We start from the raw sequence: 96,355 nt of genomic DNA, 5'->3' as shown, positions 1-96,355 counted from the left end.
TCAGAAACGCATCCTCATATTCCGCTTCATCCGCCGTCCACATGTAGTCAGTGTGATCATCAGGAGCCAAATAAATCCTCTTCTGCGCTAAAACTTCCTGCGCAATGAATGTTATTAATAAAAAAATAAAACCCCTTGAAATAAGATTCTTCAAATCAGTTCCCCAGAATATGCAAAACAAAAATCAAAGAAATTAAAAGCACTCGTCAGTAATAAGTTCGAACTGGTGATGCTGAATTGCAGAACATCATTATTTGAATCGAAGGTAGGCAGGGTTGAGTTATTAGCTTACTCAAACTACTTAAAAACCATTACCAACAGAGTGAATACAATTAATGGCTAGAAATGTCCGATACTCGATATTACATACTCAGAAAAATGATCAAATTTGGAAGAGAAGTAGGAAATTGACTCAATTCATTAAATTCACTATTAGGGGGTCTACTCAGGTACTTGAGTAATGATCAAAATCTAGAAGTTAACTTGGTTCAACTTCTTGATACCCAACACTGGTTGATGAGGCGAAATAGAGAAAACAAAAAATCGCAGACATGCTATAAGATGTCTGGAAAAACGCTATCCATAGGTTACAGAGCAGAATTGCAGCACACCTATGGCCCAGTAAAAAAACCAAATCTAATGGTTTCCATTAGCCAATAACAGTGGTTTCCCTGATACACACTGAATACTGACTCTATTAAGATGCGGTTATTTTTTATTCTTAGAGGGTTCTTAGCATGAAAGCACTAAAACTTTTACCATTGCTCCCTTTGTTGATGCCTTGCCTATACGTTTCTTCAGTATTTGCTGTGGATGAAATAGATGATAGCGACCATGCTACCTTGGCAAAACATTATGAAAATCTGGCCAAATCAGCGGAAATAAAATTACAAAAAAATAAAGAGTTACTCCAAGAATATGAAGCGCATCCCTATCACTATGGCAGACAGGGTCAAGATCTACAATCACATACTGCCGCTAATATTCATGAATATAAAGGGATTGTAGAAGAAAATTTGCACAACGCAGAACTTCACAAGAAAAAGATAATAGAACGAGATGATCCAGTAAACAAAGCAAAAACCGATGCGGATCGAGATTCTATCGCAGTAAGATAACAATAATAACCCGCCACGGGATTGAGTAGAACTTATAACCACCGTTAACCGGTGGTTATTTTTATTATTTTGTAATCAATACCTTGTATGGGTTATAGTTGCAGTGATTCTGTCTGATCGGAAATCAAGATCTTTATTTACACAACCGCTTGATACAAGAAAAACTCTCACTTCACTTATTTAATGCGATCAAACGCTTGGCAGGAAACCATATATTAAAACGGCTGCCCTTACCTACTTGACTGATAATTTCCAGGCGCGCTTCATGCCGGCTTAGGACATGCTTGACAATGGCCAGTCCAAGACCCGTTCCGCCCGTCTCTCGTGAACGACTGTTATCTACGCGATAAAAACGCTCGGTCAAACGAGGGATGTGCTCTGGTTCTATGCCGATCCCGCTATCCTGTACAAAAAACAAGCCCTGCCCGTCATATTTTTCCCAGCTGATGTTGATTTCCCCCTTATCAGGCGTATAACGGATGGCATTACTGATCAAGTTACCAAAAGCGCTACGCAGCTCCTCTTCACTTCCCAAAAGCTGGTCTTGGGTGGCAATATTTAATTTGATTCGATGACGCCCAGCACTTAAGGATTCAGCATCCTGTAAAATGACATGTAATAGGCTGACGACATCCACTATCTTCTCGTTGATTTTATTCTGTTCATTTTCCAGGCGAGAAAGAATCAGCAAATCTTCAATCAGTCGTTGCATGCGTGTGGTTTGTTCAGTCATTAATGCCAGAACACGCTTATTGAAACCGGTATTCACATTTTCATCTGCGGATAATGTTTCAAGAAAACCACCGATGACGGTGAGCGGAGTGCGCAATTCATGAGAAACGTTGGCAATAAAGTCGCGCCGCATAGTTTCTATTTTTTCAAACCGTGTTATATCCCGACTGATCAGAAGCTTCTGGTTATAACCATAGGGCACTAACTGCAGTGAGATAATTAATCCTTGTTGACGCGGTTGCTTAAGAGTCAAATGATCACTGTATTTACGCGCTGTCAGATACTCTACAAAAGGTATTTGTCTCACCAGATACGTGATCTGCTGACCCGCATCCAACGACAAGTTAATGCCCAAGTGCTGCTCCGCGACCAGATTACACCATTCAATCCGGTCGGCTTCATCCAGAAGAACAATCCCATCGGGCATGGCTGAAGTGACGCTGCGCATGCGCTCCAATGCAAGACTTAGCAATTCCTGACTATGACTATATTGGCGCACATAGCGAGCCAAGTGGGCAAACACATCATTCCAGGCTCCGGTACCTGGCGGGATACTCGCAACAGAATGATCAGAACGCTGTAGCCAGCGTTCTAGCGCAACCAAATGACGGATGTGATGAAACACCATCCATAGCAACACGATACTAAAGAAAATCAGTGCCTTCACGGCACCTAGAATCATCCATATTATTGCTGTGATAAAGATAACAAGAAGAAGATTGGAACAACGTTGCCAGATATCAAACACTTCAATATTCCTGAGAAAGTATTAAGTGGTAGTGCTCATCGGGCAAGTTTCTTTGTCATATTTCTGTATCCGGATCTTTTGTAATAGCCGAAAACCGATAACCTGCACCTCTGACGGTCTGTATCCATTCATCTTTGCCTGTCAATTCTAACGCTTTGCGCAATCTGCGAATATGCACATCAACGGTACGGTCTTCGACAAATACGTGATCGCCCCATACCCGGTCGAGTAATTGGCTACGTGAATAGACGCGTTCGGTGTGCGTCATCATAAAATGCAACAAACGGTATTCGGTAGGACCCAATTCAATTTCCTTATTCCCGGCGGTTACCCGATGATTGACTGGATCCAGTCGCAATCCATCAATTTCAATTACCTCATCAGAAGCTTCCGGTATCAGCCTGCGCAACACTGCATTAATACGAGCAACCAATTCACGTGGCGAAAAAGGCTTAGTAATGTAATCATCCGCACCCATTTCCAGACCCGCTACCTTATCCGCTTCCTGAGTACGTGCTGTTAACATGATAATTGGAATTAGGCGAGTACGTTCACTGCGTCGCAAAATTCGCGCAAACTCAATACCGCTCATGTTAGGAAGCATCCAGTCCAGCAAAATCAGATCCGGCAATGCATCATTAATCATCACCATCGCCCTCTCTGCATTATCTGCACAGACGGTCTCATAGCCGGCTTGTTGCAGATTATAAGTAATCAATTCCTGTATAGCAGCCTCATCTTCCACGATCAGTATTCTTGCAGTCATGAGTGAATTCCTGTATCAATCCTTTTTTCTGTACTGTTTGCTACAATTGGTCTATTGATTACTTAACCAATTCTCTGAATAACATCATATGGCCGGCTTAACCAAAGATACCCCTCACCCTAAAGAAATCAAGCTACACCAAAAATCCAGAATTTTGGATATTACTTTTTCTGATGGACAGACTTTTCAATTTCCATGTGAATTTTTGCGCGTTTATTCGCCTTCCGCCGAAGTCAGTGGTCATGGGCCGGGACAGGAAGTATTGCAAACCGGTAAGAAAATGGTCAATATCCGGAAAATTGAGCCTGTTGGCAATTATGCCATACAACTCAGTTTCACTGACGGTCATAACACCGGGCTTTATTCATGGGACTTGCTCTATGATTACGGTCTCAATCAGGATAACATGTGGCAACGGTATCTGCAGCGGATGGAGGAAGCTGGCGCCAGCCGCGAACCTGAAACAAACCATCGGACGATGCATCACTCCTGTAAATAAGCTGTCATCAACCCTCATCTCAAACTCAACGACCTATTATGACTAAAACCACCCATTTTGGCTTTTACACTGTCTCTGAAGATGAAAAAGCCGGTAAAGTTGCGGACGTCTTTCATTCGGTAGCAGAACGCTACAATCTGATGAATGATCTGATGTCGGTAGGCCTGCATCGTTTATGGAAACGCTTCGCCATCGAAATCAGCGGTATCAAAAAGGGCGACAAGGTATTGGATATTGCAGGCGGCACTGGCGATTTAAGTGCACTGTTTTTACAAAAAGTAGGCAAATCCGGTGAAGTCTGGCTGACTGATATCAATAATTCCATGCTCTCTATCGGCCGCGACCGTCTGATTGATGAAGGTGCCCCTACGCCAGTCGCACAGTGCGACGCCGAAAAATTACCTTTTCCAGATAATTATTTTAATTGTGTCAGCGTAGCATTTGGCCTCAGGAACATGACCCACAAGGATATCGCGTTGAAGGAAATGCTGCGCGTCATCAAACCGGGGGGAACCGTCATCGTACTGGAATTTTCCAAAATCTGGAAACCTCTGCAACCCGCTTACGATACTTACTCATTCAAACTACTCCCCGTCATGGGAAAAGTTATTGCCAACGATGCAGAAAGCTACCGCTATCTGGCCGAATCGATCCGTATGCACCCTTCCCAGCAAGAATTAAAAAAAATGATGGAAGAAGTTGGTTTTGAGCGTGTGGAATACTTCAATTTGACAGCCGGAATTGTAGCGCTGCATCGAGGATACAAATTTTAGCGCTCCAAAATAAGAAAGGCGATCGATTGATCGCCTTTCATACTGAAGGATTAACTGAAATTCCTGTAACCTTAGTCCGCTACTGTTGCTTTACAAAGCTGCCATTCTGGTTAACCCATACTTCGTTGGTAAACGCATCATAGATAGTTGCCGCATCCGTGACAAAGCAATCTGGCACCTGTTGACTGGTAACTGTATCTTTAAGCGCCATGGTAATTGGAGGAGTGATAGTAACTCCCGGGATGTCTTGATACTGATCACCGAATACCGTTGTGATGTCGTAACAAACATCTGAGTTTATGATCAAACTGGACGTTTCTGCAGGTGCATTCACCGTACAGTGCTTGCTGTTTGAAAAGTTATTCGCAAAAGACTGGAATGGATTGGGAATGCCGGGAATATCGATAGTAATTCCTCCTATCGAAGAGGAAATGACATTCGTAGTCGTCAATACAGAAATTCCTGTTGCTGAAGATTGCCGAGGTGCTTCACATAGATTATTAGTTGTGGGTAGTGGAATACATTGGCCGTTGGTAGTCACATTCACAACATTGCCGCTCTGTGTATAAACCAAACCTGCCGGCACATTTACTGTATTACAAGCTGGGATGCTGTTGTCTGGAATTTGAGCGATCAATTCAGATAATGCCGCAATCCGGGTTGGAGTATCTCCCCAAGGTCCTCCTAACACATAAACACCACTATCATTTTTATTTACGCCGGCGTAAATTCCGGTTTCCGAATAAAACCGATATAACCAGGGATCGATGCTTTGCGTAATCTGGTGGCTCGGAAAATATTGCGGGTAAGTATTTTCTGCTCAATTTAAGAGTTTTTCTGTGTCACTAGCCATATCGGCGGTTGCAAAATGGACATTGACGAGCAAGAGCCATGCACATACTGTCAGAATCAATTGTTTTAATGGTCGTTTCATTTGTTATCTCCAATGATTTAGATCATGAAAGGTGTGAACACTTTAATAAACATCTCATACTTCAAAAAACAGCTTAAATAACAACTGTTCAAACAACTCAAGCTCTTGGTACTTACCCAAGCCCCGGCCAATAATGACTATCCGGTAACGGACGTTTGCCAAAAATGGCTTGTCCGACACGAACGACCGTCGCGCCTTCTTCGATCGCCAGCTCATAATCTCCTGACATACCCATCGAGAGCTCATCGAACGACAGGCTAGGTGGCGCTTCCTGACGCAGCATGGCCTGGATCTCACGCATTTTGATAAAGCATTGACGCACCCGATCATGATCAGGCGAAAAAATTGCCAGCGTCATGAGCCCCTTGATTCGCAAAGATGAGTAATTAGGCAGTTGCATGACAAAAGCACACACATCTTCCGGTGCCAAACCAAATTTGCTGGCTTCTCCGGAACTGTTCACCTGGACGTAAACGTCTATCGCACGCCCTTCATTTTGTAAACGTTTGTCGAGTTCTTCAGCAACTTTCAGGCTGTCCAATGCCTGGAATTCATTGGCAAAACGCGCCAGATATTTAGCCTTGTTGGTTTGCAGATGGCCAATGATCGACCATTGGATATTCAAATCACGCAGAACCTCGGATTTCTCCCGTGCTTCCTGAATCTTGTTTTCTCCCATTTCATGACAACCTGCTGCGTAGGCAATGCGCAATCTTTCCGCAGACACTGTTTTGGTAACAGGCAATAACCGCACACTGGCGGGATCGCGTCCAATTCTTCGGCAGGTATCGGCAATGCGCTGCTTGACTGTTGCAAGATTGGTTTTAATTTCGTTGAATTGCTGCTCTTCGTTGAGTACCAACGCCTTCTCCTGATCCATGGTTTTATGCCTTTATAGTATCTCGTCTATTTGAGATGCTTGATGAAATATTATTTTCCAGTTTTGGTCCCGACATTTCCAAATGGAAGATCTGATTGACCCTTTACTTGCGCTGTTCGGGCCGTTGAGTATTTTTGCAATATAAATAACCAGCACTACATCATCGGTTAACACCTTAATTCTGAAATTTGTCAGCACCCATTGAATATTATTATTCTTCTGCAGCAACCAATTAACCACATCGTTTCTTGAATTCACGCGACCGTTGCTGCTGATCTCCTCAAAATCACCGGCTATCAGATCATCCATCAAGGTAGGGTTCGCCGTCAGATCAGTCTGTAGCAATTTAAGCTCCAGTTGCTTGATATGTTCTGCAAGCTCCAGTTCCATGCAAGGATAAGCTTATTTAACCCGCATTCCCGGCTGTGCGCCGGTATCGGGAGAAAGGATGAACAATTCGCCTGGATTGCCGCCCCCGGCTGCCAATACCATGCCTTCTGACAAGCCAAATTTCATTTGCCGTGGCGCAAGATTTGCAACCATGACAGTATGGCGTCCTTTTAATTGCTCAGGATCATAGGCCAACTTGATACCCGCAAAGACAGTGCGTTGCTCACTACCAATATCCAGCGTCAACTTCAATAATTTTTCTGCACCCTGCACATGCTCGGCATTGATAATTTTTGCAACACGCAAATCAATCTTGCTGAAATCATCAATTGAAATCGCATCGGCAATCGGTGTAACGGCATGTTGTTGTTTCTCCGCGTGTCGCGCAGGGGAGCTGGTTTGGCCTGCAGGTGTTAAGCTTTGCGTATTGGCAACGGTCAACGCCTCAATCTGCTTGGCATCAATGCGTGTCATCAAGTGGTGATAAACGTTGATGGCATGACCTGCGGGTAATAATAAGTCCGATACCGGCTGTTCTTCTTTCAGTTCAGGCCAGGTTAACGGTTCGCAATTGAGAAAACGTTCAATTTGCTGCACTGTTTTCGGCAGAATAGGTTTCAGGTAGCGCGAAAGCAGGTAAAACAGCTGTATGCCCAAACTGCAGATTTTCTGCAGCTCTTCACTGCGGTCCGAGTCCTTGGCAACCTCCCACGGCGCCAGTTCCTGAATCGTCTCATTTGCTTCATCAGTAAGCTTCATGATATGCCGCACCGCGGCTGCAAATTCCCTTTCCTCGAACGCTTTTTCAATTTGATCAGGTCGCCAACCGGCAAAACGTTCGTTCACTACCGTTTGCAATTGTCGATACTGTTCGCCGTCCGCGAGCCTGCCGTCAAATCGTTTACTAATAAAACCTGCACAGCGGCTGGCAATATTAATAAATTTACCCACCAGATCTGAATTGACACGCGCGACAAAATCCTCCAGATTCAGATCGATATCTTCTAATGTGCTATTGAGCTTGGCCGCATAATAATAACGCAGCCATTCCGGATTCAAGCCTTGCTTCAGATAGCTTTCTGCCGTAATGAACGTGCCGCGGGATTTGCTCATTTTTTCACCATTCACCGTAAGAAAGCCGTGGGCAAAAATTTTGGTGGGAGTACGGTAGCCCGCATTTTTCAGCATTGCCGGCCAGAATAAAGCGTGAAAATACAAAATATCTTTACCGATAAAATGATACAGCTCGGCATCCGATTGCGGTTGCCAGAAAGTGTCAAAGTCGATGTGCTCACGCACGCAAAGATTTTTGAAACTGCCCATGTAACCAATTGGTGCATCCAGCCAGACATAAAAATACTTCCCGGGAGCACCAGGTATTTCAAAACCAAAATAAGGCGCATCACGTGAAATATCCCAATCTGAAAGTTTGTTCTCCCCAGTTTCACCGAGCCATTCGCGCATTTTATTCGCAGCTTCAGGCTGCAAATGCTCGTCCTCCCGGGTCCAGCGGCGCAGAAAATCAGCACAGCGCGTATCGGATAAGCTGAAAAAATAGTGTTCTGATGATTTCTTGACCGGTTTGGCGCCGGATACGGATGAATAAGGATTTTTTAATTCGGTCGGCGCATAAGCCGCTCCGCAGGCTTCACAGGAGTCGCCATACTGATCTTTGGCACCACATTTTGGACATTCACCTTTGACAAACCGGTCAGGCAGAAACATGTTCTTGACCGGATCATAAAGCTGTTCGATACCTCGCACTGCAATCAAACCGGCGGCCTTGAGTTTGCTATAGATGTCTTCTGAGAAATGCCGCGTTTCCGGCGAATGGGTGCTGTAATAGTTATCAAACTGGATATGAAAGCCAGTAAAATCCTCCAGATGCTCATCGTGGACTCGTGCGATCAATGTTTCTGGTGTAATGCCTTCTTTTTCTGCGCGTAGCATGATCGGTGTGCCGTGCGTATCATCCGCGCATACATAATAAGTCGTATGCCCACACATTTTCTGAAATCGTACCCAGATATCCGTTTGAATATATTCCACCAAATGACCTAAATGGATACTGCCATTGGCATAAGGAAGCGCAGAAGTAACCAGAATTTTTCGCTTGTTCATTAACTATCGGCAAGTCAGATTAAGTAAATGCCAATTGTAACAAACTGTGTACGCATTCCCGATATTTGTTACCATCCCTTTATTCAATTGTTAACCTCTAACCGGTAGTAAAAGGAGTCGTGATGACTATTTCTGAACAACAAATACAATCTGTACTCAAACAAGTCACTGATCCCACAACAGGTAAAGATTATGTGACCACGCAAGCAGTGCGCAATATTCAGATCGATCAAAACAATGTAGCCGTTGAGATAGAACTGGGCTATCCAGCCAACAGTGTTAAAGATAACGTTCAGAAACAGATCAGTGATGCATTGAAGTCCATAGCGGGAATCGGCAATACTCAAGTCACGGTCAGCAGCAAAATTATTCCTCATGCTGTACAACGTGGCGTCAAGCTTATCCCCGGCGTCAAAAACATCATTGCCGTAGCTTCCGGCAAAGGCGGCGTCGGAAAATCGGCCACAGCGGTTAATCTGGCTTTGGCATTGGCCGCGGAAGGCGCATCTGTAGGTATCTTAGATGCGGATATCTATGGTCCATCACAACCTCAGATGCTGGGAATCACAAGTCATCCTGAATCGCTCGATGGTAAAAGCATGGAACCAGTTCGAGCCCACGGGCTTCAAGCCATGTCCATCGGATTATTGATTGACGTCGAAACCCCGATGGTCTGGCGCGGCCCGATGGTAACGCAAGCCCTACAGCAATTGTTAAACGATACCAACTGGAAGGATCTGGATTATCTGATCGTTGATTTACCGCCCGGTACCGGTGATATTCAATTAACACTTGCTCAGAAAATACCGGTAACTGGCGCAGTCATTGTTACCACACCCCAGGATATTGCCCTGCTCGATGCACGTAAGGGATTAAAAATGTTTGAAAAGGTAGGCATTCCGATTTTAGGAATTGTTGAAAACATGAGTATGCACACCTGTTCTCAATGCGGGCATACGGAACCCATATTCGGAACCGGTGGCGGTGAAAAGATGTGCAAGGATTACAATGTAGAGTTTCTCGGCGCATTACCACTCGATATCAAAATCCGTGAACATACAGACATGGGCAAACCCAGTGTAGCCGCTGAACCCGAAGGAAGATTAGCCGAAATATACCGATTAATCGCGCGGCGCATCGCCGTCAAAGTCGCTGAATCTGCTGAAGACCACTCGGAATTATTCGCCAAGATCGTAATGGAAAATGACTAGGAAAGACTAAAGGATGACGATTAAATCAGATAAGTGGATACGCCAGATGGCACTCGAACACGGCATGATCGAACCGTTTGAGCCGGATCAGATACGTCAGAAAGACGACCAGCGTATTGTTTCGTACGGCACTTCAAGTTATGGCTACGATATCCGCTGCTCGGATGAATTTAAATTATTCACCAATATCAATTCCACTATCGTGGATCCGAAGAATTTCGACTCCAATTCATTTATTGACGTTAAAAGTGATATTTGCATCATCCCACCGAATTCCTTTGCATTGGCACGCACGGTCGAATATTTTCGCATCCCACGCAACATTTTGACTATCTGCTTAGGCAAGTCAACGTATGCCCGCTGCGGCATCATCGTAAATGTCACTCCATTTGAACCGGAATGGGAAGGTTATGTCACGCTGGAATTTTCCAATACCACTCCGCTGCCTGCCAAAATTTACGCCAATGAAGGGGTTGCCCAAGTCATTTTTTTTGAATCAGACGAAGTCTGTGAAACTTCTTATAAGGACCGAGGTGGTAAATATCAGGGACAACATGGTGTGACATTACCGAAAATTTAAAGCATTAAGTTTATCATGCAAATCACCTTATGCTGCTGGCAGAAAAAAATTGGAAGCTAATCGAGCAGATTTCTGCCATTTTGATGATGATTTTATTTTTTGCAGCTTTCCCGGTGCAAGCGCAAAAGCGCATTTTTTTGCCACGTACTGGACTGACGCCGGAAGATATTGCTGTCATTGTCAATGACGATGATCCACTATCCCGGCAAATTGCCCATTACTATCAGCAGGCACGGCATATTCCTGAAACTAATATGATTCATCTGCGTTTTGCATCTGAACGCAGTGTCATGACACCCAAAGAATTTAAACAACTGAAAGCCACGATTGATCAGCTTACTCCCGATCATGTACAAGCCTACGCGGTTGCCTGGACCACTCCCTACCGCGTGGGTTGCATGTCGCTGACTTCCGCATTGGCATTTGGTTTCGACAGGAAATACTGTGCACAGAAATGCGAGCCGACAGCGCTCAATCCCTATTTCAATGCGCAAAGCCTCTATCCGGCCAATGATTACAAGATACGGCCCGCGATGATGCTGGCTGGAACTTCTTTTGAGCAGGTTAAAGCGCTGATTGACCGGGGTATTGCTTCAGATCATAGCTTTCCAAAGGGACAAGCTTATTTATTGAGCACTTCAGATAAAGCCCGAAACAGCCGTGCAATGAGCTTTGAAAAAACTGCACATGATCTGGTCGGTGTTTTTTCTATACAAGTATTCGAAACCGATGTGCTTACTGACCGCCAGGATATTCTTTTTTATTTTACCGGATTGACCGAAGTGCCTCTGCTGCAGACACTAGGTTTTCTGCCGGGTGCGCTGGCAGATCATTTAACATCTACCGGCGGTATGTTGACCGATTCCAAGCAAATGAGCAGCTTGCGCTGGCTGGAAGCCGGTGCAACAGCCAGTTATGGTACAGTTGTTGAACCCTGCAGTTATCCGCAAAAATTTCCTTCCCCTCTAATCGCCATGTTTCACTACGCATTAGGCGCCAGTGCCATGGAAGCTTACTGGAAAAGCGTAGCCTGGCCAGGCCAAGGCGTATTCATTGGCGAACCATTGGCCAAACCATTTGCTCCATCATTACGGGAAATTAGTCCGGGACAGTTTGAATTAAAAATTTTTTCCCCTCGTGCAGGAAAATTGAGAATTGAAGAATCACATTCTGCTGCCGGACCATTCAAACTCTTCCCACCGCAGCAAGCGATTCACCGCGGAGAAAATCTGTTCCGCTTCCGGTTTAATGAAAAAACAGATGGCTATTTAAGACTTCAATGGAACTAAAGATTCGCATGAAAATGCGGTAATACAGATCAACAATTTATGCTGATGTACCCATACTGCTCATAATAAAAAATACCGCAGTGATATAAACTTTTTTTAAAAAAGAACGTCAAATTCAGCATATGTATAATTCATACAACTTATTGTTTTTATTTAAATATTTTAATTACATAAAAAGCAATTTTTTTACGTAAAAAAATACTTGATTTACCCGAAATGCAGACTATAATGCGTGCAACTTTAAAAAAACTCACTGATAAGGAGGTCATCATGATAAATATTAAGAACTTTTTTGCTCCAGCTGATCTCGTTAATGTTCATATTCCTGAAACGTAGCCATTTTTAAAGGAAAACTTCTATGCCTGCATTTTCTTCTACACTTCCAAAATTCGATCAAGCTGAAGTTTTATTTGATACTCACCCTGAAATCAGTCTGGATTTCAAGCATGTTCAGAATGTACTAAAGCAAGGCTATCAACACCCCTTCTTATTAATTGATAGCAATATCATTCGACAAAAAACCCGCCGATTCAAAACTGCAATGCCGAGCATTCATCCGCATTATGCAGTCAAGGCCAACCCCGATCACCGCGTGTTAAAGACACTGATTAAAGAAGGAGCTGGTTTTGAAATTGCTTCCATCGCCGAGCTTGACTTATTACTAACGCTGGGAGTGCCCGCTGCTGAGATATTTTATAGTAACCCGATCAAGTCGAGGGCCTATCTCAAATATGCCGCAACCAAAGGGGTCGAATGGTATGTGCTTGACAGTGTAGAAGAGCTGCACAAGATTGTAAGTGTCAAGCCAGATGCCAAAATGTATCTGCGTATCGATACTCCTAATATTGGCAGTGATTGGCCATTGGCAGGTAAATTCGGAACACATCTGGGCGACATTCATGAGGTCATTAATGAGGCTGCAAAGATCAAGGCAGATCTGGCCGGCGTTACATTTCATGTAGGCTCTCAATGTCGCAATCCGCAAAACTGGCGAGTCGGCATAGAGCGCGCAAAGAAAGTTTTTGCCGATATGCAAGCCGCAGGTCTGAATCCTCGATTACTTAACATCGGGGGAGGCTACCCAGTGCGCCATCTCAAACCAATTCCCTCAATCGAAGTAATTGCCGAGGTCATCAATGAAGCTATCGCTGACTTGCCGGATGACATCCGTATCATAGCAGAACCTGGCCGTTATTTGGTCTCTGATTCAGCTTACTTCGTGTGTCGTGTAGTGGGTACCGCAACTCGAAATGGAAAGCGATGGATGTATTGGGATGCGGGTATGTTTGGTGGGGTCATAGAAATGACCGAAGGTTTACGTTATGAAATCCTCACTGATCGGAAGGGTATTAATATTCCTTGGTCTGTTGCTGGCCCCACCTGTGATTCAGTGGATGTTTTGATGCATGACTTAATGCTGCCCAATGACATGCAAGAAGATGACTTTATTTATATCCCTAATTCTGGTGCTTACACTACTGCTTATGCCAGCAATTTCAACGGGTTTCCTTTACCTGATATTAAGGTGATATAAGTATCTCCCGTGATCATATAGGTGGTGAAATAGCATGCAATATGCATTTCACCATTTATAAGATGAGAATTTCAGAAAGCTTCATAACTTATTTAAATGATGGCTTACGATCAAGTATGATAAAATGGTATTCCATGTTGTTATCCTGATCAGAATAATGCTTATCCCGCTGCGTTTCTTTCCAATCGTTGGGATCAAATTCCGGAAAGAAAGTATCCCCCTCAAAATCTCTCTGAATCTCCGTAATATACATGCGCTGGCAAATTTTAAGGGTTTGCCGGAATATCTCCTCGCCCCCTATAATAAAATGTTCATGATTGATGATGCTGACTTGCTTGCATACTTGCAGAGCTTCTTCAACAGAATGAACAACTGTCGCTCCAAGCGCTTTAAAATTCTTCTGGTGAGTAATAACGATACTGGTTCTACCTGGTAGGGGTCGACCAATAGATTCATAGGTTTTGCGGCCCATTATAATAATATGGTCCATGGTCAGTGACTTGAAATGTTTCAAATCAACTGGTAAATGCCAAGGCAATTTATTATTTTGGCCAATGACTCGATTCCTAGCCATGGCTACCAATATGGATAAGCACAGCGAAGTCATATGGCTATAGGTGCTTTAATAGCTGGATAAGGATCATAATTTTCCAATACGAAATCTTCATATTCAAAATCCAGAATCTCTCGCTTATTGGGATTTAACTTCATAATAGGCAGCGGCCTCGGCTTGCGCTTTAATTGCTCATGAGCTTGTTCAAGATGGTTCAGATAGAGATGCGCGTCTCCAAACGTATGCACAAAATCTCCTGGTTGAAGATCACATACCTGCGCAATCATCATTGTGAGCAATGCATACGATGCAATATTAAAAGGTACACCTAAAAAAATATCTGCACTACGCTGATAAAGCTGGCACGATAAATGATTATCTGCCACATAAAACTGAAAAAAAACATGGCATGGAGGTAACCTCATTTTATGCAAATCACCCACATTCCAGGCAGAGACAAGCATGCGCCGCGAATCGGGCGTATTTTTTATTTGCTCGATAACCTGCTTAAGCTGATCAATATGCTGACCATCTGCTGTTGCCCAGGATCGCCATTGATGGCCATATATGGGACCCAGATCACCATTCTCATCAGCCCATTCATTCCATATTGATACACCATTTTTATGTAAGTATTCGATATTCGTATCACCTTGCAAAAACCACAATAGCTCATGAATAATTGATTTCAGATGACATTTTTTAGTGGTAACTAATGGAAAACCATGGGCTAAGTTGAAGCGCACTTGATAACCAAAGATTGACAAGGTACCAGTACCCGTGCGATCTGATTTCTGGTGCCCATGATCGATAATATGTTGCATTAGCTCAAGATATTGACGCATCATAATATGATACTCCCCTTTATGAGAACTGAGAACCAGAAATCTATCTGCTACAAGCTATCTCAGCCATCATAATGTACTTAAGACGTATATAATAGCAGTAATTATCAGCAATCATTCTTACGTCATGACTTAAGACATTGTCATGCAGAAAAAAATATTTAACAGGAAAGCTTTCAATGCTGGCAACTCTTTTCCAGAATGTATCACCTATCGATCAATCTATTAAAGCATCGCATATTCTCGTAATACTCCCTAAATTAGAAAAGTTACCCAAGAAATACAATCTCTTTGGTGAAGAATCGCTTGAAAAATTGTTTGTGCGACGCGAAATGAAATTAACTGATCTTAGTTGTACTCCGGTCAGTGCAAATCTTGAGAACGGTGAATTATGTGCCTGGGCCATGATAGACAGTAGCCAGCCTGTATTTAATCAGCAAACTTGCATGCGTAAAGCAATCAAGTTGTTACTTCTTGAAAATCCATCTGAAATACATATTGCCGTTTATGGCACTACTCATCAAAAGAAAAATTTCTCCGAATTGGCTGTATATGCGACTTGGGTCAATGGCGCTGTATTACCCGTACGAAAAAACAAGCCCGCTAGAAAATCGCTAACGAAGATTTCACTGTATGGCTACAAGGATGCGGCAAACTTTACATTGCAGCGAGCATTGGCAGAAGGCAACTTGTTGGCTCGTGGTCTTACGGTTTTGCCCGCCAATGAATTAACGCCTGAAACCTATCGTCAACAGATTAAAAAGCTTGCGGAAAACGAAGGTTGGAAATACGAAGAGTTCGATTTAAATAAATTGAAGGAAATTGGTGCAGGTGCTTTTATCGCTGTTGCTCAAGGTAGTGATTCAGAAGATGCCGCTATTGTACATTTACAGCATAATTGCAAGCACAATTCACATAATAAAAGCGTCGCTGTTGTTGGCAAAGGTATTTGTTTTGATACGGGTGGCCATAATTTAAAACCGGCCCGACATATGCAAGGTATGCACGAAGATATGAATGGCTCCGCAGTAGCCTTGGGCATTTTACTTGCCGCAACTCGAGCCGAAATTCCGATCAAGATTGATTGCTGGCTCGCGATAGCACAAAACCATATCAGTCCACGGGCTTATAAACAAAATGACATTATTTCAGCATTGAGTGGATTATCCATTGAAGTAGTCCATACGGATGCTGAAGGACGTATGGTTTTGGCGGATACTTTAACGTTGGCTGCTAAGCTAAAACCGGACTTGATTATCGATTTCGCTACACTGACCGGAAGCATGAGAACCGCCTTAGGGTCACGATACAGCGGAATTTTTAGCAATCGTGATGATCTATCTCAAAAAGCCGTTTCAGCGGGCAAAAAAAGTGGTGAGCGCGTTTGTGTTTTTCCAATGGACACAGACTATGAAGAAAGTCTTGAAAGTAGTATTGCGGATATCAAGCAATGCGAGCTTGAGGGAGAATTTGATCATATTCTTGCAGCCTGTTTTCTGCGCAGATTTGTTAGCGATACACCTTGGGTACATGTAGATTTATCGGCCTGCAACCACAAAGATGGTTTAGGTGCTGTCGATAGTGAGATTACAGGATTCGGCGTAAGTTGGGCTATTGAATTTTTAAAAAGTATTGAGTGAATACTTTTTAAAAATGATTATTGAGCGAAATATATCTTTAACTTTTCATAAGAACAAGTTTCTGCCCTATCGCTAAACTCTCATCATCATTATTATTCCACAATTTGATTAGATCAACAGTTGTACCGTATCGTTTTGCTATTTCGTACAAAGTATCGCCTTTCTTTACAACATGAATACTGGCTTGATGATTTTGTAAGTGCTTTTTGTTTTGCGCAGCACTTTCTGCATGATTTTCTGCCACAGCTTGAGGAACCAATATCTTTTGTCCAAGCGTAAGATTCTTATTTCGAGAAATACCATTGATGGCTTGCAACTGCTTCACGGTAGTTGAATAACGAGCCGCAATTTCATTGATATTTTCGCCTTTTTTAACATGATAAAACTTCCATGAAATTCTAGGATCCTGGTAAGTCTCTAAATTTTTTAAGAAAATATCTTTGTTATTCTTGGGGAGCAATAAAGTACGAGGCGCATCAAGTACTTTAATAACATAGCGATTGTAAGCGGGATTTAAGGCGGTAAATTCAACTTCAGAGATATTTGCGAGGCGGGTAACGAGGGAGATATCGATGTGCTCATGTATTGTGACGGTGTCAAAATACGGTCGATTAGGTACCGGTCGAAGTTTTATACCGTATTTTTTTGGGTTAGCAATAATGTCTTTAACTGCTGATAGCTTATAAACATAGTGCTTGGTTTCAACTGGAAGATTTAGATCGCGAAAGCTGGTTGATCTTCCTTTATGAATATTTCTAGACAAAACCTTACTTACCGCGCCTTCACCTAAGTTATAGGCTGCTATGGCAACTTCCCAATCACCAAATCTCTGATAAAGATATTGTAAGTAATCAAGAGCAGCTTCAGTCGATGCGATAATGTCACGGCGGTCATCATGCCATACATTTTGTTCCAAGCCCAAGATTTTTGCAGTTTCTGGTATAAATTGCCACAAACCCGCAGACCGGTTATCTGATTTAATGAGAGGATTATAAGCGCTTTCAATCACAGGTATTAAGGCAATTTCCATTGGCATACCACGACGCTCGACTTCCTCCACAATATAAAATAAATACCGCTCACTTCTTGCAATAATATGATTGATTGTCTGCGGATTCTCCGTATGAGGAGTTTCAATTTTACGTATTGCTTTACTGCTAGAGGATAGTATCAATGCAAACCCGCTTCGTACACGATCCAATAAATTTGCATGATGTTGATTTTTGTCCTGTACTAATCCGAGAGCAAACACATCAACTGATAGTGAAGCCCAGAAAAGCAGTGAAATTAGTAAAGCAAATAGACTATTTCTGTTAAAAATCATTTATATAGCTTATATTTTATCTTCACACTAGGTGACAGCATATATAAAATTTTGGTCTTTGCAAACCTTTTTTTTAAATAACAAGAAACATATGATCAGATTATTTTTATTAAAATCAATATATTAATAAAACTATTTAAAGTATTATGTTATGAATTATTCTCGAGTATTGGATTGACTATTGAATTCTTGAAGAAAAATTGCTGGTTTTGGCTTCCACCCTTTCTTTTGATAATCAACGACGACATTGGTGAAAATCCCACCACGCACATAAAAACGTGCCATTAAGCGGATATATCTGGGTTCTAGAGCAGCAACGAGATCATCGAGAATTTTATTTGTGACCGCTTCATGAAATACTCCTTCGTTGCGGTATGACCAGATATAAAGCTTAAGACTTTTGAGCTCGATACATTTTTTATCAGGAATATAATCAAGAATTAAGGTTGCAAAATCAGGCTGTCCCGTTTTGGGGCACAAACAGGTGAACTCAGGGATTTCCATATGAATATGGTAATCTCGATCTGCAAATGGATTTGGAAAAGTTTCAAGTGTTTTCTCAGGCTTGCTGGTCATTCTTCATGCTCATGTTTAAATTAATTCAGTTACAATAATCAATTGCTTTTAATCGTTTTCCACTTAAATCTATCTATTATAACGATCTTATCTGATAAATAAAAAATTGCGTTTAGCCCATATTAAACTCGCCGGTTTCAAATCATTTGTTGACCCAACTGCAATTGCCGTTTCTCAAGATCTGGTTGGTATCGTAGGTCCCAATGGCTGCGGAAAATCAAATATTATTGATGCGGTACGATGGGTCTTAGGAGAATCTAAGGCCTCTGCTCTACGCGGTGATTCTATGCAAGATGTTATTTTTTCGGGATCAGATCATCGAAAAGCGATTAGTCGCGCGAGCGTGGAAATAGTTTTTAACAATCATTTGAGCAAGATCACAGGTCAATGGTCTAGCTATGCCGAAATCGCAATTAAGCGCGTCCTTCAGAGAGATGGTGTTTCAAGTTATTACATTAACAACCTTCAAGTGCGGCGACGGGATATTGCCGATCTTTTTCTCGGTACCGGCATCGGAGGTCGTGGATACGCGATTATTGAACAGGGCATGATCTCGCGAATTATTGAGGCAAAACCACAAGAATTAAAAAATTTTCTGGAAGAAGCTGCCGGAATTTCTCAATACCGGGAAAGAAGACAGGAAACTTTCTCGCGTTTGGAAGAAACCCGAAAGAATTTAGCCCGCATAGAAGATCTCTGCCTGGAATTGAAAACTCACCTACAACGTTTGGAAATACAAGCAGAAATCGCCCAGCAATATCAATCGCTGCAAGAAAAATTGCATATATCACAATGTTTGTTGTGGCTACAGCGTAAAAGTGATGCAATGAATCAGCGCACTAATGCAGAAAAAGAAATTCAAAGGTTGGAAGTTCAATTGCAAACTATACTCTCAAAGCAACATGATGCTGAGAAAGAATATGAAGCAACTCGGGCAAAAGAATATGCAGCCAGCGACAAACTGCTACAAGTACAGGGTCAACTGTATGCGGCAAATGCAGAAATATCGCGCTTGGAACAAGAAATCAATCATCTGAGGAGTATGAGTGAACGTTTAGCACAACAAATCCGAGAAATTGAAAATCAGTTAAAGAAAAGTAACCAGCTAAAAGAAGTTTCATCAGAAAATTTATGCCACTGGCGCCAGGAAAAAATCCAAGCCGAGTCAATCCATATCGAAAGTATTTTAAGAAATGATGAGAAAACTAAAGAATTACCCCACATTGAAGCAGATTTTCTCCGGTGCCAGGAAGAATTAACTAATTGTCGACAGAAGCTTCTTTTAACCGAGCAGGCCAATCAGCTTGAAGATAGCCATCTCACCCATGCAACAAAGAATATCCAGCAGCTTGAAGCACGTTATTCTCGCTTATTGCAGGAACAAAGTGAGCTGGTTTTCATTGATTTATCCAGATTAGCTGAACTGCAATTAGAAATGGATCAGGCTGAAAATACCTTGAAACAACTCAACTTGAAGCATCAGGATATCGAAAATCAATTATCAGTTGCAAATCAACGCAAACACCAGATTACCCATGAAATTCAGGAGTTACAACATGCATTATCGCAAGCAACGGCACGCTTCAATGCATTACAGAATCTTCAGCAGAAGCTTGAAAGTAATCAAAATCTAAATATATGGCAACGCAATCAGCGATTGGATTTATTGCCTCGTTTATGGCAAAAAATACAGATCCAGCCTGAATGGGAAAATGCGCTTGAAGCGGTGCTACGCGAACGGCTCAATAGTATTGAATTCGAGCAGCTGGATTTAATTCAACATTGGATTCATGATGCTCCTTCGGGAAAATGGACAATTTTTGAAAAAACTCAACCTGTCTTGTCTATTAGCAAGCAAGAGTCTACGACAAGCCCTGCAAGTTATAAAAAATTACTGGCCTATATGACAGTCGATCTGCCTGAAATTCAATCGGTATTGGAAGATTGGTTAGGCCACGTCTATGTGATAGAAGATATTCAAGAAGGTCTTATTAAAAGATCCACCTTGAATTCTGGCGCCGTGCTGGTTACACGCCAAGGACATATGATTACACGCACCAGCTTCACTTTTTATGCGCCGGATTCTCAATTGCATGGCGTTTTATCTAGACAGCAGGAGCTAAAAAATATCCAAATAGAAATTGACCGATTAGAATCACTTCTCCACGATCAACGTGATTTGCTAGAAGCAGCCAATCAGCAAGATGCTCAACTCAGTCATGCTATCCAAGAATCTCATCAAAATAGCAGACAAACACAGCAACGTCGACATGATTTACAGCTTGAAATCGTTAAGCTTTCACAAATCAGTGAACGGACAATTCATCGTAACAATCAGATCAATTCTGAATTAACCGAAATCAAGCAAGCATTAGACAGCGAAATTTCACTCCAGGAAGCTACCAAGATAAGATCAATAAAGAATTTAGAACAGATTGATGCGCTGAAGAAGCTTACACAACAAGCTCAGCGAGCCTGGGAAGCAGCTAATCATCTACTTGCAAGTCAGCGGCAAAGCATCCAGCAATCGACAAAGCAGGTGCAGGAAGCTACATTTCATGTAAAAACATGCGAAAATAAAATCAGTGAGATAGAGCATAATTTAGAATCTTTACATGAAGATTTACAATGCTTAACGCAAAGTCATCTGAGTCTGCTCAAAGAAAAAAATAGCTTAGATGAAGCTCCGTTCAATAAACGATTGGAAGTTGCCCAGATACAACGTAAATTAATTGAACACACCGTGCTGCAAACTCGTCAGGAAGTCGAAGACATTACGTGCCATTTGCGGGAAATAGAAAATACTCGCATGGCATCCGACCAGGAATTGTCTTCGTTAAGAGAGACCATTAGTCAGATTCGACTCAAAGAACAGGCAGCGAATATTACCATCAATCAATTTGACGAATTGCTCAATGATGCCAAAATTGATACAAAATCATTATCATCTCTCATAGAAAAAAAGAGTATCGCAGCATTGCAATCAGAAATTAATCGATTAAACGCCGACATATCTGCATTAGGATCTGTCAATCTTGCCGCCTTAGAAGAACTCGAAGCTGCTCGTGCACGTGAATCTAGCTTACTGATGCAGCTGCAAGATCTTAATGAAGCGATTGCAACTTTAGAAAACGTCGTTCAACAAATCGATCGCGAAACCAGGTTACGCTTGCAAGAAACTTTTGATCTGGTCAATCAATATCTAAGCGAAATCTTTCCGGTAATATTTGCAGGTGGACAAGCCAAGCTTGAGCTGAGTGACGATAAGATCCTGGATGCCGGCTTAATATTAATGGCGCAACCGCCCGGAAAAAAAAATAGCTCGATCTATCTATTATCGGGTGGTGAAAAAGCCCTCACGGCCTTGGCATTGGTGTTTTCATTATTTCGACTTAACCCTGCGCCGTTTTGCTTATTGGATGAAGTAGATGCGCCTCTTGATGACAGTAATACTCATCGTTTTTGTGGGTTAGTAAAAAATATGTCAAAACAAACTCAATTTTTATTCATTAGTCATAATAAAATTACGATGGAAATGGCGCAGCAATTAATTGGGGTTACAATGCAGGAACAGGGTGTATCACGAATAGTCGCTGTTGATATCGCAGATGCGATCAAAATGGGAAAACGAATTAAGCAAATCTAGTCTGGATTTGTAGTTGATCATATAAAGCCGGCACAATCTAATCTGTGTGCTTTATATCAAGTATTTTTAGGGAAATAACATGGATATATTAAGTAATATGAGTGACTTGCAGTTAAGCCTGATTGTCATCGGCATTATCGTTATTGTCGGTGTTGTTGTCTTCAACTGGCTGCAACAACAACGTTATCGGCGTAAAGTACAAGCAGCATTTGATCATGAACACAATGATATTCTCCTTGATACACATGATTCTGAAGAAATTGCGCCCAGAATTGAACCAAAGTTCAACAAAAGCCCAATTTCTAATGGACAGCCTGACTTGCTCATGCAGACTGACTCATCAGCTTCTCACAGTGAAGCAAAAAAAATGTCCATTACACAAAACCCATCAATTAATATTCCGACCCATACATCAATAAGTTCATCAACTACCTCACCCGTATTAGACTATGATAATAATACCAATTACATTGTTCATATAAGATCAGAATCAGTCATTTCTAATACTTATGTCGCCAAGTTACTCCAAAGAAAATTTGATTTTGGAAAATCTGTTTACTGGTTAGGTCAGCGGCATAGAGATGAGCCTTGGGAAGAAATAACGAATGAGGCCAATGCCGATGGTGATGGTTACATCCATCTGAAAGGCTGTTTACAACTGGCTGACAGAGCTGGCCCTATCAGCGAAGTCAACCTATCCAAATTCCGTGATTTAGTACAAGATTTTGCTTCTCAAGTCCATGCTGCAGCAGAGTGTCCTGATATTGTCAGCACACATGACAAAGCTTTGATGCTCGATAAATTCTGTGCTGAAGTGGATGTAATGATTGGGATTAATATTATCAGCAAAGACGATGGAGCATTTGTTGGCACCAAAATTCGTGCATTAGCCGAAGCTTCTGGATTCAGGCTAGAATCGGATGGAGTATTCAAGTTTCGGGATGATAATCATCATCTATTGTTTACATTGAGTAATTATGAATCATCCCCCTTCTTGCCTGAAAATATAAAATCTCTGACAACTCATGGCGTGACTTTCTTGCTCGATGTTCCAAGAGTCTCCCATGGAGAAAGAGTATTTGATCAAATGGCTCATCTTGCAAAAATTTTTTCTAATACACTGGGCGGTATTATGGTCGATGATAACCGGGTTCCCTTGAGTGATAGTGGCATTCAGCGAAGTAAACAGCAACTGATTGAAATACAAACTGCAATGAAAAATAATCATATCAACGCAGGTAGCCCAAGTGCTTTGCGATTATTCGTATAAATACATCTGATAATAAGCAATGATTACCAAAGTATTTGGTCAGTTTACTTTAAATTTTAATGTACTGTATTTCAACACTAAAATTAGTACTATTGAGTATGGGCGGCACAGTTAGAACAATAAACAAAATTAAAATTTGGTTAAATCGGTTAAACTTTTAATGCTCAAGAATATAGTGTGCCCATGGAAACAGAACTAAAATCTCTTGAAGAAAAAGTTTTTCTCCTTTTGCGGTTATATCAGGATATTCTCGTGGAGAATAACAAATTACGTAAAGAACTCGCAGACACACATGCTCAGAATGCAAAACTCAACGAGAAAATACAAGTTGCCGCTGGTCGCCTTGAAACGCTCTTATTAAATATGCCGAATAATGAGTAACAAGACACTGAATATCAATATCATGGGCCGGGAATTTTGTATTACCTGCCCTGATGAAGAGCAGGAAGAAATCCAGCTTGCGGCAGCCTACTTGAACAAGAAAATTCAGGAAGTTAGAGCTGAAGGGAAAGTTATCGATTCAGATCGTATTGCTATTATTGCAGCTTTAAGCATTACACATGAATTACTCATGCTGCGTAATGGAACGGTCTTTGACATGGATGAATTTAAGCGTAGAATTGTATCTCTAAAGAAGAAAGTTGATGAAGTAATGATGAGGAAAGAAAATTAGAATTTTTTAGGAATAAGGTTAATCCCTGCGGTGTTTGTTAAGACTTATATTCTTTGAACCAATTCATAAAGAATGGTTGTGGATTTTAGTGATGCTGTTGTGCGCACCTATATTGGATGTGCCTGATGTATCCATGAAACAACCGCCTTGGACCTTATGGTTCAAGATGATAGTCTGACGGCACAGGTGGGGAGCTTATACGGGACAAGAGATGTTTACATTTCTTGTCCTTTTTTACTTACTGTTCTCTAGCAAATATTACGATCAATTCATGATGCAACTCAGTGATCAAATAGCACTACTATCCTCTTCTCCAAAAACATTTTTGTTTGATATTGGTCGCGTTTTACTCGATTTTGATTTTGAATCATCCCTTGCAAGATTAATACCCCATAGAATAAGTAATCCCAAAGAACGCATCCAGCAAGTGCTTGCACAAAAAGACGTGTTAGAAACCGGAGCAATTGATCCAGAAAATTATGCCAGGTGGGCGCTGGAGATCTTTGAAAGCAACGCCACACCGGAACAATTTTATCTAGCCTGGCAGCAAATTTTTATGGTAAATAAACCGATGTGGCGCTGTGTACGTCAACTCGCCAGTCAAAATCATTCATTGATGCTGATTTCGAATATCAATGCCATCCATTATCCCTGGATATTCACAGCCTACCCTGAATTTTCTTATTTTGAGCATAAAGTGTTGTCATTCGAAGTAGGTTTTCTGAAACCAGAATTCGCTATCTATCAATACGCCATCAATACTTATCAGCTTGAACCAGCATCAACCATTTACATTGATGACCTGCCACAAAATATCGCATCGGCCAAAGAACTAGGTTTTCAGTGCTGGCAATATGATTTGAATAATCACCAAGCTTTTGAAATCTGGCTTGAGAATGCTTTGGCCTCAAAACTATTCCTTAACCCCTAGATAGTTGATTCTGCTTACTTCCAAGCAGAATCATAAAATAAATCTTTTTTCTGCCAAGAAATGCTCAACCATTGCCGGTTTGTAATCTATTTGACCAAATGAAACATCTTTTAACTCTCCTTTACGATCAAACAGAATACACGATGGCGTTCCTTGCAAAGCAAAACGCTCAAAAGTTTCAGCTTTCATAGATTTTTGCTCCATATAATGCTTTACTTGCTGAAGCATAGACATCTTTTGCTGATCACTGAATTTCTCAAACTCAGGAAGAAATTCACGCGCATAGCGTAAAACTCGCTCATCGGTAACAGGTTCAGTTTCTGCCACCACCCGATCCATTCCAACCGCAAAAGGTATTTCCCATCGCAGTTTGCCTTCGGATAATAAACTATACTGATTGAGTGCCTTAAACGTCTGACCGACTACTTCCCCAGTCATAACGAGTTTCTGTAAATTCTCAAGCGTATTTTTATCATAATCTTCAAATGCTGTGGCCAAACCGATGACAACCAGCCCCTGATCCCGATACTTATTATGCAAATCAATCGCTTTAGGTAACGAATAAATAAAACAACCCGGACAATTAACTTGAAAAACTTCGATTAACACCACAGAGCCAACCAGATCGCTTAACGTAATAGGACCACCTTGCACCCAAGTATCTACAGCAATTTCAGAAAGTGAATGATTATTCATTGTTAAATTAGTTAGAATGAGCAAATTAAGAATTTGGCATATTACAGAAGGCGACTAGAAAAAGCATATTTTTTATCACAAAATTCATTGAAGAACTTAAATGAAATTAGCAACTTGGAATTGAATTATTACATTATAATCTATTAGGAAAATGCGTTATTGGTTAATGAAATCAGAGCCTTCTGAATTCAGCATCGATGATTTTGCCGCACTACCTAATCAAACCGTGGCATGGGAAGGTGTACGTAATTATCAGTCTCGCAATTTTATGCGCAACCAGATGAGTATTGGCGATCAGACTTTTTTCTATCATTCTTGCTGTAAAGATCCTGGCATAGTAGGAATTGCAACCATCAGCAAACCAGCTTATCCGGATGCCACGCAATTCAAGCCAGACAGTAAGTATTTTGATCTCAAAGCGACACAAAGCAACCCACGCTGGTTTAATGTTGAAATCACCCTGATGAAAAGAACTCGTTTAGTTCCCATTAAAGAATTAAGACAATATCCAGAACTGCACAGAATGCGGGTGCTGCAAACGGGTAATCGCTTGTCGATCACACCGATTGACCCGGCAGAATGGCAATTCATTTTGAACATTCTGTAATGCAACCTGATCCCTTTCATCAAGCCTGAATCATGGAATGGTGGCTGATTTACCTGCTGACTGGAGCTTTTGTAGGCTTCTTCGCCGGTTTACTCGGCATCGGCGGCGGACTCATTATCGTACCCGTGCTGATCACCCTTTTCACAGCCCAGAACTTTCCCGCCGACCGCATTATCCACATGGCGCTCGGCACCACCATGGCCACCATCATTTTCACATCAATTGCCAGCTTGCGCACACACCATCAGCACGGCGCGGTAGATTGGCAGATTGTGAAAAATATAACGCCGGGCATTTTTCTTGGTACTTTCGGTGGAGCCGCTTTGGTAAACTCAATGACAGGACAACTCCTAAGCGTCATTTTTGTCATTTTCATCTTTTACGCCGCCACACAAATGCTGCTGCAATTTCGTCCCAATCCCATTTTCCAGCTTCCCGGAAAAATCGGCATGTTTCTCGCCGGTAACGTTATCGGCGCATTATCCAGCCTGGTTGCCATCGGTGGCGGATTGTTGTCAGTGCCGTTTCTGACGCTGTGCAATGTTAAACTGCAACATGCCATCGGCACCGCCGCAGCCATTGGATTTCCCATTGCACTGACGGGCACCGCTGGTTATGTCGCTAATGGCTATCTGCAATCAGAGACACTCCCTGACTACAGCTTGGGTTATGTCTATTTACCGGCGCTGATTTGGCTGGTAGCAGCCAGCATGCTGACAGCCCCGCTCGGCGCGAAACTCACGCATTCCACCAAAACTGCCATTCTAAGAACGACTTTTGTTGTGCTGCTGTATGGGTTGGGTATCAGGATGCTGATGAGTTTATTCTAATCGGTAAACCGTAACAATTAATGCGGTGGTGCAATGTTGGGATTCCTCTCGTTATCCCAACCAGCGTGCTTCCCCTCACTGTATTGAAATGCTTGGGAAAGCAAGGGGCATTTCGGGATTGAACAGGTGCTGCGCAATGTCGTCAACACCAACGTCGGTGGACGCATTTGAAAGCGCAACAACGCCTACATTCATCTTTGGCAGGAAGCCAATAAAGGAACAATATCCACCCGTGCCACCATTGTGCCAGATCAGTTCATTGCCACCACTTTTCATAATGCCCCAACCGATCCCTATTTCATTATCGCTTATTCCAGTAGACCGTCGTGAGACATGCATCGCGGTAAAGGCAGACGCAAGTGGCGTTTCCCTGATGCCAAGCGCCGTCTCTAGAAAAGTCAGCAAATCGTTTGCTGTGGAACGTAAAGCACCTGCACCGGCAAGAGTCGGCAAATCCCAGTTTGGAAATGCTTCCAATGCCGCGTTATGCCCAGTTGCAAGTCTTGCATTCATCTCAGAAGAAAGGGTAATAACCGTACTCTCCATACCAAGCGGTGCGCAGATGCGTTCGCGAACCAAGGTTTCGTAATCAGTACCGGCTCGCCGCGCAAGCACATGGCCTAAGAGCCCATAACCGAGATTAGAGTATTCCCATTGCGCCCCGATATCGCGCGTCAATTGATGACCCGAAAGAAATTGATAAAGCTGTTCGACGGAATAGTCAGCATACGGATTGTCGGGATTTGCCGGTGCAAAATTATCGGACATCCGAGGTAAACCTGACGTATGCGTCGCCAGATCCACCAATGTAATCACCTTTCCATCACGTTGCGGCACAACGACTTTCTCGGGGAGATATTGCGCAACTGGATCGGTAAGTTTGACTTCGTCACGCTGAATCATATCGGCAAGCAGCAGCGCCGTGAAAATCTTGGTGACAGAACCGATTTCAAAAATCGTATCGGAATCCACGAAACGGCGATCGTCTGTACTGAAATGGCCGTGCGCGACGATATGACGACCTTCTACTCCAACAATTCCGACAACAATGCCAACACCTTGCTTATGACTTTCAATCCGCTCCGAAAGAATTCGACGAATTTCTGAATCTGCTGGAAAACTAAAACTGGATGAAGACTGCGCTGAATCTATAATAGTCATTAAGAAACTTCCTCCTGAATTAAGAAATCAACAACCGTAAAGCCTCCTGATACTTTTCCATCGTCTGCTGCAATATTTCTTCCGGCAGTTCCGGTGCCGGGGCTTTTTTGTTCCAATCCTGTTTTTCCAGCCAGTCGCGCACAAATTGCTTATCGAAGCTGGGCGGATTTTGACCGGGCTGGTATTGATCGGCGGGCCAGAATCGTGATGAATCCGGGGTCAGCACTTCGTCGATCAGATACAGCTCGCCGGCATTATCCAGACCAAATTCAAATTTGGTATCGGCAATGATGATGCCGCGCTGCAGAGCGTAGTCTGCTGCTTCGGTGTACAACTGGATGGCTTTTTTACTGACTTTTTCGGTCAGTGCTTTTCCTAATTGGTTTTCCACTTCCACCAACGAGATGTTTTCATCATGTGCACCTGCTGCTGCTTTGGTTGAGGGTGTAAAAATTGCACCGCCAGATATTTTTTCGGCCAGCTTCAGCCCAGCCGGTAATTGAATCCCGCAAATCGCACCGGTTTGTTGATAATCCTTCCAACCTGATCCGACGACATAACCGCGCACAATGGCTTCAATCGGCAACGGTTTCAGGCGCCGGATGACGAATGCACGTCCTTCCACCTGTTCACGCTCGTGTTCGGCAACGACCGATTCCGGCGCGATGCCGGTCAAGTGATTGGGCAGGATATGCGCGAGTTTTTGGAACCAGAATTGCGATAGTGCAGTCAGGATTTTTCCCTTGCCGGGCACCGGAGTCGGTAGAATTACGTCAAACGCCGACAGGCGGTCGGTTTGCACGATCAGCAGCTTGTCGTTGCCGACAGCGTAGATGTCCCTGACCTTGCCGCGATGCAAAAATGGCAGGCTTTTGATGCTGGTTTCAAATAAAGCGGATGATTGGGTCATGGATTTCAGGTTGTATGGTGTTCAAGTCTTTTCTTGATTTGCATGGCATCATGCAATGCCGTAGCAATATCCGTGCTCAATACGGTGTAGTGCCCCATTTTGCGCCCTGGACGCGCTTCGGTTTTGCCGTATAAGTGCAATTTTGCTGAACGATGCTGCAAAACCTGATTCCAGTCGGGTTCCCCGTTATGCCATAAATCGCCCAGCAGATTCACCATCACGGCAGCGCTGTGCTGCGTGGTTGCTCCCAGCGGCAAACCGCACAGGGTGCGCACTTGCTGTTCAAATTGTGATGTGATACAGGCATTAAGGGAATAATGCCCGCTGTTATGTGGGCGCGGCGCTATCTCATTAATCAACAGCGTATCATCTTGCAGCACGAAAAATTCGACGCACACCACTCCCTGATAATTCAGTTTCTTGGTAACCTGGCAAGCTATGTCTTGGGCTTGCTGTGCTAATTGCGATGAAATTCTGGCCGGTACAATGCTGATATCGAGAATGCCGTTGATATGTTGATTCTCGGACACCGGAAAAGTCTTAATTTCTCCGTCGATGCCACGCGCTACCACCACGGATATCTCACTTTTGAGCGGTATGAATTTTTCCAGCACACAAACCGCATGGTTCAATTCTTCATACGCGGCTAGCAATTCGGTGATATTGGCAACCTTAATCTGCCCTTTGCCATCGTAGCCAAACTGACTGACTTTCAGGATGCCCGGCAATAATTGTGTGATATCCTGGGTGGCGATATCCTGCGGTTGGGCGATAACGGCAAACGATGCAACGGAAAATCCGCTATTCACCAGAAACTGTTTTTCCCGTACCCGGTTTTGTGCAATGGAAACACTCTGCGCATCTGGGCTAACGATACAAGACTCGGCCAGTTTGCGTAGTGATTCTGCGGGGATATTTTCAAATTCGGTGGTAATGGCTGCACATTGAGTGCTGATTTTTTCCAGCGCCAAATGATTCGTATAATCCGCACAAATAAAATCATCTGCGACTCGCCCGGCTGGGCTGTCATCGGCTGGATCCAATACCGTCACCGAATACCCCATCTGCTGCGCCGCCTGAACGAACATGCGCCCAAGTTGGCCGCCCCCAAGGACACCCAGCATAGCTCCGGGCATGATGCGCATTATTTCGGCAACTCTGTGGCAATCACAGATTCAGCCTGTTTTTGCCGGTATTCGCTAAGCTGCGCTCTTAACATACTGTTATTCACGGCCAATAGTTCAACAGCGAATAACCCTGCATTGGCTGCGCCGGCTTCCCCAATGGCAAAAGTGGCAACAGGTACCCCTTTAGGCATCTGAACAATGGACAGCAATGAATCAAGCCCTTGTAGGTGCCTGGAATTCACCGGAACGCCCAGAACCGGCAGCGTGGTTTTTGCAGCAATCATGCCAGGAAGATGCGCAGCGCCACCCGCCCCCGTAATGATGCATTGAATGCCGCGTGCGCTGGCTTCTTCAGCAAATTGAAACATTAGATCCGGCGTCCGGTGTGCTGAAACCACTTGGGTTTCATAAGCAATATGAAATTCTTCCAGTATCGAAACAGCATGCTGCATCACATCCCAATCACTTTTACTACCCATCACGACGCTAATTAATGGTTTAATCATTTAACTTCAGCTAACTATATAAGTTTGAAATAACGAAGAGATTTATGGAAGTGCTGATTAATTGCCTGCACAAGCAAATTGCTGCGTTGGTTGGTGCTCAGAAGCTCGTCTATCTCTTTGATATGCCTCGCTTCCTGCGCTCCATCCGCCTTGCACTTTACTTGCTCGGCGAATTACTCAGTACTTCCTTATATTCAATTAACCCATCAAAACACGGCTGGCTATTTTATAAGTCTATGCAATAATTGTGTGATTAATTTCGATCACTTCGATAAAAATATAATTGGTATTATACTAACTGCGTGAGATAGCAAGTGATTGAATAGCTTATATTTCAATGTAATAAATCTTAAAACTTAAATTATCACTAAACCAGAACGGTAAGTATTTTCATGAATTTTCAACGAGGAAAACAAAGTGACGAGCCAGAAATCAACCTGGTTCCGATGATTGATGTGCTATTGGTAATACTCATATTCTTGGTGATTACCACAACTTACTCAAAATTTGCTGCACTCGAAATCAATTTGCCGCAGGCAAATACAGAAGAAGTCGATAAAAATGTCGAGAAGCCTAATAGCATTGATATTACCGTCAATGCCATGGGTGACTACACCATCAATCAGGTTCCCGTTAAATCGTCCAGTATAGAAAATTTGCGTGATGCCTTACAATCCACAGCCCAGAATTTGGCAGATCCATTCATTATTATCAGCGCAGATGCAAAAGCCACGCACCAATCCGTCATCACGATTATGGAAGCTGCCCGACTGGCGGGATACAATAAAATCACGTTTACCACCGAGACAAACCATATCAAGTAACCTTGTCCAGCTAAATTATTCTGATTTAGTAAGTCTTATTGCAATTTATTAGCATAGAATTACGCTACCATCTGTATCTGTATTAGTAACTAATCCTTTAAGGAGGAAAATAATGTCCAATAGCAATCTTGAAAACTTCTCTAAAACTGCTCAATCGGGTTCACAATATATATTGGCGCCCCTGCCCTATGCGAATAATGCGCTGGAACCTGTTATCTCAGCCAATACGCTCAGCTTTCACTATGGCAAACACCACAAAACCTATGTGGATAACTTAAATAATCTGGTGGCAAATAGTGATCTGGCAGGCCAATCACTGGAGCAAATTATCAAAGCAACTGCCGGGCAAGCCGATAAAGTCGGCATTTTCAATAATGCTGCCCAAGTATGGAATCATATGTTTTATTGGCACAGCTTGAAACCCAATGGCGGTGGCGAACCATCATCTGCATTAAAGCAGAAAATTGAAGCTTCATTTGGCAGCGTGGATGCTTGCAAAAAGGAGTTCGCCCAAGCGGCCGTAACACAGTTCGGCAGCGGCTGGGCATGGCTGGTACTGGATGGAGACAAGATTGCTGTCGCGAAAACGAGTAATGCCGACTCTCCGCTGACCAAAAATAGCCGACCATTATTGACCATCGATGTATGGGAACACGCCTATTATCTGGATTACCAGAATCGCCGCGCCGATTATGTAAACACCATACTGGATAAACTGATTAATTGGGATTTCGCAGCGGCCAATCTAGAATAATTCTCTGATTTATGACTGAAATTACTATCGCCCTGTCAAAAGGGCGAATCTTTGAAGATACAGCGCCTCTGTTAAAAGTAGCAGGGATCGTTGCCCTGGATGATCCAGAATCATCACGCAAACTGATCCTTTCCACCAATCGCGCCAATGTTCGCCTGATTATTGTACGGGCATCGGATGTGCCGACTTATGTGCAATATGGTGCAGCAGATCTCGGGATTGCGGGAAAAGATGTATTGCATGAACATGGGGGCGCTGGTCTTTATCAACCATTGGACCTCAACATCGCTTGTTGCCGGATGATGGTAGCTGTACCTGAAGGTTTTGATTATGATTCTGCCGTGCGGCAAGGCGCACGATTACGCATTGCCACCAAATATGTACAGACTGCCAGCGAACATTTTGCTGACAAAGGCGTTCATGTCGATCTCATCAAGTTGTACGGATCGATGGAATTAGCCCCCTTAGTGGGATTGGCTGATGCCATCGTCGATCTGGTGTCAAGCGGTAATACCTTAAAGGCCAATCACCTTAAAGCCGTCGAGGAGATCATGCCGATCTCAGCAAGATTGATTATTAACCAGGCCGCATTGAAGCTAAAGAGAGCGACTATTCAACCCGTGCTGGATGCATTTTCTGCAGCTATCGAAAAGTGAGCCTGCCAGCAACCACATCCGTCGGAAATTCATTTCATACCATGATTCAAATAAAACGATTCAATTCAATTACACCTGATTTTGATTCCAATCTTGAAAAACTATTGGCTTTTGAAAATGCACAAGACAATGCTGTCGATTCGATAGTCACCACGATTCTTGCAGATATCAGGAAGCGCAAAGACACTGCCTTGATCGAATACACTAACCGTTTTGACAGGCTCTCCGCCACATCCGCTAAAGACCTCGAACTCACGCAGAATCATTTGCAGCAATCCTTGGCAGCCTTATCACCCGCTCAGCGCAATGCACTGGAACAAGCAGCACAACGAATCCGCAGCTATCATGAAAAACAGCCATTGAATTCATGGCAGTATACTGATCCGGACGATACATTGTTAGGTCAGAAAGTAACGCCGCTTGATCGCGTGGGCTTATACGTGCCTGGCGGTAAAGCCTCGTATCCTTCGTCCGTTCTGATGAATGCCATCCCGGCGAAAGTAGCCGACGTAAAAGAACTGATTATGGTAGTCCCCACACCAGCTGGAGAAAGAAATGATATGGTGCTGGCAGCAGCTGCCATCAGCAAAGTTGATCGTGTTTTTACCATTGGCGGGGCGCAGGCCATAGGTGCATTGGCGTATGGCACTGAAACGATACCGCAAGTGGATAAAATTGTGGGTCCTGGGAATGCTTATGTTGCCGCCGCCAAGCGTCAGGTATTCGGCATCGTCGGCATCGATATGGTTGCAGGTCCCTCTGAGATTTTGGTGATCTGCGATGGCAAAACAGATCCTGACTGGATTGCGATGGATTTATTCTCCCAGGCGGAACACGATGAATTAGCCCAATCGATTTTATTATCTCCCGATGCAGAGTTTCTTGATCAGGTGATGCACAGTATTAATCGCCTGATATCTGAAATGCCGCGCAAAGATGTCATCCGCACTGCACTTGAAAATCGCGGTGCTTTGATTCAAGTGCAGGACCTGGAGGAGGCTTGTGCGATCGCCAACCGAATTGCGCCTGAGCATCTGGAATTATCTGTTGATCAGCCGGAAAACTGGGTGAATAAAATCCGCCATGCCGGCGCTATTTTCCTCGGTCGTCATGCCTGTGAAGCTTTAGGTGACTATTGTGCTGGTCCCAATCACGTTTTGCCCACATCGCGGACAGCACGGTTTTCTTCCCCATTGGGCGTCTATGACTTTCAGAAGCGCAGCAGTCTCATTCAGGTTTCTCAGCAGGGTGCTGCAAAACTGGGAGAAATTGCGTCTGTACTGGCTTACGGGGAAGGACTGCAAGCTCACGCCCTGTCAGCAGAGTATCGCTATAAAAAACAATAACTCAACAATATTATTGCGCAATTGGCTGACAACTGTAGAACTTAACCATGCCGGTTATCACTTCGCGCGATCATCCGCTGATCAAGCAATTGATCAAATTAGAAGGATTATCACCCTATCGAAAAAAAACCGGTTTAACGCTGCTTGATGGTATACATCTTATTCAAATTTACTGTTCGGTAGTGGGCACACCGAAAAATTTGATCGTCAGCCAGTCTTATTTTGAGAATGCTGAAAATCAGCGTTTTCTGAATATTCTCTTTAGCAATTCACTACCTAAAATAACAATTATCAGTAATGCATTATTTCGTGCCATATCTCCTGTAAAAACACCAACGGGAATTCTTGCGCTCATTTCAGTTCCTGAATTGAAGAAAGAAACTGATCATGGAAAGGAAATGTTTAGTGTTTTGCTGGAGGCAATTCAAGATCCTGGCAACCTTGGCTCCATTTTGCGTTCGGCAGCCGCTGCTAATGTCGGAGATGTTTATCTATCTAAACAATGCGCCGATGCCTGGTCACCTAAAACCTTACGAGCTGCGATGGGCGCACATTTTCTCTTACGTATTCATGAAGACTGTGACCTGCAAAAACTTGCACGACAATTTGACGGTACTGTCATTGCCACATCCATACAAGCTACAAAAAATCTTTTTGAGATCTCACTAACCGGCCCAACTGCATTTGTATTCGGTAACGAAGGAGCAGGACTGTCTAAAGAAATGATACAGGCGGCTGACGAGAACATCGCTATTCCAATGCCGGGTAGAACTGAATCCTTAAATGCTGCAGCTGCAGCTGCTATTTGTTTCTTTGAGAAAGTACGCCAGGATAGAACATCAGTGCCCCATGCCGGTATTGGAACTAAATAATTGAGCGGTGTATCATATCGGTTTTCAACAAAACAGTATCTTTGGAGCGTTCATGAAAATTTCATTTTTATCTTTGATGGCCTTAATTGGGTGTTTATTATTCAATTCCGCCCATGTGATGGCGCTACACCATGAACCACAGAATACACAAAGATCAGGATTACCTGATAACGAGGGAAAAGTTGTTAACATCATCGACACAACCGGATATACATACATGGAGCTAGAAAACGGTGGAAACAGATTCTGGATTGCGGCCCCTACGACTAAAGTCAATAAAGGCGACCATATTCGTTTCGTTGAAGATATGGTGATGACTAACTTTACCAGTAAGACATTGAACCGTACCTTTAGCACACTTATTTTTGTCTCTTCTACTGAGGTTAAGAAGTAATACTTTAAGTAACATCAGTAAAGCCGATCAGCAATTTATTCTTAAGGCTTTTTAGTTCATCCCGGTACAGTGCTGCTTGCTCAAATTCCAGGTTTTTTGCAGCACTCAGCATTTTCTTTTCAACACGCTGAATTTCCTTAGCCAATTGGGATTCATTCATGACATCATAATGTGCCTGCACCTGCGCGGCTTTAAGGTTCTGTTGTGCCGACTCATAATTGTAAACACCGTCGATCAGATCTTTGATGCGTTTATGCACAGATCGTGGCGTGATATGATTCCGGAGGTTATGTTGTATCTGCTTATGACGCCGGCGATTGGTTTCATCAATTGCAGAACGCATTGATTTAGTGATCTTATCAGCGTATAGAATGGCAGTGCCATTGATATGGCGCGCAGCCCGGCCGATAGTTTGAATCAGTGATCTTTCCGAGCGCAAAAAACCTTCCTTATCAGCATCCAATATGGCAACCAGGGAAACCTCCGGAATATCCAGCCCTTCACGCAGCAAATTAATCCCCACCAGAACATCAAACTGACCCAGGCGTAGATCACGTATAATTTCAACTCGCTCAACAGTATCGATATCGGAGTGCAAATAACGCACTTTGATTTGATGATCGGAAAAATAATCCGTCAAATCCTCTGCCATGCGCTTTGTCAGCGTGGTAACCAGTATGCGCTCATTTTTGGCCACCCGTAAACTGACTTCAGACATTAAATCATCAACCTGCGTTGCGACAGGGCGTACTTCAATCATAGGATCCACCAAACCTGTTGGTCGCACAACCTGCTCTACCACTTGGCCACTATTCAATTTCTCATAATCAGCTGGTGTTGCTGATACAAATATGGTTTGCGGCATTCTTTTTTCAAATTCCTCAAATCGCAAAGGGCGATTATCCAAAGCAGATGGCAAACGAAAGCCATAATTCACCAAGTTTTCCTTGCGCGAACGGTCACCGCGATACATGCCACCGATCTGTGGCACGGTAACATGGCTTTCATCAATAATCATCAACGCATTCCGTGGCAGATAATCAAGCAGCGTTGGCGGCGGCTCGCCGGGTTTCTTGCCGGAAAGATGACGCGAATAATTTTCAATGCCTTTGCAAAAGCCCAGCTCATTGAGCATTTCCAAGTCAAATCGCGTGCGTTGTTCAAGGCGCTGGGCTTCAACCAGGCGATGCTCCTGATAAAAATACTCCAACCGTTCACGCAATTCAGCTTTGATGGTTTCCATCGCACGCAATGTAGTGCTTCGCGGTGTCACATAATGACTGGAAGGATAAATGGTATAACGCGATAATTTCTGCAGCATACGACCTGTCAGAGGATCAAATAATGACATGCTATCGACTTCATCATCGAATAATGACACCCGCACCGCCGCTTCCGAGTTTTCTGCCGGGAAAACATCCACGACATCGCCTCGAACACGGAATACACCACGCTTGAATTCCAGCTCATTACGATCGTATTGCATTTCCGTCAGGCGCTTAATGATTTCGCGTTGAGTAATTTTCTCACCATTGCGCAAATGCAGAATCATGCCATGATAATCAACCGGATCACCGATACCATAAATACACGATACGGTAGCCACAATGATCGCGTCATCGCGTTCCAGCAACGACTTGGTGGCGGATAAGCGCATTTGCTCAATATGCTCGTTAATACTGGAATCTTTCTCGATAAACAAATCACGCGCCGGCACATAGGCTTCTGGTTGATAATAATCATAATAAGAGACAAAGTACTCAATCGCATTCTCAGGAAAAAATTCACGCATTTCTGCATAGAGCTGTGCTGCCAGAGTCTTGTTCGGTGCCATCAAAATTGCCGGGCGACCCAAGCGTGCGATCATATTGGCAATTGTATAGGTTTTACCCGAACCGGTAACTCCCAATAATGTTTGGAACGCAAGACCATCATTAATACCTTCAACAAGTTGCGCAATTGCGGCTGGTTGATCACCTGCCGGTTCAAATGCTTGATGTAGTTTATACGGACTATTGGGGAAGGTTACGATCACAGGTATAATTCCATTATTAAATTGTATCTTCAAGCCATTTTAACATGCCGGTTTACCTATTTTAGTGCGAGGATTTTTGTGGAACTCTCTAACCGCGTTCAAACTATCAAGCCATCCCCTACTCTTGCTGTTACTGCTAGAGCAGCTCAATTAAAAGCTGAAGGTAAAGATATCATTGGGCTAGGTGCAGGTGAACCTGATTTTGACACACCACAGCATATTAAGGATGCAGCAATAGCCGCTATCAACAAAGGCTTGACCAAATATACGCCGGTTGGCGGAACACCCGGTTTAAAAAACGCCATTGTAGCTAAATTTAAACGCGAAAATAATTTTGATTTTGAAGCCAAGCAAATTTTGGTTTCCTGTGGCGGTAAGCAGAGTTTTTTTAACCTGGCGTTATCGGTCATCAATCCTGGTGACGAGGTCATTATTCCAGCCCCTTACTGGGTTTCTTATCCCGACATTGTTTTGATCGCTGAAGGCAAGCCCGTTTTTATCAATACGGGAATCGAACAAAATTTCAAAATTTCTGCAGAGCAACTGGAAGCAGCCATTACACCTAAAACTCGAATGTTTGTCATCAACAGCCCTAGCAATCCATCGGGAGCAGTTTATACCATTGATGAACTGAAGGCATTAGGAGAAATTTTACGTAAATATCCGCAGATTCTGATTGCTACCGATGACATGTATGAGCATATTTTATTATCAAATCAGGTTTTTACTAATATTGCTAATGCCTGTCCGGATTTATTTCAGCAAACTGTCGTTTTAAATGGCGTATCTAAAGCTTATTCAATGACGGGATGGCGCATAGGTTATTGCGGTGGGCCATCCCACATCATAACCGCCATGGAAAATATCCAATCACAGAGCACATCAAATCCTAGCTCTATTTCTCAGGCAGCTGCCGAAGCAGCATTAAATGGTGATCAGTCCTGCATTCATCCCATGGTGTTCGCATTTAGGGAACGTAACGCCTTCGTGACTGAGCAGCTGAATCAGATCAACGGCATACGCTGCCTACCCTCCGATGGCGCATTTTATGCGTTTGCGGATGTCCGCCAGTCCATAAATGATCTATATGAAAGAAAGTTGATTAACGGACAAAGCGATATCGCATTCAGTGAATATTTGCTGGAAGGCGCTGGTGTAGCTGTCGTTCCAGGCTCTGCTTTCGGATGTGAAGGTTATATGCGCTTATCATTCGCCACTTCATTAGAAAATTTGCAGCAAGCGTTAAATCGCATCAAAAATTTATTAAAATAAGTATTTAGTTTTTTATTTTAATGAAAGTTTACAATGACTTCTTTTTTGGTTCTCCCAGCTCGCGAAGGGATATTGCATAAACCACATACATGATTAGAATGAATCTCTAAAGAGTGTACAATAAACTTTCCATGACAGTTGATGCATGGTGTTATGCATAATACACCGCTCTCAACGAAACGTACTAAAGTCCAAGCCCGAGTCAAACTTAACACTTTTTCCAGCTGATGCACGCTGATATGTTCGATATACAGCCGATAACTCTTGATCAGTGCATCTATGCCGTTAATTCCGGTATTCGCGATAATATAATTGTATATATTAATAAATAATGACGAATGCATGTTTGGTTGCCAGCTCATGAACCAATCTTCTGAATAAGGCAGCATTCCTTTAGGAGGAGATACTCCTCTGATTTCCTTATAGAGCTTAACAAGCCGCTCGCGACTAAGATTAGTATTCATCTCCAAGACTTGTAATCGAGCACCCAATATGATCAATTCGGTTGCAAGCTGAATTTGTCTGGCTTCAGTTAAAATGCTTCGATTGCGCATGATATATTCTTATATGCAAACTTACACTACAGCTTCTGCTGGTTTTCCTGCCATCAAAATGGCCGCGTGTGATTTTGCTACGGCTTGATCGCGAGCATCATTGGATAACATCTCGGCAATTAAGCGATCATCAAAGCGAAAGCGACAAAGTAACATATTAGAAGCAGCCATCTTGATAAGTTGCGCAGAGGTTAATTTTTCCATGATTTCCGCAATATCCTGATTAATTCCTAATCGATACATTGCCGATACCCTATCTTCTCTTAACATTTGCTTGGCAAGTAGCAGATAACTTAAGTTAATATCTCTAATCTCATCAAGAATTTGATCTGATTCCATTCAATGCTCCCTTAAAAAATTTTAAATTAGAAGTGCGAGAATCGTACGTGCAAATTTTCAACCATGACTAAATGGAAGTAGAACCTAAACAAAATTAGGTAATTTTCTTATTTTAATGTAGGAATATTACTTACAGAAACAAATCTAAATTTTAAATCTAGCTTTAAGGGTTGAATTACCTTAAGGTTGAATTTCCTGAATCTGAAGTTTTTTGAAGGGATAAGATAGCTACCAACCATCCCTAGCTTTATATTGCGCTGCCAAAATAGCTTAACTTTAAATAATACATTTACTATGGCTGTAATGATTTCGCAGCTATCATAATAATAATATCATGTATTAAGAAACAGCCTATCTTTAGAATATTAATAAAAAATGCCTTAAATAACCCAATACAAAATATTGAATACCAAAATCATCTACATTTTTCAGATGTGGAGCGCAGCTTACCGGCCGCGACCCAAAGTTTTTTATCGAGATCGTTGAGAAATTGCTGTTCGTCTTGTTTCATCACGAAGTCTAATCAATCCGTCCTACAAATGAATACTGCGTCCGCCATCGACCGCAATAATCTGTCCAGTGATATAAGGCGCATCGGCAACCAGAAACTGTACGGTTTTGGCGATATCGTCGGGCTCACCGCAACGTTTGAGCAATGTACCTGAAATCGTATGCCGGCGTACTGCTTCGTCGGTCCATTTACCTTCTTCCGGCCATAGAATAGGCCCCGGCGAAACACCATTCACACGCACTTCGGGAGCCATTTCCACTGCTAACGATCTGGTCAGCGCTAACAGCCCGCCTTTGGCGGCATTATAAATTACGTAATTTTTTAGTGGCCGTTCAGTATGAATATCCACAATATTAACTACACAACCATGCTGCTGTTTGAGATAAGGTGCCGCCGCTTGCGATAAAAAAAGCGGCGCCTTAAGATTACTGCCGACCAGGTCATCCCACCCTTCTAGCGTACATTGATTGAGCGGTGTTGGGAAAAAGCTGGAAGCATTATTAATCAAGGCATCCAATCGCCCAAAACGTTTTGCTGCTTTTTCAATCAAGTCAGGCAATAATTCTGTGTCTAATAAATCTGCTTGCACCATGGCTACTGAATCAGGGCGTTTTTGATTAAGCTCATGTTGCAAAGCGCTTGCTTCGTTCATTGAGGAGCGATAATGCACTACTAATCGTGCGCCTTGCGCGTGCAATTTGCGACAAATGGCAGCGCCTACCCGCTTTGCTCCCCCGGTAATCAATATCACTTTCCCTTGCACATACACCCCCGTCAAAGTACTGTTAAACTATAGCTTATCGCTCGATTTATTGATAACTTTGCAATTTACCACAAAGAAACATTCTTGCTTATGTCTTTACCTGCAACCTTGCCGCCCGCTAGTGAAGCTGCATTGACACACAGCCATTCTGTACAAACCATGATTCGGGATAAAATCCATGCCGCAGGTGGCTGGATTCCATTCGAACAATTCATGAATCTAGCGCTGTATGCACCAGGAATGGGTTATTACAGCAGTGGAGCAACAAAATTAGGCAGCGCAGGTGATTTTGTCACGGCCCCGGAAATTTCCTCATTATTTAGCCGTACGCTAGCACAACAAGTGATACAGATTTCCCGGCAAATTAATCAGGCTGATATTCTTGAGTTTGGTGCCGGATCCGGCAAGCTGGCGCTGGATTTACTGCTTGAACTAGAAAAATCAAATGCTTTACCGAGAAAATATTTCATTCTTGAAATCAGTGCTGAGCTGCGCCAGCGGCAGCAAATATTATTTGCCGACAAAGCGCCTCATCTCACGCACATGGTCGAATGGTTAGCGCAATTACCTACTCAATTTAATGGCACTATTCTTGCTAATGAGGTGCTGGATGCCATGCCAGTTCATATCGTAGCATGGCATAACAATGTGTTGTTTGAGCGCGGTGTCATATGGAAAAATGATCAATTTGCCTGGCAAGATCGCCCTATTCAAAATATCGAACTGTATCATGCCGCCAGTCAATTGGCCTCTCTGATCAACCCAAATGATGATGTGACCTACTCCTATGTGAGCGAAATCAATCTCGCCGCTACTTACTTCATGCGCAGTCTGGCAAACATCTTGCAGCAAGGGGTTATTCTGCTAATTGATTATGGTTTTGGCCGCGATGAATATTACCATCCTCAGCGCAGTCAGGGTACGCTGATGTGTCATTATCGTCATCACGCGCATGATGATCCGTTTTTCCTGCCCGGCTTACAAGATATCACCAGTCACATGGACTTTAGCGCAATTACCGCGGCAGCAGAAAATACCGAATTAGTACTATTGGGTTACACCACGCAAGCTTATTTTCTAATTAATTGTGGCATTACTGAAATTCTGGCACAAACATCTGTTGAAGACATTCATAGTTACTTACCGCAAGCCAATCAATTGCAAAAACTGGTCAGCCCGGCTGAAATGGGTGAATTATTTAAAGTAATTGCGTTTGGAAAGAATTTCTCAGAACTACTGATCGGGTTCAAGAATGGAGATATGAGTCGTTTATTATAATTTTTTTAATAAAATTATACTGTCGATATCAACTTTAAATCCTTGTTGAGTTAGAATGTGTACGTATGCCAAATTTTTATAATCCAGAGCAAATTATTCGTCCGGAAATTCTGACGCTCTCAGCTTATCATGTGTCGCCTGCAGCAGGCATGATTAAGTTGGATGCGATGGAAAACCCTTATCCATTGCCGCCCGTATTGCGCAATGAGATCGCTCAATTAGCGGCAAATGCGCCGGTCAACCGTTATCCTGATGCCAGCGCCACTTCGCTTAAAGCAACATTACGTCAGGCTTTGGCTATTTCTGAAGATATGGACATCTTGCTCGGCAATGGATCGGATGAAATTATCCAAATCATTGCCATGGCGGTAGCCAGACCGGATGCAGTATTGCTGAGTGTGGAGCCTGCTTTCGTCATGTTCCGGATGATTGCTACTTTTGCGAATATTCAGTACGTTGGAGTGCCTTTAAATAAGGATTTCTCGCTTGATCTCGAAGCCATGCTGGCCGCCATTGCAAAACACAAACCGGCCGCGATTTTCTTGGCCTACCCTAACAATCCCACAGGAAATTTATTCGATGCTGATACTATTTTAAGTATCATTCAGGCAACCTCTGGCATTGTCATTATCGATGAAGCCTACCACGCTTTTGCTGACGCCAGTTTAATGAATAAATTAGCTGAATACCCTAATCTATTATTAATGCGTACCTTATCCAAATTAGGATTAGCGGGTTTAAGGCTGGGCTTATTAGTAGGCCGACCCAAATGGTTAGTGCAACTGGAAAAGGTGCGTTTACCTTATAATGTTGGCATAATGACACAATTAATTGCAGAGAAGGTATTGCATCATACGGATGTGTTACTGGAACAAGCAGAAGCAATTAAATCAGAACGTAGAAAAATGTTGGCATATCTTAATACAATAACCAATATAGAAGTATTTCCTTCGGATGCTAATTTTATTTTATTTCGTATTCATGCGGCCAATCAGATCTTTCAAGCACTCAAACAACGCAAAATATTAATCAAAAATCTTGATGGCACACACCCATTATTAGAAAATTGTCTGCGTGTCACAGTAGGCACACCTGATGAAAATTCGCAATTTTGCGCGGCATTGCACAACATACTCAGTGAAACTGTTTAAAATTCACTCAAAATCCCAGCACTAATCAGAAATTTCATTCTATGCGCCAGGCACAGGTAACAAGAAACACACTGGAAACTCAAATCAGCATTAATCTGAATTTGGACGGGATAGGCAAATCTGTTCTCAATACGGGCGTACCTTTTCTGGATCACATGCTTGATCAAATTGCCCGTCATGGCATGATCGATTTGGAAATTACCGCCAAGGGTGATTTGCATATCGATGCACACCATACCGTTGAAGATATTGGTATCACGCTTGGCCAAGCTTTTACCAAGGCAGTGGGCGATAAAAAAGGGTTGCGCCGCTACGGACATGCCTATGTCCCCCTTGATGAAGCGTTATCACGCGTCGTCATAGACTTATCCGGGCGTCCTGGCTTAGTATTTAATGTTGAATTTGTACGAGCACGTATCGGTGATTTTGATGTCGATCTGATTCACGAATTTTTCCAGGGATTTATCAATCACGCCCTTGTAACCTTGCACATTGATAATCTATCGGGAAAAAATGCACATCACCAGGCTGAAACAGTGTTTAAGGCATTTGGACGCGCATTGCGCATGGCTATTGAGCATGATCCTGGAGCAGCCGGCATTATTCCATCCACCAAAGGCACTTTATAGGTAACCTCATTTCATAGACATTATCGTATGACGGATATTGCAATTGTTGATTATGGAATGGGAAATTTACGTTCCGTGCATAAAGCACTTGAACATGTCGCATCGGCTGCTTCGATCGCGGTTACCAATGACCCAGACGTTGTGCATAAAGCAAAGCGAGTAGTCGTGCCAGGACAAGGTGCCATGCCTAATTGCATGCATGAGCTTGAAACTCGTGGTCTGCGTGAAGCTGTGATGGAGGCAGCGGCTCGCAAACCATTTCTTGGGATTTGCCTCGGCTTGCAGATGCTATTTGGAGAAAGTGAAGAAGGGCATGTCAAAGGTTTAAACATCCTGCCCGGCAAAGTTGTGCATTTTCCTGCTGCAGCGATGACAACAGCGGATGGACAAAAACTCAAGGTACCCCATATGGGCTGGAACCAGGTTTACCAAACCATTAGACATCCCTTATGGGAAGGTATCGCAGAAGATGCGCGATTTTATTTCGTACATAGCTATTATGTGGAAACAACCGATTCTGCATCCATCGCTGCGCATAGCAATTATCCTTTCGCATTTACTTGTGCTGTTGCAAAAGATAATATTTTCGCTGTACAGTTTCACCCAGAAAAAAGCCAATTAGCAGGGTTAACCCTGCTAAGTAATTTTGCCAAATGGACACCACATTTCATAATCAAAAAGTAGTACACTAATTCTTATTAATCAATTACTAACTCTGATTAAGCCATGCTGATTATTCCTGCAATCGATCTCAAAGATGGGCATTGTGTTCGACTCAAACAAGGAATCATGGAAGATGCGACAGTATTTTCCAAAGAACCTGGTGAGATGGCAGCACATTGGTTAAGTCAAGGCGCACGCAGACTTCATATTGTCGATTTAAATGGTGCATTTGCCGGCAAACCTAAAAATGAAACGGCGATACTGGAAATTGTACGGACCATCGATGACCAGATTCCTATTCAACTTGGTGGTGGCATTCGCGATCTCGACACCATCGAGCGTTATCTGGATGATGGTATTACCTATATTATTATTGGTACTGCTGCTATCAAAATACCCGGCTTCCTGCAGGATGCCTGCAATGCTTTCCCAGGTCAGATTATGGTTGGACTGGATGCGAAAGACGGTAAAGTCGCTGTCGATGGTTGGTCTAAAGTAACCGGACATGATGTGATTGATCTGGCTAGGAAATTTGAAGGCTATGGTGTGGAAGCAGTTATTTATACAGATATTGGTAGAGATGGCATGCTCAGTGGTATCAATATCGCAGCCACCGTGGAGCTCGCCAAAGAGTTATCCATTCCGGTCATTGCCAGTGGCGGTATCACCAATATTGATGATGTTCATAAGCTGTGTACCATTGAATCTGAAGGTATCATAGGCGCTATTACCGGACGCGCTATCTATGAAGGTTCACTGAATTTCAAGGAAGCCCAGATATTAGCTGACAAACTCAGCAAAGAGAGCGGTATCTCTTAACCCAAGTGCTATAACCGAAAATCCCAATTCATTAAATCTTCCTCTATTCTCACAATCGGCTTTTAAATCTGATGAGCCTCGCTAAGCGTATTATCCCATGTCTGGACGTAACCAATGGACGTGTTGTCAAAGGTGTTAATTTTGTTGAGCTACGGGATGCAGGTGATCCGGTAGAAATTTCTCGCCGTTATGATGAGCAAGGCGCGGATGAACTCGCTTTTCTCGACATCACAGCCAGTTCTGACAATCGCGATCTGATTCTGCATATCATCGAAAATGTGGCTGCGCAAGTATTTATTCCTTTAACGGTTGGAGGCGGTGTGCGTCAGGTCGAAGATGTTCGCCGGTTACTCAATGCCGGCGCTGATAAAGTCAGCATTAACACGTCAGCTGTCTTGAATCCTCAGCTGGTAGCCGACGCATCCAATCATTACGGCTCTCAGTGCATTGTTGTGGCGATTGACGCTAAACAAGTTACTTCGCCCGACAGTTTATTACCGCGTTGGGAGGTTTTTACCCATGGTGGACGTAAAGCGACAGGCATTGATGCCATTGAATGGGCAAAAAAAATGCAATCTCTCGGAGCCGGTGAGATTTTACTCACCAGTATGGATAGAGATGGCACACGTAATGGTTTTGATATTGCCTTAACACGTGCTGTTTCAGATGCGATTGGCATACCTGTCATTGCCAGTGGTGGTGTTGGTAATCTCGATCACCTGGTTGATGGTATTCTGCAAGGACATGCTGATGCCGTATTAGCAGCCAGTATCTTCCATTACGGTGAATATACCGTACAACAAGCGAAACAGTATATGGCACAACATGGTATAGAAGTACGGTTATAATGCTAAAATAGTTAATAACCTATTTAAAAAGCATTCATTTATGCCTGATACTTGGCTTAACAAAATTAATTGGTCGGAAGACGGCCTGGTGCCGGTGATTGCTCAGGAAGCTGAGAGTGGTAAGGTTCTCATGTTTGCATGGATGAATCGAGAAGCACTCAGGCTCACCGTGGAAAAACGTGAGGCCATTTACTGGTCACGTTCTCGTAAAAGGCTATGGCACAAAGGCGAAGAATCTGGTCATATCCAAAAAATAAAAGCGATATATCTTGACTGTGATGAAGATGTATTACTCCTCATCGTAGAACAAATCGGCGGTATTGCTTGTCACACTGGTAGACATAACTGTTTTTTTCAGAAATTAGAAGCTGATGAATGGATAATTGCAGCGCCAATAATCAAGGATCCAGAAAAAATTTATAGTAAATGACCGACTTAACTATTCTTCTCCGTTTGGCAGAAACCATTAAAGCACGTAAGCTGGCTGATGCAAATAGCTCATATGTTGCCAAGCTATTTCATGGTGGACAAGACAAGATACTCAAGAAGATTGCAGAAGAATCTGCCGAAACGCTGATGGCATCTAAAGATGGCAATGCTGATCAAGTGATCCATGAAACCGCAGATCTATGGTTTCATTGTCTGGTACTACTGGCCTACCATGAACTTACTCCTGAGGATGTATTGAAAGAACTGGCAAGACGGGAAGGTATGTCTGGAATAGAAGAAAAAGCATCTCGAACAACAGGATGACATATGAATAACTGCATATTCTGCAAAATTGTAAAAAAAGAAATTCCCTGCAATAAAATCCATGAAGATGAAGATATTCTCGCTTTTAACGACATCCATCCTGCCGCACCGGTTCATTTCTTACTGATCCCCAAGCTACATATTGATTCACTCGCTGGAACTCAAGATAGTCATCAGAATTTATTGGGTAAAATGCTATTATTAGCGCCCAGGCTAGCAAAAGAGCAAGGTTGCGAAGATGGTTTTCGCACAATTATCAATACGGGGCGTGTAGGTGGACAAGAAGTATTTCATCTGCACTTCCACATTATCGGTGGAAGGGAGCGCCTACCTGGCATGATTCATCATCAAGGCTAGGCAGGCGCTGTTCCATTTAACAGGAGGAAGTAATAATGGGTACATTCAGTATTTGGCATTGGATAATCGTATTAGTCATTGTCGTCCTGGTATTTGGTACCAAAAAATTACGTAATCTGGGCACAGATCTGGGAAATGCCATAAAAGGTTTTAAGGAAGGTATGAGAGAATCAGAAACCGAAAATACCATATCCCAATCAACGCCTATGAAGGAGCCAATCATAGAGATTGAGTCAAAGGGAGAAACTTCGGTGAATACCTTCAAGGAAAGCATCAAAGAAGAGCATCATGCTTCTACGAATACGAATCCCTCTGCCCCATCCACACCAATAAATAAAAACTCAACTGGAAGCAATGCGTTCCAGACAACGCATGTGAATAATCAGCCAGCTGATGTTGAAATCAAGGAAAAAACGCAAGCTAAAACTTAGGTGTTTGGCAGTTTATGCAATACAATCAATACGACTTATTGATACAGTTGAGTTAATGAAACAGCATGTTTGATATCAGTTTTATGGAATTGCTGGTCATTTCGGTAGTTGCATTAATTGTGATCGGACCTGAACGGTTGCCCACTGTAGCACGTACGCTGGGGCATTTATACGGTCGCTGCCGCAGCTTTGTTTATAACATCAGAACTGACATACATAACGAAATGCGCATGGAAGAACTGAGAAAAATGCAATCTTCTGTGCACGAAACAGTTCAGTCGATTGAGCATTCAGTGCAGCAAGACATTGATCAGTTGAAAAACGTTGCTGATGTCAAAGCGCAAGAGAATCCATCAACGAATTTTTCAGTATCACAGTCACCCGTTTCAGGCAGCTACGAAACTCCACACGGCACCCTCGATAAAGAAAAGAAATAGCAATCTAATAACTTTTATAGGATATCGATTGATGTGCCGCGTTCAACGTAATCATCCTTCTTGTGATTGCCATGCTTGAAGGCTCATTCCTGTCACACCTCGTAGAACTGCGCGCCAGGATCATATGCGCGTTAAGTGGACTCATGCTCGGCTTTATTCCGTGCGCTTTTTACGCCCGCGAACTCTATACGCTGTTGGCGCAACCACTGCTGGAGAAATTACCACAAGGTGGCCAGATGATTGCCACCGATGTCGCTACACCTTTTTTTGTACCGATGAAAGTCGCCATGATGGTAGCTTTTGTCATTACATTACCGCACACGTTGTACCAAATCTGGGCATTCATTGCACCCGGTCTATATTCCCATGAGAAACGCCTGGCTCTGCCTTTAGTCATCGGCAGCAGTTTTTTGTTCTTTTTTGGCATGGCATTCGCCTATTTTGCCGCGCTACCGTTGGTATTCGAGTTTATTACTTATTTTGCACCGGAAGGTGTTGCCGTGATGACTGATATCGGTAAATACCTAAGCTTTGTCTTATCGATGTTTATCGCTTTTGGTGTGACTTTTGAGGTACCCGTGCTTGTTATCATTTTGGTCAGAACAGGGGTAATTACGGTTGAAAAGCTAAAAGAAATTCGCCCCTACGTGATCGTCGGCGCATTTGTCATCGCAGCCATTTTTACACCACCTGATGTCATCTCACAATTCATGCTGGCAGTGCCTCTATGCCTTCTTTACGAATTAGGCATTATTGCTGCTACTTTTATGGTTAAAAACCACCATAACGAAACCCGGCTCAATCTGCCAGCGCAATCCGAGCAAGGTTCTTCAGGAAAGAAAGATACACCGAAGCAGGCAGATTGATCATTTTCGCCGTAATCCATAAGTATTCCAAAAATCGTTATAATGAAACCAACTCAATCCTTCCCAATCTAACAAAACGATTCATGATATTGATATCAATCTTGTCGGGAGATCAACGATGTCAAATAGCCGCCCTGCTGGTAATGCAGCGAAACCAGCTATCTTAATTGCGATTATTTTTAGCCTACTTGCTGTTAATACGCTATTTGCCCAATCATCAGATATAAACCAAAGCTATTCACAGCCTTCAAGGCTGCAAAACCAGCCAAGCCAACCTTTACCGGAAAGCCCCCCTGATCTGAACAGGCCGCCAAGAATAATTCATCGTGTCGGCACCGCCATTGGCAATCCCCGTAACAGTATTAGTATAAGAAGCACAGATGCTGGCCTCATACGCAGGCAACCGACTATATCAGGGTGCGTCAACTGCGGCATTATCGACTTCGTCAATAAAATTGGACAAGCCCCCGGCTTAAATGCTATCGCAGGTGGTGTCGTTGCCGGAACGGTCGCGCGGGAAGTTATTCATCTAACGCCACGCCCGCACGTGATAACTCATCCCAACACAACAGGGAGAATTCCTATTATTCAAGGAGGAAATATGGTTCATGCGGATCATCAGTATCATGTCGGCATCACCATGAGTGACGGCAGTCAAGCAATCATCGCACTTCCTGATGCATCCAATCTTCAGCAAGGCGATAGAATTCAGCTAATTGACGGCGTCTTAGTACTTGATCGTCAGTAAAAAACTATAACCCGGCGTTTAACCTGTCAATTAAGGTACAACTTCTTACAGATCCTTCACTAATTAGGAATTACCCATTGAACGCTCCAGCCCTCAAACAAATCGAATTACCCATTGAAGGTATGACTTGCGCTGCCTGCGCGGCGCGTATCGAAAAGAATCTGAACAAGCTTCCCGGTGTTCAGGCGGCCGTCAATTTCGCTAATGAGAAAGCCCATGTAAATTATGACGAAAGCCAAGTCAAAACTGACATGCTGATCGGTGTTATAAAAAAAGCCGGTTTTCATATTGCACCACGGTCTGTGCAATTGCAATTGCACAAAATGACCTGCACAGCCTGTGCTGGGCATATCGAAAAAGCGCTGAATAAATTGCCCGGTGTCTCAGCCACTGTGAATGTCGCAACCGAAACAGCCAAAGTTAGTTTCATGCCGGGTCTCGTGACGGTGGATGACTTAATTAATGCTGTGATCAATGCGGGTTATGGCGCGAACGAAATCAGCGAATTTAGCCATGCTGAAGAAAAAGCACGCCGGATGGCAGCATATCAAGCAGAATTACGTTTATTCTGGATTTCAGCAATTCTCACTCTACCGTTGGTGTTGCAGATGGGCGCCATGTTTTCCGGCGATCATGCGGACATGTTGCCCCGGTGGCTGCAATGGCTACTGGCAACTCCCGTGCAATTCTGGATAGGGCAGCGCTTCTATATTGGAGCTTGGCATTCTCTGCGTGGCGGTGGTGCCAATATGGATGTCCTCATCGCGTTAGGCACCAGCATGGCTTATTTTTTCAGTGCCGTGGTCACAGCATTCAGGCTGGATCAGCATGTCTATTTTGAGGCCAGTGCAGCTATCATTACGCTGGTTCTGCTGGGTAAATTGATGGAAGCCCGCGCCAAAGGAAAAACTTCTGAAGCTATCGAAGCCCTGATCAGATTACAGCCTAAAACGGCCCGTATTGAGCGCAACGGAGAAATCCTCGAAGTACCGGTCAGCAGTCTGCAAGTCAATGATATTTTTATTGTCCGGTCGGGTGAAAATCTGCCGGTCGATGGCATCGTCATTGAAGGAATCTCCAGCGTTAATGAATCCATGCTGACTGGCGAAAGCTTACCTGTTACTAAACAGGTGGAATCAAAAGTCTTCGCTGCCACCCAGAATCAGCAAGGCCTGCTCAAGTGTCGCGCAACCAGTGTCGGCGAACATACCCAACTGGCTGCCATTATTCGTCTGGTCGAAGAAGCGCAAGGCTCCAAGGCACCCATTCAACGCATGGCAGATACGATATCAGGGATATTTGTCCCGGTTGTCGTGGTGATCAGCATTCTGACCCTGGGAATTAGCTGGTGGCTTACAGATGACTTTGTTGCTGCGCTCATCAATGCCGTCGCCGTTTTAGTCATTGCCTGCCCGTGCGCCTTGGGACTGGCAACACCTACCGCGATCATGGTTGGCACCGGACGCGGCGCGCAGGCTGGCGTGCTGGTCAAAAATGCAGCCGCGCTGGAACATGCCGAGAAAATTCAAACCATCATTGTCGATAAAACTGGCACACTGACTGAGGGTAAACCGGAAGTTACCGACATTGTTCCCATTGCATCCATCAGTACGCAGGAGTTACTGCAAGTGGCGGCTTCGCTGGAACAAGGATCCGAACATCCGCTAGCCCGAGCAATTCTGGGCAGTGCGCAGAAAATGCAACTGCCCCTCCAATCCATTCAGGGTTTCTCTGCCGTCACCGGTAGTGGCGTTACAGCTCGCATGGATGACACACAATACCTGCTGGGTTCACCCAAATTTCTAGCCGAGCAAGGCACCATGATTGATGAAAAACAGATCACCGCCTTACAGGCAGAAGGCAAAACCGTCATCGGGATTGCATCTACTTCAGATAATACTCCCAAAGTGCTCGGTTATCTGGGCATCGCAGACCGCGTGCGTGATACCTCCTTCAAAGCCGTTGAACGTTTACAAGCGATGGGCATCGAAGTAGTTATGCTGACCGGTGACAATGCCGTAACAGCCTCTGCCGTCGCCAAACACACAGGCATTACGCAATATCGCGCTGAAGTCTTACCGCAAGATAAAGCCGCTGAAGTGATGAAGCTGAAAGCAAGCGGTAAATTTACCGCCATGGTCGGCGATGGTATCAACGACGCGCCGGCTCTGGCAGCTGCGGATGTGAGTTTCGCCATTGGTGCCGGTTCGGATGTCGCGATTGAAGCGGCCGATATCACCTTGATACGCAACGACTTGATGAGCGTCGCTGACGCGATCTCTCTGTCGCGTACTACACTCAAGAAAATCCGCCAAAACCTGTTCTTTGCTTTTATTTATAATGCGCTAGGTATTCCATTAGCTGCCATCGGCATGCTCAATCCGGTGATTGCCGGAGCCGCCATGGCCATGAGTTCCGTATCAGTCGTCAGCAATTCATTACTATTGAAGCGCTGGCAAGCCAATCATTAAAACTTTTCATAAAGGAACTACAATGCAAACAACCACTATCAAGATTAAAGGCATGACCTGCATGGGCTGCGTTAACAGCATTAAAACCGTCCTCAATAATTTGAAAGGAGTAAGCCGAGCCGAAGTTTCTCTCGACGCCGCTCAAGCAATCGTTCAGTATGACCCGACTGATATCAGTACTCATTTACTCAAAGAGACCATTATTGATGCAGGCTTTGAGGTAGTTGATGAGGATGAATAGGCGCGTCCTGATTCGCTAAATGGTGCGCCCATAAGAATCTTCGAATCTCACAATATCGTCTTCTCCAAGATAGGCTCCCGATTGCACTTCTATTAAATGCAGAGGAATTTTTCCAGGATTTTCCAGACGATGAGGTTTGCCCAGTGGAATATAAGTAGATTGATTTTCTGCGAACAAAGTTTCTTTATTTTCCACTGTCACTTTAGCAGTACCACTGACTACCACCCAATGTTCCGCTCTATGATGGTGCATTTGCAATGACAGCTTCCCCCCCGGTTTCACCATGATGCGCTTGACCTGAAATCGCTCTCCTCTATCAATACCCTCGTACCAGCCCCAGGGACGATGAATGCGCAAATGATCGAGATGCTCCTTGCGGCGATTGGACTCAAAATGCTGTATTGCAGCCTTAAGTTGCTGGGTTTTACTCTTGTGCATCACCAGCACGGCATCGGCCGTTTCTACCACAATAACGTCATCCAGACCAATCACGGAAACCAGGCGATCTTCTGCACGAATGTAACTTCGTTGAGTATCCATCACCAGCGTATCTCCACTCGTAAAGTTGCCATTCTCATCTTTAGGAGCAATCTGCCAAAGAGAATTCCACGATCCCACATCATTCCAACCCAACTGTACGGGTACAACAGCCGCACAATCAGTTACCTGCATAATGGCATAATCGATAGATTCTGATGGGCAAGCCATAAAATCATCCTTATCAGGACGGACAAAACCCAGATCCATGGTTCTCTTTTGCCAGGCTTTCTCGACAGTAGTAAAAATGTCTGGCCGGTGTCGTTGCAGTTCCTGCAGATAACGCTTAGCCGTAAAAACAAACATCCCGCTATTCCACGTATAACCACCCTTCTGCAGATAGGCTGTAGCAGTTTCCAGACTGGGCTTTTCGGAAAAGGATTGTACTTGATATGCAGTGAGCGAAGTGGCTGAGGCAAATGCAAGAGCTTCACCTATTTTAATATAGCCATAACCAGTTTCTGGTACATCAGGCATGATTCCAAAAGTGACGAGATAGCCTTCATGAGCAGCAATTATGGCTGTTTCCACAGCTTGTGCAAAAGCAGCCTGATCTTCGAGAACATGATCGGCTGGCAGTACGAGCATAATGGCATCTTCGTCGACCTGGGCAAGATGAAATGCGGCAAGCGCAATCGCTGGCGCCGTGTTGCGGCCAACCGATTCAAGGTAAATTGCTTCAGGTTGAATGCTGATCGCTTCACATTGCTCTTGGGTCAAAAATCGATATTCAGAATTGCACACAAGAATGGGGGCTTGGGCATTCAATAAAGCCGCTGCCCGCATCAGCGTTGCTTGCAGCATGGTTTCTTTACTAACCAGTGGCAATAGCTGTTTTGGGTAATTAGCGCGAGAAAGCGGCCATAACCGGGTGCCACTTCCACCGGAAAGAATGACGGGGTGAATGTTTGAATGCATTTTCTGAAATTATCCTTAACTTTGGCAAAATGGACGTCAGGCTAGAAGACCCAACAATCTTTATTAATTAATTCAAAGCAATCTAACAAATCGTTAGAAATAGCATAACGTATTCCTGTTGCGTAGTTCGAACTAAATACTCATAAGAAATTAAAGCAATAAATATTATACAGATCAGAAACTACACAAATTAATCAATTAATACTTATTATCCAGCTTATATCTACTCCTCCTTGAGGTTAACAATATTGATGCATAATGACTCGCAGAGCTATCTTTATCTCCGATAAAAGATATTAACTTATAAAATGAAAACGGCTACTCGCCTTAGCGAGTAGCCGTCTCAAGAAAATAGCCTTTCTATTCTATCAAATTAATTATTAATCAATTGGATTCTGCTGTGCAGTCGTCAAACCTTCCTTCCAATGGGCAGGGAGATTCTGCACCCAGCCATTATAAACATTCGGAACGGCCAGAACCCCTTGCCCACCAAATCCCGGTAAGCCACTGACAGTATCATCTTTGGCGCTCTCCGCACTCTCAACCAGAGAAACATAACCAGCGATCTTTGCATCATTTAAGTTGCCATCACCATTTGGATCTGGGTCTACTACAATCAGCCGGTTAGAGAATTTGTTTGTGACATAGGCATAATACCCTCCGCCTTGTTTTGCGCCGAAATTTGCGCCGTGACAACCTGGGTCACAAGGCAGCATCTTGACGATACTATCTGTAGCTGTATCAACAATAACAATCTGCCCACCCATCGCAGCAATGACGACTGCTTTCCCATCCGGTGAAACGGGTACTTGAATGGGAAGCACACCAACTGCAATTTCTCCATTTCCGTCCTTGTCTGAAAAAGCTCCATTAATAGGATCATAGTCAGCAATGAGATTAATGGTTTTTGTTAACGCACCTGTATTACCGTCAAGCACACTTAAAGAATGATGCAACAGGTTAGTGGCGTAAATTTTGCTGGAATCCGGCATCATGCCAATGGCAACCGGATGCGCACCCGGGATGTTTTGCCCTGTTGCTGTTCTGGCTTGTATGCCACCAGTAGCTCCATAAATACCAACATCATCAGTATTAATATTAGGCGTAACGATCCTGGAGCCATCTGCACTTACCCAGTGACCATGTGGATGAGCAGAAATATGTCCATGCGCCTGAGTTGGCAGCATTTTAGTAACACTTGTTGTTCCAGCTGGCATCATCGAAATGCCATTTTCACCATTGATAACGATGGTCAAATCATCCGTTGATGGCAATGTCATTACATGAGAGGGTGCATATCCTACTCGAATGTTCTTGATTAATTTACCATTTTCACGATTAATCATCGTAATCTTATTATCAAACCACTGTGTTTGATAAATGACGGATTGATCTCTGTTGACCCACATGTTATGTGGATTATTGTTGTTGATCTGTGGTAGTGCGACTTTACGTTTAACTGTCCAATTGCTCGCATCAACCACGGTAGTAGTGCCCGGTTTGTACTTGCCAGCGGTTTTCTCGAACTGAGTGTTAACCCACACTTCTCCCACGCCTGGTGTTAATGGAACCTTACCTGCAGGAAGTGCTGCATTGATGACATTAAGAGCAGATAAGGATAATTTGTATCCATTTCCGTCATCCGCAACATTGCCAAATGGCGCTCCAGAAATCCTCACTGGCAACGTGGGAAATCTTACGTTCCAAATACCGGAAGAATAATCCTGCCAATTATCTGGCGAAGTGGTGATAAAAAACGTATTCAATAAACGAACAGCAAGATCACTGCTCGTTGGCAACTCTTTAATACCTGCAACCAGATCAACGGTATAGTTAGTTTCCGGATTCCCTAAATCAAGCCCCTCCGTGGCAGGATCGTCGACAATAACTGCACCGAACATATAAGGATGGACTTTGCAAGTAAATACATAAAGCCCAGGTGTATCCAATTTGACAATTGCCCCACCACGGTAGGCATCGGTTTGGCCAAAAGGCATATGATGCGCGCCCGTAGGCCATAACAAGGAACTGATGGTATGCACGGCATTGGTATCTGACATGACAAAGTTAACACTACTGCCCGGAGAGATTACTTCCAGGGATTTGGTTTTAATGTCTAAGCTAATTCCATTCGCATCAGTAAGGGCGGCAATAGCATCACCACGCGCGCTTCTAAACCAGCTGGCAGGTTCATCGGTAACTTCAAAAGTTACCAAGCCTGGCTCGTCCTTTGGACCCAGTAAAATTCTGCCGTAGGGTGACGCACCTACAACACTGGCACCATTCCCACCAGCAGGATCAACCCGGAAGCTGCCGTGCATGCCTGCCTCCATATGCGCAAACAAGTGACAATGATATTGCCAATCCCCAACGCCGACACCCGTTCCTGCTTTGATAGTGAATGCATGACTATCTGCACCTTCTTTCAGCAATTTAGTATCAATAATTTCATTTGTTCCTGTCTTCAGCCAGCGATGCGCGTGTAAATGAAAGGTATGCCCTGGCCCTACTGATAAGACATGAAAACGGACAATATCGTTTTCGACCGCTGCCGGATTGGGATTGGCCCACAACGGTTTTTGCGTGCCATCTTTAGCTATTTCGGTGCCCCAGAAAGTAGAACCGACCATAAATAAAACAAATTGTTTATCCACGTCGGCTTGAGTAACGGGAACAACGCTGCCATCCGCATTAATATAGCTATCTACCGGACCATTAGGTTTATCAACAATAAATGCGCCAAACAAACCCAGCAATTCTCTTCCATCACCGTGATAGGCATAGGTCCCTGCTTTGTTAGCCAAAACAGTATATTTCTGGACCTGTCCCGGGCGTGTTCTGGTAGTATTTTTGTTTTTCAGACCCGGCACCTTAAACCCCACTTCAGATGCGGTTTCGTTGAAGAGCGTTACATTTACCACATCACCCTGTTTTACAAATAAAGCCGGGCCAGGAATGACAGCTTCTGCATTGCTGCCGCCTTCAGTCCCACCCAAAGCATAGCCCAATTGACCATTAGGTAAGGTTTTGGCGGTAATCGTAAAGTAATGTGTTGCTGCCAATGCCATGGGTGATATCAGAAATATCACAGCAAACAGTATGAAAACCGTCAGCATCGAGACCGAATTTCTTAATTTAAAAATATTGTTATTCATGGTGTTATCCTGTTTTTGTAAGGTATGTTTTTCAGGTTTATTGAACCTTAAACTTACCTACCATGCCCATTAGTCTATTAGAAAAGTTGTTATCCATATACCGTGCACTATTCTTCGCCTTAACAGTAAATACATGCTTCTCCAGCGGACCGATTAAAACTTGATGGATAAGGTTATGTGTTCCCGGATCGAGCCATTGATAACCATCCAGAACAAATTTGTGGATATCTGTGCCCATAGCAATCAAATGAAACCTGACATCGCTATTTTTAACAGCACCCAAGGATGGATTGACGCCATGTTTTGATTGTTTCTGAGTAACCCCATCAATTTCCATTCCCCAGAAAGCATCATCTCCCAAATAGAGCACATACTCTTTAGCATAATGGGGAGCACCAATCGGCTTCACAATGATGGCGCCAAAAAGTCCCTTATTTTCTGAGCCGTTATGGCTCTCGAAATTATGATCATGGTAGGGCCAGGTACCCGCGGTTCCGTGAGCAACATTCCATTTGTATTCATAGCTTGTATGTGTTGCTTCCGGTCCATTACCGGCTCCCTCGTCATCGTGTTTATTAATCACTTTAAGGGTGCCGTCGCTGAGTATGTCGTAATGAACGCCATGTACATGTATGCTGACTTGCTTACTGATACCAGGTGTATGCGTAAAAGCGCCTGAAATTGCATTTTCAATTGTCAAATAAACTGTATCACCTTCGGTTAATACAATTGTAGGACCAGGAATTGTAGCTGCAGGACTATAGCGACTCGTGATATCTACGCCATCAATCGTATGATTTAGCATTTTGTAAGCCAGTAGCTTATTGCCAAATCCATCATCCTGAGTTTCTTCTGCTGTCAATCGAATAATATGCTCCCCTGCATAACTCTTTGCAATGAGCACGAAAGACAATGCCAGAACAAGCCACACCATAGGCAACTTTCTTAACCAGGTGTGATGCGGCGTGTATTGCGTGGCATCAGAATTCTCAGAGAATTCTGTGGCACAGCAAAGTTGATTGAGCTGAAACAGCATTTTTAATATTCCTCCTTAAATGTAAAACTACCTATCAAGTTAAAGCTTGCGTAGAAATATCCGCGACAAATCAATAGATATCTTTGAGGCTGGCGATTTTCTTAAAAAGCTCACATCGAGCTCTGAGGAATAGTTTTACAGCCTGCCATCAGTTCAATTTAGCGGAAGAATAATTTTATCAACTCTATTTTCAGAGAAATAGATGCTATTTGTCCTGAAAATACAGCTATTTTTCTTGATCTTCAGGGAAAGATATCCCGCATGTATGAGAATCTTTGAAGTGATTAAACAGCGGCGCTTTTAGACACAATTCAATTTGCTTTTTAACACCGATTTTTTTATAAATTATTGATAATTGATTACGTACGGTTTTTTCTGCAATGCACAGTTGCAAACTTATTTCCTTAGCAGATAAACCCTTGCAAGCGAGATAAGCGACTTGACGCTCACTCTCACTCAATTTTGGAAATGGCAACGCCTTAACATCGGTTAGAATTTCGGGTGACAGATTGGCATTAAACTGCGCTTGCCATAGCAGCTTGGTAATATGGCGGTCAAACCAGATTTGACCTGCATAAATTGCGTGGATGGCTTTCAGCAATAATTCAGAAGAATGCTGTTTGCTAATAATGCCTACCACCCCTGAACGAAATATTTCTAGGCAAGTTTGCTCATTATAGCTGTGAGAAAAGGCCAGCACCTTTATTTGGGGACAAGCATTTAATAATTTGGAAATATGCTCAATACAATTGCCATTATTTAACTGCAAATCAACCAGAACCACATCCGGCTTATGCTGCATCGCCAAATCGACCAAATCTTCTACACAGCGGGTTTCGGCTACCAAGCATATAACCGGATGATTCTCGAATAATACACGTAACCCCATGCGCACAAGCTCAAAGCTCTCCGCCACCAATATGCGTATGTTTGCGTGAGATTGCTCAGCCATACTTTTAGGTTTACTTATAAACCAGCAAATGCAGAGCCTGAGCCAGAATTTGAGTCATCACTTGCAATTAATATTTTTCTTTTGAGACTCGCGATTAAGTAAATAGATAGAGCAGAAACACTACTATCTATCTAATTTAACTAAGATATAATTTTATCAAATCTTTTTTTCGAGATATAGATGTCATTTGTCCTCAATATATGGTTATTTTTGTTTAATTCATCGGGCAAAATATCCCGAGTTGATAGGATTACTGGAAATATTCCTGCCCTGCCCCAACCATTTCTCCTTGCTTAACGCTACGCCATGATCTTTTTATTAAAAATATTCCATTTCTACTGATAAGTTATTAAGAAGCAGCAGGCATTGTCGATTGGCACGGAAAGTATATGTTCAAAGTTAAATTCACATATTGATTTAACGCAAGGATCAGCACTGAGCCCAATCACGATAGCTAACCGCAGATTCTGATGAAAAATGAAAGAAACTGGGAGCGAGGTATAACGAAGAATTTTTGCATAATACTTTGCAAATGAAGTAACTTAACTGCAGGATGTATTGCAGCGTTGCGAAAAACACTCACCCATAACAGAGCCATGGATCAGTGTAAAAAATCATCCCCAAAACACAGGCTTATCCTGTCAGCTTTTTCTTCAAAATAGCATTGACTTGCGCTGGATTAGCTTTACCTTGAGTAGCTTTCATGACCTGACCGATCAACGAGTTAAAGGCTTTTTCCTTGCCATTGCGATAATCGGACACTTGTTGTGCATTGGCAGCCAGCACTTCATCCACCAATTTCTCAATAGCGCTGTCATCTGAAATCTGTTTCAAACCTTTGGCTTCAATAATAGCGTCTACATTTTTATCCAGCTCGCCATTCCACATACTTTCAAAAACCGACTTGGCGGCTTTACCGGAAATGGTGCCGTCGCTAATACGTGTCAGCAATGCACCGAGTTGAGCAGGACTGATAGGACAATCTGTGATTTCAATCCCCTCTTTATTCAGTTGCCCGCTAATCTCGCCCATAATCCAATTGGCACACAGCTTGGCCTGGGTAGGTAAATGTTTTACTGTATTTTCAAAATAATCCGCTACTTCACGAGAATTTGTTAGAACGTTAGCATCATAAGCTGATAAGCCAAATTCGTTGACATAACGTCTGCGCCGGGCTGGGGGTAATTCGGGAAGCGCTTCTTTTAATTGATCAATCCAGCTTTGCGTAATTTCCAAGGGCAATAAGTCCGGATCGGGAAAATAGCGGTAGTCATTGGCATCTTCCTTGGTGCGCATGGTGCGTGTTTCGTCTTTATTGGCATCGTATAAGCGGGTTTCCTGGCGAATGATACCCCCATCTTCGAGAATTTCAATTTGCCTTCTGGCTTCATAATCGATCGCTTTCTCAAGAAAACGAAATGAGTTCAGATTCTTGATTTCACAGCGTGTACCGAATTTCTCCGTACCGCGAGGACGTACCGAGACATTCGCATCACAGCGAAACGATCCTTCTTGCATATTGCCGTCACAAATGCCGATCCAGCGCACCAGTGCATGCAATGTTTTCGCATACGCCACCGCCTCTTCGCTGCTGTGCATGTCCGGCTCAGAGACAATCTCCAGTAATGGCGTACCCGCCCGATTCAAATCAATGCCACTCATGCCATGAAAATCCTCATGCAGCGATTTACCGGCATCTTCTTCCAGATGGGCACGTGTCAGACGGATATTCTTTTCAACCTTACCTACTTGAATTTGAATGTTACCGCCTTGCACTACCGGCAATTCGTATTGACTGATCTGATAACCTTTAGGTAAATCAGGATAAAAATAATTTTTGCGCGCAAAGATGGAAGATGAATTGATTCTCGCATCTACTGATAAACCAAACTTAATCGCCTGTTCAACCGCGCCTTTATTGAGTACCGGTAAGACTCCCGGCAGCGCCAGATCGACTACACACGCCTGAGTGTTGGGCGGCGCGCCATAGGCAGTGGAAGCGCCCGAGAAGATTTTGGATCGCGTTGAAAGTTGGGCATGTACCTCAAGGCCAATGACTATTTCCCATTGCATGATTAATTTTCCGACAAAATTTACAGTTCCAGGAATAAATAGTTCTTTAAACGGGCGATTTTAAATGCCAGTCAGTTACCTGTTGATATTGGTGTGCGACATTCAGCATCTGCGCTTCCATAAAATAATTACCAATGATATGCAAACCGATCGGCCGATTCTTATCACCAAAACCAACCGGAATCGACATGGCTGGCAGTCCAGTTAAATTGGCCGCACTGGTGTAGATATCCGACAAATACATCTGAATAGGATCATTGCTTTTTTCTCCCAGATTAAAGGCAACCGTAGGGGTTGTGGGTCCCATGAGAATGTCGCATTGCCTGTAGGCTTCAGTAAAATCCTGTGCAATCAGGCGGCGCACTTTCTGCGCTTTAATGTAATACGCATCGTAATAACCATGCGATAAAACATAAGTACCGATGAGAATACGCCGCTTCACTTCGGTACCGAAACCTTCCGCACGCGTTTTGCGGTACATATCACCCAGATCATTGTAAGACTTTGCGCGATACCCATAGCGAACCCCGTCAAAACGGGATAAATTACTCGATGCTTCAGCAGGTGCCAAAACATAATAAACCGGAATCGATAAAGGCGCGTTCGGTAACGACACGTCAACTGTCTCTGCACCCAATTTACGATACTCATCCAAGGCCTTCTCTATCGCGCTTTCGACATCTTTACTCATGCCTTTGGCAAAATATTCCTTGGGTAGGCCAATCCGCAAACCCGCCAATGGTTTTTGCAGATCCCGTGTGTAACCTTCAGTGTCACGTTGCAGGCTGGTTGAGTCGCGCGGGTCAAACCCGACCATCACATTCAACAGCAGCGCCAGATCTTCTGCCGATTTGGCCATAGGGCCGCCCTGGTCCAGGCTGGAGGCAAAGGCAATCATGCCATACCGGGACACCAGCCCATACGTCGGTTTAATTCCTGAAATGCCGCATAGTGCTGCTGGCTGGCGAATGGAGCCGCCGGTATCCGTGCCGGTTGCCGCAGGTGTCAGTCGTGCTGCAACCGCGCATGCTGCGCCGCCTGAGCTGCCACCGGGCACTGCCAAAATATCCCATGGATTTTTCACCGGACCATAAAAGGATGTTTCGTTGCTCGACCCCATGGCAAACTCATCCATATTGGTCTTGCCAATATTAACCATGCCTGCCTGATCAAAACGTTCAATGACACCAGCATCATACGGTGAAACAAAATTCGACAGCATTTTTGAACCGCAGGTTGTCAGCCAGCCTTTGGCGCAGAAAATATCTTTCTGGGCAATGGGTATGCCTGTCAGTGGACCTGCTCGCCCCGAGGCAAGCATCTTATCCGCAACTTGCGCTTGTGCAAGGCTTTTTTCCTCATTCACAGTGATAAATGCGTTGTACTTAGGATTCAGTTCCCTGATGCGTTTGAGAAATTCAGTAGTCAGTTCAGTACTTGAAATTTTTTTTTCGGCAAGTTGACTCGAGAGCTGTTTAAGGCTGTCATTAAACATGGTATTTACTGATAGAGAAATGAAATGTTGCGTATAGTATAATTATTGTTCTTTGATGCCGAGATACTTTTTTAGCCCACTTTGTTACTTCATTTTTAATTTACTCAATAACTTGTGGAACCAGATAGAGGCCTGCTTCAACTTGTGGTGCTATCGATTGGCATAATTCTCGCTGATCGGTTTCGGTGATCTCATCTTCACGCAAACGCTGCACAACACTTTGGGCATGGAACATAGGCTCCACTGTTGATGTATCTACCGATTGCATCGCTTCAATTAGATTAAAAATGCCGGATAACTGAGTCAGCATGGCTTTTGCCTCTTCCTCGTTAATTTCAATATAAGCAAGATCAGCAATACGTCTTACATCATTCACTGATAGGGTCATGTCAAATGGGTAACCTTATATTTAAATAAGTATTAGGGTATCATGCCCGGTTTAACCGGCGTATTATTTTTTAATAGTTTTATTTTATTATTCGCTCCCTCATAAATCATAATTATTAATATCGGATTTTGCCACTATGTTTAATTTCTTGAACAACAATATTCTTGGAAGCTATTTCTCAACAGATATGGCGATCGATCTGGGCACAGCAAATACACTGATTTATGTCCACGGCCAAGGTATCGTACTAGATGAACCTTCTGTAGTAGCAATCCGGGAAGAAAGCGGTGACAACGGTAAGAAAATGATCCAGCAAGTGGGTCTTGCAGCCAAGCAGATGTTGGGCCGCACCCCTGGCAACATCACAGCCATCCGCCCTATGAAAGACGGTGTGATTGCAGATTTCACCGTTACCGAACAAATGCTCAAGATGTTCATCAGAAAAGTAAATCCTCCTCGTCTGTTTTCAGCCAATCCGCGTATCGTGATTTGCGTACCTTATGGCTCTACGCAAGTGGAACGTCGCGCCATCCGGGAAGCTGCTTTTGGTGCCGGTGCCCGCAAAGTTGAACTCATTGAAGAGCCAATGGCAGCAGCATTAGGCGCAGATCTTCCCGTTGAATCACCTACCGGTTCTATGGTGGTCGATATCGGAGGCGGCACCACAGAGGTCGGCATTATTTCTCTGGGCGGTATTGTTTATTCCAATTCTGTACGCGTAGGCGGTGATAAATTCGATGAAGCGATCATCAATTATATTCGTCGCAACTATGGCATGCTGATTGGTGAAGTCACCGCAGAAATCATTAAGAAAGAGATCGGTTCAGCCTTTCCAGGCTCCGAGGTACGAGAAATCGAAGTTAAAGGACGCAATCTTGCGGAAGGAATTCCGCGTAGTTTTACAATTTCCAGCAATGAAATTCTGGAAGCATTAACAGAACCTCTCAATAGTATTGTCAGTGCCGTTAAGACTGCCCTCGAGCACACCCCACCGGAATTGGGAGCGGATATTGCGGAGAGTGGTATGGTGATGACCGGCGGCGGCGCCTTATTGCGTGACATTGACCGTTTATTAATGGAAGAGACTGGCTTATCTGTGATTGTTGCAGATGATCCACTTACCTGTGTAGTTCGTGGGTCCGGTATTGCTCTGGAAAATATGGATCGCACGATTGGCATTTTTGCCCGTGATTAAACAAGGCTAGTTATTAATCTCCTTTTTACTCAAGAAATTAAAAAAGACCAGATTTTAAATACTGGGCGTAATGAAAACAGCTCCTCAGTTTTTCAGACATGGACCAGGTCCGTTTGCACGGCTGTTTGTATTCGCACTGTTATCTTGCTTACTCATTGCTGAAGATTTGCGTTTCAAGTATTTTCCTGAGTTGCGTCAAGCCATTGGCATTGTTATTTTTCCACTGCAGAAAATCGCTTATATTCCAACCCATATTTATGATCAAATTGAGGAGCTTATTGCCAGCTTTTATTTACTGGAAGAAAACATAAAGTTAAGGGAGCGGTATCTGAAGGATCGGGAGCAGCTTTTGAAATTACATGCGCTAGAAGCTGAAAATATACAATTACGCCAATTACTGGGTGCTATTCAGCAGATTGAAACTAATACTAAAGCCAAGGCCGTCTTGGCCGAGATTATGTATACGCCGCGCGACCCATTCAACCACAAGATTACCTTAAATAAAGGCAGCTTTCATGATATCCAGCTTGGTCAAGCAGTAATCGACGACAAAGGTATCGTTGGCCAAATCACACGGTTATATCCCTGGTCATCAGAAGTGACGCTTCTCACCGATAAAAATCATTCTGTTCCCGTACAAGTTTTGCGTAACAGCTTACGTTCAGTCGTTTCAGGAACAGGAAAAAATGATGAACTGGAACTACGTTACTTATCGGTTAGCACAGATATTCGGCAAGGTGATCTGCTGGTTACCTCTGGAATCGGTGGGGTATATCCTCCGGGCATTCCTGTCGCTACGGTACTTAGGATTGAGCAGGATCCAATAGATGATTTTGCCCAAGTGATCAGTACACCGGTTGCCGGTGTAGATCGAAATCGGCAAGTTTTAATTCTGTCGCTAGCACAACCAATTCCGAATAATTCTTTAGAAATGCCTAAAAATTGAATCGCAAAAAAACTAAAGACAGAAATTTAAGTCCGGATAATTACTGTAAGCAGGATGTGTATATACCGCCCAGCGGTGAATATATCGCTACAAGTTTGGTCATTGCGCTCATTCTCAATTTTCTACCGCTGCAGGAAAATATACTAATATTTCGACCTGATTTTGTAGCCATCACTATCATTTACTGGAGCGTTAATTATCCTTATAAAATGGGAATGAGCATAGCTTTCGGTATGGGATTAATGATGGATGTGGGTAACACCGCTATATTAGGGCAACACGCCTTAGCTTATTGTATAGCCGTCTATCTCACACTAATTCTGGGGCGGCGGTTGCGCATATTCAGCTTAACGCAGCAAGCACCTCAGATGGGCCTCATATTATTGGCTATGCAGATAGTGATTGTTTTAGTCGCAATCGCAAGCGGTGCTCATTTGCCTGGTTGGCAATACTTTTCTGCCACTGTAACAGGTATTTTATTATGGGTACCTATTTCCGTGCTGTTAAGTACCCCCTTGAAACAAAAATCAGACTTTAATGCGTTATGAAACACAAAGTGGAACTGCGAAACCACCCAGCCGAATTGCACAAATTTCGTATGCGTCTTGCTGTGAGTATTGGATTCATACTGATTCTCTTTCTGATATTGTATGCGCGTTTTTATTATTTACAGGTTACTCAACAGGAACACTACCATACTTTAGCAGAAGCCAATCGTATTACTATCTTGCCCTTGGTTCCAAACCGAGGTTTAATTTATGATCGCAACGGACGAGTATTGGCACAAAACTACTCCGCTTATGCATTAGAGATTACCCCCAGCAAAGTTCCGAGCGTTGAGTCTACGTTGGATGAATTAGCCACCCTGATCGAGATCACAGCTACTGATCGCCAACGCTTCAAGAAACTTATGAAGGAAAGCAAGCGATTTAAAAGTCTGCCTATTCGTAACCGTTTGACCGACGTTGAAATTGCAACTTTTGCAGCTAATCGTTACCGCTTTCCAGGCGTTGAAATCAAGGCCCGGGTCTTTCGCCAATATCCAGAAAAAGAAATCGTATCACATGTAGTGGGCTACATTAGCCGTATCAATGATCAAGACCTTGAGCAGCTTGAACTGAATGGGGAACTCAATAATTATCGCGGTTCCCATCATATTGGAAAAATTGGCATTGAGCAAAGTTATGAAACACAACTCCATGGCATCACAGGTTTTGAAGAAGTAGAAACAGATGCAGCAGGCCGTTCCATTCGCGTTCTGTCGCGCACACCGCCGATTCCTGGCAACAATTTGATTCTTTCATTAGATCTTGGATTACAGGAGGCTGCAGAAAAAGCCTTTGGGGATCGTAGGGGTGCATTGGTCGCCTTGGATCCAAATAATGGTGAAGTACTTGCTTTTGTCAGCAAACCAGGTTATGACAATAATCTTTTTATCGGTGGTATTGATCAAGAAAACTGGAGCTTGCTCAACAATTCAATAGACAGGCCACTTAACAACAGGGCGTTACGCGGTGTTTATCCACCCGGATCAACCTTTAAGCCTTTTATGGCATTAGCAGCGCTGGAACTGGGAAAACGTACACCTGAATATAGTATGGGTGATCCTGGATACTTTTCACTGCCAGGTGTGGACCGCCGTTACCGCGATTGGAAACCCGGCGGTCACGGCAGAGTTAATTTGCATAAATCCCTAGTGGTTTCCTGTGATACTTATTATTACAGTCTCGCCAATGACATGGGCATAGATAATATTCATAATTTTATCAGCCAGTTTGGATTAGGCAGAAAAACTGGAATTGATATTGAAGGTGAAGTTTCAGGGCTGTTGCCTTCGTCTGCCTGGAAAATGAATCAATATAAGCAGAAATGGTATGCTGGAGACACGATCTCAGTCTCAATTGGCCAAGGCTACAATCTTGCCACTCCCCTACAGCTCGCTTTTGCTACTATGATCATTGCCAATAATGGAAAAGCTTATCTTCCCCGGCTGGTCAAACAAATACAAAATAGTCAAACTGGGAGTATTGAGGAGCTCCCCCCAAAACTACTCTATAGTCTTAATCTAAAACCCAAGAACCTGGAAATTGTAAAGAGTGCATTGGTGGATGTCACTCGTCCCGGAGGGACAGCCGCAAAAGCTGGGCTTAACGCAGCCTATACCTTTGCCGGTAAAACTGGCACTTCACAAGTCATTGGCATCAAGCAGGGAGAACGTTACAATGAAAAATCAATCAACGAGCGTCACCGTGATCACGCCATGTTTATTGCGTACGCACCGGCGGAAGATCCCAAAATTGCTTTGGCAATATTGGTCGAAAATACCGGAACAGGCGGCTCAACAGCAGCGCCTATCGCCAGGCAAGTATTTGATTATTTCTTGTTAGGGCAATCACCAGAGCCAGAAGCAACGATTGCAAAACTCACTGAATCAACTGAGGATCATGGGCATGAACATCTTTAAGACAGAATCTAAGATGACGAAGCAATAACTCGTCAATAAAAGCCAGCAGCAAATCTGTTAACAAATGATTGAAATTAAGAAAATTTGGTATTATTTTACACGGTACATCGATGGCTTTCTTTTAGTTGGAATTATTGCATTGATGCTAGTGGGATTGATTGTGCTTTATAGTGCAACTGGCGCAAATATTAATAAAATCAGCCATCAGATGATCAACATATCGATAGCGCTGGCAGTGATGTGGTCAGTTGCAAATATTCCATTACAACACATCAGACGCCTCGCACTGCCGATGTATTTAATAGGGCTGGTTTTACTCATTGGCGTCGCTTTATTTGGCGAAATTAACAATGGTGCGAGACGCTGGCTTGATATAGGAATAACGAGAATTCAGCCCTCCGAGCTCATGAAAGTCGCCATCCCTCTTATGATGGCTTGGTATTTCGATAAACACGAAATTACTTTGCGTCTGAGAGATTATATTGGAGCAACGGTATTGTTAATGTTGCCGGTTTTTTTGATCCTGAAACAGCCTGATTTAGGCACTGCAACATTAATTTCAGCCAGTGGTTTTTATGTATTATTTCTAGCCGGATTGTCATGGCGCATCATTACTGGATTAACAATTACGGTGGCTGGTAGCTTTCCGGTATTGTGGTCAATCATGCATGATTATCAGCGCCAACGTATTATGACATTGTTGGATCCTTCACAAGATCCATTAGGTGCCGGCTACCATATTATCCAGTCATCCATCGCTATCGGCTCTGGTGGCATAGACGGCAAGGGGTGGCAAAATGGCACACAAACACAATTAGATTTTTTACCGGAACAAAGTACTGATTTTATCTTTGCTGTTTTCTCTGAAGAGTTCGGGTTAATCGGTAATACCTTATTACTTCTTTTATACCTCATAGTCATCGGACGTTGCATGATCATTACAGTGAACGCTTCTACACAGTTTACACGCCTTATTGCGGGTTCAATTACTTTGACTTTCTTTACTTATATTTTTGTGAATATGGGAATGGTCAGTGGTATTCTTCCGGTAGTAGGTGTTCCTCTCCCGCTGATCAGTTATGGCGGCACATCGATGGTGACAATGTTACTTGGTTTCGGTATTTTGATGAGTATTCAAACACATCCTAAGCTTATAAAAACATGATCAATATTTATTTAATATTTTCGAAAATAGGTAAGCCTGATTTGCCTGAAATGGCATCGCTGGTCTCTGGATTAGCATTGACATTGATTTTTGTATTGCTAACAGCTTGTAACAGTACACCTCAATATGGTGACAAGCTAAGACACAAGCATTCCTCGGCTTCTTCAGCAATTCACTCAAATTCTGGCTCAGCTGCCAGAAGGGAGGGAGGCTATTATTTGGATGATGGGCCGGATGATAATCCGCCTCCTAATCTACATTTGGTTCCAGATGCTGTACCTAAAGTTGAGCCGCTTCGCTTTGCTAATATGCAACCTTATGTAGCCATGGGAAAATATTTTAGACCCATGACCGAACTTCGTCCTTATAAAGAGCGTGGGGTCGCTTCATGGTATGGTCGCCGTTATCATGGTAACTCTACTGCTTCAGGAGAAGTTTATGATATGTATGAAATGACAGCCGCACACCCCACTTTGCCGCTACCCAGCTATGCCAAGGTAACCAATTTGGAAAATGGCAAATCAATTATTGTACGTCTCAACGATCGTGGACCGTTTCTCTCTGATCGCCTGATTGACCTTTCCTATACAGCTGCTTATAAACTGGGAATACTTGCAAATGGCAGCAGTATGGTTGAAGTTGAAAGTATATTACCTGACAGCAATATTTTTCCAACTAAACTGGCAACAACTGAACCAATTGCCACAACATTGCCTGTCAATGCCAGCAATTCGGAAATTAATATGATTTATCTGCAATTAGGTGCATTTGGATCATCGGATAATGCTCACAGCTTTCTCACGCATGTACGCAAGAGAGTCCCATGGCTGAACAATTCCGTCAATATCACAAAAAATAATGGCCTGTATAAAATACACGCAGGCCCCTATCCCGATCAAATACTTGCAAGACAAGCAGCTAGCACCATTATTCAGCACCTTGCCATTAAACCCATATTGGTAATTGACTAGATGCAAAAAAAATCCCTATTGCAAGCAATAGGGATTAAAGGGCCTCGTCATAAAGTCACTCATCACAATCCACAAACTCAATGCAAAACACCTCCCTCAGCCAAGCATCAATCCATTTTTACATTTTCGATTTCAATACTGAAAAGATTGCGATAATTTGACTTCCAATATAATACTTACTGAGTATTTTAGAAGATGAAAACAAGAAATAAATATACCTCTATATTTAAATTATGACTGTGGCCTGTCGCACACTTCTATCAAAAAAGTCAAATCGGTAACCGCTAATAATGAGTGTAAGGGCGCCTTATAATTAGTTATGGTGCTATACTCATAGGACCTAATCATGGACAGAAAAAACTGACGTTATACTTAAACTTTGTTTCTTTATGTACCAATGACTAATGCAAGTCCCGATAATAAATAGCTTTTTTATTTATATTATTAATTAGAATTTTCAGACTCCAAATATAATAATGTTAACATTTGGCATAGCAGCACCAATTAATTATGTATTACGTAGCGAGGGCTGGGCGTGTAAACGTTTGCAGTCTTTTAGCGGCCAAACAGTTTGTATTCAAATACCTCCTCTGGTTAATTTCAAAATGCTTATTGATGCAGAGGGCGAAGTACAGCAAGTTGATAATAGTATTTGCGCTGATACGGCACTCACTTTATCTCCATTCACTCTAGCCAGAATATTTGCTCGGGAATCAGTTGCATTTAAGCTGATAAAAGTAAGCGGTAACCGATTTTTTGCTAGTGAATTAATCAATATCAGCAAGCAAATCAATTTCAACATGATTCTTGAACATGATCTGAGTAAAGTAATTGGCGATATACCTGCATATCGTATAAGTCATATTGGCAAACATCTCATACAATGGAAAATAGAAAATTTTAACCGTCTATCTAAAGCCTTGGTTGAGTACTGGACAGAAGAAAATATATTTTTAACAAAACCTACAGCAATCAATCAATTTAGTCAGGAAGTAAAAAACTTACAGCTAAATACCGAGCAACTCGAGCAGCGGTTAAATAGATTAACCCAACAAAGTGCTTAATAAACGAATCTTAAACAGAACACATTTACCTTCCAACTCTTCCAATTCAATAAAAAATAATATTTATTAAGAACAAATGTAATATCTTATTACCTCCTTCAACTTACAAATGCCAGCCGACGAATTTTTATATCCATGCGCCTATTTCGCTTACTAAAGATCCAGCTTGTTGCTTTTCAATTCGGATTAGACGAGTTTGTTCTTAGTCATAGTCGATTGAGATTTTTACGGATAATTGTAAGAAGGCTCACTTTCTGGCGAAAATTGGATAAACCGCGCGGGGAAAGATTACGCTTGGCTTTAGAAACATTGGGTCCTATCTTTGTCAAATTCGGCCAAATGCTGTCGACTCGGCGAGATCTTTTACCTCACGATATCGCCGATGAGTTGGCTAAACTTCAAGATCAGGTACCCCCTTTCTCTTCTGATCTTGTATTGACAACATTAGAAAAAGTATATGAACGAAGAGTCCATGAAGTATTTTTTAAGTTTGATGCGATACCCATAGCCAGCGCATCGGTTGCGCAGGTACATTTTGCCGTACTACATGATGGAACCGAAGTGGCTGTAAAAATACTGCGCCCTAATCTGGCGCCTATTATTATGCATGACGTTGCATTAATGGACACAGGCGCATGGTTGGCTGAAGTACTTTGGGCCGACGGCAAACGTCTAAAGTTACGCCAAGTAGTTTCAGAGTTTGCACGGCATTTGGATGATGAGCTTGATCTTCTGCGTGAAGCAGCCAACTGCAGTCAGTTGCGCCGTAATTTTCTTTATTCTCCCCTGTTATTAGTACCCGAAGTTTATTGGGATTACTGCCGTAATAATGTAATGGTAATGGAGCGCGTTAAAGGCACTCCTATCAGCCATGTCTATACGTTAAGAGAACAAGGTATTGACATACCTCAATTGGCACGTGTCGGGGTAGAAATATTTTTTACGCAAGTATTTCGAGATGGATATTTCCATGCCGATATGCATCCGGGGAATATCTTTGTCGGAAAAGATGGCCGATATATTGCGGTCGATTTTGGCATTATGGGAACACTCAGCGATCAAGACAAGAATTATCTGGCACAAAACTTTCTGGCTTTTTTTCGCCGTGATTACGGGCGCGTTGCACAAGCACACGTTGAGGCTGGATGGGCACCTAAAGATACGCGGGTAGATGATTTTGAAGCAGCTATTCGAGCTGTCTGTGAGCCCATTTTTGATAAGCCGTTAAAGGAAATTTCATTTGGGCGCGTTTTAATGCAACTTTTTCAAGCTTCCCGCCAATTCAATGTAGAAATTCAACCGCAATTGGTATTACTGCAAAAAACACTGCTTAACGTTGAGGGGTTGGGGCGTGATCTGGATCCGGACCTGGATTTATGGAAAACAGCCAAACCTTTTCTGGAACATTGGATGTCTGAACAAATTGGGTTAGGTGGATTTACTAGCCGCATACAAAAGGAAGCTCCAAACTGGGCGATTATTTTGCCTGAGTTTCCACGCCTGATACATCAGGCTTTTGCTGAAAACCGCAATCATACACTGGAAAAAAGGATAACTGACCTGGTCATTGAAGAGAAGCGTCAGAATCGCCTGCTGGCGCTTATTGCCATCCTGCTGGCTGGACTACTGTTTTGGCAAATATTCCAGTGATTAGTTATAAAAATATTGGTCAAAAATGATCATTGCTGAATCCACGGAATACTTAGCTATATTCAGGGAAACGCTGATTAATTCGGCGAACGTGATGAAGCGCGAGGCGCACGGAACGCAGCAACCGAGACATATTAATCAGTGAGGAAGCGAGTACCGCGCAACGAAGCGATTCACCCGTGCAGTCAATTAACCAGCGTTTCCTTAGAACAATTAATTTGCTTAGATAACAATATCTTCTATGACATTCTTATGAGTTATTATCAGTATCATGTTTTCTTCTGCATTAATCAACGTGAAGGCGGTGCTCAATGTTGTAGCAATTTTGGCGCCCAGGAACTGCGTGATTATGCCAAGCAGCGTATTAAATCTTTAAAACTGGATGGCAAGCACAAAATTCGTATTAATAATGCGGGCTGTTTGGATCGCTGTGACGAAGGCCCAGTCATTGTTATTTATCCTGACGAGGTGTGGTATACCTATATCGACAAAGATGATATTGATGAAATTATTAGTGAGCACCTGATCAAAGGTAAGGTCGTTGAACGCCTGAGAATTTAGAATTCAACCCAATTTGACACCCTAGGTTATATTACTTGAATCCCACTCTTCAGAAGTTTTTCATAGATGGCCCTGCCGGGAAACTCGAGGTGATTCTAGGAGAACCAGAATCAATGCCGAAAGGCATTGCCCTTATTGCACATCCACATCCCTTACACGGCGGAACAATGGATAATAAGGTTGTATATACATTATTCAACACTATGCTAGAGCTTGAATTTATCACAGCCAAATTTAATTTTCGTGGCGTGGGCCAAAGTGAAGGCAGATTTGATCATGGAATCGGCGAAATAGAAGATGTGATTACAATTGCCCAGGCAATCCGTCACCAATTCAGCAATTATCCAACCGATCTACCACTACTGCTATCAGGCTTCTCATTCGGTGGCGCAATTCAATTGCATGCTGCGAAGAGGCTTAATCCCGAATTTCTCATTCTGGTGGCACCGTCTGTTGCTAATCAGAATGCACCGGCCGTGCCAGAAGCAACTCAGTTTGCCTTGATTATTCATGGGAACAAAGATGATATCGTATTGCCAGAAACCTTGCTGGCGTGGGCAACCCCTCAGTCACAACCAATCGTTTTTATACCTGGCGCTGAACATTTCTTTCATGGCAAGCTGGCAGTACTCAAGCAGCTCATATTAAAAACTTTTACCCAGAAAATCTAATAAACCTCATTCTACCAGTCGATGTTGAATCGCATACCGAACCAATTGCGCATTATTCTTCATGTTCATTTTTTCCAGAATACGGGATCGATAAGTGCTGACGGTTTTGACGCTGAGTGATAGTTTATTGGCTATCGATGTTAAAGATTCGCCAGCAACGATGAGCTTAAAAACATGAAATTCCCGATCCGAAAAGGTAACATGAGCTAATTTGTCCGAATCTAGACCCGGATTAAACAAAAGCTTCTCTGCCAGTTCAGGATTAACGTATTTACCCCCTTTAGCAAGGCGACGAATCACATGAATAAGCAAATCGATTGGACTATCTTTCGTCAAATATCCGGAAGCTCCGGCGCGAATGGCCCTGACTGCATACTCTTCCTCTGAATACATGCTTAAAACAAGAATACACGAAGCAGCATCCGCTGATAAAATTCTTTTCAGAACATCCAGCCCATTGACATCAGGCAAGTTGATATCCAATAAAACGATATCCCACTCATACTCCCGTATTTTCTTCAGAACATCCTTTCCATTCATCGCTTCGGCAACAACCTCAATGTCTCCAGTTTCATGGAGAATTCTTCTAAGCCCTTCACGAAATAAAGTATGATCATCGGCAATCAGAACTTTAATCATGATTAATTCCCAGCAAATGCTACTGCGTTAGCTGACGATATTTTCAATGTTATCATACTGCTCTGCGAGGGAATTCCCGCTATCTCCAACTTACCGCCAAATTTTTGTGCTCTCTCATTCATGCCAATTATTCCAAAAGATTCGGATCAAAAATTTTTAATTACTTGATGTCGATACCATTTACTTTAATGATAATGACAATCCTGTCCTCGGTCTCAATAAGCTCAACATGCACACGAGTGGCTTGCGAATGCCGGGTTATGTTGATAAAAACCTCCTGAATGATTCTAAGATCCTGGACTTATGAGTTTTATTGAAGCAAAATAAATTTATGCAATTGATTTAGTGAGTATAGTTATCCGTTTCTCAAACTCACGTATTAGCTATTTATTTAATTGCTCCTACAACCCTTGATTGTCCAATCCAACAGGCCGCAATTTTACCGCAATCGTTCATCCTTCCAATGACTTCGAACAGCGCAGTTGATATTTCAATCCGGACGCAAGATTCTCTTTCTATTTTGCAATCAGGTGACAAGTAATTTACGGCAGGTTCAATATCATTTTTATATAACGGCACACCATCCGGGTGAAATCTCTGATTGATGGATATTAAGAAGCTCATATTGCGTCAGCCTCATTGGCTTTAATTAATAAAATATGAATTCTTATTGCATCATAAAAAAGCATGATTCATATCATTTTGAAGCGGAAACAAGAATTCTTAATCGCATACCCAATCATCAAATATCTACGGTCATCTTCAGCCACATTAATTGTTTTAATAAACATTAAAATCTGCTGAGATAGGCATTTTTTAATGTACATAGCTAATTGCAATTTCAGAATAAACGTTCTATGCCGGGTTCGATTTAACTCACCCACATCACTTCTTCTCGATGCTCCGCGCAGCTATGTAAATATTGAAATACCTGAAAAATGCATTAAGGTACCGCATTACTTTTTATTATGACAGATAGATCAGGCAAAGAATTTTTAATAAATATTTACAATCCACCTCTATTAGCGCTTGACCTGCATTAACTTATAACTTATATAAGTCAATAAATGTAACTATCCGTATACAATTATATGTTTTAAGAATCAAGTCACTGGCTTTTTATCTAACCGATGAATGAAATGATTAGCGGTTGCAAAGCAGGCCCTTCATTGACTGCCCGATAAATCCGGCCCAAAACCAAAATATAGGGGCAAATCATCATTTGCCCCTCTTTTCCGTCTTAGACTCCAACTCTTAACTTAGCGTGCTGTCAAAGCTGATTGCAGCAGATCGGCTGTTGCCTGATCACTGGTTTGTCTTACATAATTTGTTACAACGGGAATAAATCGACCCACCATGTCTGGGGAGAGATTCAGTTGTTGGAATGATGCGGCCAGTCCGGATACATTGGCTACCGTGCTACTTGATCCTCCCGCTATAGAAGATAAGCCACCCAATCCAGACATGGCAGGCGCTGCGCCCAGCATCGTGCTCATTCCGGGGATAGATTTAGACAATGTGGCAAATGCTTGTGGGTCCATATTGCTTTGAGCCACCTGGAAAATCGCTCCTGCACCTCCTAATGCTTGTTGGGGTGACACACCTAACCGATGCACCAAAATATCGACTAGGCCAATTTGGCTGATCCCTGTTGGACTTGTAACGGCGGCTGTACTGCTTTGGACTACATCTTCTATTGTTGAAAGACTCTGATCTACCGTGCTTGAGGAGCTGCTCGGCTTGCCAGTAGTTTCACAACCCACGATAGATATAAATATTATTAAAGTACCTAATTGGACATTTATTTTATTCATGATAACTCCTTATAAAAATGGAAAGCGATAATAATTAATATTTCAATTAATAGCATGCCATTAATGAATCTTTAGTACCACATAATATGTGCATTGTCATGAATTCTTCATATTTCTGTCATCAGATCTTCACGTTGACTGATTAAGCTTTCTCTTACTACTAAATATAGGAGAAAATAATGTATTGCTTAATTAAAGAATGGCCGAACAAAATGGCAACCTTAATGACTGAAGATGGTGTAGTACTCTGGACATTCAGCGATGTCGAAGAAGCCCGTAAGGTGTGGCAAGACTGGTGCTCCCTGCAAAATGGCAGAATTGCAAATCAAATCAATTACCTTAGCAAATCTGATCCATCTACATAACCTTAGCAGGATTTTCATGATTCGTTTCCATGCATTTCACTATCAGCTGCTTTCCTGACCTTTAACGATCAGTTATATTCTTTATTCTCTCTTTTGTTGAGTGATTCTCCTCAATTGTAAGCAAAGCTCTTAGAATAAGCACCTTAGTTAACTATTTTGGGTAAGCTTATTATGAATTCTACTTTACCGTCACGGCGCCGCTTGCGTCATCAAACCAACAAATCAGTTTTAGGCAGTGCGGCAGATAAATCCGGCCTTCCGCCAGGAACATTAGTACATATTGGGAGAAAGCACGTAACGGAATGCAAAATTTCAGTCACTCAATATAATGCCGATATCCTGATACAGCACAAAATCCATTCAATTACAGAATTAAGACAGTTAAAAAACGCCGAACTGATTACCTGGGTAAATATAGATGGATTAAGCGATGTTAAGGTCGTCGAAGCTATTGGCCAAGAACTGAATATTCATCCTCTGGTGCTGGAAGATATTTTAAGTACACATCAGCGACCTAAATTGGAGGAGTATGACGATTTTCTTTATCTGGTCATTAAAGGTATCAGTATCAATCCAGAAAAAAATTTTGGCCTACAGTATGAGCAAATCAGCATTCTACTATTGGCTAAGTATGTCATTACTTTCAAAGAAAAAGCAGATGACACACTTGAACCCATTTACAGCCACTTGCAAACCACTAATGGTCGCTTGCGACAATTGGGCAGTGATTATCTTGCTTACGTCATTCTCGATACCGTTGTTGATGAGTATTTTTTTGTAGAAGACAGATTGGATGAAATCCTCGATCCCCTGGAAGACAATATATTGTTCAATTCCAGTAAAGAAATGCTGGAAACCGTGCAACAAATTCGACGCAGCTTAATTTCCATGAAACGTAATATTTCCCCTTTACGTGAGTTGCTAGCAACCATCCTACGTACAGATATGCCTTTACTGCAGGAAAGAACATTACGATATTATGGGGATGTTTATGACCACGTCCTCCGTGTCACAGATTCTCTCGAGTCTTATCGGGAAAGAATTTCTGCCATGCACGATATTTATCTTTCTAGTATTAGTAATAAATTGAATGAAACAATGAAAATTTTGACTATTTTTGCATCCATTTTCATACCGCTGACTTTTATCGCTGGTATTTATGGCATGAATTTTGAATACATGCCAGAATTAAAATGGCGCTGGGCTTATCCTGCCGTATGGGTAATCTTTATTATGGTTGGCGCGGGCTTACTTATTTTCTTCAAAAGGAAAAAATGGATGTGAATGTTTTATGTGTACTGTTGCTATCCATTCGCACTAGCATAAATAATCTGTCTACGACATACAATCTCTGGAGTTGACCAATCGTTGTGCTTATAATTTAAACGATACAAACTCAGGGAGGAGATTGATTTGCTTTTAACACGTGATGATCGCAAGATTAGTATTATCGGCGGTCTACTTTTGTTAGGATTGACGCTAACGACCGGCATCGCAGTTTATAGCGCTATGCGGCAACAGATCGAGTCTGTGCTCGGCAGAGGGTTAGATGTTGCTTTACAAGGCAAGGCGCTCCTCATAGAAAGCCTGATTGAAAAGGGAGTAGCGGATACTCGCGCATTGACTCTTCGCCCTTTTATCATTCAATCCATGAAGGAACTCAATGTACAGCCGGGCAACGATCGCGCATTACACGATCTTGCGCGAAACGTTAACTCGTTGACGCAAGCAGGTTTTTCGGCCGCGGTTATTTATGACATGCACGGTAATGTATTGTCACAAGTTGGTCGTTTTTCTGAAAACCAATCTCAGTCTTTACCACTGAATAAGTACAGTAACACTTCCTTAGTATGGGATGGACAGTTTATTCTGCGTACCGATCAAGAAGTACTCGATGAAGATATGCGCCGCCTTGGTAGTATCACAACAGAAATAACACTGCCACAACTCACTCGCAGATTTAGTGAAATAAGGTCAATCGGTGAAACCGGAGAATTCATATTGTGTGCACCGCCCGCACCTGGAAAGCAGGAAATGCCTTGCCTGATAAGCCACATTGATGGTATAAATTTTAAGTATTTGAAGCGCGTGACGGAAGTTGGTGTGCTACCGATAAGCTATGCGCTGGATGGTAAAAGCGGAGTTATTGCCGTAAAAGACTATCGTCAAATACCGGTAATCGAGGCTTATGCGCCACTACGAACGATTGGTCTCGGCATGATCTTGAAACTGGATGAAGGAGAATTATTCAGACCCGTTAATGAAGAACTAAAAATCATCATTCTTTATCTAGCCGGGTTGATTATTGCCGAGATTTTGTTATTGAATTGGTTTGTACGCAAGCTGATCAAATCAGAAAAAGAAGCACGCAACGCTAAGGAAACAGCCGAGCAATTCTCTGTTGAGCTGAGCCATAAAGAAATTGAATTGCGCGAGCGCCTGAAGGAAATCACTTGTCTGTATGAGATTCGCCACAGTACCGGCTTGGGCTTATCAGTAGACGAGGTTTGTCAGCAGATTTTTGAGCATCTGATACCTGCCATGCAATACCCAGAGCATGCTTCTGCGATGATTGAGCTGGATGGAAGGCGAATCACTTCAATAAATCAGAATCAGGACTTAGTGCATGAGCTGAAATCGGATATTACCGTCAACGGCAAAGTATGTGGCCGCCTAAGCGTTTTCTATCCCGAAGACAAGTCATTTCTCGTGCTGGAAGAGCAAAGACTCATTGATGCAATCACGAGTGATCTGGCAAAGTGGCTCGAACGCAAGCAAGTTGATGAATTACTGCGTATACGTTTGAAGGAGATTACCTGCCTTTATGAAATCCGTCGTGGTATGGGATTGGAATTATCAATGGATGATATTTCTCAACATATTTTTATGTTTTTAATTCCCGCCATGCAGTTTCCGGAAATTGCTACCATCGTTATCGAAGTCGATGGCAAGCGCTTCACTTCCAAAAATCAGGAACACAGCTTTGCCAATATATCGGCATCCAAAACCACTATCAATGACAAGGTATGCTTTGAGTGTTACAAAAAAAGTGATGCTATTGGATTCGTCTTACAATCAAAAATCAGCGTCAACGGGAGAGTATGTGGTCATTTAAGTGTGTTTTATCCTGAAGATAAACCATTTCTGGTCCTGGAAGAACAGAGACTCATTGATACGATTGCAGATGATTTAGCAAAATGGCTTGAGCGTAAGAAAGTTGATGAGTTACTGCGCGAGCGTTTAAAGGAAATCACGTGTCTCTACGAAATCCGCCGTGGTATTGGAATGGAATCATCCATAGATAATGTATGTCAGAATATTTTTGAGCATCTAATATCTGCTGTGCAATTTCCTGAAATTGCCACCGCTGTCATTGAACTGGATGGTTGGCGGTTCACTTCAGGAAAATACAGAGACCATACGCGCCTGTTGCAATCAAAAACTAAAATCAACAGCAGAGTCCGCAATCAACGACGTGCAGAACGAGATCCTGCATGTACATGTTGGTCGCCGATCAGTGTCAATGGCAAAATATGTGGCCAGTTGCGCGTATTTTATCCTTCAGATAAGCCTTTTCTGGTACCGGAAGAACAGAAACTCGTCAATGCCATCGCCAGCGATCTGGAAAGCTGGCTTGAACGTAAACGCCTAGAACAAGCGCTGGTATTTGTAGCGGAAGAACAAGCACATACTATCGGACAAGAACTGCATGATAACCTTGGGCAGCAAATAGCGGCAATTGGCTATCAGGCCAGAGCGCTGGAAAAGCAAATTTTTTCTGCAGGAAGTGAAAGTATGGCTAAAACTGCCGCTGCTATAGCCTCACAAGCCCAAATTGCCGTGATACAGATCAAGCAACTTGCTCAGGGGTTACTGCCATTTGAGTTGGAAGCTAATGGTCTAATACCTGCATTGCAAACCTTAGCAGCAAGAATAGCAACTACTTACAATATTACCTGTAACTTTTCATGCAACAATAGTATTACTATTAGTGATAATAACTTAGCGCTTAACTTATATCGAGTTGCCCAAGAAGCTGTCAATAATGCAATACGCCATGGTAAAGCGCAGCATATAGACATAGCGTTAACTTCCGAAGAAGGAATATTACGTCTATCAATTTGCGATGATGGTAGCGGTTTTGTAGGAATTGATACCAATCACAAATCAATCTCAGGCATGGGCATTAAAATCATGCAATACCGTGCAAAGCAATTGGGTGCAAAACTGGAATTTTTATCACGTAGCGAAGGCGGCACAGAAGTTCGTTTAGAAATGCGGATGGCTTAAAATGACTGCAAAAGCAAAAGTGATGTTAGTGGATGATCACGCCATGCTAAGGCATGGTATGGCAATGCTCATCAATATGGAGCCCGATATGGAGGTATTTGCTGAAGCGGGTGACGGTAATGAAGCACTTGCTATACTCAAGAAGAGCGGTCCCATCGATATTGTCTTATTGGACGTCACCCTCAAGACAGTATCTGGCTTTGAAGTGGTAAAAAGTATGCATGCGCTGACCCCTACACTCCCTGTTCTGTTTGTTTCCATGCATGATGAGTCAGTTTATGCTGAACGGGCCCTGCGGGCTGGTGCGCGCGGTTATGTTATGAAGCAAGAACCCGGCGAAGTACTGCTGGCCGCTATTCGGGAAGTCTTAAAAGGCAATGTATATTTGAGCAAGCAAATGCATGAAAAATTGCTGAAACGAATTGCAACAGGAGGATCTGAACCTGAACAATTGATCAATACACTCACTCCAAGTGAATTTGAAGTGCTACATTTGATTGGGCAAGGATATAGCAGTCAAGAAATCGCTAGGTTGCTTTGCCGCAGCATTAAAACCATTGAAACCCATCGTTTCAATATTCGGGTCAAATTAAATTTAAAAGATGGTGCTGATTTAATACGCTACGCTACACGCTGGATCTCTGAAGAGCATTAAGAAATCTCATCAATAAATTCAAAAAATGATAATTATCAATTAGTTGACAACTAATGGTTTCCCTTAGCAAAAAACCATAGTTTCCCTAATATACATTATAGTGTTGACTCGGTACGATGCGAACCGTCACTTCACTTGGAGTCATTACTATCATGAGCACAAAACTGGGAAAATATCTTTTAGTGTTACTTATACTTTCTCAACTGGTTGCCTGTGCACAGTTGAGTCAGTTAGAAACGCAAAATGCGATTGATAAAGAAATTGTACAGAATGCCAAGACTTATAGTGATCATAACAAGTTAGCTAATCGCTATGACACGGTAGCCAAAGAAATGGTAGCAAAAGCTAAGGAAAAAAAAGAGTCGCTAGAGGAATATAATGAACATAGCCATTACTATGGTAGGCAAGGCCAGGATTTTAAATCGCATACTGTAGCTAATATCCGCTATTACGAACAGGCTGCACACGAAGCTACCAAGCAAGCTGATTATCATCGAACAATAGCAGCAGAATTGCTGAAACAGGAGTATGCTAAGCCAGCAGAAACACCTGATCAACAGGTCAATCGAAAGGCAAAGCTCAATTCAGATTCTGGCGATATGGTTGAATCGTCTATTAAAACCCAATAAAGATGAATTTTGAACTGAGCAGCTTTTAGTCGAAATTTAAGAACCAAGAATAAAAAATTTTTTCAGAAAGTTTTCTTGACTTGAACCAGATTCTCTTAAACCAGATTCTCTTAGCTAACTAACAATTAAAGTGTTCGTCAAATCTGGTTCAAGTCTTTTTCATCATAAAGACAGCTATCACTCAATTACATCAATATTACATCGTATTGTTCTTGGGTATAGGATTCTTCAACCTGCAAGCTTATAGGCTTGGCTATAAAATCACCCAGTTGAGCTAAACTCTGAGATTCTTCATCAAGAAACAAATCAATTACCTGTTGTGATGCAAGAATGCGAAATTCATTCGCTTCAAACTGCCTGGATTCCCGTAACAGTTCACGCAGAATTTCGTAACAAATTGTCTGCGCAGTTCTAATTTCTCCTCGCCCTTGACACGTTGGACAAGGTTCGCACAACACATGCGCGAGACTCTCCCGAGTGCGCTTACGTGTCATCTCAACCAATCCGAGCGCGCTAAATCCGTTAACAGTGATCCGCATACGATCTTTTAATAAAGCCTTATTAAGTTCTGTCAACACAGCATTTCTGTGTTCTTCAGAATCCATATCGATAAAATCAATAATGATAATTCCACCGAGATTGCGCAAACGAAGCTGTCTTGCGATTACCTGAGCAGCCTCAAGGTTTGTTTTAAAAATAGTATCATCAAAATTACGGACCCCAATGAATCCCCCTGTATTTACATCCATAGTAGTTAATGCTTCAGTTTGATCAATAATCAGATAGCCACCTGATTTTAGATTCACGCGTTTAGCTAAAGATTTTTCAATTTCTTCTTCAACGCCATACAAATCAAAGAGCGGACGATCCCCAGTATATAAAGTTATTCGTTCAACCATATAAGTCATGTAATTCTGGGCAAATCTCACCAGTCGCTGATAATTCTCACGCGAATCAACCAGAATCCGGGTATCTTCATTCACAAGATCTCGTAATACCCGATGACTAAGATCCAGATCCTGATACAGCAACATGGGGGCCGAGATAGCCGTAGAATTTTGTTGAATGTCATGCCATAGCTTATGCAGATACTCAAGATCGGCACGTAAGTCACTTTCATCCGCCGTTTCAGCCATTGTACGGATGATGTATCCGCCTTTCTCTTCTATAGGCAAAATTTGTTGTAATCTTTCGCGTAATAACTCACGTTCGGTATTATCTTCAATACGCTGCGAGATGCCAATGTGAGATTCCTGTGGCAGATAAACCAGCAAACGACCTGCCAGACTTATTTGGGTGGATAGGCGCGCTCCCTTGGTGCCAATTGCATCTTTAATGACTTGCACCAGAATGTTATTGCCTTCATATAATAGTTTTTCTATGGGCTTGGTGGTATTACTATGCTGATTTGAATTCCAGATGTCTGCGACATGTAAAAAAGCTGCCCGGTCCAGACCAATATCTACAAAAGCCGATTGCATGCCCGGCAAGACCCGGCTAACACGTCCAGTGTAAATGTTTCCTACAATACCACGATCACTCGTTCGTTCAATATGAAGCTCTTGTGTTACACCTTGTTCTAATACTGCAACCCTAGTTTCTTGCGGTGTAATATTTACAAGAATTTCGTTGTTCATCGTATTAATACAATTTTTAAGAAATTATATTTTTGCTTTGAAAATCGATTAGGATAAAGACAAAAATAGATTAAAACAAATCATAATTTCGCAAGTCGAAATGGAATGTGCAGAATTCATCCTACGTTATCAAATTTCAAACCAGCTAATTGATCATCATGGGAAAAGTTCTATGCCAATTTCTTCCAGTAATTGCGCAGTTTCATATAAAGGTAACCCCATTACGCCACTGTAACTACCAGCTATTTCGGCAATGAATGCAGCTGCCATGCCCTGGATGGCATAAGCACCGGCTTTATCCAGGACATTATTCTGCGCTAGGTACTTGCGAATCTCTCGCTCACTGATTTCTCGAAATCTTACCGTTGATGTCGATAATCTGACTTGTATTTTATCTTTTATCCCAATACCAATTGCTGTTAAAACTTGGTGTGATCGCCCTGATAAGGTTTTTAACATTTCTTCCGCTTGTATGATATCTTTAGGTTTACCTAAAATGCATCCATCAAGCGTGACAATGGTATCCGCGACCAGTACAGGTAATTGTGGGAATTTACGTTGTAAAATTCGCTTCCATCCCTCACTTGCTTTGAATTGAACAATACGATAAACATAATCAGTCGGCGCTTCATCAGCAAGCGGTTGCTCGTCAATATCAATAGGACGACCGAGTGTTTCTCGCATCAGTAAGAGATTAAATTTCACACCGATTTGTCTCAATAATTCACGCCTTCTAGGGCTTCGTGAAGCAAGATATATTTGGTTATCAGAAAACATCATGACAATAGTCTCTAAATGAATATACCGAATCTGGCAGTATTATCTCATCAATAGAAGCTTAAAAGAGCAGGCAAATGTCATGCCCGATGATAAGGATGACCTTTAATAATCGAGACAGCTCGATAAAGTTGCTCTGCCAAAAGTACACGAACAAGACCGTGCGGCAGAGTCAGCTTTGATAATGCAATGATCCCAGTTGCAGTATTCTTGATATCATGATGCAGCCCATCTGCTCCCCCAATAATAAATGCAATAGCACCACCATCAGCCATCCATTGTTTTATTACGTTTGCAAATTTTACTGTAGTCCACTGTTGACCGTTTTCATCAAGAACTACAATTCGACTATCTGATGGCAGAGCTGCCCGAATTCGCTGATACTCTGAAAATAACAACTGCTCAGTTTGTTTGCCGCTTACACGCTTCTCAGGTTTAATTTCAATTAAGTGTACTGTGATTTCGCGTGGCAAACGTTTGATATACTCAAAATAACCTGTTCTCACCCAATCGGGCATCTTGCTTCCAACCGCGAGTATAAAAAGTTTCATGATCAGGCAAAATTAAGATACCCAAGCAACAGTATCAATTCTACTTAGTCCACAGGCCCTTCAGATTGTAGTATTCGCGCGCAGCCGGCAACATAATATGTACAATTGCATCACCTAAATCCACAAGAAGCCATTCCCCAGTTTGTTCTCCTTCCACACTATAGACCCTACCTCCAGCAGTCTTGACTTTTTCTTGTACATGATCCGCAAGCGCTTTTGTCTGACGTGTTGAATCTGCACTGGCAATAATGATGTATTCAAACAATGAAGTTATTTTTGAAACATTAATCACATCAATATCATAAGCCTTAACATCTTCAAGTGCATCAACAATAATATTCACAAGCTTTTCTGGGTTCATGTTCTTCCAGCGTAAAGATAATTGGATTTAATATAGTCAGAAACATTTTCTGGAAGCAAATAACGGATACTTTTCCCAGCAGTTACCAATAATCGTATATGAGAAGCTGATATTTCCAATAATGATGTCTGTGCAGTATAAATCAAACCATTGCATTGAAGCCTTAGATTGTTGGCATTCAAAACCCGCCGGGAAATAAATTCTTTTCTTATATCCATAGGCAGAACCGGATACCTATCAACGGATGTATAACCTGGGCGCGCGACCACTATAATATGACATAGCTTGAACAATTCATGCCACCTATGCCACTGATTTATCTTTATAAATGCATCCATTCCCAAGATAAAACAAGGTGCTGTTTTTTTTCCTAATTCATTTTGATATTCACGGAGTGATTCAACCGTTGTACTGATGCCGGGACGATTGATTTCACGCTCGTCGAGTAAGAACATGTTATTCCCCTGAATTGCTAAGCGTACCATCGCAGAACGATGTTTTCTCGAAGCAACAGGAGCAACACGTAGTCGAGGATCGCCTGACGGAACAAAAATAATTCGCTCTAAGCCGATGATATCAAGCAATTCTTCAGCAATACGCAAATGACCATAATGGATAGGATCAAAAGTTCCACCGTAAATCCCAACTAGAGGAAATTTATCGATAGTTATCCCCTATATCCACTGTAAGAATCATATCCCAGGAAATATTAGCCATATTTTTATAGTAAAGCCAGACGCATATCTGCTAACACTTCTGACAAATGCGTTATAAAACGTGCTGCCATTGCGCCATCAATGACTCGATGATCATAAGAAAGCGATAAAGGAAGCATGAGGCGCGGAACAAATTGGTTATCGCGGTAAACCGGTTTGATGCTTGCCTTTGAGATGCCCAAAATGGCAACTTCAGGCGCATTGATAATCGGCGTAAACGCTGTACCGCCAATTCCGCCCAAGCTGGAAATAGTAAAGCCAGCACCCTGCATATCGATAGGTTTCAATTTACCTTCACGCGCCAACGAAGAAAGTCTCGTCAATTCTTCAGCGATGGTTATGATGCCTTTCTGGTCGACATCCTTGATCACAGGAACAACCAACCCCTGGATCGTATCCACGGCAAATCCGATATGATAAAAGCGTTTAATGATTAAATTGATTTCACCATCGGCATTATTGTCGAGCGACGCATTGAATTCAGGAAATTTCTTCAACGGGGCAATTAATGCTTTCATCAAAAAAGCCAACAATGTCAGCTTTACTTTATTTCCTTTATCACTTTCATTGGATTCCTTGCGTAACTCTTCTAAATCAGTGATATCCGCTTCGTCAAACTGAGTCACATGCGGAATCATCACCCAATTCCGATGCAAATTGGCACCCGAAATTTGTTTGATACGTGTCAAGGGCTTTAGCTCAACCGGACCAAACTTGGCAAAATCAACCTGTGGCCAAGGCAGCAAATTAAGTGCCAGTCCTAATCCTATGCTGCGGGATTTTGACAATTCGTTTTTTACGTAAGCTTGCACATCTTCTTTAAGAATTCGATGCTTAGGGCCACTACCCATGATCAGATCGAGATTTACACCGAGCTCCCGGGCAAAGCGGCGTATGGATGGACTGGCGTGCGCTTTGGAGAGAGGTTTAGTTTCAGTTACCGCATTCTGAGGCACCATTTGCATTTGCTGGGCAGCAGCCGGTTTTCCTTCAGTTTCTGATCGAGTTGCCTCTGACTGAGTTGTAGCTGTTGCCTGAATGGGTACCTTCTCAGCGGCTTTAGGAGATAGTTCTCTATGCTCGTCGCCATCTGAAACTTCAATCGAAAGAATTGCAGTACCTTCCGAAACCTTATCACCCGCCTTGACAAATATTTCCTTAATGATGCCAGAGTATGGGGATGGAATTTCTATCGTAGCTTTATCCGACTCCAGCGTGACCAACGAGTCTTCGGTTTTTATAGCATCGCCGGTTTTTACCAGTACTTCGATGATCGGAACATCCTTGAAATCACCAATATCAGGAATTAATACTTTTTTTAATTCAGTCACATGCCTTCCTCAAATTGCTGCAAAAAAAAGATGATGCAATCATCTTGCTGACAATTTTTCTTTACCTATCAGATTCTGATTTAACTTGTCGCTGGATTAGGTTTTTCAGGATCAATACCATATTTTTGTATAGCCTGAGCAATCTGATGACTGGAGATTTTTCCCTCCTCAGATAAGGCTGTGAGTGCTGCAACTGTAATATAGAATCGATCAACTTCAAAGAAATGACGCAATTTCTCGCGCGTATCTGAACGCCCAAAACCATCTGTTCCCAGAACACGATACTTCCGAGGAATAAATTCACGAATCTGGTCCGCATAAATTTTCATATAATCAGTCGCTGCTATCACAGGCCCTTGGCGTTTTCTGAGACAATTTTCCACATGGGAAAACCGCGCCGGCTGATCTGGATGCAACATATTCCAGCGCGTGACACCCAGTGCTTCGCGCCTTAATTCATTAAAACTGGTCACGCTCCAGATATCCGCATTCACGTTGTATTCAGTTTTGAGGATCGCTGCCGCAGCAATCACTTCACGCAGAATGGTACCCGCACCGAGCAATTGCACATGAGGTTGATTATTACTACCGTTGCCTTCGTTGAATAAATACATACCATTCAGGATGTCTTTTTCAGCACCAGGCGGCATTTCAGGGTGCGAGTAGTTCTCATTCATTACCGTGATGTAATAGTAAATGTCCTCCTGTTCCTGATACATGCGGCGCAGTCCATCCTGAATGATGACAGCCAGTTCATACGCAAACGCTGGATCATACGATACACAATTGGGAATCGTTGAAGCATGGAGATGACTATGCCCATCTTCATGCTGTAGTCCTTCGCCGTTCAATGTTGTACGCCCGGCCGTTCCTCCGAGCAGAAACCCACGGCAACGCATATCCCCGGCCGCCCAGGCTAAATCGCCGACACGCTGGAAACCAAACATCGAGTAAAATATATAAAATGGAATCATCTGAATGCCATGGGTACTATAAGCCGTCGCCGCAGCTATCCAGGATGACATCGCGCCGGCTTCGCAAATACCTTCCTGCAGGATCTGCCCGTGCTTATCTTCTTTATAGTACATCAATTGATCAGCATCCTGCGGCGTGTACAGCTGACCCACCGACGACCAGATCCCCAGCTGCCGGAACATGCCTTCCATACCAAAGGTGCGCGATTCATCAGCAACAATAGGAACAACATGCTTACCAATTTGCTTGTCTTTCACCAAAATATTCAGAATCCGCACAAAAGCCATCGTAGTTGACGATTCGTGTCCTTCACCGCTAGCTTTCAGTAATGATTGAAAAGCGGATAATGGCGGTACCTGCAAGGCTTCTGCTCTTGTTTTACGACAATGAAAATTGCCACCCAGTGCTTTACGCCGCTCTTGCATATAGATAAATTCCGCAGAATCCTTGGCGAAGGTGAGATAAGGCACTTCATCGATCTTATCATCCGGGATATCCAGACCAAAGCGATTACGAAAAGCTTTGAGTGAGGTGGTTCCCATTTTTTTCTGCTGATGAGTAATATTTTGCGCCTCACCCGCCTCACCCATGCCATAGCCTTTAATCGTTTTAGCCAGTATCACGGTCGGCTGGCCGGTGTGTTTTGCCGCAGTCTTGTAGGCCGCGAAGACTTTGTAAGGATCATGCCCTCCCCGGTTTAGCCGCCAGATATCATCATCCGACATATTGGCAACCATCTCCAATAATTCAGGATACTTGCCAAAAAAATGCTCGCGCACATAGGCGCCATCTCTGGCTTTAAAGTTCTGATATTCACCATCCACGCACTCCATCATGCGTTTTTGCAATAACCCTTTCGTATCCTTGGCCAATAAGGAATCCCAGTAAGAACCCCAGATCACCTTAATTACATTCCAGCCAGCACCCCGAAAGGCGCCTTCCAGTTCCTGGATAATTTTACCGTTACCCCGTACCGGGCCATCTAAACGCTGGAGATTGCAATTGACTACAAAAATCAAATTGTCCAGATTCTCGCGTGATGCCAGTGAAATCGAACCGAGCGACTCGGGTTCATCCATTTCACCGTCACCCATAAAAGCCCAAATTTTGCGACCGTCGGTATTGACTAATCCCCGGCTACCCAGATATTTCATAAATCGCGCCTGATAAATGGCCATCAGAGGTCCCAAGCCCATCGAAACGGTTGGAAATTGCCAGAAAGTGGGCATCAACCACGGATGCGGGTAGGAAGATAGACCCTTACCACCGGCTTCTTGACGGAAATTATCCAGTTGTTCCTCACTGAGCTCACCAGCAAGAAACGCATAGGCATAAATACCGGGGGAAGAATGTCCTTGAACATATACCAAATCCCCGCCATGCGTTTCACGAGGTGCATGCCAAAAATGATTATAGCCGACATCATAGAGCGTTGCCGCGGATGCAAAGCTGGCAATATGGCCACCGACATTGGTATTTCTATTAGCGCGCAATACCATCGCCATCGCATTCCAACGGACATAGGAGCGAATGCGGTGCTCTATCGCGTTATTTCCTGGAGAACGTTCTTCTTTACCGGGAGGGATGGTATTGATATAGGCTGTGGTGGCGCTATAGGGTAAATAAGCCCCTGAACGTCGGGCTTTCTCGATTAATTTTTCCAGCAGGTAATGTGCACGCTCCGTACCCGCATTGATAATGACTGAATCCAGTGCATCCAGCCATTCTTGCGTTTCTTGGGAATCTATATCGGGTTGTAATTCCATGTTTAAGCACATCCATCTAAGTTTTAACTTGACTTTCCGTTTTTAATGCCAGCTTGCGCCCGTTCTGCAGCCAGAATGGTATTACACAGTAGCATGGTAATCGTCATGGGTCCTACGCCTCCCGGTACTGGTGTAATATAACCCGCGATCTCCTTAACGGAATCATAATCGACATCACCGCACAGTTTTCCATCTGATAGTCGATTGATGCCCACATCAATTACCACGGCGCCAGGCTTCACCATTTCTGCAGTAATAAGACGCGGTTTTCCCGTTGCTACCACCAGGATATCAGCATTTTTTGTAAAATGCGGCAAATTGCTTGTTTTCGAGGTACAAATGGTAACGGTAGCGCCTTGTTCCAACAACATCAGCGCCATCGGCTTACCGACAATATTGCTGCGCCCCACCACTACTGCATGCTGCCCCTCAATTGGAATATGATTTTTTTCCAGCATCACCATCACACCATACGGAGTGCAAGGTGAAAATACGGTATTCCCGGTCACCAATGCACCCACATTGTAAAGGTGAAAGCCATCGACATCTTTCTCAATGGCAATGGACGTGATGACACGGTTATTCTCAAAGTGCGGAGGTAACGGTAACTGAACCAGAATACCATGAATATGCGGATTCTCGTTGAGCGCTTGAATGCAATTCAATACCTCATTTTGCTGTGCATTTTCTGTGAAACTATGCACTTCTGAATAAATGCCGACTTCATTGCAAGCTTTGACTTTATTTCTGACATAAATACCCGATGCAGCATTATCTCCGACTATAATGACCGCTAATCCTGGTTTGGTACCTAATTGAGTTAATTTCTCAGCACGCACTTTCCACTCAGCACGTACCAATTCGGCTATTTTCTTGCCATCTATAATATGAGCGCTCATTTTTTCGCTTGCAGCCGGACTTGATCAATCAATCTAAATAATCTTAACTATGCTCATCGATAGGAATCAGAATTAACCTGCTTGCTTGGCTTTTTTAATTTTTGTGCGATAGATAAAAATACCAATTAAGAACATAGGTATCACAAAAAGTGCCGCTGCGATAAGCCCGGCCGCCAAAGTCGCAATCGTACTGTTTCCGGGCATAAATAATGTAACAAACCAGATCACTACAAAAGCCACAAATAAACCCCCATATAGCATGATTTTTCTGCCGCGATCATACAAACGCCAAAAAGCACCTGAAACTTGCATATCATCAATATAATGATCAAATACTTCTGCCAAACTGTTATCACCCGGTTCGGATTCATAACCGATAACCACAGCCAGTGCATCATGATTATCTTCAAGTTTAGACATTTTTCTGAGGAATTCGATGCGTTTGGCAGCTTTTTGTTTTGGCATGCGATCCTGCATGAGCATGGTCTTCAATGCTGTAAAAGCTAATTCACGCGCATCATCCGTATTTCCTAAACTTTCAGCAAATTTCCACATTACCCCCAATAAATAAAGCTGAATGGTCATTTCCTTGAATTCAGGCGCAAAATCATATTTTTTGCTTTTGATGAGTTCAAGCTGTGCAGCTTTGACTTCTCTGGCGTGCGCGATACAGGCATCCACTATCGAGACATCTGCAATTGCCGCTTCAGGAATTGATGTTTCTACAGCCGATTTATCCGGATTATTTTTTATCTCTTTCATTTCGAAACCCCATACTTTTTGATTTTAATCATAATATTGATACCATTATATACTGGCCAGACAAATCAGGAAAAAGATCATTCCAACACTGCTTGCACAACACGTAAATCTGAGACATGAATTAATCGGTATCTTTTTTAAGATTAAGGCGCTGCCATATCAGGGATGTCAGATCAGCTGAATTTAAAGTATAAAAATGCAGCCCTGGCGCACCCGCTTTTAATAAGCGCTCACAAAGATCAGTCACGATATCCAATCCAAAAGCTTGTATGGATGCATGATCATCGTTGTAACCCTCCAGTTTTTTGCGAATCCAGCGAGGAATCTCAGCACCGCAAGTGTCTGAAAAACGGACCAACTGAGAAAATTTATTGATCGGCATAATCCCCGGAACAATAGGGATGTTCAAACCAGCGGATTCACATAACGCAACAAAATGGTAATAAGCATCGGCATTATAAAAATATTGGGTAATAGCTGAATTAGCGCCGGTTTCGATTTTATGCTTGAAATTCTCAAAATCTGCCTGCGCAGAACGTGCTTGTGGATGATATTCCGGGTAAGCTGCCACATCAATATGAAATAGAGATCCGAACTCCTGCCGGATAAAAGCAACCAGTTCACTGGCATAGCGAAACTCCCCAGCCTGTGCCATGCCCGAGGGCAAATCACCCCGCAACGCTACAATATGCCTGATACCTGCTTGATAATATTTTTCCAGAATGGTTCGGATATTCTCCTGAGTCGAACCAATGCAAGACAGATGCGGTGCAACCACATGCCCTTCTGCCTGGATTTCCAGCACTGTTTCCAGCGTTCTTTCACGCGTCGATCCCCCCGCACCAAAGGTGACAGAAAAAAACTTAGGGCAAAATTGAGCCAGTTGCTTACGAGTAAGCCGCAGTTTCTCAATACCTTGGAGAGTTTGGGGTGGAAAAAGCTCAAAACTGAAGGTAGGAGAAAATTTCTTTTGTGATTCCATCTTAGAAGTCTATCAATCCAGCATTATCACAGTTTGCGTGCATATCAATTACTGGGTTTTACAGATAGGAGAAGGATTGTTTGAATGTATGCAAGCGCAAACAATGCTTCTCCCATTGAGCAAGAAAAATGATTAATATCGATACATTTCTGATTTATAAGGGCCATTCTTATTGAGACCCAAATATCTAACCTGCTCATCCGTCAATTCAGTGAGTTTTACGCCGAGTTTTCCCAGATGCAGCCGCGCTACTTTTTCATCCAGATGTTTTGGCAGAACATACACGTTATTCTGATAATTCTCCCCATTCTGCCATAACTCCATCTGTGCCAATACCTGATTAGTAAATGAACTGGACATCACAAAGGAAGGATGCCCGGTGGCACATCCCAGATTCACCAATCGACCCTGCGCCAGAACAATAATGCGGCGGCCGGTCGGGAATAGGACATGATCCACTTGCGGCTTGATATTTTCCCAAGGATATTTCTGAATCGATGCAATGTCGATTTCCGAGTCGAAATGACCAATATTGCAAACAATCGCTTGATCCTTCATTCTCAGCATATGGTCATGCGTAATCACGCGCAGGTTACCCGTCGCAGTCACAAAAATATCCGCTTGATCACAGGCATCATTCATCGTCACCACACGATATCCTTCCATTGCCGCTTGTAGCGCACAGATCGGATCAATTTCGGTAATCCAGACGGTTGCTCCCAGACCGCGCAATGACTGCGCACAACCTTTACCGACGTCCCCATACCCACAAACCACTGCAATTTTTCCAGCAATCATGACATCGGTAGCACGTTTAATGCCATCAACCAGCGATTCTCTGCAGCCGTAGAGATTATCAAACTTGGATTTCGTTACAGAATCATTCACGTTAAAAGCTGGAAACGGAAGCTCTCCATTTTTATGCATTTCATACAACCGATGGACTCCCGTAGTGGTTTCTTCTGTTACACCACGTATGCTGGCAAGATTCTTTGAATACCATCCAGGCTGGGAAGCCAAGCGTTTTTTGATGGAAGCAAATAATACTGCCTCTTCTTCATTGCCAGGATTTGCAACTAAAGAAGAATTTTTCTCAGCCTTAGCGCCTAGAGTAAGCAGTAATGTGGCATCACCACCATCATCCAAAATCATGTTAGCACCACGAGGTTGTCCAGCAACCGTCCATTCGAAGATCTGATGAGCAAATTCCCAGTAATCCTGGATGGATTCCCCTTTATAGGCGAACACTGGAATATTCTTAGCAGCGATAGCTGCCGCCGCGTGATCCTGGGTGGAAAAAATATTACAGGAAGCCCAGCGTACTTCCGCACCTAATGCTACCAATGTTTCAATCAGCACCGCGGTTTGGATGGTCATATGTAAAGAACCCGCGATCCGCGCACCAGCCAGCGGCTTCTGATTTGCATACTCTTTACGTAATGCCATTAGCCCTGGCATTTCGGTTTCGGCAATGGCGATTTCTTTACGCCCCCATTCTGCCAAGGAAATATCGGCAATCTTATAGTCAGTAAAAAAACTGCCATCTGAATTAAGCACAGCGTTCATAGTCTACTCCTTAAAATATGAACGAGCGCCGTTGTAATAATAGCCACATATGCTGAGCCTCACGGAAAACCGTTGCAGCGCTCCTCAGCACAAGGGAATTAATGAAGATTTGATATAAAATTCAATTATAGGCCCGCGTCAGCACGAAGTTGAGCCGCCTTATCCTTAGCTTCCCAGGTAAAATCTGGATCTTCGCGTCCAAAATGTCCATATGCTGCAGTTTTAGCATAAATAGGGCGCAATAAATTCAGCGCATGAATGATACCGCGAGGACGCAAATCAAAATGTTGTTCGATCAATTGCGCGATTTTTTCATCGTCAATCTTACCTGTGCCGAATGTATTGACCATCAGCGAAACCGGCTTTGCAACACCAATTGCATAGGCAACCTGTACTTCACATTTACTGGCAATTCCAGCAGCTACAATATTTTTTGCAACATAGCGTCCTGCATAGGTCGCTGATCGATCTACTTTGGAAGGGTCTTTACCAGAAAAAGCACCACCACCATGATGTGCCGTGCCGCCATAGCTATCGACAATAATTTTCCGACCAGTTAACCCGCAGTCACCCATCGGACCACCCACGACAAAACGTCCGGTTGGATTAATGAGATATTGGATGCGATCGCTGATCAGTTCAGCAGGCAACACCGGTTTAATAATTTCTTCAATCACTGCTTCGGTCAATGCATGATGCGAAATATCAGGATCATGTTGTGTTGAAATCACAACGGTTTCGATACACTGTGGTTTGCCATTTTGGTATCGCACCGAAACCTGTGATTTGGCGTCAGGACGTAACCAAGCTAATTGTCCTTTCTTTCTCAATTCAGCCTGACGCTCAACTAAGCGATGTGCATAGAAAATGGGCATTGGCATCAATTGCGGCGTTTCGTCGCAAGCAAATCCGAACATTAGCCCCTGATCACCCGCCCCTTGTTCCATCTCTTCTTCTTTAGTGCGGTCAACACCCTGAGCAATATCAGGCGATTGTTTGTTGAAAGCTGTTAAAACAGCGCAGGTAGTGGAATCAAAACCAATGTTTGAACTGGTATAGCCAATATTCTTAACTGTTTCACGTGCGATAATATTGTAATCCACAGATGCATGTGTTGTTATTTCTCCCGATAACACAATTAAACCAGTACTGCACAATGTCTCACAAGCAACCCGTGCATTGGCATCCTGCTTCAGAATCGCATCCAATACTGCATCAGAAATTTGATCGGCGACTTTATCAGGATGGCCTTCGGAAACAGATTCAGAAGTAAAAAGGTATGCACTCATAATTCTAGTCAATTGAAATTGTGAAAAACCTCCAAGTATACCCGATTGTATTTTTTATCATAGAAGTTGGTTACTTATCGTGGATTTCTTCGTTCTCTGGACAAAGATATCGACATGATTGAGATAGTAGAATTTTTGAGTCCGAAAAGGTGTTGTTTAAAATAATTTTATGAGAACATGTTAAGAGAAAGATAAATTCTGCCGCATGCCCTGATATTTAATGATTGG

General features: G+C 43.0%; 92 protein-coding genes, 1 other RNA gene, 1 pseudogene and 1 riboswitch. Of the genes and pseudogenes, 54 read left to right on the top strand and 40 right to left on the bottom strand.

The window, feature by feature from the left end:
• The first annotated feature begins 737 nt into the window (after positions 1–737).
• Positions 738–1,118 (top strand): hypothetical protein, encoded by a 381-nt coding sequence (locus tag BM021_RS03265; protein WP_090718832.1) that lies wholly within the window; start codon positions 738–740, stop codon positions 1,116–1,118.
• Between the two features lie 172 nt (positions 1,119–1,290).
• Here BM021_RS03265 and phoR read toward each other — a convergent pair whose 3' ends face one another.
• Together phoR and phoB are read right to left on the bottom strand one after the other, a co-directional pair.
• A complete protein-coding gene (gene phoR / locus BM021_RS03260) occupies positions 1,291–2,598 on the bottom strand; it encodes a phosphate regulon sensor histidine kinase PhoR (RefSeq protein ID WP_090718830.1) in 1,308 nt (435 codons plus the stop codon).
• Positions 2,599–2,653: 55 nt separating this feature from the next.
• Entirely contained in the window at positions 2,654–3,364 is a 711-nt protein-coding gene (phoB, locus tag BM021_RS03255) for a phosphate regulon transcriptional regulator PhoB (RefSeq protein WP_090718828.1), read from the bottom strand.
• 88 nt (positions 3,365–3,452) lie between these two features.
• Between phoB and BM021_RS03250 the strand changes: the two genes are divergently transcribed.
• Together BM021_RS03250 and ubiE are read left to right on the top strand one after the other, a co-directional pair.
• On the top strand, positions 3,453–3,863 hold the full coding sequence (locus tag BM021_RS03250) for a gamma-butyrobetaine hydroxylase family protein (RefSeq protein WP_090718826.1): 411 nt from the start codon (positions 3,453–3,455) through the stop codon (positions 3,861–3,863).
• A gap of 38 nt (positions 3,864–3,901) precedes the next feature.
• The gene (gene ubiE, locus BM021_RS03245; RefSeq protein WP_090718824.1) at positions 3,902–4,636 is read left to right on the top strand and encodes a bifunctional demethylmenaquinone methyltransferase/2-methoxy-6-polyprenyl-1,4-benzoquinol methylase UbiE; all 735 of its coding nucleotides are present in this window, start codon (positions 3,902–3,904) and stop codon (positions 4,634–4,636) included.
• A 79-nt stretch (positions 4,637–4,715) separates the two neighbouring features.
• On the opposite strand, the gene BM021_RS03240 is transcribed toward ubiE, so the two are convergent.
• The 4 genes from BM021_RS03240 to metG form a co-directional block, all read right to left on the bottom strand.
• Positions 4,716–5,327 (bottom strand): hypothetical protein, encoded by a 612-nt coding sequence (locus BM021_RS03240; protein ID WP_256207746.1) that lies wholly within the window; start codon positions 5,325–5,327, stop codon positions 4,716–4,718.
• A gap of 355 nt (positions 5,328–5,682) precedes the next feature.
• Positions 5,683–6,450 carry a YggS family pyridoxal phosphate-dependent enzyme gene (locus BM021_RS03235; RefSeq protein WP_090718821.1) on the bottom strand — a complete coding sequence of 256 codons (768 nt, stop codon included), beginning with the start codon at positions 6,448–6,450 and terminating at the stop codon, positions 5,683–5,685.
• Between the two features lie 12 nt (positions 6,451–6,462).
• The gene (locus tag BM021_RS03230; RefSeq protein WP_090718819.1) at positions 6,463–6,840 is read right to left on the bottom strand and encodes a nuclear transport factor 2 family protein; all 378 of its coding nucleotides are present in this window, start codon (positions 6,838–6,840) and stop codon (positions 6,463–6,465) included.
• A gap of 12 nt (positions 6,841–6,852) precedes the next feature.
• Positions 6,853–8,961, bottom strand: coding sequence for a methionine--tRNA ligase (gene metG, locus BM021_RS03225; protein ID WP_090718817.1), 2,109 nt, complete (start codon positions 8,959–8,961; stop codon positions 6,853–6,855).
• Positions 8,962–9,083: 122 nt separating this feature from the next.
• Between metG and apbC the strand changes: the two genes are divergently transcribed.
• From apbC to BM021_RS03205, 4 genes are all read left to right on the top strand, one after another.
• Positions 9,084–10,172 (top strand): iron-sulfur cluster carrier protein ApbC, encoded by a 1,089-nt coding sequence (gene apbC, locus BM021_RS03220; RefSeq protein WP_090718815.1) that lies wholly within the window; start codon positions 9,084–9,086, stop codon positions 10,170–10,172.
• Between the two features lie 13 nt (positions 10,173–10,185).
• The gene (dcd, locus tag BM021_RS03215; protein ID WP_090718813.1) at positions 10,186–10,752 is read left to right on the top strand and encodes a dCTP deaminase; all 567 of its coding nucleotides are present in this window, start codon (positions 10,186–10,188) and stop codon (positions 10,750–10,752) included.
• Between the two features lie 83 nt (positions 10,753–10,835).
• The gene (locus tag BM021_RS03210; RefSeq protein WP_256207745.1) at positions 10,836–12,041 is read left to right on the top strand and encodes a TIGR03790 family protein; all 1,206 of its coding nucleotides are present in this window, start codon (positions 10,836–10,838) and stop codon (positions 12,039–12,041) included.
• A gap of 358 nt (positions 12,042–12,399) precedes the next feature.
• Entirely contained in the window at positions 12,400–13,575 is a 1,176-nt protein-coding gene (locus BM021_RS03205; protein ID WP_090718808.1) for a type III PLP-dependent enzyme, read from the top strand.
• Positions 13,576–13,663: 88 nt separating this feature from the next.
• Here the strand turns inward: BM021_RS03205 and BM021_RS03200 are convergent, their stop codons facing one another.
• Positions 13,664–14,182, bottom strand: coding sequence for a dihydrofolate reductase (locus tag BM021_RS03200; RefSeq protein ID WP_090718806.1), 519 nt, complete (start codon positions 14,180–14,182; stop codon positions 13,664–13,666).
• On the bottom strand, positions 14,179–14,973 hold the full coding sequence (locus tag BM021_RS03195; protein ID WP_090718848.1) for a thymidylate synthase: 795 nt from the start codon (positions 14,971–14,973) through the stop codon (positions 14,179–14,181). Before BM021_RS03195 ends, BM021_RS03200 begins: the two co-directional genes overlap by 4 nt.
• Before the next feature lie 179 nt (positions 14,974–15,152).
• On the opposite strand from BM021_RS03195, the gene BM021_RS03190 reads away from it, so the two are divergent.
• Entirely contained in the window at positions 15,153–16,613 is a 1,461-nt protein-coding gene (locus tag BM021_RS03190) for a M17 family metallopeptidase (RefSeq protein ID WP_090718804.1), read from the top strand.
• Positions 16,614–16,650: 37 nt separating this feature from the next.
• Here the strand turns inward: BM021_RS03190 and BM021_RS03185 are convergent, their stop codons facing one another.
• Positions 16,651–17,937 carry a LysM peptidoglycan-binding domain-containing protein gene (locus tag BM021_RS03185; protein ID WP_090718801.1) on the bottom strand — a complete coding sequence of 429 codons (1,287 nt, stop codon included), beginning with the start codon at positions 17,935–17,937 and terminating at the stop codon, positions 16,651–16,653.
• Positions 17,938–18,093: 156 nt separating this feature from the next.
• Positions 18,094–18,513, bottom strand: coding sequence for a preQ(1) synthase (gene queF, locus BM021_RS03180; RefSeq protein ID WP_090718799.1), 420 nt, complete (start codon positions 18,511–18,513; stop codon positions 18,094–18,096).
• A 106-nt stretch (positions 18,514–18,619) separates the two neighbouring features.
• Between queF and smc the strand changes: the two genes are divergently transcribed.
• The 6 genes from smc (at position 18,620) to BM021_RS03150 (ending at position 25,033) form a co-directional block, all read left to right on the top strand.
• Positions 18,620–22,159, top strand: coding sequence for a chromosome segregation protein SMC (smc, locus tag BM021_RS03175; RefSeq protein ID WP_090718797.1), 3,540 nt, complete (start codon positions 18,620–18,622; stop codon positions 22,157–22,159).
• A gap of 79 nt (positions 22,160–22,238) precedes the next feature.
• Positions 22,239–23,429 (top strand): cell division protein ZipA C-terminal FtsZ-binding domain-containing protein, encoded by a 1,191-nt coding sequence (locus tag BM021_RS03170; protein ID WP_090718795.1) that lies wholly within the window; start codon positions 22,239–22,241, stop codon positions 23,427–23,429.
• Positions 23,430–23,612: 183 nt separating this feature from the next.
• Positions 23,613–23,810: a hypothetical protein gene (locus BM021_RS03165; RefSeq protein ID WP_090718793.1), complete on the top strand. Its 198-nt coding sequence runs from the start codon at positions 23,613–23,615 to the stop codon at positions 23,808–23,810.
• Between the two features lie 22 nt (positions 23,811–23,832).
• Positions 23,833–24,102: a cell division protein ZapA gene (locus tag BM021_RS03160; protein WP_256207744.1), complete on the top strand. Its 270-nt coding sequence runs from the start codon at positions 23,833–23,835 to the stop codon at positions 24,100–24,102.
• Positions 24,103–24,121: 19 nt separating this feature from the next.
• Positions 24,122–24,299, top strand: a non-coding RNA gene (ssrS, locus tag BM021_RS03155) — 6S RNA.
• Between the two features lie 74 nt (positions 24,300–24,373).
• Positions 24,374–25,033: an HAD family hydrolase gene (locus tag BM021_RS03150; RefSeq protein ID WP_177186283.1), complete on the top strand. Its 660-nt coding sequence runs from the start codon at positions 24,374–24,376 to the stop codon at positions 25,031–25,033.
• Positions 25,034–25,063: 30 nt separating this feature from the next.
• Here the strand turns inward: BM021_RS03150 and BM021_RS03145 are convergent, their stop codons facing one another.
• Positions 25,064–25,729 (bottom strand): thioredoxin domain-containing protein, encoded by a 666-nt coding sequence (locus BM021_RS03145; RefSeq protein WP_090718787.1) that lies wholly within the window; start codon positions 25,727–25,729, stop codon positions 25,064–25,066.
• Between the two features lie 151 nt (positions 25,730–25,880).
• On the opposite strand from BM021_RS03145, the gene BM021_RS03140 reads away from it, so the two are divergent.
• Together BM021_RS03140 and BM021_RS03135 are read left to right on the top strand one after the other, a co-directional pair.
• Positions 25,881–26,336 (top strand): EVE domain-containing protein, encoded by a 456-nt coding sequence (locus BM021_RS03140; protein WP_090718785.1) that lies wholly within the window; start codon positions 25,881–25,883, stop codon positions 26,334–26,336.
• A 32-nt stretch (positions 26,337–26,368) separates the two neighbouring features.
• Complete coding sequence (locus tag BM021_RS03135) at positions 26,369–27,166, top strand: sulfite exporter TauE/SafE family protein (protein ID WP_090718783.1); 798 nt, start codon at positions 26,369–26,371, stop codon at positions 27,164–27,166.
• A 75-nt stretch (positions 27,167–27,241) separates the two neighbouring features.
• On the opposite strand, the gene BM021_RS03130 is transcribed toward BM021_RS03135, so the two are convergent.
• The 4 genes from BM021_RS03130 to purE are packed head-to-tail and all read right to left on the bottom strand — an operon-like array spanning position 27,242 to position 30,870.
• A complete protein-coding gene (locus BM021_RS03130; protein ID WP_090718781.1) occupies positions 27,242–28,327 on the bottom strand; it encodes a serine hydrolase domain-containing protein in 1,086 nt (361 codons plus the stop codon).
• A 19-nt stretch (positions 28,328–28,346) separates the two neighbouring features.
• Entirely contained in the window at positions 28,347–29,237 is an 891-nt protein-coding gene (locus tag BM021_RS03125; RefSeq protein WP_090718779.1) for a phosphoribosylaminoimidazolesuccinocarboxamide synthase, read from the bottom strand.
• A 5-nt stretch (positions 29,238–29,242) separates the two neighbouring features.
• Positions 29,243–30,382, bottom strand: a complete 1,140-nt coding sequence (locus BM021_RS03120; RefSeq protein ID WP_090718777.1) for a 5-(carboxyamino)imidazole ribonucleotide synthase — start codon at positions 30,380–30,382, stop codon at positions 29,243–29,245.
• A complete protein-coding gene (purE, locus tag BM021_RS03115; protein ID WP_090718775.1) occupies positions 30,382–30,870 on the bottom strand; it encodes a 5-(carboxyamino)imidazole ribonucleotide mutase in 489 nt (162 codons plus the stop codon). The genes BM021_RS03120 and purE overlap by 1 nt, the downstream gene beginning before the upstream one ends.
• A 44-nt stretch (positions 30,871–30,914) precedes the next feature.
• Between purE and BM021_RS03110 the strand changes: the two genes are divergently transcribed.
• From BM021_RS03110 to BM021_RS03080, 7 genes are all read left to right on the top strand, one after another.
• The gene (locus BM021_RS03110; protein WP_090718773.1) at positions 30,915–31,115 is read left to right on the top strand and encodes a hypothetical protein; all 201 of its coding nucleotides are present in this window, start codon (positions 30,915–30,917) and stop codon (positions 31,113–31,115) included.
• A gap of 147 nt (positions 31,116–31,262) precedes the next feature.
• Entirely contained in the window at positions 31,263–31,694 is a 432-nt protein-coding gene (locus BM021_RS03105) for an ExbD/TolR family protein (RefSeq protein ID WP_090718771.1), read from the top strand.
• Positions 31,695–31,806: 112 nt separating this feature from the next.
• Complete coding sequence (locus tag BM021_RS03100; protein WP_090718769.1) at positions 31,807–32,448, top strand: superoxide dismutase; 642 nt, start codon at positions 31,807–31,809, stop codon at positions 32,446–32,448.
• 11 nt (positions 32,449–32,459) lie between these two features.
• On the top strand, positions 32,460–33,104 hold the full coding sequence (gene hisG, locus BM021_RS03095; RefSeq protein WP_090718767.1) for an ATP phosphoribosyltransferase: 645 nt from the start codon (positions 32,460–32,462) through the stop codon (positions 33,102–33,104).
• A 41-nt stretch (positions 33,105–33,145) separates the two neighbouring features.
• Complete coding sequence (hisD, locus tag BM021_RS03090) at positions 33,146–34,450, top strand: histidinol dehydrogenase (protein WP_371116055.1); 1,305 nt, start codon at positions 33,146–33,148, stop codon at positions 34,448–34,450.
• Between the two features lie 47 nt (positions 34,451–34,497).
• On the top strand, positions 34,498–35,322 hold the full coding sequence (locus BM021_RS03085; protein WP_090718765.1) for a TrmH family RNA methyltransferase: 825 nt from the start codon (positions 34,498–34,500) through the stop codon (positions 35,320–35,322).
• A gap of 52 nt (positions 35,323–35,374) precedes the next feature.
• The gene (locus tag BM021_RS03080; RefSeq protein WP_090718763.1) at positions 35,375–35,716 is read left to right on the top strand and encodes a hypothetical protein; all 342 of its coding nucleotides are present in this window, start codon (positions 35,375–35,377) and stop codon (positions 35,714–35,716) included.
• Between the two features lie 4 nt (positions 35,717–35,720).
• On the opposite strand, the gene uvrB is transcribed toward BM021_RS03080, so the two are convergent.
• Positions 35,721–37,751, bottom strand: a complete 2,031-nt coding sequence (uvrB, locus tag BM021_RS03075; RefSeq protein WP_090718762.1) for an excinuclease ABC subunit UvrB — start codon at positions 37,749–37,751, stop codon at positions 35,721–35,723.
• Positions 37,752–37,829: 78 nt separating this feature from the next.
• On the opposite strand from uvrB, the gene BM021_RS03070 reads away from it, so the two are divergent.
• Positions 37,830–39,023 carry a pyridoxal phosphate-dependent aminotransferase gene (locus BM021_RS03070; RefSeq protein WP_090718760.1) on the top strand — a complete coding sequence of 398 codons (1,194 nt, stop codon included), beginning with the start codon at positions 37,830–37,832 and terminating at the stop codon, positions 39,021–39,023.
• Positions 39,024–39,040: 17 nt separating this feature from the next.
• Here BM021_RS03070 and flhC read toward each other — a convergent pair whose 3' ends face one another.
• The 3 genes from flhC to BM021_RS03055 form a co-directional block, all read right to left on the bottom strand.
• Positions 39,041–39,577 carry a flagellar transcriptional regulator FlhC gene (gene flhC / locus BM021_RS03065; RefSeq protein ID WP_090718757.1) on the bottom strand — a complete coding sequence of 179 codons (537 nt, stop codon included), beginning with the start codon at positions 39,575–39,577 and terminating at the stop codon, positions 39,041–39,043.
• A 21-nt stretch (positions 39,578–39,598) separates the two neighbouring features.
• A complete protein-coding gene (gene flhD, locus BM021_RS03060) occupies positions 39,599–39,916 on the bottom strand; it encodes a flagellar transcriptional regulator FlhD (RefSeq protein WP_090718755.1) in 318 nt (105 codons plus the stop codon).
• A 533-nt stretch (positions 39,917–40,449) separates the two neighbouring features.
• The gene (locus BM021_RS03055) at positions 40,450–41,190 is read right to left on the bottom strand and encodes a pteridine reductase (protein WP_090718753.1); all 741 of its coding nucleotides are present in this window, start codon (positions 41,188–41,190) and stop codon (positions 40,450–40,452) included.
• A 90-nt stretch (positions 41,191–41,280) separates the two neighbouring features.
• On the opposite strand from BM021_RS03055, the gene BM021_RS03050 reads away from it, so the two are divergent.
• The 15 genes and pseudogenes from BM021_RS03050 (at position 41,281) to BM021_RS02980 (ending at position 52,882) form a co-directional block, all read left to right on the top strand.
• On the top strand, positions 41,281–42,468 hold the full coding sequence (locus BM021_RS03050) for a class I SAM-dependent methyltransferase (RefSeq protein ID WP_090718750.1): 1,188 nt from the start codon (positions 41,281–41,283) through the stop codon (positions 42,466–42,468).
• A gap of 65 nt (positions 42,469–42,533) precedes the next feature.
• Positions 42,534–43,619 (top strand): histidinol-phosphate transaminase, encoded by a 1,086-nt coding sequence (gene hisC, locus BM021_RS03045; RefSeq protein WP_090718749.1) that lies wholly within the window; start codon positions 42,534–42,536, stop codon positions 43,617–43,619.
• A gap of 41 nt (positions 43,620–43,660) precedes the next feature.
• Positions 43,661–44,248, top strand: a complete 588-nt coding sequence (hisB, locus tag BM021_RS03040; RefSeq protein WP_090718747.1) for an imidazoleglycerol-phosphate dehydratase HisB — start codon at positions 43,661–43,663, stop codon at positions 44,246–44,248.
• 27 nt (positions 44,249–44,275) lie between these two features.
• The gene (gene hisH, locus BM021_RS03035; protein WP_090718745.1) at positions 44,276–44,932 is read left to right on the top strand and encodes an imidazole glycerol phosphate synthase subunit HisH; all 657 of its coding nucleotides are present in this window, start codon (positions 44,276–44,278) and stop codon (positions 44,930–44,932) included.
• 42 nt (positions 44,933–44,974) lie between these two features.
• Positions 44,975–45,730, top strand: coding sequence for a 1-(5-phosphoribosyl)-5-[(5-phosphoribosylamino)methylideneamino]imidazole-4-carboxamide isomerase (gene hisA, locus BM021_RS03030; protein WP_090718743.1), 756 nt, complete (start codon positions 44,975–44,977; stop codon positions 45,728–45,730).
• 71 nt (positions 45,731–45,801) lie between these two features.
• Positions 45,802–46,578, top strand: a complete 777-nt coding sequence (gene hisF / locus BM021_RS03025; protein WP_090718741.1) for an imidazole glycerol phosphate synthase subunit HisF — start codon at positions 45,802–45,804, stop codon at positions 46,576–46,578.
• A gap of 40 nt (positions 46,579–46,618) precedes the next feature.
• On the top strand, positions 46,619–47,008 hold the full coding sequence (hisI, locus tag BM021_RS03020) for a phosphoribosyl-AMP cyclohydrolase (protein WP_090718739.1): 390 nt from the start codon (positions 46,619–46,621) through the stop codon (positions 47,006–47,008).
• Positions 47,005–47,331, top strand: a complete 327-nt coding sequence (locus BM021_RS03015) for a phosphoribosyl-ATP diphosphatase (RefSeq protein ID WP_090718737.1) — start codon at positions 47,005–47,007, stop codon at positions 47,329–47,331. The genes hisI and BM021_RS03015 overlap by 4 nt, the downstream gene beginning before the upstream one ends.
• 3 nt (positions 47,332–47,334) lie before the next feature.
• A complete protein-coding gene (locus tag BM021_RS03010) occupies positions 47,335–47,688 on the top strand; it encodes a histidine triad nucleotide-binding protein (protein WP_090718735.1) in 354 nt (117 codons plus the stop codon).
• A gap of 35 nt (positions 47,689–47,723) precedes the next feature.
• Positions 47,724–47,936 (top strand): annotated as a pseudogene (tatA, locus tag BM021_RS15945) (Sec-independent protein translocase subunit TatA); the annotation flags it as partial.
• Between the two features lie 248 nt (positions 47,937–48,184).
• Entirely contained in the window at positions 48,185–48,556 is a 372-nt protein-coding gene (gene tatB, locus BM021_RS03000; protein ID WP_090718731.1) for a Sec-independent protein translocase protein TatB, read from the top strand.
• Positions 48,557–48,627: 71 nt separating this feature from the next.
• Positions 48,628–49,422: a twin-arginine translocase subunit TatC gene (tatC, locus tag BM021_RS02995; RefSeq protein ID WP_090718844.1), complete on the top strand. Its 795-nt coding sequence runs from the start codon at positions 48,628–48,630 to the stop codon at positions 49,420–49,422.
• Positions 49,423–49,540: 118 nt separating this feature from the next.
• Complete coding sequence (locus tag BM021_RS02990; RefSeq protein WP_090718729.1) at positions 49,541–50,170, top strand: hypothetical protein; 630 nt, start codon at positions 49,541–49,543, stop codon at positions 50,168–50,170.
• A 77-nt stretch (positions 50,171–50,247) separates the two neighbouring features.
• Positions 50,248–52,641 (top strand): heavy metal translocating P-type ATPase, encoded by a 2,394-nt coding sequence (locus tag BM021_RS02985; RefSeq protein WP_090718727.1) that lies wholly within the window; start codon positions 50,248–50,250, stop codon positions 52,639–52,641.
• 22 nt (positions 52,642–52,663) lie between these two features.
• Positions 52,664–52,882, top strand: a complete 219-nt coding sequence (locus tag BM021_RS02980) for a heavy-metal-associated domain-containing protein (RefSeq protein WP_090718724.1) — start codon at positions 52,664–52,666, stop codon at positions 52,880–52,882.
• Positions 52,883–52,897: 15 nt separating this feature from the next.
• Here the strand turns inward: BM021_RS02980 and BM021_RS02975 are convergent, their stop codons facing one another.
• From BM021_RS02975 to gatC, 7 genes are all read right to left on the bottom strand, one after another.
• A complete protein-coding gene (locus BM021_RS02975) occupies positions 52,898–54,337 on the bottom strand; it encodes a mannose-1-phosphate guanylyltransferase/mannose-6-phosphate isomerase (RefSeq protein WP_090718722.1) in 1,440 nt (479 codons plus the stop codon).
• Positions 54,338–54,717: 380 nt separating this feature from the next.
• Positions 54,718–57,492: a multicopper oxidase domain-containing protein gene (locus BM021_RS02970; RefSeq protein WP_090718719.1), complete on the bottom strand. Its 2,775-nt coding sequence runs from the start codon at positions 57,490–57,492 to the stop codon at positions 54,718–54,720.
• A gap of 37 nt (positions 57,493–57,529) precedes the next feature.
• Positions 57,530–58,528, bottom strand: a complete 999-nt coding sequence (locus BM021_RS02965) for a multicopper oxidase domain-containing protein (RefSeq protein WP_090718717.1) — start codon at positions 58,526–58,528, stop codon at positions 57,530–57,532.
• A 226-nt stretch (positions 58,529–58,754) separates the two neighbouring features.
• Positions 58,755–59,480 carry a response regulator transcription factor gene (locus BM021_RS02960; RefSeq protein ID WP_090718715.1) on the bottom strand — a complete coding sequence of 242 codons (726 nt, stop codon included), beginning with the start codon at positions 59,478–59,480 and terminating at the stop codon, positions 58,755–58,757.
• A gap of 633 nt (positions 59,481–60,113) precedes the next feature.
• On the bottom strand, positions 60,114–61,553 hold the full coding sequence (gene gatB / locus BM021_RS02955) for an Asp-tRNA(Asn)/Glu-tRNA(Gln) amidotransferase subunit GatB (RefSeq protein WP_090718713.1): 1,440 nt from the start codon (positions 61,551–61,553) through the stop codon (positions 60,114–60,116).
• A 46-nt stretch (positions 61,554–61,599) separates the two neighbouring features.
• The gene (gatA, locus tag BM021_RS02950; RefSeq protein WP_090718711.1) at positions 61,600–63,048 is read right to left on the bottom strand and encodes an Asp-tRNA(Asn)/Glu-tRNA(Gln) amidotransferase subunit GatA; all 1,449 of its coding nucleotides are present in this window, start codon (positions 63,046–63,048) and stop codon (positions 61,600–61,602) included.
• 100 nt (positions 63,049–63,148) lie between these two features.
• Positions 63,149–63,436, bottom strand: coding sequence for an Asp-tRNA(Asn)/Glu-tRNA(Gln) amidotransferase subunit GatC (gatC, locus tag BM021_RS02945; RefSeq protein WP_090718709.1), 288 nt, complete (start codon positions 63,434–63,436; stop codon positions 63,149–63,151).
• A gap of 136 nt (positions 63,437–63,572) precedes the next feature.
• Between gatC and BM021_RS02940 the strand changes: the two genes are divergently transcribed.
• The 10 genes from BM021_RS02940 (at position 63,573) to BM021_RS02895 (ending at position 74,123) form a co-directional block, all read left to right on the top strand.
• A complete protein-coding gene (locus BM021_RS02940) occupies positions 63,573–64,631 on the top strand; it encodes a rod shape-determining protein (RefSeq protein ID WP_090718707.1) in 1,059 nt (352 codons plus the stop codon).
• A 70-nt stretch (positions 64,632–64,701) separates the two neighbouring features.
• Positions 64,702–65,577, top strand: coding sequence for a rod shape-determining protein MreC (gene mreC / locus BM021_RS02935; protein ID WP_090718705.1), 876 nt, complete (start codon positions 64,702–64,704; stop codon positions 65,575–65,577).
• The gene (mreD, locus tag BM021_RS02930) at positions 65,574–66,125 is read left to right on the top strand and encodes a rod shape-determining protein MreD (RefSeq protein ID WP_090718703.1); all 552 of its coding nucleotides are present in this window, start codon (positions 65,574–65,576) and stop codon (positions 66,123–66,125) included. The genes mreC and mreD overlap by 4 nt, the downstream gene beginning before the upstream one ends.
• Positions 66,122–68,041 (top strand): penicillin-binding protein 2, encoded by a 1,920-nt coding sequence (gene mrdA, locus BM021_RS02925; protein WP_090718701.1) that lies wholly within the window; start codon positions 66,122–66,124, stop codon positions 68,039–68,041. The genes mreD and mrdA overlap by 4 nt, the downstream gene beginning before the upstream one ends.
• A gap of 64 nt (positions 68,042–68,105) precedes the next feature.
• Entirely contained in the window at positions 68,106–69,206 is a 1,101-nt protein-coding gene (gene rodA / locus BM021_RS02920) for a rod shape-determining protein RodA (protein ID WP_090718699.1), read from the top strand.
• Positions 69,203–70,177 (top strand): septal ring lytic transglycosylase RlpA family protein, encoded by a 975-nt coding sequence (locus tag BM021_RS16455; RefSeq protein WP_090718697.1) that lies wholly within the window; start codon positions 69,203–69,205, stop codon positions 70,175–70,177. The genes rodA and BM021_RS16455 overlap by 4 nt, the downstream gene beginning before the upstream one ends.
• Before the next feature lie 476 nt (positions 70,178–70,653).
• Positions 70,654–71,241, top strand: coding sequence for a ubiquinone biosynthesis accessory factor UbiJ (locus tag BM021_RS02910; protein ID WP_090718696.1), 588 nt, complete (start codon positions 70,654–70,656; stop codon positions 71,239–71,241).
• A gap of 135 nt (positions 71,242–71,376) precedes the next feature.
• On the top strand, positions 71,377–72,891 hold the full coding sequence (gene ubiB, locus BM021_RS02905) for a ubiquinone biosynthesis regulatory protein kinase UbiB (protein WP_090718694.1): 1,515 nt from the start codon (positions 71,377–71,379) through the stop codon (positions 72,889–72,891).
• 252 nt (positions 72,892–73,143) lie between these two features.
• Positions 73,144–73,452, top strand: a complete 309-nt coding sequence (locus tag BM021_RS02900) for a (2Fe-2S) ferredoxin domain-containing protein (RefSeq protein WP_090718692.1) — start codon at positions 73,144–73,146, stop codon at positions 73,450–73,452.
• A gap of 113 nt (positions 73,453–73,565) precedes the next feature.
• Positions 73,566–74,123: an alpha/beta hydrolase gene (locus tag BM021_RS02895; RefSeq protein ID WP_256207743.1), complete on the top strand. Its 558-nt coding sequence runs from the start codon at positions 73,566–73,568 to the stop codon at positions 74,121–74,123.
• Positions 74,124–74,129: 6 nt separating this feature from the next.
• Here the strand turns inward: BM021_RS02895 and BM021_RS02890 are convergent, their stop codons facing one another.
• The gene (locus BM021_RS02890) at positions 74,130–74,762 is read right to left on the bottom strand and encodes a response regulator (RefSeq protein ID WP_090718688.1); all 633 of its coding nucleotides are present in this window, start codon (positions 74,760–74,762) and stop codon (positions 74,130–74,132) included.
• Positions 74,763–76,021: 1,259 nt separating this feature from the next.
• A complete protein-coding gene (locus tag BM021_RS02880; protein ID WP_090718684.1) occupies positions 76,022–76,576 on the bottom strand; it encodes a DUF2780 domain-containing protein in 555 nt (184 codons plus the stop codon).
• Between the two features lie 179 nt (positions 76,577–76,755).
• Here BM021_RS02880 and BM021_RS02875 point away from each other — a divergent pair, with 179 nt between their 5' ends.
• From BM021_RS02875 to BM021_RS02855, 5 genes are all read left to right on the top strand, one after another.
• Entirely contained in the window at positions 76,756–76,941 is a 186-nt protein-coding gene (locus BM021_RS02875) for a hypothetical protein (RefSeq protein ID WP_090718682.1), read from the top strand.
• 171 nt (positions 76,942–77,112) lie between these two features.
• Positions 77,113–78,225: a magnesium/cobalt transporter CorA gene (gene corA / locus BM021_RS02870; RefSeq protein WP_090718842.1), complete on the top strand. Its 1,113-nt coding sequence runs from the start codon at positions 77,113–77,115 to the stop codon at positions 78,223–78,225.
• Between the two features lie 129 nt (positions 78,226–78,354).
• On the top strand, positions 78,355–81,231 hold the full coding sequence (locus BM021_RS02865) for an ATP-binding protein (RefSeq protein WP_256207742.1): 2,877 nt from the start codon (positions 78,355–78,357) through the stop codon (positions 81,229–81,231).
• A 1-nt stretch (position 81,232) separates the two neighbouring features.
• Positions 81,233–81,886, top strand: a complete 654-nt coding sequence (locus BM021_RS02860; RefSeq protein ID WP_256207741.1) for a response regulator — start codon at positions 81,233–81,235, stop codon at positions 81,884–81,886.
• Between the two features lie 152 nt (positions 81,887–82,038).
• Positions 82,039–82,515 carry a hypothetical protein gene (locus BM021_RS02855; protein WP_090718680.1) on the top strand — a complete coding sequence of 159 codons (477 nt, stop codon included), beginning with the start codon at positions 82,039–82,041 and terminating at the stop codon, positions 82,513–82,515.
• A 185-nt stretch (positions 82,516–82,700) separates the two neighbouring features.
• Here BM021_RS02855 and rng read toward each other — a convergent pair whose 3' ends face one another.
• The 12 genes from rng to metK all read right to left on the bottom strand — a co-directional run bounded on the left by rng (position 82,701) and on the right by metK (position 96,127).
• Positions 82,701–84,152: a ribonuclease G gene (gene rng / locus BM021_RS02850; protein ID WP_090718678.1), complete on the bottom strand. Its 1,452-nt coding sequence runs from the start codon at positions 84,150–84,152 to the stop codon at positions 82,701–82,703.
• A 156-nt stretch (positions 84,153–84,308) separates the two neighbouring features.
• On the bottom strand, positions 84,309–84,929 hold the full coding sequence (locus tag BM021_RS02845; protein WP_090718834.1) for a Maf family protein: 621 nt from the start codon (positions 84,927–84,929) through the stop codon (positions 84,309–84,311).
• Between the two features lie 80 nt (positions 84,930–85,009).
• On the bottom strand, positions 85,010–85,480 hold the full coding sequence (gene rlmH / locus BM021_RS02840; protein WP_090718676.1) for a 23S rRNA (pseudouridine(1915)-N(3))-methyltransferase RlmH: 471 nt from the start codon (positions 85,478–85,480) through the stop codon (positions 85,010–85,012).
• 40 nt (positions 85,481–85,520) lie between these two features.
• Positions 85,521–85,841, bottom strand: a complete 321-nt coding sequence (rsfS, locus tag BM021_RS02835; protein WP_090718674.1) for a ribosome silencing factor — start codon at positions 85,839–85,841, stop codon at positions 85,521–85,523.
• Positions 85,838–86,482: a nicotinate-nucleotide adenylyltransferase gene (nadD, locus tag BM021_RS02830; protein ID WP_256207747.1), complete on the bottom strand. Its 645-nt coding sequence runs from the start codon at positions 86,480–86,482 to the stop codon at positions 85,838–85,840. The genes rsfS and nadD overlap by 4 nt, the downstream gene beginning before the upstream one ends.
• A gap of 80 nt (positions 86,483–86,562) precedes the next feature.
• Complete coding sequence (aceF, locus tag BM021_RS02825; RefSeq protein WP_090718670.1) at positions 86,563–87,888, bottom strand: dihydrolipoyllysine-residue acetyltransferase; 1,326 nt, start codon at positions 87,886–87,888, stop codon at positions 86,563–86,565.
• A gap of 80 nt (positions 87,889–87,968) precedes the next feature.
• Positions 87,969–90,629, bottom strand: coding sequence for a pyruvate dehydrogenase (acetyl-transferring), homodimeric type (gene aceE / locus BM021_RS02820; RefSeq protein ID WP_090718667.1), 2,661 nt, complete (start codon positions 90,627–90,629; stop codon positions 87,969–87,971).
• Between the two features lie 23 nt (positions 90,630–90,652).
• A complete protein-coding gene (folD, locus tag BM021_RS02815) occupies positions 90,653–91,528 on the bottom strand; it encodes a bifunctional methylenetetrahydrofolate dehydrogenase/methenyltetrahydrofolate cyclohydrolase FolD (protein ID WP_090718664.1) in 876 nt (291 codons plus the stop codon).
• Between the two features lie 72 nt (positions 91,529–91,600).
• On the bottom strand, positions 91,601–92,290 hold the full coding sequence (locus BM021_RS02810) for a hypothetical protein (RefSeq protein WP_090718662.1): 690 nt from the start codon (positions 92,288–92,290) through the stop codon (positions 91,601–91,603).
• A 121-nt stretch (positions 92,291–92,411) separates the two neighbouring features.
• Positions 92,412–93,272 (bottom strand): methylenetetrahydrofolate reductase [NAD(P)H], encoded by an 861-nt coding sequence (metF, locus tag BM021_RS02805; RefSeq protein WP_090718660.1) that lies wholly within the window; start codon positions 93,270–93,272, stop codon positions 92,412–92,414.
• Between the two features lie 132 nt (positions 93,273–93,404).
• Positions 93,405–94,838 carry an adenosylhomocysteinase gene (gene ahcY / locus BM021_RS02800; protein ID WP_090718658.1) on the bottom strand — a complete coding sequence of 478 codons (1,434 nt, stop codon included), beginning with the start codon at positions 94,836–94,838 and terminating at the stop codon, positions 93,405–93,407.
• A 16-nt stretch (positions 94,839–94,854) separates the two neighbouring features.
• Positions 94,855–94,930, bottom strand: a riboswitch (S-adenosyl-L-homocysteine riboswitch).
• A gap of 33 nt (positions 94,931–94,963) precedes the next feature.
• Positions 94,964–96,127, bottom strand: coding sequence for a methionine adenosyltransferase (gene metK, locus BM021_RS02795; RefSeq protein ID WP_090718656.1), 1,164 nt, complete (start codon positions 96,125–96,127; stop codon positions 94,964–94,966).
• Between the last annotated feature and the right edge of the window lie 228 nt (positions 96,128–96,355).

The sequence above is a fragment of the Nitrosomonas sp. Nm166 genome, from assembly GCF_900112825.1.
GTDB lineage: Bacteria > Pseudomonadota > Gammaproteobacteria > Burkholderiales > Nitrosomonadaceae > Nitrosomonas.
This window is presented reverse-complemented; position numbering and strand designations above follow the sequence as displayed.

Coding starts and splice junctions, on each gene's coding strand:
- BM021_RS02855 (WP_090718680.1), top strand. CDS start 82,039: ATGAGCACAAAACTGGGAAAATATCTTTTAGTGTTACTTATACTTTCT.
- aceE (WP_090718667.1), bottom strand. CDS start 90,629: ATGGAATTACAACCCGATATAGATTCCCAAGAAACGCAAGAATGGCTG.
- rodA (WP_090718699.1), top strand. CDS start 68,106: ATGATTGAAATTAAGAAAATTTGGTATTATTTTACACGGTACATCGAT.
- BM021_RS03165 (WP_090718793.1), top strand. CDS start 23,613: ATGGAAACAGAACTAAAATCTCTTGAAGAAAAAGTTTTTCTCCTTTTG.
- BM021_RS03150 (WP_177186283.1), top strand. CDS start 24,374: ATGATGCAACTCAGTGATCAAATAGCACTACTATCCTCTTCTCCAAAA.
- hisI (WP_090718739.1), top strand. CDS start 46,619: ATGCCTGATACTTGGCTTAACAAAATTAATTGGTCGGAAGACGGCCTG.
- BM021_RS02970 (WP_090718719.1), bottom strand. CDS start 57,492: ATGAATAACAATATTTTTAAATTAAGAAATTCGGTCTCGATGCTGACG.
- hisA (WP_090718743.1), top strand. CDS start 44,975: ATGCTGATTATTCCTGCAATCGATCTCAAAGATGGGCATTGTGTTCGA.
- hisH (WP_090718745.1), top strand. CDS start 44,276: ATGACGGATATTGCAATTGTTGATTATGGAATGGGAAATTTACGTTCC.
- tatC (WP_090718844.1), top strand. CDS start 48,628: ATGCTTGAAGGCTCATTCCTGTCACACCTCGTAGAACTGCGCGCCAGG.
- apbC (WP_090718815.1), top strand. CDS start 9,084: ATGACTATTTCTGAACAACAAATACAATCTGTACTCAAACAAGTCACT.
- gatC (WP_090718709.1), bottom strand. CDS start 63,436: ATGACCCTATCAGTGAATGATGTAAGACGTATTGCTGATCTTGCTTAT.
- rng (WP_090718678.1), bottom strand. CDS start 84,152: ATGAACAACGAAATTCTTGTAAATATTACACCGCAAGAAACTAGGGTT.
- BM021_RS03190 (WP_090718804.1), top strand. CDS start 15,153: ATGCTGGCAACTCTTTTCCAGAATGTATCACCTATCGATCAATCTATT.
- BM021_RS03140 (WP_090718785.1), top strand. CDS start 25,881: ATGCGTTATTGGTTAATGAAATCAGAGCCTTCTGAATTCAGCATCGAT.
- BM021_RS03200 (WP_090718806.1), bottom strand. CDS start 14,182: ATGACTTCGCTGTGCTTATCCATATTGGTAGCCATGGCTAGGAATCGA.
- BM021_RS02990 (WP_090718729.1), top strand. CDS start 49,541: ATGTCAAATAGCCGCCCTGCTGGTAATGCAGCGAAACCAGCTATCTTA.
- BM021_RS03160 (WP_256207744.1), top strand. CDS start 23,833: ATGGGCCGGGAATTTTGTATTACCTGCCCTGATGAAGAGCAGGAAGAA.
- rlmH (WP_090718676.1), bottom strand. CDS start 85,480: ATGAAACTTTTTATACTCGCGGTTGGAAGCAAGATGCCCGATTGGGTG.
- phoB (WP_090718828.1), bottom strand. CDS start 3,364: ATGACTGCAAGAATACTGATCGTGGAAGATGAGGCTGCTATACAGGAA.
- BM021_RS03210 (WP_256207745.1), top strand. CDS start 10,836: ATGATGATTTTATTTTTTGCAGCTTTCCCGGTGCAAGCGCAAAAGCGC.
- BM021_RS03230 (WP_090718819.1), bottom strand. CDS start 6,840: ATGGAACTGGAGCTTGCAGAACATATCAAGCAACTGGAGCTTAAATTG.
- BM021_RS03250 (WP_090718826.1), top strand. CDS start 3,453: ATGGCCGGCTTAACCAAAGATACCCCTCACCCTAAAGAAATCAAGCTA.
- BM021_RS03110 (WP_090718773.1), top strand. CDS start 30,915: ATGGAAGTGCTGATTAATTGCCTGCACAAGCAAATTGCTGCGTTGGTT.
- gatA (WP_090718711.1), bottom strand. CDS start 63,048: ATGTTTAATGACAGCCTTAAACAGCTCTCGAGTCAACTTGCCGAAAAA.
- metK (WP_090718656.1), bottom strand. CDS start 96,127: ATGAGTGCATACCTTTTTACTTCTGAATCTGTTTCCGAAGGCCATCCT.
- BM021_RS02910 (WP_090718696.1), top strand. CDS start 70,654: ATGTTAACATTTGGCATAGCAGCACCAATTAATTATGTATTACGTAGC.
- BM021_RS03205 (WP_090718808.1), top strand. CDS start 12,400: ATGCCTGCATTTTCTTCTACACTTCCAAAATTCGATCAAGCTGAAGTT.
- BM021_RS03010 (WP_090718735.1), top strand. CDS start 47,335: ATGAATAACTGCATATTCTGCAAAATTGTAAAAAAAGAAATTCCCTGC.
- BM021_RS03130 (WP_090718781.1), bottom strand. CDS start 28,327: ATGACTATTATAGATTCAGCGCAGTCTTCATCCAGTTTTAGTTTTCCA.
- BM021_RS02810 (WP_090718662.1), bottom strand. CDS start 92,290: ATGAAAGAGATAAAAAATAATCCGGATAAATCGGCTGTAGAAACATCA.
- rsfS (WP_090718674.1), bottom strand. CDS start 85,841: ATGAACCCAGAAAAGCTTGTGAATATTATTGTTGATGCACTTGAAGAT.
- BM021_RS03135 (WP_090718783.1), top strand. CDS start 26,369: ATGGAATGGTGGCTGATTTACCTGCTGACTGGAGCTTTTGTAGGCTTC.
- BM021_RS03100 (WP_090718769.1), top strand. CDS start 31,807: ATGTCCAATAGCAATCTTGAAAACTTCTCTAAAACTGCTCAATCGGGT.
- BM021_RS03235 (WP_090718821.1), bottom strand. CDS start 6,450: ATGGATCAGGAGAAGGCGTTGGTACTCAACGAAGAGCAGCAATTCAAC.
- BM021_RS03080 (WP_090718763.1), top strand. CDS start 35,375: ATGAAAATTTCATTTTTATCTTTGATGGCCTTAATTGGGTGTTTATTA.
- BM021_RS03195 (WP_090718848.1), bottom strand. CDS start 14,973: ATGCGTCAATATCTTGAGCTAATGCAACATATTATCGATCATGGGCAC.
- mrdA (WP_090718701.1), top strand. CDS start 66,122: ATGAAACACAAAGTGGAACTGCGAAACCACCCAGCCGAATTGCACAAA.
- BM021_RS03145 (WP_090718787.1), bottom strand. CDS start 25,729: ATGAATAATCATTCACTTTCTGAAATTGCTGTAGATACTTGGGTGCAA.
- purE (WP_090718775.1), bottom strand. CDS start 30,870: ATGATTAAACCATTAATTAGCGTCGTGATGGGTAGTAAAAGTGATTGG.
- gatB (WP_090718713.1), bottom strand. CDS start 61,553: ATGCAATGGGAAATAGTCATTGGCCTTGAGGTACATGCCCAACTTTCA.
- BM021_RS03125 (WP_090718779.1), bottom strand. CDS start 29,237: ATGACCCAATCATCCGCTTTATTTGAAACCAGCATCAAAAGCCTGCCA.
- hisF (WP_090718741.1), top strand. CDS start 45,802: ATGAGCCTCGCTAAGCGTATTATCCCATGTCTGGACGTAACCAATGGA.
- dcd (WP_090718813.1), top strand. CDS start 10,186: ATGACGATTAAATCAGATAAGTGGATACGCCAGATGGCACTCGAACAC.
- BM021_RS16455 (WP_090718697.1), top strand. CDS start 69,203: ATGATCAATATTTATTTAATATTTTCGAAAATAGGTAAGCCTGATTTG.
- BM021_RS02940 (WP_090718707.1), top strand. CDS start 63,573: ATGTTTAATTTCTTGAACAACAATATTCTTGGAAGCTATTTCTCAACA.
- corA (WP_090718842.1), top strand. CDS start 77,113: ATGAATTCTACTTTACCGTCACGGCGCCGCTTGCGTCATCAAACCAAC.
- BM021_RS02965 (WP_090718717.1), bottom strand. CDS start 58,528: ATGCTGTTTCAGCTCAATCAACTTTGCTGTGCCACAGAATTCTCTGAG.
- BM021_RS02975 (WP_090718722.1), bottom strand. CDS start 54,337: ATGCATTCAAACATTCACCCCGTCATTCTTTCCGGTGGAAGTGGCACC.
- BM021_RS03085 (WP_090718765.1), top strand. CDS start 34,498: ATGCCGGTTATCACTTCGCGCGATCATCCGCTGATCAAGCAATTGATC.
- BM021_RS03170 (WP_090718795.1), top strand. CDS start 22,239: ATGGATATATTAAGTAATATGAGTGACTTGCAGTTAAGCCTGATTGTC.
- flhD (WP_090718755.1), bottom strand. CDS start 39,916: ATGGAATCAGATCAAATTCTTGATGAGATTAGAGATATTAACTTAAGT.
- BM021_RS02960 (WP_090718715.1), bottom strand. CDS start 59,480: ATGGCTGAGCAATCTCACGCAAACATACGCATATTGGTGGCGGAGAGC.
- hisG (WP_090718767.1), top strand. CDS start 32,460: ATGACTGAAATTACTATCGCCCTGTCAAAAGGGCGAATCTTTGAAGAT.
- BM021_RS02895 (WP_256207743.1), top strand. CDS start 73,566: ATGCCGAAAGGCATTGCCCTTATTGCACATCCACATCCCTTACACGGC.
- hisC (WP_090718749.1), top strand. CDS start 42,534: ATGCCAAATTTTTATAATCCAGAGCAAATTATTCGTCCGGAAATTCTG.
- flhC (WP_090718757.1), bottom strand. CDS start 39,577: ATGCGCAATCGAAGCATTTTAACTGAAGCCAGACAAATTCAGCTTGCA.
- BM021_RS02880 (WP_090718684.1), bottom strand. CDS start 76,576: ATGAATAAAATAAATGTCCAATTAGGTACTTTAATAATATTTATATCT.
- BM021_RS03050 (WP_090718750.1), top strand. CDS start 41,281: ATGTCTTTACCTGCAACCTTGCCGCCCGCTAGTGAAGCTGCATTGACA.
- BM021_RS02980 (WP_090718724.1), top strand. CDS start 52,664: ATGCAAACAACCACTATCAAGATTAAAGGCATGACCTGCATGGGCTGC.
- BM021_RS02845 (WP_090718834.1), bottom strand. CDS start 84,929: ATGTTTTCTGATAACCAAATATATCTTGCTTCACGAAGCCCTAGAAGG.
- hisD (WP_371116055.1), top strand. CDS start 33,146: ATGATTCAAATAAAACGATTCAATTCAATTACACCTGATTTTGATTCC.
- BM021_RS03185 (WP_090718801.1), bottom strand. CDS start 17,937: ATGATTTTTAACAGAAATAGTCTATTTGCTTTACTAATTTCACTGCTT.
- mreC (WP_090718705.1), top strand. CDS start 64,702: ATGAAAACAGCTCCTCAGTTTTTCAGACATGGACCAGGTCCGTTTGCA.
- queF (WP_090718799.1), bottom strand. CDS start 18,513: ATGACCAGCAAGCCTGAGAAAACACTTGAAACTTTTCCAAATCCATTT.
- ubiE (WP_090718824.1), top strand. CDS start 3,902: ATGACTAAAACCACCCATTTTGGCTTTTACACTGTCTCTGAAGATGAA.
- BM021_RS03120 (WP_090718777.1), bottom strand. CDS start 30,382: ATGCGCATCATGCCCGGAGCTATGCTGGGTGTCCTTGGGGGCGGCCAA.
- BM021_RS02860 (WP_256207741.1), top strand. CDS start 81,233: ATGACTGCAAAAGCAAAAGTGATGTTAGTGGATGATCACGCCATGCTA.
- ahcY (WP_090718658.1), bottom strand. CDS start 94,838: ATGAACGCTGTGCTTAATTCAGATGGCAGTTTTTTTACTGACTATAAG.
- folD (WP_090718664.1), bottom strand. CDS start 91,528: ATGAGCGCTCATATTATAGATGGCAAGAAAATAGCCGAATTGGTACGT.
- hisB (WP_090718747.1), top strand. CDS start 43,661: ATGCGCCAGGCACAGGTAACAAGAAACACACTGGAAACTCAAATCAGC.
- metG (WP_090718817.1), bottom strand. CDS start 8,961: ATGAACAAGCGAAAAATTCTGGTTACTTCTGCGCTTCCTTATGCCAAT.
- ubiB (WP_090718694.1), top strand. CDS start 71,377: ATGCGCCTATTTCGCTTACTAAAGATCCAGCTTGTTGCTTTTCAATTC.
- BM021_RS02875 (WP_090718682.1), top strand. CDS start 76,756: ATGTATTGCTTAATTAAAGAATGGCCGAACAAAATGGCAACCTTAATG.
- BM021_RS02890 (WP_090718688.1), bottom strand. CDS start 74,762: ATGATTAAAGTTCTGATTGCCGATGATCATACTTTATTTCGTGAAGGG.
- BM021_RS03015 (WP_090718737.1), top strand. CDS start 47,005: ATGACCGACTTAACTATTCTTCTCCGTTTGGCAGAAACCATTAAAGCA.
- tatB (WP_090718731.1), top strand. CDS start 48,185: ATGTTTGATATCAGTTTTATGGAATTGCTGGTCATTTCGGTAGTTGCA.
- BM021_RS02900 (WP_090718692.1), top strand. CDS start 73,144: ATGAGTTATTATCAGTATCATGTTTTCTTCTGCATTAATCAACGTGAA.
- BM021_RS03105 (WP_090718771.1), top strand. CDS start 31,263: ATGAATTTTCAACGAGGAAAACAAAGTGACGAGCCAGAAATCAACCTG.
- metF (WP_090718660.1), bottom strand. CDS start 93,272: ATGGAATCACAAAAGAAATTTTCTCCTACCTTCAGTTTTGAGCTTTTT.
- BM021_RS03265 (WP_090718832.1), top strand. CDS start 738: ATGAAAGCACTAAAACTTTTACCATTGCTCCCTTTGTTGATGCCTTGC.